Here is an 89,533-nt window from a genome sequence, read left to right as displayed (position 1 = left end):
AACACCAATAGCAACTTTTACTGATGGGAAAACGCACTGGCAAGAGAAGGTTGAATTGCTCAACCATATCTGACAAAAATCGCGTTTGAAAAATAGGCAACTGTCAGGTCAAGTCTAAACTTATACACTTTAATAACAAAAATATTTACCTGTTTTCTTCCTGTAAAAGGCTTTGTTTTGCTTTCGTCCTTTGACTATTTTTAATTTCATTTAGTAGCTTGAGATTATTAGGTTCTTGCGAGCGATCTGCCTCTTTATGCCAAAGATGTAATACCGTTGTTGCAAAATAGCCTGATTTGCGTTTGACTCCCTTATTAATAAGGCGAATCATTAAGTCGGAATCTTCATAGCCCCATCCTGATATTTTTTCTTCAAAACCACTAACATCGAGTAAGTTTTGATGCCAAAAGGCCATATTACAACCTTTAGCTTTCTTCCATGCAGTTATATTTTTATAACGAAAACGACTGTTTAAGTTGAATGTAAATAAAGTATGCCAACGATTGATACGTTTACGCAATCGTTGTATCAACCAAAAGCTAAGCCATTTTGGTGAAATGTCTTGTTGTTCAACCAATAACCGTTGACTGTATGGCTGACTAAGTAAAACGCGATTTCCAGCAACGTAATATCCTTGTTGTGCAAGGATGCGATGATTGGAAACAAAGTTAGGTCGGGCAATACAATCACCATCTAGAAATATAATATACGCTCCTTTTGCATTTTTGATACCTAAATTTCGCGCCCTCGAAAGACGAAACCCTTCATCTTCCTGCCATAAATGCTTAAGTGGGAACTTAGCTGTTGGTTTAAACGCATCAATCATTTTTTCTGTGTCTTCTGTTGAACCATCATCAACAATAATAACTTCAAAATTTCGATCGGTTTGATTATTTAAAGCGAGTAAAACAAGCCTTAGAGCAGCTGGCCAGTTATAAGTTGAAACAATAACAGAAATAAGGTCTTGATAAGTTGTATTATTTTTCATTTTGTTGTTTCTCCCATAGCTTGACATATTTAAAATATGAACCATAGGCAGAAAGCTTGGCAATTAAATAGCCGCGTGAACCATCTAAAAAACCTAAACGTAGAATAAAACTTCTAACAAACGTCCAATGCTTGTGAAGGGAAGCCTTGAAGAGAGAAGTTGATTTGCCTTTTTGTAATAATAAAGTTGAAGTGGCGTCACTATAGCTATTGAGTTTGCTAAGCGAGTCACTGATGCTGCCTTGTGAGTAATGCAGTAAAGTACCACTAATCAGCTGAGGTTTATTTTGAGTAATAAGTCGTTCATGGACAATATCACTTGAATATTGCGCACACTCACGTTTAAAAAGACGAGTAATGATATCACGTCCCCAATCTCCATACTTTATCCATTGACCGCAAAATTGAGATAAGCGTTTAAATTTATAAGCTTCATGTTGATTATTTTTTATTACTTGCAAAATAGAACGTTTTAATTCATCAGAAACCAACTCATCAGCATCAAGTGCAAGTAGCCATCTACTAGTGGCGTATGAAATGGCTTTATTTTTTTGCAATCCAAAGCCAAGCCACTCTTGGTGATATACTTTAGCACCATAACCTTTTGCGATTTCAATTGTTTTATCCGTGCTACCAGAATCAACGACGATGATCTCATTTGCCCATTTGACGGAATCTAGACAACGACTAATGTTTTTTTCTTCATTTTTAGTAATAATGACCACGCCAAGAGTATTGTTCTGCTTAGACATATATTAAGATTTCTATTTGGATGTAATGGTGATGAATAATAACATAAGTAAGAAAAATTTCGCACGTTAAATCAATGAAGCTTTAATCTTACGAATTGAATCAAATTAAAGCTTCTGTCGAGCAAAAAAACATTTGGCTAAAAAATGATGTGGGGAAATCTAGTGGAGAAGAGTATATTTTTAAAGCATCTGAATTCTTTTTTTTAACCTTGTGGTGGATACTGTTTCTATAGTTTTAGTCTCTTGGGCATACCAAGAAAGCCATAACTCTAACATCAGCCAATGCAAATCTTGAGCATCAACAAGGTGTGATTGCCCCTTTTGTTGAATTTTTTGGTTAAGTAAAAATTTCAACTCCTCCTGTTCAATTTGATATTGCCTATCTTGCTGGGAGATTCTTGGTGCTTTTTCTAAGCGATTTTCCAAGGCTTGTAGATAGTAACAAATGCGCTTTAACCACTTATGAGGTGTTTGTAAAATAAAGCCCTTATATACGAGTTGAGATAAAATACTTTGCACATCTTGATACAGGGGTAACAAATCAAAAGGAAGGTTTTTACGATTAACCACTTTATATAGCTTTTGGTATTTTAACATTAAGCTATGTACATCATCGCACAGGCTTTCTATCGTTGTTACAAGATTGGCTCTACCTAAGTTGAACATGTGCTCAAATGCAACTTTAGTTCGAATAGGAGGTGAATCATCAATATTAAAGCTTATATCATAAGCTTTCGCGATGAGCTCATCTTGCCAGTTTGTTTCCTTAATCAAACTAAACAACAAATTGAGATTTTTCTTATGACCAATACATTCAATAAGTGTGCGGTTGATATGTGAACATGCTAGCATTAAAAGCTTTCTGGTTGCTTCTTTGATGGATTTTTCGGCTTCAAACAAGGTTGTTTTATAACCCAAAACCACACCTTCTTCTTTTGCTTCAATACAGGGGTAAACACTGATGTTAATACCATGTTGTTTGACATCACGCAGAATTGGCAAATCATCAAACTCCCAAGATTGATAGCAGACCTGATCTGTTTTTTTCGCTATTTGGATAGTTGATCTTTCCACATCTTTAAGCTTAGTGCGAATTTGTGTTAAGTCACGCCCGGTGGCAAGAACCTTTCTATTTTCGTCTACTACTTCATAACGCATGTTTAAATGTGGCTCAATTTCAGATTGTTGCCATACACTTCTAGTAAATGATATCCCGGTAATACGAATAAGCTGGGACACCAGTACATCGTAAAAATTTTGCTTATAATCGATATCAATTGCGTCAAAAACCGCTTTGGCATAGTGTGGAACAGGGACGCATGCCTTACGAATATTTTTGGGTAATGCACGAAGCAAGGCAACTATTTTATTTTCCAATAGCCCAGGTACTAACCAGTCACAAGCTTGTGCATCAATTTGATCTAAAAGTACAAGTGGAACGATCATCGTGACCCCATCATCCTCAGCACTTGGATCAAAATGATAACGTAAAGGCAGCTTAAATTTGCCAAAATCAAAATAATCAGGATAGCTTATATGTGTAATATCTTCTGCTTCATGTTGCATTAGGGCGACTTTTTCAAACATCAGTGCTTGCTGTTCTTGGGCAGACAATGACTTATACCATTTTTCAAATACAACACCATTATTGACATGCTCTGGAATAAGTTTCTCATAGTAGCTATAAAGGGTATGTTCATCCACTACGATGTCTCTTTTGCGTGCTTTATGTTCAAGATCTTCTACTTCATTAAGCAGTGCCAGGTTTTGATTAAAGAATGCCGCTTGAGTATTAAATTCACCATACACTAGCGCATGTCGAATAAATAACTCGCGTGAGATAATAGGATCAACCTCTCCATATTGTACCTTGCGATTATTAACGATATCCAAGCCATATAAGCTTATCCTTAAATTTGCCATAACAGCTTTGTGCTTTTGACTCCAATAGGGCGCGCTATAATGTTTTTTCGTTAAATGTTCAGCAATTGATTCAAGCCATAAGGGATCAATTTTGGCAACTGTGCGTGCATAAAGTTTAGTCGTTTCAGTTATTTCAGCAGCACATATCCATTTTGGTGTACGTTTAAATTGAGATGAACCGGGGAAAATATGAAACTTAAGCCCTCTGGCACCTAAATATTCTTTTAATTCATAATTAAAACCAATATGTCCTAAAAGACCAGAAATAATTGCTTGATGGATGTAGGCATAATTGGATTCTACCTCACTTATCGTCCATTTAAATGTCTCTGTTAACATCAGTAATTGAAAATAAACCTCACGCCATTCTCGCATGCGTAAAGGCGACAAGAAGTTAAATTTGCAATATTCATGGGTTAGCCGATGAGATAAATCTTTTGTCTCATTGTGATAGCGTTGCCATAGACTCACAATAGTCAGAAAGTCAGAGTCCTGATGATGATCTTGTTTATGTACTTCATCTGCTTTTTGTTGAAATTGCAGTGGGCGTTCACGTGGATCTTGAATACTTAAGAAACTCACGATAACCAGAATTTCACGTAGTACATTCAATTTGGCGCCACTAACGAGCATCTTAGCTAAACGTGGATCAAGTGGGAATTTCGCAATTTGTTTACCAATAGGCGTAATTTGAACATGATGTTTTTTGCTATGTTCAACAATTGCTCCAATTTCATGCAGCAAGCGGTAACCATCTTTAATAAATTGACGATCAGGTTTATCAATAAATGGAAACTTTTCTATGTTACCTAATTTTAGGGTTTCCATCTGTAGGATAACAGAAGCAAGGTTAGTTCGTACAATTTCTGGGTCAGTAAACGGGGCTCTAGATAGAAAATCCTCTTCAGAGTAAAGCCGAATACAGATCCCTTCAGTTACTCGTCCACAACGACCAGTGCGTTGATTGGCACTAGCTTGTGAAATCGGTTCAATTGGTAGGCGTTGCACTTTAGTGCGATAACTATAACGACTCATACGCACATCCCCTGTGTCGATCACATAACGAATACCCGGAACGGTTAAAGATGTTTCTGCTACGTTTGTCGATAAAATAATTCTACGCCCAACGCCACTTGGATTAAAAATTTTATCTTGCTCGGCATTCGATAACCTGGCATATAAAGGTAATATTTCGGTATGACGCAGTTGAGCTTTCCTTAGCGTTTCTGCTGCATCATGAATCTCGCGCTCAGTGGCTAAAAATACAAGAATATCTCCAGGTTTTTCGTGGTTTAAACTTTGTACGGCTGTTAAAATATGCTCAGCTTGCGAGAAGTCATTATTAAACTCCAATGGATCTTGATAGCGAATCTCAACTGGATAAGTCCGCCCAGAAACTTCAATAATAGGTGCATTAAAGTGTTTGGAAAAACGCTCTTGATCAATGGTTGCCGAAGTAATAATAAGTTTTAAATCAGGTCGTTTATTCAAAATTTGATAAATGTGTCCAAGTAAAAAATCAATATTTAAACTGCGTTCATGGGCTTCATCAATAATAATAACTTCATATTGTGACAGATATTTATCATTTTGAATTTCGGCTAATAAAACTCCGTCAGTCATCACCTTAATAAAAGTATTTTCATTGGTTTGATCACTAAAACGAATTTTAAAACCAATACCTTCCCCAATAGTCATCTGAGTTTCATCACTTAAGCGTTTGGCAAGTGAGCGTGCAGCAAGCCGCCTTGGCTGAGTGTGCCCAATTAAACCTTTTGCTCCAAGTCCTAAATCTAAGCATATTTTAGGCAGTTGGGTTGATTTGCCTGAACCCGTTTCACCCGCAACTATCACAACTTGATGATCGTTAATGATCTTTTTAATTTCAGTCACACGCTGACTAACGGGCAAATCTGGGTAGTTTATTTTGGGTATGCGTGCCATACGTGCTTGTACTTTTTGTGCTGAATACTTCACTTCATTAATAAGCTTTGACCATGTATCACCCTCATAATTTACGTCATTACGTTTGGATAAATGATTAAAAGATGTAATGAGTTTACTGCGATCTTTTGTTTGGACGTTCGTAAGTAACTTAGACAATGAAAAAGGTTGCATGCGCCTGATTTTTATTATTTGACTTAAGCTCAGATCATAACACGTTTTAGTTGCTATGAAAAACTTATACAGATAAATGAAAAGTCTGGTTTTTACTAAAAAATTATCGTATATCATAACAAAAAATAGTTCATATTCTTTATTTTCGAGTACACTTAAGCAAAACAAACTGGATTAGAAAATCATGGACTTTTTGGCAAACTCCCCGATCATGCTTATAATAATTACGATAGTTGCTATTTGTATTGGTAGTTTTTTAAATGTGGTTATTTTGCGTTTACCTAAGGTGCTTGATGAACAATACCATCAGGAAGCATCGCAAGTTTTGGGGATCAAAGTACCAAACGCTGAAAATCACCCAACAGAAAACCTAAATCGACGCTCAGCTTGTCCACATTGCCATACACCATTAAAAGCGTGGCATAACATCCCGATTTTAAGTTTTATTTTTTTACGTGGTAAATGTCGCTTTTGCCATTATAAAATATCTTTCACCTATCCAACTATAGAAATATTAAGTGGCGCTTTAGTATTCTTCATTATGTGGCATTTTGGTATAAATGCCTTTAGTTTATTGCTTTCAATATTATGTTTTTTTCTAATTGTGCTTACTGTAATTGACCTTAAACACTTTATATTACCTGATGTTTTAACTTTACCTTTACTGTGGATTGGATTATTAGCAAATAGTTTTTATGTATTTACAACTCCTGTTTTTTCATTGTGGGGTGCGGCTATTGGTTATGGGACATTGTGGTTTACATTTTGGATTTTTAAAATTATCACGCAAAAAGAAGGTCTAGGTTACGGTGACTTTAAATTAATGGCAGCCTTAGGGGCTTGGTTTGGCTTTCAAAGCTTATTGTTTATTGTTTTGGTGAGTGCTGTTTTAGGTATTTTGTTTGCGCTTTTATTGAGTCTTATCAAGCGCAAAAAACATTTTTTAATTCCATTTGGACCATCAATTGCTTTGACGGGTGTGCTTTACCCTGTTGTTGGTCATGAATTAACATATGCATATTTTTCTTCGTGTACGTAAATTGTTTTTATCACATTTGCTTGAGTTTTTTTGAGTGTAAAATGAATATTGTTATTTGATATGATTAAAAATAATTAGATACATAAAATTCAAAATTTTTACAAAATTCCTTGACTATAGATACAGTTTCTTTTAGCTTTTAAAGCGCATCATATCAATTATTCTTATATATATGTTTATTCGATAGGAGGCAATTAAAAGTGCTTAAGACCAGTAATTTATGAGGTTGTACAACTATGGAAAATAAAATTATTTTATTAAGTGAAGAAAGAACTATCCTTAAACAATCACTAGAGGGTTTAAGCTATGATCCATCAGGAAACTGTAACTATATTCAACAATTGAGAAAAACAGCGTATCAAAATTTTCCAGACCGATTATTAGATATATTTGCTAATCAAAAATCGATTGATCGCGCAAGTCCATATTTTGTTTTTGATCATCTTCCCACAGATGAAATTATCGCTGCACCATTTGGGGTATGCGAAGACTAGGCAAAGAAAATCATAGAGTATTTAATCATGCATGCTGTGCGTAAAATGGTTAATTGTTTGTTAGGGTTACCTAAACAGATATACCTATTATTAACATTGATTTTTTTCAATGCAATGATCCAATTAGTCACTATTGTGGGAACGCTTTACTTTCATGATTATGGCTACAGCACAGACAGCATTGGTATCATGATTTCGTGCTTTGGCATAGGCTCGGTTATTGGAGGGTACTTGGGAGGCATATGTTCGGACATATTTTCAGCTAAATCTATCATTATCATCTCCTTACTTGGTAATGTAATATCGCTTATATTACTCCCATTTCAGTCTCATATACTTGGTTTTTGCTTTATTCTGTTTGCCATTGGTTTTTTTAATAGTGGTTTTCGTCCTTCATCTATCATAGCACTTTTAGAGTATAAACATGTTATCAAGGAAATGTCCTTGCTTTCGTACAGGCGAGTAGCTTTAAATATTGGTTACTCATTGGGCTTTCCTCCGTGTAAAGCACCAAAAGCATCAAATGGTTCTGTTCAGACTCAAAAACATAGCGGATTGTTTGCTTTCGTATTTCTAAATCTGCTGTTGCTCGTGATGATGATAATTTTTAATCAAAATCAAACAACCTATCCAATTTTTTTAAGCAGTCATGGGCTATTTTCTGCTGCGGATGTTTCACTGATATTTGCGTTTAGCGGGATAATAATTGTCGTATGCCAAATTCCAGTAGGTCATTTTTTTGACAAAAAAACGTTATCTACAACTTGCTTTGTAGGTGCTTTGTTATTATCTTTTGGAATCGGCTTGACGCTTTTGATTAGCAATATATACATCGCGTTACTGCTGTGTGTATTATGGACATTTGGTGAAATGATATTATTTCCTGCGCTGTTGCCTTACATGTTAAGGTCCAGCCCATACAAGAAAGGAAATACCATTGGCATTTATCAGTTAAGCTTTTCTGCAGCAGGGTTTGTTGCTCCACTTGTAGGCACAAAACTATACGTTATTTCCCCATCATTACTATGGAGCCTATGCTTGACAGTTGGCTGCCTATGCGCGTTTTGTTTTATTTTGTTAAACTCTATAAAAGGATACTGAAAAGATGAGAAAATTAGCTGTTTTTTTCAATACTTATACAAAATTACAGTCATATGAACTTGATGAAATCAATAGGAAGCTAGACCTTGATTATGTTTTTGTGGTTTCAATAAATGAATTGGCGTTGACACGAAATCGTTTTGCACATGAGAATATAAAAATTCTATCCAGCAAAAATATTGCTTCGGAATATCTAAATTATAGTGATATTGAGTTTGAGTTAGAAAACATACTAAAACAATATAATCGCAATGATGTTAGGTTTGTGTGCTTATCAGAAGACTATTTATTACCAGTAGCTCAGTTAAGAGCAAAGTATGGTGTCCAAGGTTTAAAGCCAGAGGAGGCTGAATTATTTAGAAATAAAGTTAAGATGAAACAGAAGCTTGATGAGCATCATGTTAGAGTGCCAAGATTCTTTCAGGCATCAGATTTAATCGACAATAGTGATATAGAAAAAAGCTATCAGCGCATCACTAGCATGGTTGGGGATATTTTTGTCATCAAACCACTAGCGGATTTTGGGTCAAATGGAGTTAGTGTAATACATAGTAAAGAGCAGTTTTTTGAAGCATTAAGCTTAATTCAAAATCTTACACACTACGAAGTTGAAGAATATATATCTGGGACATTGTATCATATTGATAGCATTTACAAGAATGGCGAAGCTGTGTTCCAAGTATGTTGCCAATACAGTGTGCCGAACTGTCAGTTTAGAGATGGGAAAGCGCTTTTGAGTTTGCCGCTTCCTGAGGATTCAAAAGAATTTGCCTTGGGGAAATCACTGTCCGATACCGTTATGAAAGTATTTTCATACTCAGATGGCGCAGCGCATTTAGAATTTTTTATCACTCAGGCGGGCGAAGTTGTCTTTTTGGAGGTTGCAGCCAGGACACCAGGTGCCATTATTGTACCTATGTATAAAGAGGCATTTGGTGTTAATTTATTAAATTTGGAGTTATTAACAAACTTTACTGATATGGATTATGCACAAGAGGTAAAACATTATTGTTTTAGCGGGATTCTACCTTATCAAAAAGGGCGTGTGACGAAATTAAATGTCCCTTCCCATGTAGCTGAGCATAAGATTGATCATTTAGTAAAAGTTGGTGATCTGCTTCCGACCTCACGAAACCTAAGAGATATTGCAGCAAAAGTTATCGTTAAATCAGATACATTTACATCACTTAAACATAAATTTGATAATATGTGTGAGTTTTTGGCTGTAGAAACTGAAGAAGTGACGGAAATTTAGAGTAGCTAAGAATGTAAGTATATTTACTAATCTATAAGTGCTATAATATTGAACCTATGAAAATCTTTAGTTCAAGGTTGCTATTTAACGTGTTACATTTATGGTACATATCGACCATAAGTGCCTAAAGCAAAATGTTAAAACAAGCATGTCAAGCCATTATTGATGATGTCAGTCAACAGTTTTTAAAGAAAAAGCACTCGATTTATAAAACCTTACTGCTTTACAATAAAAGCATTGATAAGCTTATCCTTCAGTATTATCCAAATTTGACAGCCATCGCCGTTATTGCCATTGGTGGTTATGGTCGCCAAGATAGAGCGCTTTTTTCGGATTTGGATTTATTATTTTTGGCAAAAAGTGATGAAGCATTAAACGATTTAAAGCTTATTAACTTTATTCAAGAACTCCATGATTTGCCACTTAAGATTGGCTATTCAACACATACATTGATAAGTTTATTTAAATATGTGCAAAATGATTTGAATTTATTGACAGCAATTTTAGATGCACGTTTTCTATGTGGAGACTTTGATTTATTTCAACAATTTAAACAGCAAGTGGATCTTAAAGAAAATTTACCAGCTGCTCCTGATTTCATCACTAAAAAATATCAAGAACAATGGGCACGTGATGATAAATACCCAATCAATCAGCAACCAGATATAAAAAATACAATTGGTAATTTACGTTATTTACAAAGTATTCACTGGATATTGCTTTATACCCATCCAATGGCAACCTTGCGCTACTTTGTTGAGCAAAACTATATTACTCAAGATGAGCTAAATGCACTAACAAAAGCACATCGATTGCTTTCAGCAATCCGTTTTTATTTGCATATTCTCTATCAGCGTGAGCAAAACACGCTTTTACTTGATAAACAACTCCTGGTTGCGCACTTTTTCGGCTTTAAACATAAAAAAACCAACAAAGCTATTGAGCAGTTTATGCAGCATTATTACAACAGCATTCGTCACGTTAAGCTGATCAATCGTATTATTTTTGGTGAATTGATTGCGCAATATGCTAAGAATAACGATACACAGCTAAATGAGCAATTTCGGATTGATAACGGCATTTTAAAACACAGAAGCATAAACTATCCTGAAAGAGAAGTTGAGTTAATCGAACCTTTTAGCTATTTTTGTCAGTATCCACAGATTAAAGCATTGGATGGAAATATTCTACGTAACAACATGCGCCTTATTAAAGCTATGGATAAGCGTAATTTCGTTACTCATCAAGCATTACAAATGCAGTTTTTACATTTGTTTAATCAACAGCATAATCTAAAAAGTGCATTGAGTATCATGATGGATATTGGTTTAATAGAAAAAATCATCCCTGAATTTGCGCGCAGCAAAGGGCAAATGCAGTTTGATTTATATCACCAATATACAGTTGACCGTCATACGATAGAAGTGATTAATAACCTTTATCGGATGCACTCTGACGCTTATCAGTTAAGCTTTCCTTTAGCATATAAGCTTATGGCTTGTCATCCTGAACCAAAATTATTATATATCTCTGCTTTATTTCATGATATTGGCAAGGGAAGTGGCGTTGATCACTCTAAATTTGGTGCACGTTTAATTCAAAAATATGGACATTTATGGCAGCTTAAACAAGATGAAATGCACCTTGTCACTTGGCTTGTTAAACATCATCTGGCTTTTTCACGTGCAATTAAAAAAACAGATATTTTTGATGCCGAAGTTATTCGTCAATTTGCATTATTTTGTCAGAGCCAATATTATTTGGACAGCCTATTTTTATTAACGATTGCTGATATTCAGGGCACTAATCGCAATCTATGGACAAATTGGCAGCAAACCATGTTTATTAATTTTTACCAAAACATTTGTCATCAATTTGGTCAATTGGTGAAGCTTACGGTTAAAGAACAGGTTAAACAAATACAGTTAAAGTTACTGAGTTTGTTAGGTGAAAACGAACAAATCTATATTAAGGAAGTATGGCAAGCGTTACCTGCTCGCTATTTTACTGAACAGTCTACTGCTGCTTTAACATGGCAAAGTAATATCATAACTCAGGAGATAGATAATTGTGCTGATCAAATCGTGAAGTTTTTTTGCCAGTTTAATGAAAAATTACAGCAATCTATGCTATTAATTCTAGCACCAATAAGTTCACTTGACTTATCTTCTATTTGTTATGTCTTATACAAGGAAAATATTAATATTACAGATGCAAGCTTTTTCCAATTACCAAATAAGATTATGCTTTACCAGTTTACGTTGACAGATCTAAATCACGTACCATTAAAGGAACCAACGACACTGCAATGGTTAAAACAGCATCTTGATTGTGCCTTAATCGTTAACAAAGTAAGCTATCATCCTAATCATGGTCAAGCATTGGCAACAAGCACGTTAAAGCGCATCAAAAATAAAGTACAAATCTTAAGTCCAAAGCATAAGACATATTCGCAAATCATCGTGAAATGCGCTGATCGTCCTGGTTTGTTAGCAGCACTTTGCTATTTTTTAGAAACGCATCACCTTTATATTATTCGTGCACGCATTCACACCGCGGCCCATAGAGTTGAGGATACATTTTATGTGACTGATCAAGCGTATAAACAAATTACAAGTCAAGGCAAAAAGCAACTATTAGTGCATAGATTCTTAAAGTATTTAAGTTCATTTAGTGTTAAGCGTTGAAAAGGTGTTGAGGTAAACCACTAAAATTAACTATAAGTAAACGCAAGTTTATTCTTTTTGACTGTAAGCTCTGCACGTCCTCCAGAAGCGAGTTTACCAAATAAAATTTCCTCAGCAAGTGGTTTTTTAATCGTTTCTTGAATTAAACGTGCCATAGGTCGAGCGCCCATTTTTTCATCGTAACCATGTTCTGCTAACCACTCTTTGGCTTGTTCATCAACTTCAAGTGAAACGCCTCTGTGATCAAGTTGACCTTGTAACTGAGCAAGAAATTTATCAACGACAGACTTAACATCTTCTTTTGATAGTGGCGCAAATTGGATAATAGCATCTAATCGATTTCTAAATTCAGGTGTAAATATCCGTTTTAACGTCTCCATACTATCAGGTGCATTATCTTGTTTAGCAAAACCAATTGAATTTTTTTGAGATTCAAATGCTCCTGCGTTGGTTGTCATGACCAAGATAATATTCCTAAAGTCTGCCTTGCGTCCATTATTGTCTGTCAGTGTACCATGATCCATGACTTGTAGTAGCAGGTTATAAATATCAGGGTGTGCCTTTTCGATTTCATCTAACAAAACAACTGCATAAGGATGCTTCATTACCGCTTCAGTCAATAATCCACCTTCTTCATAGCCAACATATCCAGGAGGTGAACCAATTAAGCGAGAAACTGTATGGCGTTCCATGTATTCAGACATATCAAAACGTAATAATTCAACACCAAGTAAGTTAGCAAGTTGTTGGGTGACTTCGGTTTTACCAACACCTGTAGGACCTGAAAACAAGAACGAGCCCCAAGGTTTGTTGGGATCACGCAACCCTGCCCGAGCAAGTTTAATTGTATCAACCATAGCTTCAATGGCTTGATCTTGACCATAAACTAGCATTTTCAAATCTTTTCCTAGCTTTGCCATCGCATTTTTATCCGAAGTGGAGACGGTTTTGGCAGGGATGCGTGCAAGTCGTGCGATCATGTTTTCAACGTCCGTGACATTGATGAGTTTTTTCTTTTTGGTATGACCATTGGTACGTTGATAAGCGCCTAGTTCATCAATGACATCAATGGCTTTATCAGGTAAAAATCGTTCGGTAATATACTTTGCTGATAGTTCAGCTGCAGCTTGCAAAGCAGGTAGTGTATATTTGATGTTGTGGTGATCTTCAAAATAAGGCTTAAGCCCTTTTAAAATTTCATAGGTTTGCTCAATTGTTGGTTCTTCAACGTCGATTTTTTGGAAACGTCTGGCAAGCGCATGATCCTTTTCAAAAATCGTACGATATTCCTGATATGTGGTTGAACCGATACATTTTAAATCGCCTGAGGCAAGTGCTGGTTTAATAAGATTTGACGCATCCATAACTCCACCAGAAGCCGCTCCTGCACCGACAATTGTGTGAATTTCATCGATAAATAAAATTGCACCTTCTTCTTCTTGAAGTTGTTTTAGAACTTCTTTAAAGCGTTTTTCAAAGTCACCACGGTATTTTGTTCCGGCTAAAAGCGTACCCATGTCAAGTGAGTAAATCGTACCATTTGCAAGGACATCAGGCACTTGTTTATCAACAATTTTTTTAGCCAAGCCCTCGGCAATTGCAGTTTTACCCACTCCTGCTTCACCAACAAGAAGAGGGTTGTTTTTACGGCGGCGACATAAGACTTGAGTAACACGCTCAACTTCATAGTCTCGACCAATTAAGCGATCAATTTTACCTTCTTTAGCACGTTGATTAAGATTAACAGCATATAATTCAAGTGGCGTTTTTTCTCTTTGTTCATCAGTAGGGTTTACGATTGACTGTTGGGTTTGTTGATTGCTGTTACTATTAGAAACACCGTGTGAAAGATAGTTTACAACGTCAAGACGTGTAACATTTTGTTGTTTTAAAAAACTGACTGCTTGACTATCTTGCTCGCTAAATATTGCCACCAGTACATTAGAGCCGTTAACTTCCCCTCTACCTGAAGATTGGACATGAAAAACTGCACGTTGTAATACACGTTGAAAACCAAGCGTTGGTTGTGTATCTTTACCTTCTTCAGTAATTTTGGGTGTAGATTGCTGAATAAAAACGTCTAAAGAAGTTTTAAGTTCAGATAAGTTTGCACCACAAGCCCGGAGCACTTTTTTAGCATCAGCATTATCAATTAACGCACTTAACAAATGCTCCACCGTTAAGTATTCGTGTTGTAAGTCCCTTGCATGCTGAAATGCTTGATTTAATGTTTGTTCGAGTTCCTTACTTAGCATACTACACCTGTAATTATTTATGTTCCTTAATCTTTATATTTATAATAGACGAATTACAGGCACAAAAAAACTCGAATCTAAAAAAACGATAATGAATTATCAATCAAAGTAGAGGAAAATTTATTTTTAATCGTGATGGGATTTAATTCCGCGGGGTTTACGGACTGGTATAAATACGTTAAGTGCACAGAATTTAATTGATAACTAGGAGCGACTTGTAATTACCATAAGAGGATGACCTGCTTGTTTGGCAATACTTATTGCTTTGCATGCCATAGTTTCAGCCAAATCTTTGGGATATTTGCCACACAACGCCTTACCTTTAAAATGTGCTTCCATTGTCACACGCTCAGCATGTCTTGTTTCGAGTTTAAAAACGTTTTGAATCAAGTCAACTACGAATTCCATTGGCGTGAAATCATCGTTTAATACATAAACGTTCCGCATTAAGGCATCTTTTTGCTCAGTGGCAATTTTCTCTTGTATAGTTTGAGTGTATTGTGTTAATTCAAGGTCAAAATCTAACATCTAATACTCCTTGTGATTGACTTAACCAGTAAATATGGAAAAGTTTGGTTGTGAATGCAAGTTAAAACAAAAATAATTGCGTTTTAACCGCTGGCAAGTATTACAACAAAAGAAATGTAGAAAGGCAAGAAAATTTTGATTATTATGTATTCAATCTTAAAGGCTACAGGATAAATATTGAAAATGCGTTAAAGTCGTGTTTTTTTATTACTTTTATTGTTGCAGTGAAGCATTTTCGGCTAGCCAATCGCGAATTGGCAAGAAATCAGTATAGAGTTTTTCTTCCTCAGAGTGAGGCTTAGGATGATAATTGTAAACCCATTTGACAAGTGGTGGTAAGGACATAAGAATTGATTCAGTACGCCCTGCTGATTGCAAGCCAAAGTGTGTACCTCGATCAATGACAAGGTTAAATTCTGCGTAGCGCCCACGACGATACAGCTGAAAATCGCGTTGTTTTTCACTATACGGCGTATCTTTTCTACTAGCAAGAATCGGGGCATAGGCCTTGATATAGTGATTGCCAATCGATTGCATAAATTCAAAAGAGCGTTCAAATCCCCATTGATTTAAATAATCAAAAAACAAACCACCAATTCCGCGACATTCTTTGCGATGTGGCAAATAAAAATATTCGTCACATTGCTTTTTACATTGATAATAGACGTCCTTACCAAATGCTTGGCAAGCATTAAATGCCTCTGTGTGCCAGTGGACACAATCTTCTTTAAAGCCATAATAAGGAGTAAGGTCAAACCCCCCGCCAAACCACCATACAGGGTCACAACCTTCTTTTTCAGCAAAGAAAAAACGCACATTCATATGCGAAGTAGGTGCATAAGGATTCAGAGGATGAATAACAAGCGATACACCCATAGCTTGGAATGAATAACCTATAAGTTTAGGTTTCATGTTTAATATAGCTTTAGGTAGCTCACTACCTTCGATGTGCGAGAAATTAACGCCTCCTTTTTCAATAACATTGCTATTTTCCAATACGCGGGTGCACCCCCCTCCATTACCATTTGTATATTGCCAATTATCTTCGTGAAAGCTTTTGCCATCAATCTGTTGTAGAGTATTGCAAATTTGATTTTGAAGTGACAATAAATAGTTTTTAATTGCTTGAATATCAATTTCGTTTACCATTGTGAAACCCTTGGTTGATAATATCTTTCGATCTGTTTTCTAAGTTTAACAAGTTGACCATGAAAAAAGTGACCAACATTATTTAAACGTATTAAGGTTGCATCATGAGAAGTTTGGTTAATAAAAAATTTACAGACTTCATGATAACTGACCACTTCATCATCTATTCCTTGAACCAAGCACCATGCCATGCTTGGCTCAGGATAATTGGATAGGGGGAAGTTTACCACTGCTGGCGCAATGGTTAAAAGTGCTAAAACATCCGCTTCCCTTCGCATTGCAGCCTTGTAAGCAACAGCACCACCAAATGAAAAGCCAGCAAGTATAATTTTTTGGTTTGGTTTATTTTGATGAATATGGTCAATAATACTTAACGCATCCTCAAGTTCACCGTCGCCACCACCATAACTTCCTTGACTTTTTCCCACACCACGATAGTTAAAGCGTAATGCTTCAATCCCAAGGTTATTAAAAGCTTGTGAAATGGTTGTGATGACCTTGTTATTCATTGTGCCTTGGAACAATGGGTGAGGGTGACAAATCACGACACTTTTATCTCGACAAGTGAAATTTTTAGGTGTATCTAGAGTTGCTTCAAGCATCCCAGCTGAACCATGAATGAAGAAATGACTCATAAAATACGATATACCCACCATCGGTTTAAGATAATGGTATCTTAACAAAGCGAAGATTAAAGTGCTAACTTAAGCAGCAGATTGTAGAAGCTTTTTGATTTAGATCAATTAAACGAATATTTGATATTTTTTATTCATTAAAATCTATTCAATAATAAAAGTACGCATCCCGTAAACATCTGACGATTTATCCGTCTTTAAGATCAGATTTTATTAGCATGGCCGACCATCTTCATCTAATAATGGATAAACCCAATCATGCCATTAGCGATGATCTCAAATGACTCTAGGTCGATTTCTAAAAACCCATAGCGGAAAACGTAGCCCCACGAATTTTTATTTTTGATAAAGGGCAACAACGGCACAAGCGGTTTGATATCAATGTGCTTTGCCTCAAAATAATTGATATTACGCCTAAATGATTTGAATCCACCTCCCATATCTACTTGGTAGGGTTCATCATCAATGACCTCGCCAATTGCAGTAAATTTTTGATAGAGATCAGATCCTGCCATATTTATTTTAGACGAGTAATAAATTACGAAATCACCACGTGATAATCGTTTAACAGGAGCAGATTTGCTGTGACAAAATTGGCAAATATCAAGCTTAACGCCGTTTTCCACATGCTCTTTGCAAGCAGCACCAATCCAGAATTTTGTTGTCTTATTCATCTGTGGTATCTGCGATTAATTTCGCCAAAATTTGCACAAGGCTTTTTTGTTCCTTATGAGATGCTTTGCTAAAAAAAGTACTATCAATCCCTTCCACAATAGGCACTAACGTGCGCACCATCTCTTTCCCTTTTTCGGTGAACGAGACGCTCTTGGCGCGTGTATCGATTTCATGTTCTATGCGATTTACAAGCTCCATTTGAACAAGCTTTTAAGAGATTTTGATACAGTCATCTTGTCAAGCTTAGACCAGTTCACTATGAGGATCTGGTTCGTATCATATCCATGAGCTTCAAACCACATCAACGTCGCCATAATCACGAACTGAGCATGAGAAACATTGTATTCTTCAAGGGCTTTTTAAATTTGCCGCTGCCAGATCATAGTTGTTTGCCAAAGGAGAAACCCTGGACTGTCTTCCTTAGATGGCCTGCCCACTCAAGATTTCGTAGTTAGCACCGGCTATTTAAAAAGTATCCATTCCTGAATTACTTGCTATTGATCTTTTTAAATATTAGAGTTCCTTCCAAACCGTATTTAATCTAGCAAAATAGCTATTTAAAAATTAAAGGTGGATACGATCAATGAGATGGGAAACGATAAACAAGTTAGCAGCAGATGAGTTTCGTCGTTTAACTGGTGTAAAAAAGCCAACGTTTGAAGAGATGGTGAAAATATTACAAGCGGCGCGAGCAGAAAAAAACTAAGGGGTGGTAGAAAAAATAAGTTGAACATAGATGGGACTTCGAAGAAGCCTACACTTTCTTTGTAGAGAAAGTGATTAGCAAAATGCTCTAGGTGCAAAACTGAATATGAAATATAACGAGGCTATATGACAACCATTATTGAAACAGAAAGGCTTATTTTAAGAACCTGGAATAAAGAGGATGCAGATCCCTATTTTCAAATCAACCAAGATCCAAAGGTGATTGAGTTATTGCGTGGGCCACTAACAATGGAACAAGTTAATGACTTTATTCCAGCTGTGAACCAGCACCAAGATAAGCACGGTTATACATTATGGGCAGCCTGCTTAAAAGAAACTAGCGAATTAATGGGCTTTATCGGCCTTAACTACACTGTTTGGGAAGCATTATTTACCCCTGCAGTTGAAGTGGGTTGGCGATTAGGGTCCCAATTTTGGGGCAAAGGATATGCGACAGAAGGCGCCAAAGCTTCCTTGGAATACGGATTTAAGCAGTGCGGTCTAAAAGAAATCGTTTCTTTTACGGTTCCTGTAAATGTTAGGTCTTTAAGAGTTATGGAAAAAATAGGGTTAAAACGAGATGTAAATGGTGATTTTGCTCATCCAAAAATCCCGGCTGATCATAAACTTTCTCATCATCTCCTGTATAGATTAAGCGCTGCTGAGTATGCCAAATGAACACCTTCCAATCCAACATCATAAGCATACGGAGAAAAAGGCAAATCATGGCTAGATGAATTGCCACGTCAAAGATTGGCTTACGGCTTTGGATAAGGACTGGTCCATTCCTGATGGATATCTGCAAAAAGCAAAAACACTTCGTGATGCCATGCCATTTAATGAATAATTGAGGGACAAAATTGTCACCCAATCTTCGTATAACACATCTACTTAAGAAGCACCCAAATTTCGGTTAAAGATTCCGTTTCAGCTACCTCATAATCAAAATTGTAATAGCAAAATATGCAAGGCAAATCCCCCAGTTCTTCGCCGGACTGCGGTAACCAATCACGATAAATGCTGTAAATCGTGTCGCCGATATTATCGCGTGAGCCTTTATGCATGGTGACAGCATACCTTCCAGCAGGTAGAGTGCGTTCTGTCACCTGATCATTCAATTTAAAATCTTGTGGAACGCTAAGGGCTAAATCAAAGCGAAACTCTTCTGGTTTCACTTCTCTTGGATCGTGATAGCCAAAGCCAAAGGCTTCTCCTGCTTTAGGTTTTAGGTTAATGGGTTGTGCCTTTGCCCAAGTAATGAGCTTATCCAGCGTGTCGGAAAATCGCATGGGATCTCCATGATGCTCCATTACAGCAACTCTTTTGGCTGGCAATTCTTTAATCGTTATCGTCATAATTTTTTCACCTTTAATATGCATAGGTTGCGGTGGATTTTCGAAGCTTTCCCAATTGCGTTCACGCCTAAATTCGCTGGGACTTTGGCCGCAAATTTGTTTAAAAGCACGGGCGAATGATTCATGGGATTCGAATCCAGCTGACAGCGCAATGTTAATAATTGTTTCCTCTTTATGGACAATCAATTGATGAGCAGCCCGTTTTAGCCGCAGCCACTTGATATAGCCCATGAGAGGCAACCCAGTGTAGGCCGTAAACAACCGATGAAAATGATATTTTGAAAAACAAGCGATGCGGCAAAGCTCATCCAGCTCAAGCTCTTGATCAAGATGCTTGCCTATGAAATCAATCACTCTATCGACTCGTTCTTTATAACTCATAATATCCTAATGCTTCAGTTGTAACCGTCTACATGGATAAAAATACGACGTTTGTGTTTTTTATGCTTGACCACCATTGCTAATTTTATTTTCTGCATTCATAAACGATAGACTCATCTTGGGTAGCAGGTTCTGAAGATTGGTCAAAAGCTTTGAGCGTTCTGATGTGTTTAAAGCCTGCGGATTTTAGCATTTCCATCAGCTGATCTTGCTCATAAATCTTCACTCTAAGCTCTTCAATTTCTGTATGGATAATCTTTCCTGCCTCCATCAGTTCATATTTGCAAAGGCTGAGATAGGTGTCGAGGTTTTTTATATTTGAATCTTTATCCATAAAATTTATTTCTCATGTTATTAAAACCTTTAGGGTTTTGATTGTTATCGATAAAATCAATTATTTTCCTAGCAACATCAAATACTGATGAATTGCTCGTATCAACTGTTAAATCATATTCCCTAGTTCCGCTGTGCACTCTATAAAATTGATCGTTTGATAACCCTACAGCTCTATCGCGGCGTAAAAATTCACGTTCTTGCATAATGGCTAGGTCGCATTTAACGCCAATAAAATAGGTAATATGTTCAGCCAATTTGGCTACATACGATTTCAAATGCTGATCGTCAAATAAAACTTCATCTATAATGAGATTGTTAGATTGATTTGCAAGCAACAAAGCAAAATCAGCCATAACACCAAATAATTTATCTCCAGTAGGCTTTGACTCAACCCTCATTAAAGGGCCACGATTATTTTCTCCTGGCACAAAAGCAAAATATTCAGCATCTTTTCCTGGAGATGGATATGGTGTCATTTCAATAAATGTATCAACACCAAAGGTTAACCATTGTTCGTTACTTAAATGTTGGATAGCTCTTGCAATAGACGTTTTACCGCTAGATCCTGCACCATTTAATAAAATAATTTTACTCATAATATTCCAACTCCATCATCTATTGCCTCGGCAATAATTATTTTCTGCGTTTTAGCCTCTGAACTGTTTTTATCTGAAATTTGGCAAAGCTCAAATGTTGCTTTCCAAAGGGCCCAGGCACGGGCGCGAAGCCAGGTATCTTGCTCCATATCCATTTCAGAAATAAAAATCTTACGAGTTTTTCCGGATAAATAAGTCCATGCAATTACAAGATCGCAGGCAGGATCTCCAACCGCAGCGCCACCAAAGTCAATGACTGCGGATAATTTGCCGTTATCCATAAGTATATTGCCAATCGCAAAATCCCCATGAATCCATACAGGTTTTTTATCCCATTTTGTCTCACAAGCCTGGTCCCATAAAGCTAGTGCTTTGCTTGCATCTATAATCTCAACCAGCTCTGCAATTTGTTCTTGTGCTCCTTTATCGTAAACACTGACGTGGTCACCGCGCCACCAGTTATGCTGACCAGGCTCAGGTCCTTCAATATCGGTAATCGCTTGTAGCTCTTTTAAAAACTTGGAGAGATCAAAGGCAAGTTGTTCTTTGTCTTGTTCGGCTAAGGTGAGCAAATTGATACTTTTACCAGATAACCATTTGTATATAGAAAACGGATAAGGATAATCTGCCGACGGATTGCCCATGTTAATCGGAGCCGGAATGCTAACGCTCAAACGTTTTGCTAATTGCGGCAGTAGCTCTTGTTCTTTTGGAACTTTTAAAGCGTAATCTGCTGCTGTTGGCATACGAATGAGCATATGGTCGCCAAGCCTATAGGTGCGGTTATCATGCCCTTGTTTTTCAACATCAACGATAGTTAAACTAGCGTATTCTGGAAATTGCTCTGCTATGAGTTTGCGCGCAAGATCAAGGGTGATTCTCATTTAATGCCTTTTTTATCATTGAAAATGCGGAATATGTGGATTTGCGATTTAATTCAGGGTTTTCACCACGCTCTATAGCTTGCCAATAACTCCATGGTAACTTGTTATTCCCTAGCTCATAATCCATACCGTCCCAAGTATCTTCTCGAAAAGCATAAAAGGCAAAGTGCCAACCTTCTTTATCAAAAATTGTAATGAGATCTTCAAAATATCTTTCCAAACCAGCTGACATACGGTGTCCACCGAATTCACCAACTAATATTTTATCGCTTGCTATATTATGAGCTTTTTGAAATCTACTAACCGCTGACATGTATTCTGCGAGAGCCTTTTGGTTCCATTGCTTTTGATTGATACAACCAGGATATTGGTATTTACCTTTGTTCATTTTATGATTTGTATATTCATAAGGTTCATACATGTGAAAGGAGTACAAAATGTTTTGATCCTCCTGAGGCATCAACAACCGAAATGTTTTAGCATCAGCATATGCAGAACTATCGAGAATAATAGGCGTATCTTTATCAATTAGCCTTACATGCTTTATGATACGGTTATAAAAGTCGTAAAGCATTTGTTGAGCCTCTTCTTGATGTACTGTATTTATGTGCACTTCTTTAGATGCAAAAATTCTTTCAGGATGAGGCTCATTGAGTAGATTGTACCCTACAATTGCAGGATGGTCTTTTAATGCTTTAGCCAAATCTTGCCAAAAGAGAGCGGTCTGAGTCTGATACTTTTCGTCTTTCCAAATCCTTAGGTCGTCTCTATCTTGATTATTTTGCTTCCAGCGCGATCCGGGAAGGCTGAGCATAGTGATTACGATAGGCATTTTCTCTTGGTAGCATATATCCAAGATCTTTTTTAGCTGTTCTAGGTCTTCTTTGATTAATCCACGATAATCATCAGCATTTCCTATTAAAAAATCACGATGTAAACTTGCGAACTTATCTGGTGCTAATCTTATAAATTTGATTCCATATTTTTTAGCTGCTTTTATATCATCTGAAGTGATATTGCGATTAAAGATATTTGCTCCTTTTTGCTGAGTGTTCCAAAAATTTATTTTCTGAACAGGAGCAGCAAATACAATGATGTTATTCATCAACACAAAAATCACTAATGTGCATAATTGCATTAGTTTTGTTATATGATTTAGATGATTTTTCAAAAGATCAATCTTTATCATATGAACCACTCCACATTTTTCCAGTTGCCAGGGTTGGCTTTTTTAGCTGCAATTCTGGCTTGGCTGTTTCCAACGTGAATTTCTAATTTGTGCCCATCTGGATCAAGAAAATAGAGAGATTCACCAGGAGATGTATTTTCTTTAAAAATGTGAGCGCCGGAGTTTTGAATTTTATCAGCCATCATTTCAAAATCTTCACTGCTTACACTAAATGCATAATGTGTATAACAAGATTGAGGTTCTCTTGCTAAATCAACGTTGAGGCAGAACCAAAATTTTCCTATCAAGAAATATGCTCCTTGATCCCATTTAACTAATGGTTTAAACCCTAAAACATCTTTGTAAAACGAGAAAGCTCGGTGGATGTCAGTAACAGCTAAAGTGATGTGATTAATGTCTGTAACAGTCATAGTTTTTTTACCATTAAATCGCTATTGTGTCCGATGAACGCTCCTTGCATTGCTTGATATTGGCCAACTTTAGTAAAGCCGGCTTTATTATAAACTCTTATAGCTCTAGGATTGTGCTCAATCGGATCGATAAAAAATGTATCGGCTTTCGGATCTATGTCTTTTTTATAAAAAATCATAAATTTTGACAGCGTAGGCACCGCCAGTCCGCGCCCTAAATATTCTTTATTGCCTATACCAAAATCGAGCGCGATTGTATGCCCCGTTTCAGACATTCTTGCAAGGTGCGCATTCGAAAGGTCTGTTTGATCTTGTTGAAGAATATCAGAAAGCACAAAAGCATATGGCTCGTTATTAATAAAACCGATCCAGTACTGGGTTGTTCCTGCAAAATAAGTTTGCGGCTTTCCATGTATAAAATTTAGAATATCATCTTTATGTTCCTGACTGTTATCCCAGAACTCCATCATATGAGGCTCGGCAAGCCAACTAAAGATGGTGTCTATGTATGATGTCGAAGCTTTTTGAAATGTAATGTTCATGTGTTTTTCCGCAAATAAATTTTTTGTATCATGCCATCCGTTAAAGCTTTTTCGGCTGTTAAATCAAACTTTTCAAAACTTAAACCCAGCGGTATGCCGGTTCCTAAAGTTTGAGGGACAATTGTAAGAATGATTTCATCAATCAAGCTTTCTTGTGCAAAGCTTTTGGCAAGTTCTGCACCGCCTAAGAGCCAGATGTCTTTATCTGACCTACGGTCTTTCAGCTTGGTCATAAACTCAAGTGGGCTATCGTGTGTAATGCTGATATAGGGTTTATCGGTTTCAAATTTTTTGGAGGTGAAAACATAAGTGTGTTTATCCGGCCAACCCCAATCACCAAAACCTAAAATTTGTTTGTAGCTTTGGCTTCCCATTAGAATTGTATCAATGCGTTCCATTAGGTCTTTGTAGCCAACAGCCTCGAGTTCAGCATCATCTTTTGGATGCGGAAGCCAGTCAACACCACCGTTAATATCTGCGATAAAGCCATCAAGTGAAGTTGCAATGTAGAGGATTATTTTTGGTTGTATCATAAATTACCCCCATCGATTACGGTTCCTTGGTGATAGAGGATCTTCCAATCACCATTTATTCTTCGCCAAATCGTTGATCTTCTTGTCACTCTTGTTTTGGCTTGGATAAGAATGTACGTCAGTAAATAGTTATCCGGTGCGATTTTTGTGAGCTCAAAGTCCTTTGCTTCCCAAGTATCTTGATAATCTCGGTCGTTATACCGCTCAAGCAGAGTTTCTGTGATGTCTTGTTTGGTATAGACATTACCAGATGCACCAACTTCCCAAAATTCATCACACATTTGGTTTTCAATATCTTGTTTTGTTTTTCCAAATTTTTCAGAATGATGAAAGATTGGTTCTCTTGATTTAAGTTCAGCTAAGATTTTGTTTTCATCGAACGCTTTCCACTCTGCCGGTGCATCCGACCTAAAGCCATCCCAAAGCAAACCTCCATGTGGCCCCAGTATCTTTGTAACTAAAGTTTCGATTGCCCTAGCATCACCGCTTTGAAAAAGGCTTTCAAACGCAGCTACGAATTCTGAAGCCAAAGCAGGGTTATCATCTTTTAAATAACGGATAATTGATTTACCGCTGGCACACCACTTGTTTTGGCTTCTAAAATAAAATTGCCCTAGAGCCTCAAGTAACCGTGCTGCGGATGCAATCTGCTCAGCGCGCTCGACTGGATGTTTAATATCATCCAAGACATCGGTGATTAAAAACCGTTCCTTGTCAATTTGTTCTTGGTCCCATATCGCTGGCCTTGCATTTAAAACTTCTTGCGCAAGAGTTTTAACACTTTTTGAAAAAGCGCTGGGGCTAGTTACCTCACGTCCATTCAAAATCATATAGCAGAGGCCAGAGATGCCATTTCCTGTTCTTGATTCTTCAAAAAAATACCGCAAGGTATCAACATCATGAATAAATGCGTCAATTGGCCAACTGTCATAAATAAAGGCTTCTCTATGAGCGTGTGGCAATGATTCAAAAACAATCACAAGATCCAAATCAGATGCACTTGTTCCCTGATTAGTCGAAACTGATCCTGCCCAGAATACGGCTTTAGCCTCAGAATAGCGTTCTTTAATTAGTTTTTGGATGGTTGCTAGTGCTTCATTTCTTGAAGGTAACCCTTTTAACATCGATACCTCCCCAGTATCTTTTTGCTCAACTAACCTTTTAAAACCTGCTTTTTCATAAGCTTTAATCGCTGCAATATTGCTCGAATCTGGATCGGCGAAAATATGACTGTATTGGCCGCCATATATTTTCAGGAATTCTAATATTGCTTTTGAGCCCAAACCTTGTTGCAAAGCCTCTTCTTCGCCAATAAAAATATCAAATGCCCCCAGGCTTTCTGGCAGACTTGAAAGTGGTTTGCTTCTAGGAAAATCATATGCATTATAAATTTGAATGTATCCAACCGGCTTCTGATTGTTATGGATAATGAAGCCTTGGATAGCTTTTTTGATTCCATCCGCAAGCTTATAGCCTTTGATGTATGAGCTATATTTTTCACGTACCAAATCCATTGTATACCTCACATCCCGATCCCACCATTTTTTGACGTGAGATGTCTCTAGCCACTTGAGCAGTAGAGGGAAATGTGATTCATGCAGTGGTTCGAAGGTAATGGTCATAATCTACTCCTGCTTTTCTAATAGTTGAAAGGCTTTTGGCGCGGGGTTATCATCAATAAACTTGAGTATCAGGTGGGCTGCTTCAAAAGGAGATATGGCAGTTGTATCGACCTTAAATTCGTATGAACTTAAAACACCTTGGTGTACTCTGTCGATTTGATCGTTAGAGAGACCAATACATCGATCACGCCTTAAGATTTCTCGCTCTTGCATAACTGTCAGATCACAAAAAACGCCGATGTAATAAACGTTGTGACCCTTTAAATGCTGGACGTAAGCTTTTAAAGACTCTTCATTAAATAACACTTCATCGATAATAAGATTGTTTCCCTGCATCGCTAAACATTCCAGCTAATTTAGGCATAACGCTAAATAGCTTTTCATCTTCCTTACATGATTCTACATGCATTGTGGAGCCACGCTCATTTTTTCCCTGAAAAAATATTGTTTTTAAACAGAGGTTCAAACCCAAGTTTTTGATAGACCCCAAGACCTGAATCGGAGGACTCTAAAAAGCAATGGTGAGCCCCTAATTTTTTTGCCTCTGATAGTACGTAACGCATGAGATGCGTCGCATATCCTTTGCCCTGCAATTCAGGCACGGTGCCAACATCATCAATTCTTGCAATGCTATTGTTCAGTGACAAGGTAATGGATGCGATTGGTTTTTCCTGTTTGTATAAGCTGAAATGGTGGAGATTAATATTCCTTTTTAAGGCATTTTCATGGATGATTGCATAGATCGAACAAACTTCAAAAGTAGATTCAAATGCGCCTATCAATGGCATCATCCAGTCATTTAATTGATCATCATTCGCTTTAATCGCGGTTTCATCACCAAAACTCGCAGTTTGCCCCATTGCAAATTTATCTAAGTCCACAACCATTGAAACGGATTTACTTTTCTGGGGATAACCCATCGTATTTAAAATATCTACCATTTGAGAGGTACAAAATTCTTGTGGGATGATAATATCAAAAGCAAGGTTATCCTCGTCGAAAAACTGCTTTCCTTGGATTAAAATTTTATCAAGAACGTTTGTATTTCTTGTAATGTAAATAAAATTGAGTTCAGCACCACCAGTCATATAAGCATTAGCTCCATCGCCTAGATCTAAGCATTTTGAGGCAATGCCTCTGAAAAAATAATCCTCGGCTTGGCGGTATAAATTTATCAAGTCAGTCATGTTCTATTCCCACAATTTAGAAGGTAGTTCCCCCTAATTTTGTCTCATTTCATGCGATATTTTACTGAATGACACTATTATTGCGAGAAAATTTCACTTTTCTTTTCTTCAAAGGGGCTGGCGTCATAAAACAACTCGATTTTAGAGATAAGCCGATCCGTGAATTCCATCAGCACCGCTGCCCTAAATTTACCAATGGGTGCTGGAACAATCATATCGTAGGCGAACATGATCTGATCGCCGGCTGCAAAACGTGACCTGATTTGGATGTCCTGCAATATCCCACCGAAATTCTTTGCAGCTGAAACAACTGCATCTTTGCTATGCATTTCTGCGAGTGGCCCGATAAAATGCACGTTGTCATGCAGGTAGCCAGCCATTTTATCAAAGTCTTTTGCAAGCATGGAATTGTAATAGTTTTCCGCAGACTTTAAGTTAGTATCACTTTCAGAATTTGTTGTATTCATATCGAACTCCTATTATAGTATAAGCACGCTGATAATATAATGTAAGGGCACTGATATGTCAACATCTCAAGAAATAAATGTCGCAGGTTTGTTAGGTTATAAACTAAAACAGACGCAACACAGCTTGCGCCTTCGCATGGACGAAGCTTTAAAAACCCTTGATCTGACAACGCCACAATATGCAGTACTGGCGCAATTAGAGCTCCGACCTGGTATATCTAATGCAGCTCTAGCTAGATCAGCTTTTATCACCGCTCAAACCATGCATGGTATTGTCTCTAATTTAGAAAAACGGGGTTTAATTCATCGTAAAAGCGATGCTTCCCATGGTAGGATTTTATGCACAGAATTAACAAAACAAGGAATGAAAGTTGTTCAGCAGGCTCATAACGTTATCAGCAAAGTCGAAGCGAGCATGACCTCTACTATCACAGAAGATAATAAAGTACTGTTGGAAAAGTTACTTCTGGAGTGTTTTAATAATCTGCACACCAACAGAATGGCTCCTGATATCGAAGATCAGTGAATGCTAAATGCATATGAACATAATCTAAAGTGACCATATCACAGTAAAATTCTCGTTCTGTGGGTACACACGCCATTCTCCGCCCCAATAACGAACCTCAAGACCGGTTTTGCAAAAAACCAGTAAAATCAAGGGTTATGGACATGCGCACTTTCAGGTCGGACGTTCGCATCTAACTGAGAAGCGGAGAATAAAAAGGGAGACTTTGGGGTAAAATGGCGAAATTGGAGAAAGTGAGGTACGGGTCTAACAGCAAGCAAAAACTCTGGAAAGCGCACAAATACTGGGGTTTTGAGACCTGATAACACTAGCTCAAAAAGACGCGAGAAAAGTTATCTTCAAAAAAGCTGGCGGAGGGGAAGAGATTCGAACTCTCGATACGCGTTAACGTATACACGCTTTCCAGGCGTGCTCCTTCAACCACTCGGACACCCCTCCCAGAAACTTAATCATATTCTCAACTTATGGTGGATTTGTTATTAAGCTCAATCATCGTGATTTCGCTAACTAATTTGACCTTTGCATTAAACAAAACCCAGGCATCCTAACAAACTCATTCTCATAAATCAAGTCGCAAAATAAGGCAAACAATATCTACTCATGAAATTAATACATTAAAAATCATGTGCTACTATGCTACTAAGTATTCTGTAGCGCATCTTTTTTGAGAAATTTACCACCTAAAATATGGTAATGTAAATGAAACACACTCTGACCCCCTGCTTTACCTGTGTTAACAAGTGTCTTATATCCCTCTAAACCTAACGTTTCAGCAAGTTTTGGAATCGCAAGGCTAATTTTAGCTATCAACTCCGCATCTTCCTCCTGTAAATGATTTAAACTATCAATATGTTTTTTAGGCACAACCAATACGTGTGTTTCTGCAGCAGGGAAAGCATCATGAAAAGCTACCATGTCTTGATCCTCATAGACCTTATTGGCTGGAATATCACCTTTGATGATTTTACAGAAAATACAGTCACTCATTTTATCTCCTTAATCCTTTTGCCTTGTTAGCCAATAATAGATAATTAGTACTACACAAATTCCACCGACTAACTCATAATGCTGCTTTATAAAAGCATGAACACTATTAAAAATGCCAATATCATAACTGCTTATAATACCAATCGCTATTAATGACAGACCAAAACCTAATATCATCCCACGTTTTTTGGAATGCTTTATCAAACGCTCATCTTTATTATTGTCTTGTATTACTTTAAGTTGTTTAACTTTTGTATTTAATAATTCAAACAACAGCTCTGGCATATCTGGCAGGCGTTCACTTAACTCTGGCAAACTCTTCATCGAACGCTTTATAAATCCTTGCCAGCCAACTCGCGTTTTCATCCACTTCTCTAAAAATGGTTTGGCAGTTGCCCATAAATTTAAATCTGGATATAAATCTCGTCCCAATCCTTCAATATTTAAAAGTGTTTTCTGTAATAGCACCAATTGTGGTTGCACGCTCATGTTAAAACGCCTTGCCACCTGAAACAAACGCATTAAAGTGTAGCCAAATGAAATCTCAGCTAGTGGTTTTTCAAAGATCGGTTCACAGACAGTTCGAATTGCCGATTCTAGCTCATCCACACGCGTATCATATGGCACCCAACCCGATTCAATATGAAGCTCGGCAACTTTTTTATAATCACGGTTAAAAAACGCCAAAAAATTACCAGCTAGGTAATGCTGATCTTCACGCGTTAAGGTGCCGACAATACCAAAGTCAATCGATATGTATTTAGGATCTTTTGGATTTGACGCATCTATAAAAATATTACCTGGGTGCATATCGGCATGAAAGAAACAATCTCTAAAGACTTGAGTATAGAATATCTCAACACCTCGCTCGGCTAGAAGCTTTAAGTCTGTGCCTAAAGATTTCAAGGTTTCAATATCTGAAACTGGAATACCTTTGATTTTTTCAATCGTTAATAAATTATTACGACAATACTGCCAATAGACCTCTGGCACGTAGTGAATATGGCTATCTTTGAAATTTCGCTTAAGTTGCGAGGCATTAGCAGCCTCACGTTGTAAATCAAGCTCATCCAAAAGATTACGACTTATTTCAGCAACCACTTCTACTGGACGCAATCGCCTTGTTGAAGGAACATAACGTTCCAACATACTTGCTAGCGCTTTTAAAAGCTCTGTATCTTGAATTAATATTTTCTCAATATTAGGACGCAACACCTTAACCACGACTTCTTCACCTGTGTTCAAAGTTGCACCATGAACTTGTGCAATTGACGCCGAAGCCAAGGCGTTTATATCAAACTTTAAAAATGCTTTATCAATCTGCTGCTGTAAGGCTTTTTCAATCGTTTGAATTGCATACTCACTGGCAAAGGGTGGAACCTTATCTTGTAGCTTTGCCAATTCATTTGCTAAATCATGCGGCAAAAGGTCACGCCTTGTCGATAATGCTTGACCAAACTTAATAAAAATAGGACCTAAAGTTTCTAGTGCCAAACGTAACCGTGTGCCACGGTCAAGCTTGTTGCAATTCAGCCAATAATAGGGGTTAAAAATAAGTGTAAACCTTAATGCTCTTAACAAGGGCAGATTTGCCATCATCGCCGTAACATTATATTTATTGAAAATATAACCAATATAGATTAAGCGCAGCCATTTTTTAACTTTACTCATGCGCTCCCTCAATCATTTCAATCAGTTTTAAATATTTATTAAGTTTGGCTATTACCCTATCTGTATCCTCTTTTAAAATTTGTACATCCATAAAGAAATCTTCAAGCTCCTGGCGACATGGAAAAAAGTTTTTTTCATATTGCAGATATTCTCTTAATTCTATTGGCAGTTTCTCTTTGCTCACTCTAAACCAATGATTTAAAGCAGTTAGAGGTTTATCCAGTAATGAACTTAAAGTATTGTTCTTACCTTGAGTTAAAGTAAAAATTAAATCTGGTCGAATTGCTTTAAAGAAATTGCTATAACGCTGCAACACTTGAATATCACCGCTAAAATTGACTTTGTCGGTTTGAATAAAGTGTTGCGGATTTGGGCTTAAACACATCGCAACAAGCACGCTTGACTTTCCTCTTAGACGATTGTTTGCTGCCATTTCAGTTATAGATAATAACAATGTATTGTGTTGTGGTATCAATACACAGCTAAGATTCAAGTCTCCAATATCAACAGCTAATGCTTCACCTGCTAACTGTTGCAGCAAGTAATTCCGTTGAGGGTCAAGCCTTAATGTTTGATAAATAAGATAATTGATGAGCTTAATAACATGGTTTTTGTCCATCTTCCCACCTAGTACTTAATACCAATATGTAATGCTACTACACCAGCTGCCATGTTTTGGTATTCTACTTTATCAAAACCTGCATTCAACATCATTTGCCTTAAAGTCTCTTGATCAGGGTGTTTACGAATGGATTCGGCAAGATAACGATAACTATCAGCATCTTGAGCAATAATTTGTCCCATAACAGGTAAAACTTTAAACGAGTACTGATCGTAGATCTGACTTAAAATAGGAAAGATCGGCTTAGAGAACTCTAGCACTAGCAATCGCCCTCCTGGTTTTAATACACGATACATAGATTGCAATGCCTTGTCTTTATCGGTTACATTTCTAAGCCCAAATGAAATAGTAATACAGTCAAATATATTATCTGAAAAAGGCAAGTATTCTGCATTGGCTTGGACATATTCAATATTACCAAGACAGCCTCTATTAGTTAACTTTTCTCTACCGACATCCAACATTGACGCATTGATGTCACTTAAGATCACTTTACCATTATCACCTACTTGACGAGTAAATTGATACGCTAAATCACCTGTACCACCAGCTAAATCTAACACCATATTACTAGGCTTAACCGCTGCTTTTTGAATTGTGATTTTTTTCCAAATACGATGAATCCCAAACGACATGACATCATTCATAACGTCATACTTAGTAGCAACCGAATGAAAAACTTCGGCAACTTTTTGCTGTTTCTCCTGCCATTTGACCTCTTTAAAACCAAAATGCGTAGTCTTATCTCGTTGATTATCCATATTAAACCAAAGGCGATCTAAATTGGCCATCAGTATAACGCGAAAAGTAGATGGACACCACTTGCGAATAATATATACCATAAAACCTTCACCTATCAGGATAGGGTAAAGGACAATTTGACTAATTTTGATGGCAGCTATTTATTATCTTAAGTTGATTCGTTAACTTTTAACTATGATAAATCACAAATCTCAGGTTATTTTTTAAGGAACATAATTCATGCCAAACAATTTACAAAACAAAAAAATAGAAACTACTGAACGTCTAAAGAAAGTGCTTGACCATATAGCGAAATTAAATTTTCCGCTTGTAAAGAGCACGATAAAGCCAATAGCTTTATATACTGTCTCTTCCATATTATCGGAAGCAATAAAGCAAACATCTATAGGCTACATAGATGATACGTATGACGAGCTAAAAACAGCAATGACTTTCATTATTGACAATCTAGTTACACCAATGGCTGCTAGTACGCTTTATAAAGCTGGTGGAGACTTGTTAACATCTAACAAATATTTTACAGAAAACCAATTCGGAGTAAGCTTTGTTATACTTTATAATTTCCTATTGAGAATTTCTACCGACCATCCTTATATAAATGGATTAATCGATAAAGCCTTGACAGCGTATAATTTTAGAGAGAATATTTATTTTTTCACAGGTTGCCATCCTTTTTTCTTTAGCAAATCGGCGGTAGATACACTCAATATCGATTTTTTCTTATCACAAAATTTGGATTACACCTTTGTTACCTGTAAAGATAAAGATGAAAAGACGTTATTTACCACAAAATTTAATATCCCTATATTATCTAAATTTTATCAACATAAAGTCGGTTATTTGCCTGGGAAATGGTGTAAGGATAATGATAAGTGGGTGTTTACTACACCTGTTCCAAAAGAGCAACTTATTAGAGAATGTAACGATAGATATGCACAATGTTACTTTAGCGATAATAATAAGGTTGATAGCATCTACGCGACTACTCCATTAGGAAACCAATACGATATTTATTACTATACACCAATCACTTATAGTTCAATAAATCAAGAAAACCCACAAGAAGCTGCTGTACAAAATGTAGTGAACAAAATCAATTCTAGTATTGACTACCTGTCAACACCTCCTCTTGTTAAATTTGATGAAACAAAGAAAAACGATGCTAACAACAGAGATAAATTTATTCAAAGTCTCACCTCACAAAATGAGGCAGAACCAGGAGAACTAAAGCTTTTCTTTTGGTTAAGACAACAAGAAAATCAAAACAATAATTCAAATAGTTTCAGTAACTTTCGTTAAACTTTATAGCCCATAATTAAAGGTTTCAAAAATCCTTTAATACCTTTAATAGTAGTGAGGGATCAAGGGATTTTTGTTTGTACTAGAAAGCAATCACAAGGTATCAGAATCGGAAAGGAAAATGGGAAATACAGTTAAAGTAAGGATGAAACTTTGCTTGGATAGTAGGTGATCGTATTGTCCCTTGTTTTTTTATAATTTTTATAAAAGGTAATGTCGTTAATAAATTCCTTAATCATATTAAAATTTGTTTTTGGCAAGACAGTTATTGTTGTATATCGTTTATAACTAGGAGCATGCCATTTTTTCATAATTTCATCATCTACTCGATCAAAAACCACTGTAATTGCATGGTCATTTTTCCAAGCATTTATATTATTTTCAATGGCATATTGTAAGATCTCATTAGCATTATTTAAGCACTTTATATACCTTTCTTTTAAACCATTGTATCCACCAATATTACGTATACCTTCATAAAGCAATATTGGGGAAATACCGTTTCTACTTCCAGCAATAGTTAAATCATTATTCTTGACATACTCAATTTCTCGATTCTTTAAATATTTTTTATTTACTAAAAAAATTCCAGAAGGAATTGGAGAGCCAATAAATTTATGACCACTAATATTTATTGAGTCAAAATCATAACCTAACTTTAATTGATATTTAGTGAAAGGTAAAAACGAACCATCAAAAGCCGCATCAGCATGAATATAATATTTTATATTAAATGCATCAGCATGTTTTTTAAACAGGTCAATATGGTCAATTGATGAGGTTATTGTACTTCCAAGAGTAGCGAAAAAGATAACAGATTTTCCTTTATTTAAGTTCAAAGTTGTAGATAAAGCGTCTTCTATAATATTCCCTTTTTCATCAGTTTTTATACGAATTAAAGGTAAATTGAGTATATTAGCAATTTTATCTATACAGTAATGAGCATACTCTGATGCTAAAATAATACAATTTGAACGATTTGAATCACTTAAATAGTTTCTGCCAAGCCAACATCCATTCAACGCTGCTTCAGTGCCACAATGAGAAATGTATCCCCACGACTCATGGTAACTACTTTTGTAAAGCTTTAGAAAAAAATGGATCACTTCTTTTTCATATTCATGCGAACTAAATGCGTTTGACAAATTTTCAGGGTTACCTAGATTATTTATGGAATAGTTAAGCACATCAGATAGATAATCATATTTAAAATCCGTAGCAGGAGGGTAACCAATATATAATTTACTATTATGAGAAAGACGCTCTATAAAATCTCTATTCATTTTTATACTATTTCCTTACATTTTACTTTTTCGTTACGTTTTACTCTAATCTAAACTTTCCCAAGTTCTGTTAGACAGTTAGCTCAATAATCATCTGAAGCCATGAGCTTTGTGATTTTTTTGGCTTAAATTTATCATTTTTGCAAACCCTTCGTTTATTAAAGTTGGCAACTATCAGCTTTATTGATGACTCCTTCTGAAAAATGCTTGCAAGTGAGTTAGTAAAAGCTGTAAGGTATCCATTCATGAGTTGCTCCAGTTTTTTTAGCAACCCTAAGATACAGGGATAAATTTTGATTTGCAGCTCATCAACAGCAAATTCTTACAAAATTAGGGAAAGTTCAGTTGATAAATTAAGCCTTAAAGAAATAGTGGTAGTAAGAAAAGTATTTTTAGCTAATTAAGGTACTTTTCCAGGTTATGGAAATCAAAAAAATAACGCTTCACTCAGGATTTTGCAAATTTTTCTTCATGTATGGAGATTATCTATGTTGTTTGGTGATGCGTATCACATGTCTCTTTGCTTCTAAGAGTGGTACGTTTACTTCAAACGTTTCAAAATATTGGTTTAAATTTTCCAAGGCTGTAAGCTCCAAATCCGCACCTTTCATTGCAATCAATTGTCCATCATCTTGTTGCAAATGATGGCATAAATGATAAAAATCACCCACTGAACTAAATGCCCGTGAGATAATTGTATCAAATAAAGTCTTTGGTTGATATGACTCAATGCGAATGTTAATAGGTGTAATATTCTGCAAGCTCAGTGCTTTTTTGACATGATTTAAAAAACGAATTTTTTTGCCAACGCTATCGATCAAGACAAAATGCTTTTCTGACATTAAAATTGCCAAAGGCACACCTGGTAAACCACCACCACTTCCAACGTCAATGACTTGTTGACCCTTAATAAAACGGGCTACCGATAAGCTATCAAATAAATGCTTGACCAGCATCTCATTCCAATCAGTAATAGATGTCATATTATAGGTTTTATTCCATTTTCTAAGCAAGACCAAGTAATTAACCCATTGGTTAATTTGCTCATCTGTAACAAGCAATGTTAATTTTTCAACCGCTTGACGAATCTTCACTTTCGTGTCATCCATCATATTATTTAAACAATCAATTGTGATCATTTTGTTTGGCAAGAAAGTTATACAATGAGCTTGAGTATATACAGCTTGAAAAATATTTAACAGCAAAAAATTACTTATCTGCAGATAAGTAATTAATATTTGTTATACCCATAACCTAATCACATGCCAATCATTGAAATAAAAAAAGCGACTTCACGTCGCTTTTTAAGTATGATTGTGCACCTCTTGATACACAAAGATTAAAAACAGAGATTAAGATTGATTAATTTAGGCTAATTTGAACGTCAACACCCGCAGCAAGATCAAGTTTCATAAGGGCATCAACTGTTTTTTCAGTTGGCTCAACGATGTCGATCAAACGTTTGTGAGTTCTGATTTCATACTGATCACGTGCATCTTTGTTTACATGAGGTGAAATCAAAACCGTAAAGCGCTCTTTGCGTACAGGTAAAGGAATTGGACCCTTAACTTGTGCACCGGTTCTTTTTGCTGTCTCGACAATTTCTTTAGTCGATATATCAATCAATTTATGATCAAATGCTTTTAATCGAATGCGAATACGCTGATTATTAATATTTGTTGCCATTTTCTTTAAACCTTCTAAGTTACGAGTTACGCTTTTTAATGATTTCTTCTGCAATATTGCCTGGGACTTCTGCGTATTTTTCAAACTCCATAGAGAATGACGCACGCCCTTGAGAGATTGAACGCACGTTCGTCGCATAACCAAACATCTCTGCCAATGGCACCAATGCATTAACCACTTTACCACTTGGATTTTCATCCATACCAGAGATGATGCCGCGACGACGGTTCAAATCACCAATTACGTCACCCATATACTCTTCAGGCATTACAACTTCTACTTTCATCATTGGCTCAAGAAGAACTGCGGAGGCTTTTTGCGCACCCGCTTTAACTGCCATTGAGCCTGCAATCTTAAATGCCATCTCAGATGAATCCACATCATGATAAGAACCATCATAGAGTGTTGCTTTAACATCAATCATAGGATAGCCAGCGATTACACCATTTCGTAATTGCTCTTCAATACCTTTAGCAACTGCACCGATGTATTCTCTTGGCACTACACCGCCAACGATATCATCAACGAATGCAAAGCCTTTGCCCATTTCTTGAGGCTCAAGCTTAATCCAAACGTGACCATACTGTCCACGACCGCCTGATTGACGTACAAACTTGCCTTCAGCTTCAACACCTTGTTTGATCGTTTCACGATATGCTACTTGAGGATTACCAACGTTTGCCTCCACTTTGAATTCACGTTTCATGCGATCAACGATAATTTCTAAATGCAGCTCTCCCATCCCTGAAATAATAGTTTGACCTGACTCTTCATCTGTTTTCACCCGAAATGATGGATCTTCTGCTGCTAAACGACCCAATGCAATCGACATTTTCTCTTGATCAGCTTTAGATTTTGGCTCTACTGCAACTGAGATAACTGGCTCAGGGAAATCCATACGCTCAAGCGTAATAATATTATTTTCATCACAAAGTGTGTCACCTGTTGTTACTTGTTTTAAACCAATACAAGCAGCAATATCACCTGCACGCACTTCTTTAATTTCATCACGCTTATTAGCGTGCATTTGTACAATACGTCCAATACGCTCTTTTTTACCTTTCACAGGATTATAAACCGCATCACCTGACTTCAACACTCCTGAATAAACACGGATAAATGTTAAGTTTCCAATAAATGGGTCTGCGGCAAGTTTAAATGCAAGGGCAGCAAATGGCTCTTCATCAGATGACTTACGTGAAGCTTCACTACCATCTTCTAGCTCACCACGAATAGCTGGAACATCATGTGGTGCTGGTAAGTAACGCACTACACCGTCAAGTACAGCTTGTACGCCTTTATTCTTAAACGCTGAACCACAAAACGCTAATACGATTTCGTTATTAATAACCCGTTGACGCAAAGCTGCATGAATTTCCTCTTCAGTTAGCTCTTCACCTTCAAGGTACTTATTCATTAATTCTTCATTTGCTTCAGCTGCTGCTTCAATCATTTCTTGACGAAGCTCTTCAGCATGTGCATAAAGCTCTTGCGGAATCTCTTCTAAAGTGTAAGTTAACCCTTTATCTTCCTCATTCCACATGATGGCTTTCATGCGCACAAGATCAATCACGCCTTTAAACTCTTCTTCGGCACCAATATTAAGCTGCACAGGGACAACAGTTGCCTTTAAGCGTGATCTAATTTGCCCTAACACACGTTCAAAATTCGCGCCAGCCCTATCCATTTTATTCACAAAAACGATACGTGGAACACCATATTTATTAGCTTGACGCCACACTGTTTCTGATTGAGGTTCAACACCTGATGAACCACAGAATACAACAACTGCGCCATCAAGCACACGCAAAGAACGCTCTACTTCAATCGTAAAATCAACGTGCCCCGGGGTATCAATGATGTTAATACGGTGTTTATCAAACTGTTTATCCATACCTTGCCAGAACACTGTTGTTGCAGCAGAGGTAATAGTAATACCACGCTCTTGCTCTTGTTCCATCCAATCCATTGTTGCTGCACCATCGTGCACTTCACCAATTTTATGTGAAACACCAGTATAGAACAATATACGTTCAGTTGTAGTTGTTTTACCTGCATCCACGTGGGCACAAATTCCAATATTTCTATATTTTTCAATCGCAGTCATACGTGACATGAGTTTTCTCCAATATTACCAACGGAAATGCGCAAATGCTTTGTTAGCTTCAGCCATTTTATGCGTATCTTCACGCTTTTTAACAGCTGAACCACGTCCTTCTACAGCTTCCATTAACTCAGCAGCAATACGAAAGCCCATACTTTTTTCTTTACGTTTACGTGCTGCATCAATAATCCAACGCATAGCAAGCGTCATTTGACGCTCAGCTCGCACTTCAACTGGAACTTGGTAAGTTGCACCACCGACGCGGCGAGATTTAACCTCAACCATAGGCGCTACTGCTTCTAAGGCTTTTTCAAAAACCTCAGTGGCTTTTTCCCCTGATTTTTTTACTTCAATTTGATCAAAAGCGCCATAGACAATTTTCTCAGCTATAGACTTTTTACCTGATAACATGATGTGATTAATAAATTTTGCAACGATCTCACTTTTAAACTTCGGATCTGGCAACACTTCGCGTTTTGGTGCTCGGTTTCTTCTAGACATTTTATCTTTCCTTTAACCTAAATAAATGAATTAAAATTATGCTTTAGGACGCTTAGTACCATACTTAGAGCGACCTTTTTTACGGTCCTTAACACCTGATGTATCAAGTGCACCGCGAACGGTGTGATAACGCACACCTGGTAAGTCTTTCACACGACCACCACGAATAAGAATAACGCTATGCTCTTGAAGATTATGACCTTCACCACCAATATAGGTGGTCACTTCAAATCCACTGGTCAATCTTACACGCGCTACTTTTCTTAACGCTGAATTTGGTTTCTTAGGGGTCGTTGTGTAAACACGCGTACATACGCCACGTCTTTGCGGACATGACTTCAAGGCTGGTACATTCGTTTTAACAACCTTTTTCTTGCGCGGATTGCGCACCAACTGGTTAATAGTTGCCATTATTTACTCCGTAGTTTTTTAAACATCTAATCTTTGCATAAACTAAAAAGACGCGGAATTATATACAAAAACAAGCAAAAATTGCAAGCTGATAATTCCATTTTCCATCAATCATTTTAAAGATCAAACCTTACCTTAAAGATTAGAAAAACAAAAAGGGGCTTTCGCCCCTTTTAAATTCAGTCTGGCATAAGCCAAACTATCAATGACTAAATAACGATGGAACTACATCATTCCACCCATACCGCCCATGCCACCCATACCAGCAGCACCCATATCAGCTTTTTCTTCTTTTATCTCACCAACCATAGCTTCAGTTGTAATCATCAAACCAGCAACGGAAGCAGCATGTTGAAGTGCAGAACGCACTACTTTAGTTGGATCTAAGATACCCATTTCGATCATATCGCCATAAGTATCGTTTGCTGCATTGTAACCATAGTTACCTTCTTTAGCACGTATATTATTAACAACAACAGATGCTTCACCACCTGCGTTTTTAACGATTTGACGCAAAGGCGCTTCCATTGCACGACGTGTTAATTCAATACCATGATTTTGGTCTTCATTATCACCTTTTAAGTTAATAAGCGTAGCTTGTGCACGAAGAAGTGCAACACCACCACCAGCAACAACACCCTCTTCAACTGCAGCACGTGTTGCATGAAGGGCATCGTCCACACGATCTTTTTTCTCTTTCATTTCGACTTCAGTCACCGCACCAACACGGATAACTGCAACGCCACCAGCAAGCTTAGCCAAACGCTCTTGAAGCTTCTCACGATCATAATCAGAAGTTGCTTCCTCCACTTGTTTTTTAATTTGGGCTATACGAGCATTTATACTTGCCTTTTGCCCTGCACCATCAATAACAGTTGTATCATCTTTTGTTATTTGTATACGACTTGCTCCACCCAAATGCTCAACAGAAGCTTTTTCAAGTGTCAAACCAACCTCTTCAGCAATTACAGTCGCGCCTGTTAAAATTGCAATATCTTCCAGCATTGCTTTACGACGATCACCAAATCCAGGTGCTTTTACAGCAGCAACTTTTACAACACCACGAATATTGTTTACCACAAGTGTTGCAAGTGCCTCACCTTCTACATCTTCAGCAATGATCAACAAAGGCTTACCAGATTTAGCGACACCTTCCAATACAGGCAACAACTCACGGATATTAGAGATTTTCTTGTCAACGATTAAGATATAAGGATTCTCTAATTCAGCAGTCATATTTTCTTGGTTAGTGGCAAAGTAAGGTGATAAATAACCACGATCAAACTGCATGCCCTCTACAACATCAAGCTCATCTTCAAAGCCCTTGCCTTCTTCAACAGTAATCACACCTTCTGATCCTACTTTTTTCATCGCTTCGGCAATGATTTTACCGACTGTTGCATCAGCATTTGCAGAAATCGTTCCTACTTGCTCAATCGCTTTGTTATCTGCACAAGGCTTAGATAATGCTTTAAGCGCTTCAACTGCTTTTATAGCTGCTTTATCAATACCACGTTTAAGGTCCATTGGGTTCATTCCCGCTGCAACCGCTTTTAACCCTTCAGTTAATAGTGCCTGCGCTAAAACAGTTGCCGTTGTTGTACCATCACCTGCGATATCTGCTGTTTTAGATGCAACTTCTTTAACCATTTGTGCACCCATGTTAGCAAACTTATCTTTTAACTCGATTTCTTTGGCAACAGAAACACCATCTTTAGTAATTGCTGGCGCACCAAATGATTTTTCTAAAACCACATTACGACCTTTAGGACCAAGCGTTACTCTTACGGCGTTTGCTAACGTATTGACACCTTCTAACATACGAGCACGTGCATCATCTGAAAACATTACTTCTTTAGCGGCCATGTCTTTTCCTCTTTTAAACTTTATTAATTTAACCAAAAATAAACTATTTCAACTTAGCAGTATGCGCAAATTACTCAATCACTGCCAATATATCTTCTTCACGCATCATCAATAGCTCTTCACCATCAACTTTGACTTCATTCCCGGCGTATTTCCCGAATAAAATCGTATCACCCACTTTCACGTCCAATGCACGAACAGCACCATCTGTTAGGATTTTGCCATTTCCAGTTGCAATCACTTTACCTTGCATCGGTTTTTCTTTTGCGCTATCGGTTAAGATAATACCACCTGTTGATTTTTGTTCTTCTTCAGCGCGACGAACCAACACTCTATCATGTAAAGGGCGAATTGCCATATGTTTACTCCTTCTTTTAAGCTATGTTAAACATGTTGTTGTTTATTGCAGGCAGATATATGGTGATAGCAAATTTCTTTTCAAGAATTTTTTTTGATTTTTTTATTTTTTATTGGAAATAACCAAATTTTTCAGGCCAAATCTAGTGCTACGCCTTCGATTACATTACAAAGCAAAAGGTAAGCGATTATTCAATTCATCCTTGAGTCGACTCTTGATTTCTGAGGTACTCGCTTTGATTAAGGTACTCTGTACTTGACTTTGATCGATTTGCACAACTGGATTATTTAAACTTCCCATCAATTTTATACTTATTGGTAAGCGATCTATCATTTTATTCGCATCAGAAATTGATAAGTTAGCATTTTGGAAAATCAAATTAACTGGTAGATCAAGTATTATTTCATCGCCTTGCCACTGCCATTTACCTTGTGCTTCTAGTGAATAAGTTTTTGCAGATAGACCAAAACCCTTGCTAAACTTAATATCCTGAAGAAGTTTATCAGCAGGCATATCTTTCAATTCCAGTGAAAACATATTCGCTATCTTTGAGTGATTCGCGCTAATGAGTTTCGCCTTGATCGTTTGGTCTTTTGAGACAATCCTAATTGCCGTTGGTGCTTTAATGAGCCACGGCTGTGTTGAAACGTTACTGGCGATAGCGTTAAAGATTAAATTATTTGAATAGTTAATATTATTAACCGTAAGCTTTGTAATTGTGAGAGTTGGGGTGTTAGTGATTAAATCAGTCGCTTGTCTATCTGCGTAGTGATACATTTGAGTTACCTTAGCTTCTTGCTGTTTTACATCAGCTGACTCATGTTTAGCTGTATCAGGAACAAGCCAACCCAAGAGACACTTAAGTTGCTTTAGATATGATTGATATTGCTGTACATTTTGCACGTAATACTTTACATCGAAGTCTTTTATATGTTGAGTTTGTGCTTGTTGTACGACTTTATCTTCTTTTGGCGTGGGAATAATTGATGTGTCTATGTTCGGTAAATAAAGCATTGCTTTTATAGTACGCGGCTGATTTGTTAACACGTCGTTTATAACAACATTACTCAGAGTCAACCTTTTTGTTAACAACTCGCTTACATTCACCTGCATCGTGAGTGTTTTCGCATAAAAACGATTTTGATTTAAGTCCTTAGGATCCGCAATCTCAAGCCCTGTGATATTGAGTTTACCATTAAACATATCAAGCTTAAACGTATCAATCTCAACTGTTGCACCGTTTATTCTAGTCAACTCAGAAACCAAAATATTTTTTAACATTTGTGACTGCAAAAGACCACTTAAAACAAATATAAACACAATCACTACAGCAATAATAATGACACCCAAGATCCGAAAAGGATGTTTAAGCCTTCTATTTCTTAACTTCACCCAATCAATTTTGTGCACAGACTGTCCAAAGATAATCCAGCTAATCATTTTAATTAAGCGCTTATTAACGATATTGTCATATAGGGTTTCCTCAGTTTGCATTATTGCCATTTTGGCTTTTACAAGTGAAACCAACTTAGTGATCAAGTAACCAAAGATCAGACCCAAAATAAGTGCTAAAACAAAACTTCCTGTTACCAAATAATAATCAAATCCTGCATAGGCAAACACAGGTGTATTAATCATCCATTTTAAAATGCCTTGTAAAAACCCATCTAATACAAACACGCCAACGTGATAGGAAACAACCTCCAAAGTAAATGAAAGTAACCTGGCAACGGCATATATAATTGCGGCAACGACCAAATTGACATTAAGCAATATCAATAACCCAATTACAATAATATATAGTAATGGTGCATAGCTAAACCCTGGTAAGAAACCAATCATTCCCCCAAATAGTACAGCTAAAAAAAGCTGCATTGGATTTGATTGCCCTGTAACGATTTTGATTAATTTCTTTAATATTTTCATATTGCATCCTCCACCATACTCAATTCTCACTGTAATGAAATTCTTTTTATTCCTCAACGCTTAAATATTGAACTCTCGACAAATTAGCGTTTATCTTCTATTCTTTGGGCCTTCTTTATATTACGCATAGACTTCTACAAGTTCACCAGGTCTATCCATACCCTGCAACCTTAAAGCAACATCTCTTTTGCAAGCTCAACAAAAGTTTTAATTTTGGGTTGCACATATTGATGTTTTTGATAGTACATGTTGACATTCACTACCTGAGAACTGAAATCGCTCAATTGAACCTCTACTAACTCACCTTTTTTTAGCTCATGCTCAACAATATATCGATGCACTTGAATAATACCCATATCGGATAATACAAAATTCTTCATGCAATCTATATTATTTGCTTTTAACCTTGTTGCCCAAAAATGACTTTGATTATCTGTTTTACCAACAATTGTTGCGGCTCGTGCACTATGCGGAATAAATTGATGTTGTTTAAGTTGCTGTAAACTTTTAGGTATCCCATGTCGATTCAAGTATGAGTTAGTTGCACAAAAAACGTAATCTGTTTCCATAAGTTTACGTGCAACGACATCATCACTTGGTCTCCAGTTCACTCCAAATGCAACGTCAATATTTTCTTGATATAAATGTGGCATCCGTTCTTCTATTATCAGTGAAACATTCATTTTTGGATATAACTGTAAATATTGCTTGATCAACTTTGTTAAATACTGTTTAGCAAAAAATGCATTACTGCTGATCACCAACTCACCCTCTGGATGTTCATCAAAACTGCCGATGAGTTGCTTAATACCAAACCACTCGTTTTCTAAACGCTGACATTGCTCAAAGAGCTTATGACCCTCCTCAGTAAGGCTAACTTGTCGAGTTGTGCGAATAACCAACTTCACTTTTGTCATCAATTCTAGCTGTTTAATGTTTTGACTAATTGCCGATTTTGAAATACCCAAGTAATAGGCAGCTTTTGTAAAACTTGCAAACTTTGCTACAGCTAAAAATGACTCTAGTTGAACCAATGAAAACGCATCTTTAAACATTGCTATCAAGTTTTGACTTATAGGTTTAGCAGATTGTTCATATTAACTTAACTAATGTCAATATTTTTACGTATTGTTTAATTTTTTAGCCTTATTACAATCTCTCCAAACGATCAAACATAAAAAAATAAAAGAAAAAAATAAAAGTATGAATTATAAAAATATCATCCTCCTTAACTACCTTTGCATTGCCTCTGTATCAGCTGTAATACTCACACCTGCTTTACCTCAAATCCAAAACTTCTATGGAATTGATTCACCCGACCTATCTTGGTTTGTTGCCATCTTCCTATTAGGTTATGTGTTTGGTAACCTTATCTATGCTCCTTTAGCCAATACATATGGCAGATTGAAAGCGATTCGTTTTGGATTTTTATTAAATCTCACTGGTATTACAATATGCTATTTAGCTTCAATAGATATCCTGTATAGCTATAAGTTGTTATTGATCGGACGGCTGATCACAGCACTTGGCGCATCAGCTGGTCTTGCTTGTACTTTTACCATCATTAATGAGCTTTTAGCACCAAATAAAGCAAAAGTAGTCATTTCGTATTCAACGCTCTCTTTTATGCTAGGTATTGCCCTTGCTGTAACATTGGGTGGTATTGTCACACAATATATGGATTGGCAGGATTTATTTATCTTTTTATTTATCCACGGATTACTGGCATATGTATCTACATACTTTTTTCCAGAAACTTTAAAGACAAAACACCGATTACATCCAACTGTAATCATTCATCAATATGCTTATGCTTTTGCAAAGCATCAATTACGCCACTATGCACTTATTGTTGGTCTATCCTCAACAATATCATACGCTTACGCCGCTGCTGCGCCCATTATTGCTCACACTATGCTAAACCTTACACCAGGAGGCTTACGGATATTGGAACCTATTAAGCATAGTTGGAAGCGGCATCAGTGGGTTATTTGCACCTCGTCTTTTAAAATCGTTTTCTGCCAATAAAGTGATTTTCATTGCGCTAAGTTGCATCGTTATTTGTATTTTTATAATGTCTTTAATGCTTATTTTTAAGGCAAGTACACTTGGTTTTTTTACTACCTTTGCTTTATTGTACTTTTTTTGTGGACTATTATTTCCGGCAGCAACTTTTTATGCATCTTCTGCAATTGAAGATAAAGCCTCGGCATCTTCTATGATGAGTTTTATAAACATAGGTTCTGCTATGCTCTTTGTCATTATAATGGGATATTTACCAGGCAATCCACTGGAACAGCTTATATTAACTATCACGTTATTTTTAGCCATTTTGTTTGCCTCTGGCATACACTATCTTTATAAAAAAAGAAACCCATGAAAAGGTTAAAAATAAAAAAACTAAATCATGGTGGGTCGTGCAGGATTCGAACCTGCGACCAACTGGTTAAAAGCCAGCTGCTCTACCGACTGAGCTAACGACCCAACGAGAAGCCATTATAGCGTCTGAAATCCTCATTGCAAGGGCTTTTTAAAATAATTTAACTTTATTGGTTATTGAAAAATCTAAAGCATAAAAGCTCATATTATTTGATTTAAAAACTGTATAGGATGGTCTATTGTTTTTTGCTCAAAACGCTTTATTTGACACCTACAAGAAAAGCCAGTTGCTAAAAAAACTTGAGCTTTTTTGTTTTGTAATTTTTTGTGCCAACTAGAATCGTAAATCTGCTTAGACATCTCAAAGTTATCTTTTTCGTGACCAAAGGTACCAGCCATTCCACAACAGCCCACTTTTTCAATCTCAAGGTTGACACCAAATGCTTTAAAAATCTTTTGCCAATGGATCATAGAAACAGCGGCTAGCGCACGTTCTGAACAATGCCCTAACAGCGACACAAGTCCCTCCTTTGGTTTAATCGCACAAAGCTTATCTTCCAAATTAGGCAGTTTTTTCACCAGCCACTCTTGGATGAGCTCCACCTTAAATTGAACTTTATTTTTTAATACTACCTTATATTCATCTCGATAAACCAAAGTCATGCTTGGATCAATACCAATCAATGGGACATTAAATTTAGCAATTTCGTTGTAAAACATACAAACTCTGTGCGCTTTCTTTTTAAAATAATGTAAAAAACCCTTTATATGGGCAGCTTTACCATTTTCATAAAATGGCAATACATAAACATAAAAACCCAATTTTGTTAATAAATCATAAACAGCAAGCACAACGTTAGCATCGTAAAAGCTCGTAAATGCATCTTGAACAATGCAAATAATATTTGAAGCATCTTCTGCACACTGCTGCTTTAGGTGTGACAAACTAAATGTAGGTGCGTTACGCTTTTTTAACCCAGCTTTAAGAGTTTCTTTTGACAAGAATGGTAAATCAACCAATTTAAGGTTTCTCTCAACCCATGTTTTAATAAAAGGTAAGTGTTGCAAGCTATTTGAGATACCAGGCACAATACTTTGCCACCTTGTCATTCGTTCAACGTATTTAATAGCATAGTCTTTTAAGGGACGCTTATAACGCTTGTGATATTCAGCTAAAAACATCGGTTTCATATGAGGAATATCAACCTTGATCGGACAAGCTGTCGCACACGCTTTACAACTCAAACACTTATTTAAAGACTGATAAACCTCATAAGAAAAGTCATGTTGATTAGGTTTATCATTTCGCTTTTTATTGCTAATCGAAAACGGTTTTACCTGATAGCCTTTTTCAGCTAGCTGCTTTAACCATTCCCGAATCAGTGCTGTACGCCCTTTGGGTGAATAGACCCAGTTATGTGAAACCTTAGCAGACGGACACATCACTTGGTCTGGATGATAATTTAAACATGCCGCATTACCATTACATTCAAATGCTCCTGAAAACACCTTCTGTGTTTGAGTATCGACCTTAGCATCTTCTATTCCTCTAAAAGGACCATTAACTTTAACAAGCTCATCCTTGCTTTCATACGGCACCACAATTTTGCCAGGATTGAGTTTATTATAGGGATCAAATGCTCTTTTGATTTTTTGCAAAGAAATGTAAAGCTCCTCACCAAAGTAATCTTTTACGTACTCACTTCTAAATCCTTTTCCATGTTCAGACCAGTATATACCCCCATATTTTTTAACCAGATCATTGACTTCTTTGGTAAGCGTCACCACCAATCTTTGATCTTTTGGATCATTCATATCTAATGCTGGACGCATATGTAAACAACCAACATCCACATGACCAAACATGCCATATCTTAAGTTATAACGATCTAACAATGCTCTTAGTTCTACAATGTAATCTGCTAAATTTTCAGGTGGCACGGCTGTATCTTCCATAAAGGGGATTGGTTTCTTACGACCTTTCATTGCTCCTAACAATCCAACGCCTTTTTTTCTAAGTTCCCATAAAGCTGTCATTTCCTCTTTGTCATAAGCTAAATAAAACAAACGATCCTTTTGCATAAAATAGGCTTTTGCTTGATCCAAAGCTTGCAATAATTCATCTTCACTGTGAGAAATGAATTCTACCAAATTAAGTGCACAGACATCATAATTTGTATGAGTTTCAAGCATATGACGAATCTGTGGATAGATTTCATCTTCTTTGGCCAACTTCAAAATATATTCATCAATCGTTTCAATAGCTGCTGGGTTTAAGCTTAACAGACCTCTAGCATCACGCAATGCCTGATCAAAGTCACCATAACTAATCGCAAATAAAGCTTTGTGTTTTGGTATGTCCGTGAGTTTAAGCTTTAAACTTATGATAAATGCCAATGTCCCTTCGGCACCTGAAATAAGATAGTTTATGTTAATCTTTTGCTTATTCTGATCATAACACTTAGCAAGGTTATAACCTGTCATGAATCTATCGAGCTTTGGAAACTGTGCTTCTATTTTGTCGTATTTTGCTACGATTTCATCACTGATGGCTTGATACACGTCTGCTAAAAGTGACACATTTTTTTGTTTTTCTTCTATTATATTAGCGACACTCTCAAAAGAGATTTCTTCTAATGAAACCACCTCACCATCACTTAATACACATTGCAGTGATAGTAAATGTTCACTGGTACGTCCATAGACACGAGAACCTTTTCCACACGCATCGGTACTCGCCATACCACCAATTGTCGCACGGTTACTTGGCGACAAATTAGGTGCAAAAAAGACGTTATATAGTGTCAATGCCTCATTTAGCTGATCTAATACCACACCAGGTTCTACAACAACGTATTTTTCCGTAACATCAATCTCTAAGATGTTGTTCATATAGCGACTTGTGTCGATTATGACACCTGTTGTTAAAGACTGACCATTTGTACCAGTACCAGCACCTCGCGCACTAAACTTTATCTTTTGATAAGGTTCATTTACTGCTAATTGAAATATTAATGCAACGTCACGATCATTTTTTGGGAAAAGCACCAGTTCTGGTACAACTTGATAAATACTGTTATCCACTGAGCTACTAATTCGTGTAGCATAATCGTTTTGCATATCGCCTTGAAAGCCTTTTTCTTTCAATGCAATCATAAAGCTTTCGTATACTGAGTAGTACTCATACAATTTATCCAATACAGGCAGCATCTAAAATATTTACTATTTGTCCTAAACTAGGATGCTAGTATTGAGCTATCCTTTTTAGCTTGTCAAGCTTCCACTAGATGAATATTCCGATTTGAGGTGTTTTCTGATCTTTTACAGAACTCATGCACTTGACGTTACCTAAACTTATTGTTGTAAATCCTGACTTTGTTGTGCCACACTACTACTTCCTTGTAATTCCTTTGTCTTTTTTTGTTCTTCGCGTTTTTGCTGATAATATTCCCTGACATTAATACCTTGCGCCCTCAACTCAGCTTTTTCCGCAATTTCATCTAAGCGCTGCTTTGCATACGAAATATGCTCTTCATTGAAATCTTGAACTGGCTGACCATATAAATTAAAACGCTGTTTATATTCAATCACAGAATGCTGATAACGAGTATCACCAACGTAACGCCTGATCACATTCTTTAATATGTAAGGATCAACTGGAGCATAATGTTCATTATAATAAATAATTTCTATGTCTTCACTAATGCCAATCTTAAGCGGCTTTTTGCTCTTAGGGTCAAAACACTTTGGAAAACGTTGACACAACCATTTAAATAAGCGCTGCTCTTCTTTCAAACGCTCTTTTTCTACATTGATTTCAATAATGAGTTCTTCTTGTTGCTGCCCTTCTGGGATGTCTACAATAAGCTCTGTTTGTGGTTTTTGACCATATTGAGGCATCCTAAAAGGAGTTCTCACCTGATTGATCCGCTCTTGTCTTGTGTGACATTCAAATGTTTTTTGTTCTGACTTTGATTGCATTGCAGGACGCTGACTCTCTTTAGATACTTCTTGAGATTCATTACGTTTCGCTGCAGTTGCATGTGCCTTGCGCAACCGATCTGTTTTATCTTTTATGCTTTTGCCACCCACTAATGATTTTAATAATGAAAAATCATTTAGCTTATTTCTACCGTCAGACATTTAAAGGTTCCTAAATTTATTTACTCATTCACTCTGGCACAACTATATCAGCTATTTTTTTATGACTCCTAAACGGCTCACATGCCTATATATTGTGCGACCAGGCGGACATTATAGACACAATTCAACCAAAAATCAGCACCTATTACCTAAAATAGCGCTCAAATCCACACCTCTCGACAAATGTTTAAAAAAGGATTGACAACAAACTCAATCTTGATAATATTCCTCCCTGTTGTGGCTACGTAGCTCAGTTGGTTAGAGCACAGCATTCATAATGCTGGGGTCACTGGTTCAAGTCCAGTCGTAGCTACCAGTCTCAAAGCTGAATACACAGGCTTATTATTTTTAATTGCTATCGCATAAGAAAAATTAACAATCACTGGCTTTAGGAACAGTTAAAGTTTGCCCTGCAGCTAAGCGATTAGGATCGTTTATTTTATTTACTTTGGCTAAACATACAATACTGATATTATTTTTGCGCGCAATGCTATATAAGCTATCGCCAATCTCAACTTTATAGGTTACAGGTTGATTAATGCTTATTTTCTCATCGTTTTGTAGTTGAATCTCAGAATCCTGTTTTGCATTTGTCTGTACTTCTTCCACCCTTGCATTGCTATCTTCTATATCAGCCAAAGCAGCTTGATCACTTGCTATTTGCATTAAAGTCGTTTGAGAAGGTTCATGTTTTTTAAGCACAACCTCCGACATTTGTTGAGATGGTAACCTAGGTATATCTCTCTGCGCACAACCTGCTATGATAAATGTTCCTAATAACAACAGATACAGTTTCTTATTCATCCACCGCTCCAAAACCAACTCCAAACTAAGAAAACAAAACCATTTAAATACAAAACTTTCAGATTTTCAATAAATTTTTCGGATCCCTCTGTATAATGTAAGTTCGATATAAAAGAACGAAATTTAGCCATGAGATAAAAATGAGGTTGTAAATTTTGTTTCTAGAGGGTATCTCTAGAGATGTGATAAACAAACAACCTCGGAAATAATGTTAGAATTTACCTTTTGGCGTTAATTCCAGATAGCGCTGGTTTGTACTCTCAAAGTGCCTTTAGCCCTTATTCTATATATCTTTAAAACGTTTTGCTTTTTAATAAAGTTGGTGAATATATATCTCCAAAATCCTTTTAATATCAAAGGATTATAGGCTTTACGGGAAAATAAAAAACATATTTCTCACTTTGCAATCATAGTATCGGTTTGCTTAAATAGATGACTATACATTTTACAAAACACCATGAGCATTATTCCAATAGGAATACCATGAAATAATATCACAACATACATCGGCGCCCACCACACGAAGAATGGTGCGACGATTAACATCCCAATACCAAAGCCTGTCATCTGCATCAAAGTTAATAAACTGAAAATGGGGAGTCGTACTTCATCAGATTCATTTTGTACACGTGATAGTAAGCTTACTTCAGATACCCCATCTCCCAAACCAGCCCACATCGCAAAAGGAATAAGCCACATTGTAGAACTTTGAGCAAACAGTAAAATGAAACCTGTCGACATTAAAAATACACCAAGCATGAAAAAACGCTCCATACTTAAGTTGTTTTTATTTTTGAGTAATCGGCTTATTAAGCGAGCTCCGCCAAATTTGCCAATTGCCCACAATGCTAAAATCAGCCCCACAGTGCTACTAATTGATTCTGGAGTAATGAGTTTTGATATAATTGGAAATCCCACGTTATGTGCCGCACTGCCTAATGTATCTGCCATAGTAATTAGCAATATAAAGGCAAGCATTTTATGTCCTCGTAGTGCTTTAAATAAATTTTGCCATTCTTTATTTGAAGAAGTTTTTTGTTTACTAGGATCACGTAAAATCGTAATCGGATAGATAATGATGCCAGCTAACAAATACGTAATGATATTCAGTGCAAAAACTGCATCATAACCACTTAGCGCTACAACTAAACCAGATACTAAACTACCCAAAACTGCAGATGTTGCTGAAATTGAAGACAACCATCCATTCACTGATACTCTTTTGGAATCCTGAATTAAATATGGAATTTGAGTATTAATCCCAATCGAAAACATCGAGTTTCCTAGACCGATGCCAAAGGCAATGATTGGTAAAATATATACTTGCATTGATTGTGGTATAACAAAGAGACTTGCTAGCAATAACGCTCGCAACACATCAAACCAAATAAGCGACCACTTGCCAATGAAACGACGAAAAAACAGCGTTCCAATACTACTGGCAAAAATACCACCAGCTACACGCGCGGCTAAGAAAATGCTAATGTGCATAACACTGTTACTTAGAATATAAACATATGTCGACAATGCCACCATATTTAAAAATGCACCGAAATCTGACACCCCTCGGGCAAAGATGATTAGAAATGCATTTCGCGCAGAGCCATGCCATTGATTAACTACACCTGTCATGCCAATATCTCTTTAGTTTTGTGTAAAGTCACAAGCAACAAATCACGATAGGCGATTTGATTTGTATTTTTATTCTGTTTTACTTCACTGGCACTATGATAAAGCTTCTGATCATTGACTAGAAGAGTTTCCAAAAAAGCGCTCATTGGTTTACTAAACACTTCACTCTCTGATCGATCTGATGCATAAAGCTTTGAAACCACATCAACTGTATTATGCGCATCAATAAAATGCATCCCAATAAAATCCATGCCATCTCGATGAATACCTGAAGTGGTTGGGCTAATACCTTCATCATCAGCTTGTACTCTAAACAAATGCGCATTCACTTCATAACGACTCTGCTTATCTAGATGAGATTTGAAAAAATCAAGATCTGTTGTAATTAATTGCTGCGTAATAGGATGATGGATAAAACTTTCCTCGGCATAAGTTAGTTTATTAGCACCTTGCTGATAGGGAATGTCATATGTCACTGAGGATTTATACTCACTATCACGATTAATTCTAAGATTATTTGATATCACGTCATACGTATAACGAAGTATACGTCGCCTCCTGTTCGTATAATCTTTGAAATTATCATCATGCACCAGTCTATCCCAATGTGCTTTGAAGCTACGCACGCTTTCATCATCACACGATATAAGGTCTTTATAATTCTGTTGATGCACATAATGATTCTGTATAAAAAATAATTGCCCAGCTTCATTGCTCATGATACCGCCCCCACATTTAGTAGTGACTCTCTCAAAATATTTGGTGTAACTATATTTAAAAGTGTTGTGTAACTCTCTAACGCTTGAGATGCGTCACCAACCTTAGCCCAGCACTTTAGCAAATAATTTTCCTCAACCTCAGCGTTCACCATGTTGTAGCTTGGATAACCTTATCCTGAATGTTTTGCTCCCAACTATTACCAAGGGATGCATATAAATCATCAGCATCTTTAGATAGTGTTTCTCTGTTGCCAACGCCAATCAACCCAATCATCTTGATTTATATTAAATTTATTTAAAATATTTTTTTCTAAGTTATGCAAACTAGTTTCCATTAAAAGATCTCCTCTATATTTCCTATTATTTGGTGTCAGAATCATAATTCTGAATCATCTAAATACATAATGACATATTTTAATTATTATTGTTACATATTGTTTTTTGAAAAATCAAGATGCATCAGTAGCACACTGATATACAAACAAAACGACCGTTTGCTTGGCGGTTCAAAAATGTGCATATCTAAGCGTAAAATCAGCAAGTAAATTCATTGTGAAATTCTATATTAATTTGTATTATCAGATTTACCCTTATTTGCTAAGGAATTTAAAGATTTTGTGAAACATTATGAAATAATTATTTGGTGCCCGGAGCCGGAGTCGAACCGGCACGAGAGTTTAATTCTCGAGGGATTTTAAGTCCCTTGTGTCTACCTATTTCACCACCCGGGCGTATTTTGGAGGCTGAGACCGGAATCGAACCGGTGTCCAAGGCTTTGCAGGCCTCTGCATAACCACTTTGCTACCCAGCCGCTGGAGCGGGAAACGAGGTTCGAACTCGCGACCCCAACCTTGGCAAGGTTGTGCTCTACCACTGAGCTATTCCCGCAGAACAGGATCAAATTATAAGGGCTAAAGACCTAAAGTCAATTGCATTTTATCACTTTTTAGAGTTTTATTTTGACTCAATCACAGGCTTGCTGTCTATATTTTATTCATGCTCAAAATGCGGTCACATTTAGAAATTTCTTTAACAACAAAAAGCATCAATTTCTTTTTGTAATGCCAAGCATAATTGCCGTTTTTTAGCTTCCGTATAAGCCTTAAATTCACTTTTCCCCCAGACTACATTCGGCCAGCAAAAATCATCCTTGTTACGACCGATAACATGAACGTGCATTTGTGAGACCACATTGCCTATGATTGCAACGTTTACCTTATCGACATTTAACACTTCTTTTAAGAACTTAGACAACACATTAATAAGCTGATTGAGTCGCCTTTGCATGTTCTCATCAAGCTCATACCATTCAATCACATTCACTTTTGGAATAAGTAGCAACCATGGTAACAACGCATTATTAGACAACCTTAGCTCAATGTCACCGAGATCTACTACTAAACTTGAACTTGTAGCCAGATTGTCATCCAATTTAAAGCCTTTCATACAAGTTTCTCACTTTATCCAAATCCGCTTGAGTGTCAACACCTGGAGGGGTACTAAATTTAGCAATTGCTATTGCAATCTTTTTCCCATGCCACAACACTCTTAGTTGCTCTAGAGATTCAACTTGCTCTAATGGACTTTTTGTCATCAAAGCATATTCTTTTAAAAATGCTGCCCGATAAGCATACAAGCCAATGTGTCGATAATGATCACCGATATTAACACGCCCTTGATCAAACACCCCACGTTGCCAAGGAATAGGTGCACGCGAAAAGTAAAGTGCATATCCTTGTTGATCAAATACGACTTTAACACAGTTTGGGTTATGAATTTCACTTCCTTCGATTATAGGCTCACACAAAGTCGCCATCGATGCTTGTTTATTTGTTACCAACAACTGAACAGCCTGAATGACGTTTTCCACAGGAATTAGTGGCTCATCTCCTTGAATATTGACAATGATATCATCATCAAGAATATTGAGTTTATAAGCTGCTTCTGCTAAACGATCAGTACCAGATTGGTGATCATGACGTGTCATACAAACATTGCCACCAAAAGTCTCAACAACTTTTTTTATTTCATCACTATCCGTAGCGACGATGACCTGTTCAAAACCACACATCAATGCTTTTTGGTAAACATGTTCAATAATGGGTTTGCCCGCAATTTCTAACAAAAGTTTATTTTGCAGACGAGTTGATTGTAACCGTGCTGGAATAATAATATGTCGTTTAATCATAGTGTTTGACTTCTTCTAGCGTTAATCTTTGCGCTTCTTCAACCAACATCCGTGGTACATCATCAATAATCGGATAAGCCAGCTTATCTGCCTTACAAATAAGCCTTTTGTTTTCCTTATCATATACCAAAGGTGCCTGGCATTCAGGGCAAACTAAAATACTTAATAGCTTTGTATCCATCACTATGCCTTAATTACAAATACAAAATCATCGTCTTGCTCAAATTGCTCTACGATAACATAATCATTGATCTTACACCAAGTTGGAATATCATGTTTTACGCCTGGATCAGTACAAATGATTTTTAAATGCTCTCCTAAACACATCTTTTTCAAAACGTTTTGGGTTTTAATTACCGGCATTGGACACAAAAGGTTGCGTAAATTAAGCTCAAGGTCAATTTTCATTACACATACCACTCTTGCTTGACTTCTTCAACACTAAAAGGTTTAACCGATTGTTCATGCACAACACCATTTGGGTAATTAAAGCGTAAAGTCACTTGTTCTGCATCTTTGCCTTGTGAGAAACGCGCAATAATTCTTGCAACAAAGATTTCATCTACTTCAGGAAACTGACCATCTATTAAAGTTAAAGGTCCACCATGGCTTTCAACCGTTATACTTGGAAATTGACGCTTATAACCATTTAAAAATTTATTCTCCCCTTCTTCACGGCCAATGATGAGTTTGAACTCTGGTTTCGGTCGAATATGACGCCCTATTTTTAATAACATAATGTCATCAAAATCGTAATCACGATTACCATTTCGCCCTTTCCATAAATCTACAAGCTTATCTGAGTATTGTTTATCAGTTAAGAAACAACACCCACCTGCTGGGGTAGCATAATTTGTAAAGCCATATGCTTTTGCTAATTCAAACTGTGGAGTGCGATTGCGTCCATGAAAATCAAATAATTTATTACGATCCACCCAGCCTTCACGCTCAGGCTTAGTTTCAGGCAAGTTTTTGGCACATAATGGTCGAAGCAGCAAATCATCAACACCTGATTGTTTCTGAATAACCGGCATAGTATTTTTTCGTTGTGACATCGGACGCTGTCCAACCACCTCTCCTGTAATAATAAAATCAAAACCGTTTTCAAATGCCCATTCTTTGGCTTTTTTAACCATAAAAATCTTACAATCCAAGCATGGATTCATATTGGCGCCATAGCCATATTTTGGATTCAAAAGTACATCTTTATATTCTTCTATAACGTCAATAATATGCAGTTTGACTCCAAGTTGCTCAGCAACCCATAAAGCATTGTTACGCTTTCGCTTGGATTGATCTTTTTTGCGAATAGCATGTGTATGACCCTCAACACAGAATCCTGTAAAAAAGTTGATCCCTTCGACATGAATCCCTTGCTCAAGAATGATCTTGGTCGAAAGCATTGAATCCAAACCACCAGAAATAAGTGAAACCGCTTTATATTGTTTTTTATTTTCTTGAATAGAAGTATTTTGCAAAGACATAAAAACTACAGTGCGTTGGTACCATGTTTAAATTTGGCACATTGTACGCATTATCGATGATTTTTTCACCACTTAAATGTCATTTTACCTTTATTTATTTTTAACAAGACATCCCAACTTTTGTATTTCGACGAATATCACAAGTTAAGCAATCATTAAAAAATCGACTTTACAATGACATTCTGATTGCGCTCAGGTCCTGTTGAAATAATATCCACTGGCACATCTAAAAACTCTTCAATAAAGCTGATATAATCATGTGCAGCTTTCGGTAATTTTTCATATTCCGTTTGATTAAATGTCTCTTGTGACCAGCCTATGAAAGTTTTGTAAACTGGCTTACAGCGCATATAATCAGCATTATCGTAGGGTGGATAATGAACCTCTTTGCCATCCAACTCATATGCCACGCATACTTTAAGCTCTTTCAAACCATCTAAAACATCTAGCTTGGTCAAACAAATAGAGGTAATACTATTGATTTCAATAGCACGTCTTAATGCCACCAAATCCAACCAACCAGTTCGACGCTTTCTACCTGTTACCGTCCCAAATTCACACCCTTTTTTACCCAAATGTTCACCAATTTCGTCAAATAACTCAGTTGGATAAGCACCACTACCGACACGTGTTGTATACACCTTGGTTATACCTACAACTGCATCAATATAACAAGGACCAAATCCAGCACCTGAAGCAACCGTACCTGAAATCGTATTGGATGAAGTCACAAATGGATAAGTGCCATGATCAATATCTAAAAGCGTGCCTTGCGCCCCTTCAAAAATAATTTTGCCCTTATTCTTACGGATATCATTTAACTTAGCAGAAACATCACATACCATAGGTAAAATGGTTTTCGCATGATTTAATAATTTTAGATAAGTTTCTTCAAGATCAAATTGAAGATGTGAACGATAATAGTTTTTCAACGTAAAATTATGAAGATCCAATAACACCTTGAGTTTCGCTTTAAGCTTTTCAGGATGAGCCAGATCTCCAATTCGAATCGCACGCCTTGCAATTTTATCTTCATACGCAGGACCAATACCACGCTTAGTTGTACCGATTTTTTGGTCTCCCAACGCTTCTTCTCTGACCTCATCAATTGCTACATGTATCGGTAACACAACAGGGCAAGCCTCACTAAGACTTAAACGTTCAAATACAGGAACTCCACGCTCCAAAAGCTCATTCATTTCAATTGAAAGTGCATCTAACGAAACAACAACACCATTACCAATAAAGCTTTGTACTCCCTCATGTAAAATCCCCGATGGGATTAAACGCAACTTAGTGACTTCACCTTTAATCACCAAAGTGTGTCCCGCATTATGCCCACCTTGAAAACGTACCACGGCATCTGCTTTATCTGTTAAAAAATCAACAACTTTACCTTTGCCTTCATCTCCCCACTGACTACCCAAGATAACAATGTTATGATTCACTGAAATTCCTCACGTTGATAATTACAGTAGCATGTTAAAGATTTTTAGTGACCTTGACAAACAAAATGCAAATTTTTCACCTTCAAGTAAAATTTCGCTGAGAATTTTGAGGATTTTATGACAAACTCTTAATGCATAATGCTATTGGCAATAACAGTCACCCATTGCATAAAATTTTGTTTAATTCGCTCAAGTGCTTCGGTTGTATCCGCTTCAAAACGTAGCACCAAACATGGCGTTGTATTGGATGCACGCACCAAACCCCAGCCATCGTTAAATTCAACACGTATGCCATCAATTGTAATCACTTTTTCATCTTTAAATTTTGTCGTTGCCTCTCTTAAAAGCACATCTACTACTTTAAACTTATGTATCTCTGGAACTTCAATGTTAATCTCAGGAGTGCTGATACTCTCAGGAATAGTAGCAAAAATCTGATCAAGTGTTTTGATGTTACTAGCTAAGATATTTAACAACCTTACCCCAGTATACAAGCCATCATCAAAACCAAACCAACGATCATTAAAGAATATATGACCGCTCATTTCTCCTGCAAGCTCTGCATTTGTTTCTTTCATTCTCTTTTTAATTAAAGCGTGTCCTGTTTGAGACATCACTGCTTTACCACCTAGCTTCTCAACAAAATTTGCTACGTTCTTACTGCATTTTACGTCAAATAAAATTGTAGCATTTGGGTGACGTTTTAACACGTCTTCGGCATACAACATAAGCTGGCGATCAGAAAAAATATTCTGACCATTTGGTGTAATTACACCCAAACGATCACCATCGCCATCAAATGCAAGACCGACATCTGCTTGATGTTCTTTAACTGCATAAATTAAATCCATTAGATTTTGCGGCTTACTTGGATCTGGATGATGATTAGGGAACGTCCCATCTACCTCACAAAAAAGTGTTATCACTTTGCAACCTAATGCCGTGAATAATTTCGGTGCAATCTTACCTGTAATTCCATTACCCGCATCGATAACGATTTTTAGTGGTCTTTGTAACTTCTCTTGATTAACAATGTAATCGATATAAGCTTCTTCAATATCAAGCCATTGATAAATACCTTTTTGCGGTACTTTACTGATTTCATCTTGGAAAATAATACCTTTTAAGGCTTGAATGTCATCCTGAGCCAATGTATTACCTGCAATCATCATCTTAAGCCCATTGTAATTTGCTGGATTATGACTCCCTGTTAGCATAATTCCCGTACCACTTCCTTTAGTCTTGGCTGCAAAATAAAGCACAGGAGTTGGTACTGCACCAATGTCAACAACGTCACACCCGCCTATTTGCAAGCCTTCTGCCAATGCCTTTAACAATATAGGTCCAGATAGACGCCCATCACGTGCAATAAAGACTTCTTTTTCATTCTGAGCTAAAGCTTGCTTAGCAAAAGCCAAACCAATATTAAATACAACATTTTCATTGAGATCTTCAGGATAAGTTCCACGAATATCATACGCGCGAAAAATATGCTCAGACATCAATAGTCTTTCTTTAAACATTCTTTATCCTCAATTTTCATATTTTTATAATAAATAACTTAAGTCAATATGATCAAACGCATCAATAACATGATCATAATGATATGACAAGGTCATTACTTTAAAATTTTCAGCTAAATCTGTGCCTAAAGTTAGTTGGTTTAATTGTTGTGTAAGCGCTAATGCTTCTACTTGCTTAAGTCTTTTAATTTCAGATTGATAACAAGACAAAATTCCTGCACTACTTAGAAAAGCACCTTGTGTTGAAAACCCATCAAGCTCAAACCCCAATCTTTGTGCAGCTTCGGCTAGTGCTGTAAAATCAACATGTGCAGTAATATCTTGAACACCAACATAAATAAGTGGATTATCATGCACGTGATGTTTGTAATAACACTGCAAGGTACCGATTGTCCTGGCTTCGTTATAATAAAGTGGTCTCTGATAACCATAGTCACAAATAAATACCACACCTTGCTTCAAAACAGATTGCACCGATGCCAACCACGGTTCGATCCAAAGGTTAATTTCAGACTGATAAATGATATCATTGAGCGCATAGTTTGTTAGTGGTAATGCTTGTAATGCTTTAGCCAAGTGCTCATCAATCTGGATATTTTCACACCACGCAAATTGATTGTTTTCATATGTTACCATCATTTGCATATAGCAATGGTTATTAAAACGAAATAATTCTACTGGCATTGCATCCAACACCTCATTGGCAAACACGATTGCCGAGAGTTTCTCTTTTGGTAGTGCTGACAACCAAAAGATATGCTGATAATATTCACCCAATTGCTGTAATAGCCGTTGTTGCTGAATTTTTAAAGTTGGACTAGGTTCAATAATATAATACGATTTTGGTAGCGCATTGAGCTTATGCAATTTATCTAAACAATCTAACGCAAACTGACCAGTACCAGCACCAAATTCTATAATAACGGTTTCATCACCCAGAGTTTTAAGGATATCTGCAAACTGAAGGGCAAAAGTTTGACCAAAAAGCCTTGACGTCATAGGAGCTGTAATAAAATCCCCCTTTTCACCTAACTTCTCTTTATTTGCTGTATAATAACCCAAACCAGGTGCATATAATGCCTGTTGCATAAACTGCTTAAAACTAATTTGACCGTCATTATGTTCTATCAAATTGGTGATATAAGCCGAAAGCCCATTGACGCGTTGTTGCTCTTCATGTGTTAAAGCAGGTAAGGTAATTTTGGTTTTGTGCATAGCTACTTATTTTTACGATCAAGCTTATCAAGCAACCCTTTGGGAAAGAAGAAGCGTTTCATTTTAACGTTCTGTCTTAACGCATTGACGATTTCTGGTGATAGCTCTTTAGACTTACCCATACTTAAATAACGCGGTAGTATGACATCTCCATAACGAACACGGGTTAAACGGCTTATTTGTACACCAACTGCTTCAAACATACGACGCACCTCACGGTTTCTACCTTCAGATAGCGTAACGTGATACCATTTATTAATCCCTTCACCACCAACAAAACGAATACTACTAAATTGTGCTAAACCATCCTCCAGTTCGATACCTTGTTTAAGTTTATCAAGCGTTTCATCTGCCACATCCCCAAAAATGCGCACAGCATATTCACGCTCAATTTGATATGATGGGTGCATTAGCCGATTAGCAAGTTCACCATCTGTTGTAAAAAGCAATAACCCTGTTGTATTAATATCTAATCTACCAATCATGATCCAACGCCCAATTTTTAGTCGTGGCAAGGCATCAAATACTGTTTTACGACCTTCGGGATCATTTTTAGTACAAATCTCTCCATCTGGCTTGTTATAGATAATGACACGTGGTCGAGACAAAATCACTGCTTGGTTTTTAAATGGTTTACCATCAACAATAATCTTATCATCCATTGAAGCACGATCACCAATTTGGGCTATTTTACCATTAACTATAACGCGACCTTGAAGAATTTTTTCTTCCATTTTGCGTCTAGAACCAAGACCTGCTTGCGCTAAAATTTTTTGTAACTTATCTTTATTTTCTTTTTTATCGCGCATGGCTATTCTTTCTACCTTTTAGAATCACTGCTTAAAATTACTGTGGGAACTTTACCCCATTTTCACTCATTCGCCAAGCGAAGTGTTGATAGACACCTTTTTTTCCTTGCTCAATTAACCGTTCAATTTCTTTCTGGGAAATCTCAAAATCTGTTCCCACCACGTCTAACGTATCGACAAAAATTACACGATTCCAGTTATCTGGCTCTAAATGACGCTTTAATGAACCTGCCGAATAAAATTTCATAAACTCGCGTGTAAAGTCAAATATATGGCCTATTTTATGATAGGACTTAGGTGCCGTACGCATTGAACGTAGAGGATCTTCGCCAGGATCCAAACGAAAGCCCAACGTTTCTAAGTTTAAAACACTACGATCGTTATCTTTTGCTTTTGAATGTGGTAAAATATTCAACAAGTTGTAAATGTACTTATGATGATCAAATAACTCAATTGGGCAGTTCCATACCAAACCACCATCAACAAGTATATTTTCTTCTTTTCCTTCTTTTCTCCTGACGGCCTTAAATAACATCGGAATGCAAGTAGAAATTCTCAGTGCTTCAACAATTTGCATATCTGGCGTTGTTTCTGCACTGTATATTTCGGCACATGATTTTGTAAGATTAGTGCCAATAATATATAAATCATTGCCAGTTAAAGTTTTGAGCGTTTTAAAACTTAAAAATCCATCTGGTAACTTTTGCTGTATCAATTTAGCCATATGGTTGATAAAAAAATCTCCTTTATACCAGCCAAAGTCGGTTAAAAGCCTTGTAGAATTACTGATAAAATTACGACTTGCATCCATAAAAAGCGTGTAATCAAGGTGGCTTACAATTTCCTCAATTTCTTTTGCATTAAACCCTACTGCTAAGAAAATAGCATAAATTGCGCCAGCAGAGGTGCCCGCGAAACGACGAACGTTTTTAAGCACACCCAAAGATTCCAATGCCGTAATGGCACCACTATAAGCAATGCCACGTACACCTGCTCCTTCAAAAATTAAATTACGAAATGCATGAATATTAAGCTCATCAATAGTTTGCTTTAGAAAATAATCCACTCGCTTTCTTGCTTGGTGCATCGGAAAAGGCGAAATACTTTCAAGCGGTTTAATCTTAGCACGATAAAAAATCTTATAGAAGTTATCAATCTTCTTACGCTTTGTAACTGTATACTTCACCGAGCGTAACAGCATTGTTTTGACACGCACTTTTGAATTTCCCATTTCAAAGGTCGGCAAGCTCATAAGTGCCTGATAATAAGCCCGTATTACCCACATTTTTGGTAACATTAAACTATTATTACCCTGAGCTTTAACTTGTGCTTTATTGAGTCTAAAAAAACGATAGAATATGGAAAATGGCCACCGCAAATACCATGGTAAGTTTGTTAATTCTTCATAAGGAATTGGATTAATTAACAATTGCTTATGGATAAGCTTGGGGTATTTTTCACATAACAACAAACTAATTAATGCACCATAACCATAGGCAATGATCGTGATGTTATTAAGGTTAAAATATTCAATAATGCTCTGTGCGTCCAATACACTTTGCACCATTGAACACTCGATTATGCCCTTAGGCTGCCCACTTTGACCATGGCCATATAAGTCATAAGCAACAATATTATATTTTTCCGAAAGCTCACGAAATTGAGCTTGCCAGTTAATTCCACTACCGGTAATTCCATGAATAAAAAACAAAGTTTTACGTCCAGGATCAATCTCATTATGATAAACACATAAACGTCTTTTTGTCCGAAATAAGCGTTTGGTAATCGATAAAATCATTATTTCATCTACTCGTACAGATTAGAGCTTAATTGCAAACGTAAACTTGTAGCCTCATTATATTGTCCTAATGCTTGCAGAATATCCATTTTCAGCCTAATACTCTCTTGAGTTTTTCCAGCAAGCTCAATGTAACGATTAATTCTTGTAAGCGCATCTTGATACTCTTTTTGTTGATATTCAAGTTGGGCTAACTCCCAATATGCCAAGGTGCTGCCTGATGACCCTTGATCAATCGCTTTTTCAAAAAAAGTTTGTGCAAGCTTGTAATTTTCTTGTGCCAACAAACAACGCCCATACAAGGTAAAAGTTTCTGCTAAATTAACGTTACTAGATAACGAAATTGACTCTTTGAAAAACGCATTGGCACGATCATATTGATGCTTATTCGTACACAAAAATTGGGCGTAAAAATTATAAGCTTGAAAATCACTTGGCGCCATATGTAAGGCTTTTTGATAAGATGCTTCCGCTTTATCTGGCATACCTAAATTTTGGTAATATAAACCTTCGGCATAATAAATTGTTGCAACGTTTCGATCTTGTGACTTTGCTTTTAGTAGTTTTTCCTTCGCTCGATCTAACATCTGTCTTTGTGCATATACCACCGCTAGCTGAGCATTGATTTTAGCAGCTTTTTCATAATTTACCTGAACTTCCTCGGGAACGCCTGACAATGACTTTGTGTTGCTTGCACAACTTGTCAGCACCATTACTAACAACAGCAAACCGACATTGGTTATGAAACTCCTAATTTTAGACATTATGCCTCACTTAGTTGACGCTGATATCGTGCCTGGCGATTTGTTTTATCTTGCACTTTACCTGCCAACTGACCACATGCGGCATCGATATCATCACCTCTGGTTTTTCTTATCGTTGTAACAAAGCCCGCCTCCATTAAATATTGCTGAAAGCGATGGATGCGGTTATTACTTGGTTTCTTGTATGGCGTGCCAGGATAAGGATTAAATGGGATAAGGTTGATCTTAGCGGGTACCTGTTTTGACTTCAATAGTGTAACTAGCTCTTTTGCATGTGCTAGCTCATCATTGACATGTTCCATTAGCGTATATTCAAAGGTGATTTCCTTGTGTGGACCTCTTTGCGCATATAATTTGCATGCCTCCATTAGCTGGTCAATATTATATTTCTTATTAATAGGCACTAATACATTTCTAAGCGCATCATTAGGTGCATGCAAAGACACGGCCAAGGATACATCTGATTGTTCCAATAAATCATAAATGCGCGGCACGACCCCTGATGTGCTTAAGGTAACTCGACGTTTGGATAACCCATAAGCCAGATCATCCATCATGATATCCATCGCTTTTACTACTGCATCGAAATTCATCAAGGGTTCACCCATCCCCATCATCACGACGTTAGTAATTTGTCGATCATACTCACCATGCTGCTTTGAAAGTGTACGCACTGCTGTCCATACTTGTCCAATGATTTCGGCAACGCTCAAATTGCGATTAAAGCCTTGCTTACCTGTTGAGCAAAAACTACAGTTTAAGCTACAACCCACCTGTGAAGATACACATAATGTCCCACGAGAATCCTCGGGAATGTAAACGGTCTCAACCAAGTTACCACCGACATCAATAAGCCATTTATGCGTACCATCGTTCGATGGCTTGTCAAGTGCCACTTTAGGAGTAACAACTTCCGCAAGCTCAATGAGTTTCTGCCGCAAAGCCTTACTAAGATCACTCATTTCCTCAAAAGAAGTCACGCCTTTTTGATGTATCCATTTAAACACCTGCTTTGCGTGAAATGACTTCTCTCCGATACTGGCAAAGTAGTCTCGCATATCTTTTTGACAAAAATTCATTAAATTTGTTTTTATTTGACTTTCAATCACCTGCTGCATTATTGATTACTCTATTTGCCTAACTTAAACTTACTTATGGTGGATGCTCTTTCAACCCAGGCATTATACACATGATTACTTTGCGTTCAATCGTTTTTGTTCATTTCACTCTCCCCAGTTATCGCTGTTCATATATAAAATCTCATCGAAACGGCATTGACAAAAATATTACAACTTGATACGTTTTATAAAATTTATTTTCAAGGATATCCTATGACCCAGTGGATTGTTAATTTTCTATTTGTGTTTCTGATATGGTCTCTTTACGCTTATGGCGTGCATGCCCTTGCGCATTATAATCCTCGGCGTAACCCATTATTTAAAATCCACAAAGCACACCATTTGATAAAATATCATCAGCTTAACAAGCTGAGCTTGCCAACTTGGCAAAACTATTTGTTGTGGTTTGGTGGCTTGAGGGAATCTTTAGATGTCTGACTTACTTTAATTCTGCCAGCACTCGTCCTCGCCTTGCCCTTTCCTTCAACTGGTGGCGTACTACTCCTCCTTGTTTATTTATACGAAGTTTTTTTATCAGAAACCGTTTTAGACCACAATTCGGAAATTAAAGGCAAGCTTACAACTCTATTTGCTTGGGGAGAATACCACATGACTCATCATCAATATCCAACCATACGCTATGGTCTTTACATCACCTTATGGGATTATGTTTTTTTAACAGATAAATTTCTCAAGCAGACCCTTTTCGCCGCTGATATCTCTATTTCTTATCCATATTTATCTATTTTATCTAGATAAGGAGAAAATTGATGCAGAATATACAAACCATTATTATTGCGCGCCGACTGGCTTCCTCCACAACTTACGCAGCTTTTCTGGGGATTTTTTACCTCTATGCACAAAGTATCAACATTTCTATCACGCTCATTCCTATGATGTTTTCTGTTTTATTGCTTACTAACCAGGGATTTGCATTACCCGCAGGGGTGCTAGGTGATAGATTTGGCGTACACAGGCTTATGCTCATAGGTTGCGCTATTGATGTGCTATCATACCTTATATTGTGCTTGAGTGATCATGTATATTTCTTGACCTTAGGTGTCATGGGCTTAGGCATAGGTGGCTGTGTATTCAGCACGAATGCTCGAGCCGTATTGGTTATGCTATCTGAAAATGACAAAACCACAATCATGTCCCAAGGCGCTTTTTTGAGAGCAACCAACCTGGGTGCCGTGCTTGGAAGTCTCTTGGCTTTGTGTTTTATCTGGTTGTCAGCATTATATTCTTTACTTATCGTGTGCTTGATTCTGGAGCTGTTGCTTTGTTTCTTTATGTTAGTAAAAACGCCACATTTTTCTTGCTATCAAGAAGTAAACAAAAAACCAAAACCCACAGAAACTTGGTCAGGGATTTTGAATATTGACTTTATTAAATTGCATCTATTTTGTTGCATACCATTTGCGCTTGTCGCTTCCTTCCCAGTCATATTCCCCTATTTGTTTAGTACTTTACTACACTTACCTGAGCAAGTTGCTATGGCACAGTTTTTCAATGGTGTTTTGCTTGTTGCTATTCAACAATATGTATCGCAAAAGATGCGGCTGTCCTTAAGCGAGGCGCGATGGTTGTTTATAGCATGTTCAACTGTTTTGATACTGCTTTTGTCCGCAGTAAGATTATATCCAAGCATAGGTTCTGTATACGCCTTCTTAATCGTTTTCACCATTCTTGAGTCCCTGGTAATCACCCAATTTACCAATCTCCTAACTTTGATGGGTAATCTTCAAAATAAAAGTACCACTTTTGGTACATCCAAAGTCATTTTGGCCATTTTAACCCCCATTGTTATTAACTTCTTACCAGTGTTTATGACAACTAGCAACCATCACTTGTGGCTATTATGCATTGTCATGCTCATAGCAACGCTAGTCACACTCTTTAAAATGCTTCTGTTGCGCAAAGCCGTATGCAAAGATGTTTAAATTAGGGGGGGGGAAATATGACCGATATTACTGTTCAGTTTAGGTCTCAGTATAAATGGCAAGTCGAACTTTTGTGCAAAGCAGAAAAGTCTCATGGTCGCGCAAACTATGTAGTGTCATTTAATCTATTAGGTAACCTTTATTACTTGAAAAAATTTCATCTCCCTAAAGCATATCATCGTGAAAAATACGCATGGAATATTCTGCAAAATAGCATGCCACAAGTTTATTTTGACGACGAAAACCATTGTGCAATTTTTCCAAATTTAGGAGAAACATGCAAAAACAGCCCTGATTTGAAGGATATTGAGGGAATTGCCACCGGTTTAGCATTGTTTCACAGCAGCATACAGATAGATCATATAGGCGATGCGCTCTTCTCTTCACAACCTGTTAGAATTCACCATACACTACTTGAAAATGGATGGAAAGTCTCTGGAATACAATGTTATCTGCATGGAGACGTTTGTTTACCAAACTGTTTGTTCGTTAAAGGTAAATTTAATACATTTATTGATTATGAAGAATCTAATTGGGGTGATCCAATAATTGACTTTGCTATTGCCATTGTTGAATGTTGTACTGTTCCAAGTATCAATCGCTATCAAGCACAGTCGAGATATACAGCATTTGTGAACGCCTACTTTTCAACTTTTCCATCAAAACAGATGGTAGATTTAATTAAAGACACTGAACAATGGAAGATGTGCTTACATTTCAGCATCCTTGAATTACAACAGTGGGCTGAGTTCCACGATCTAATAAAAATGGTTAAAGACTATCGCAAAGCAGACACGCTTTTATCTCAAATAAACCTTAACCTTGTACAAAAAACCGCTGGAGCATGACATGCAGGATATATACGTTATTATACTGAAAATGCGATATGACAAACTAAATCCACATCGATTCTACGATGCAAATAAACATAAGTTTATTATTTTACTTGACGAAGAGTTTTATCATCGATTTCCAGATCAGCATAAAGATACCTTCGATGAACTCATTAAACTCGAAAATTTTGATGAAACATCTATTGCCACCATCATTCAACGATATGCCAGTTATAACAGCAGATTGAAGCTTATTTGTTGGGATGAGGAATTGCTTTTGCTGTGTGCTCGAATCCGAAAACGTTTTGATTTACCAGGTCCATATGAGGACAAACTCATCCCATTTAGAGATAAAAAAATCATGAAATCCATATTATTTCGGAACGGAATCAAGGTTCCACAATTTATAGATGATGACTTTGATAACATGAGCATTGGCGACTGTGTCAATACTATATCCTCTTTGGGGTTTCCCTTGATCGTAAAACCAAAAGATGGCAGTGGAGGGATTGGTGCAAAAAAAGTACGTAATAAAGCAGAGTTACAAGGGGTCGTCGAGGGGAATCAACCAAATCTGGCTGATTATAACTTTGAGGAATATATAGAAGGTAGATTTTTGCATTGTGATAGCATTGTTTGCCAAGGGAAAATTCTATTTGTAGAAGTATGCGAATATATGGGTAATGCAATAGACTTCATGCATGGAAACAATTTGGGAAGCAGGCTGCTTGCAAACTCTGAATTAAAGGACAGAATACGCTGTTTTAATGAGTCAGTTTTAAAGGCGCTATCTCCCCCTGATGGGATGACTCATATGGAGTTATTCCTCACCAACAATGACAATCTTGTATTTATCGAAATTGCGGCACGCCCACCAGGAGGAGAAATCTTACCCATGTATGAATATGCCCTAGGTCTAGATATAGCCGCCTATTTATTTATGCTTGAACTCGGTTTAAGTTCTCAAAAAATAACCCCTGAGAAGTTGATGAGCGCCGCTTGGATATATGTACCTAAGAAAGCAGGTCTGATAAAACAATTCATTTTGCCACGTCTTGCTAGTCAGAAGTTTGATATAAACTGGAAGGTTCAAACATTTGAAAGAATAGGTGCATCAATATCATGCTATGACAGAGCAGCCACGATTATGCTGATAGACCAAGATGACCACATTTTGGAACAAGATTTTCGAACTTTACAGGAACATCAATTCATTGAGTACCATGAGGAGATATAAATGCGAGACAAAGTATTAGTGTTCAATAAAATCCGATACGAGCTTATTCGTTATCATGAAATCGCCGATGCCGATTTGTTCGACTTTTATTTTATTGGCACAAAAAAATATGCTGAGCTTGTTCCTAATGAGTGGAAACAAAAGTGCAGCGTTTTTGTAGTAGCAGATGAACTAACAGTCGAGTTATGTACAACTCTTATTAACACCATAGGAGGTGTGGATCACCTAATTTGCTTTTCTGAAGAAGATATGCACCTTGCAGCAACATTACGTATGCTTCATAAAATCCCTGGACCCAAGATAGCTGATATCCTGCGTTTCAGAGATAAATACACCATGAAAAAGGAATTGATGAATAAGGGAATTAAATTACCAAAATATGCCTCACTTGCTGACATAAATATTATTGAGCACTTACATTTCAATAACCTCTCCCAAAAATATGGATTGCCTTTTGTTATCAAGCCACGTTTGGGTATGGCTAGTATGAATGTGTTTATAGTGGAGAGTGAGCAGCAATTTCAGGAGGCAATTCAGGATGTGTATTTCAATCCTGAAATGTATATGATAGAAAGCTTTATTGGTGGTGAGATGTACCATGTAGATAGCTTTATTAACCATAACAAAATAGAATGTTCATTTGCATTTAAATACACTAAGCCACCCGTACACTTACAAACCTCAGAAGTAGGTGGAATAATACAAACAAGAAACGATACCTTGATTCAAGAGTTACATTCTATAAATGAGTTAGTAATAAATACTTTATCACCTCCTAATGGATGCACCCACGCTGAATATTTTGTTACCTCTGATGGAGAAATTTATTTTTGTGAAATTGGAGCAAGGTTCGGAGGTACTTTTCTTGTGACTGCAATAGAAGCTGCCACAGGCATCAACTATGCTCAGAAATGGTTCCTTCAAGAACTTGGAATACCTTATACTCAGAAAATTCAACGCTCATTATGTGCAGGTTGGCTAGATATTCCTGCACCTGAAATGGCTGAAATCTTACAGGTGAATACCGCTGAATCCTTGTCATGGGTCACAGCCGAAGAAATTAAAACAAAGGTAGGTGATCGCTTTTACAAGCGTGAACGAATACATAATAGAATGGCTAGTTATGTCATTATTGGCAACGACAAACAGGAGGTTGAACAAAACATGAGAGTTTTATCAGAATCTCATCTCATTAAGTGGAAAAAAATACCATGTCTATGACGACACGAGTAGGTATCGAGAAGGAATATACATTTGTTGCTCAATGTCTCACAGATAATGAGCTCACCTTCGTTTTGGCATCAAGGGATTTTTTTACCCTCTATAGAAAATTTATTTACGTAGGCTGTAAAAAATCAAACATTCTAACTGCTCTCTTGGACAAGGGCTGGAAGGTTGAGCCAGAATACAGCCATGCCATTATTGAAATCATCTCTCCTCCAAAGACTATAGCGCAATTAGATGAGTTAGTCACTGAATTAAAGCTCATGGAAAGCATACTTGTTTACTTAGTCAATCAGTTGGCTGTGTCCTTCCAACTACCGAGTTTAACTTTAAGTGACTCTTACTCCGCTGCCTTTGGAAGGTTCATGGATCTCGGCTCGAATAGGGTATGTAACTTACATGAAATTTTACTGGACCCCCAAGATGCAAATAAAGCACTATTGATTACTCAAAAATTCTCCCCGCCCTTCCCATGTCAAACGATAAACTTTCACGATGTAGCACTACGTTTTGCAGGCTTCACTTCATTAAATATCACACTCAGCCACTCTCATTGGTTTCTGACAAAAAACAGGGATTTTAACGATCTTTTTTACCATAATTTTTTGGATTTTCTGAGAAAATCAGTTAACTTTTACACTTACAGCAATGGAAATAGAGGTCGCAATTCATGTAGAAATGATATCCTCAATTGGATAGATCTACATGGACGATGGTTAATTGAATACGTTTTAGCTAACTCAGCCAGTGCTGCTGCAGGCAAAAAAGCAGTAGTCCATTTATTTGGAGCGCCTCCATACGAAGATGATGTACGCTTCAAAAGCAATTATCTATACGCAGCTAGACCACGCATTTATAATAATGCCCCACTTATTGAATTTCGCTGCTTTGATAGTGCATATAGCCCAGATGAAATTATTTGCTGTATAAAACAATGCTATACGTCAGCAGCGCCTTTAGCATTTAACTCATGATTACTTTGCGTTCAATCGTTTTTGTTACCTGAAATAGCCATGGCTGTCCCATCTAAAAAGGCTTGACAGCTCATAACCTGAAATGTTTTGTAACTACTTTAATCTGCCCCCAGCGCTATGCTCTGCCACTTTCTGAGGCTCCGTCGTTGCTAGGATAACAATCAAACTACCTACTAAAGCGATTATCGCTTCAGCAAAATATAAAGCTTGGGTATGCAGCGTTTTTCCTTCAAAAGTGACCAGCAAATACAATATTAAAATGCCTATGCCTGACAAGCTATTAAAAGTTGATTGCGCCCTACCCTGGGATGCAACATCCGTGTGTATTTGCGCCTGAGCAATTGATAGTGCCCAGCTGGATAAACAAAAGCCAATAACAAAATAGGAAATAAGGCTTATCACCATACTGAGGTTAGTGGCAATCAGTAATAACATAAGGAACATGACAAACATCAGTGACGCTACGGTTACTCTAAACCTTAACTTTTCACATAGCATCGGTGTGAAAAAGCAACCAATAAATACACCCATTGAATAAACCATCTCAAACAAAGCAAAAATTCGGCTATTTGCATGCAATACCTGATTCACATAAGGAACTAACAAAACAGGGATGGTCATCAGCAATACCATAACAAACGTTTGGACAAGATAGACAGACACTAAGCCTTTTTTGTTAAAAATGTATTTGATTGACTCGATATACTCTCGTATGAAAGAAGTGCTTTGCCTATTGAGCACCTCTTTTTTATCGTGTTGGTACCTCATCAGTACATTAAAATACCCAGATACTATAAATAAGATCCCACCAACAAACAAAGTCCAAACACTCCCAAAAGCATAAATGAAAACACCGCTAAGCCCCATTCCAATGATCGTACCTACTTCATAAAGCATATCAACCGTGGCATTTGCCTTAGGTAAGTCTTCTTCTTTAACAATCTGAGTAATCATAGGAATAGCCGCAGGCATATAGAATGAGACAAAAACGCCTAATACGATGGCCAAAACAAATATATTATTGTGCCAATTTAGAAGTTCCAGTAGTACGAAAAGACAAATAGCAACCCCTCTTACAACATTGGAGAGCACCAATATCATTTTTCTATTGTATCTATCAGCACACACCCCAAAGAAAGGACCAAAAATAATGCTGGGCGCCCAAATACAAAACATCAACAATGCCACACCGCTAATTGACTGAAAATACTCATATGCGTACCAGGAGGTTGTAATATACACCAATCCATTGCCAATCGTTGCGGCAATTCCACTCAGTGCAAAAAAGACATATGATTGATTTTTAAATAGCCTCACTCTTGATAACAGTTCCCTATAAAGCATTCTCTACTCCCGAAGCTATATTTTCATTTTTTTCTCGATTTTGAGTCTGGGAGAGTACTGAAAACTTTAAAACCTGTACATCTCCAATTAATTGTTTTTCCATAAGATTGTGTCATTGAAATTCCATGTGTAATCTCTGTGTTAAGAAAGGAAGCTCTAGGATTGCATCATCTAAAAAGGCTTTCAGATTATATGAATTTACCGTGTCAAACATCAAGTATTTTGTTGCTTTTTTTCTATTTTCCAACAAAAATAATAAGAATTTCCAAACCGAGCTTGAAAAATATGACAACCTTAGTTGCTGCCAAGGATTTATCCATAAAAAGTAATCTTGAAATCATATTAAAAAATATAAACTTCTCTTTATCCTACAAAGAGAAAATAGGGCTTATTGGTTATAATGGCTGCGGAAAGAGCACCTTGATAAATAATATCTTGAATAACAAAGAAATCACTGTCTCTCATGAGTGCGTTATTGGGCATGTGAGTCAATCAATATCAACAGAAGACTCTAAGCTAAGCGTACTTGCTTATTTGTCCCTCAGTAACAGTTATGTAAGTAGCGAGTGGGATTATCTTAAGCTGTTAGAAAAATTGGAAGTTAAAAACGTCTCCATGGCAACACTAATGAAAGAATTAAGTGGCGGTGAACAAAATAAAATAAAATTTGCGCGCGCATTGTTAAATTCACCCAATTTGCTCCTACTTGACGAACCAACAACAAATCATCTGGATATTTACGGTAGCACAGAGTTAATTACTGCGCTAAATGCCTACAAAGGGGGCTTTTTTCTAGCATCTCATGACAGAAACCTTGTTTCATCAACTTGCAACAAAGCATGGGTATTTGATAGTAATCAAATAATAGAATTTCTTGATATCGACAAGGCTTATGATCACCTAGAGGTAGGCATAAATCAGGGTGCGTCGTTCAAAATACTTACAATCCTGTATTTAAGGATGCTGACGAGCTTCTTAAAGAACTGATTAACCTTGAAACTCTCTTGCAAGAAGATTTGTTACGTAAAAGCAAACATCAAAGACCTAAAATGCATCCACTATGGGAAAAACGTATTATGGAAATAAAAACAATGCTTCAATTTGAATAGCAAATACCTCTACAGTTTATCTTTTCAAATACAGCCTACTTGCTACAAATCAATGTCCTGCAATCTCCTTTTTAAGTGCAATCATATCAAGAGCTGCCTGTAAAGCATAATGCCCTTTGTGACCTTTTTCACCGCCAACGCGTGCTAAAGCTTGCTCCTTATTATGTGTAGTCAACACTCCAAAAATAACCGGTAAATCATAGCTCATCATTACATCTTGTGTGCCTTGTGAAACTTGCATACATACATAATCATAATGGTCCGTTTGACCACGAATAACACAGCCTAAAAGCACAATAGCATCATACTTTTTAGTTTTGGCTAACTGCTTTGCGGCAAAAGGCAATTCAACTGCACCTGGCACTTTATAAACTTTAGGCGTTTTAATCCCTTGCTTCTTTGCCCCTTCCAATGCCCCTTCTAATAACTTATCGGTAATAAGTGCGTTAAATTCACTCACTACAATTGCAATTTTTGGCATGTCATACTCCTTTAATCGTGTGTTTAAATTGTTGTTTTTTGGTTTGTAAATAGTGTTTATTATGTTCATGCACAACAGATTGTGACACCAACGCCTGAACGTTAATGCCAGCAGCTTTAAGAGCCTCAACTTTGTCAGGATTATTCGATATCAAACGACATACTTGAATATTATAATGTTTCAATACTTGTACCGCTAAATCATATCTACGATTATCCACAGGTAGGCTCAATGCTTTATTAGCTTCCACCGTATCAAGCTTTTTGGCACGTTGTAGTTCATATGCTTTAAGCTTGTTAATTAAGCCTATATCACGACCTTCTTGATCAAGATAAATTAAAATTCCACCTTCCTTTGAAATTTCCATTAAGGCATGATGCAACTGTGATTGGCAATCACACTTAAGCGAACCAAATAAATCCCCTGTAACACAGGATGAATGAATACGCACTAATGGATTTTCAAAGATATTTTTACTCAAAATTTTGACTTCACTATTTGTCACAGGGTCAACAAAAACCGCCATCTCAAGTTCACCATAATCTTTAAATGGAATTATGGTACTCACGGCTTTTTGAATAATTTTCTCACTTGCAAGTCGATACAAACGAAGTGCTTTAATACTTAAAATAGGCAACTCATGTTCAAAGGCAAAACGCTCTATTTGCTCTCCTTTCATCATTGTGCCATCTTTGTTCATAAGCTCACACAACACTGCCACAGGATAAAAGCCTGCCATTTTAACTAAATCAACACTTGCCTCAGTGTGTCCTTGACGCCCCAACACACCATAATCATTGGCCACCAAGGGGAAGATATGTCCTGGGCGACTGATTTCATCTGAGGTAACGTTCGGATTAGACGCAACCTTAATCGTATGTGCACGATCTGCCGCTGATACACCCGTTGTGACACCCTCTTTAGCTTCGATTGAAATCGTAAAAGGTGTTGTATATTGACTGGTATTTAAATCTACTGGCACCATAGGTGTTAATTGTAAACGCTTAGCATGTGCTTTTGACATAGCAAGGCACACAATACCACTGGCGTGCTGTAGCATAAGATTCACATTTTCGCTACTGGCAAGCTGACCAGGAAAGATTAAATCACCTTCATTTTCACGATCTTCATTATCCAAAACGATAATGCTTTTGCCTGCTTTTAAAGCCTTAATCGCCGTTTCAACTTGCTGTTTAATTTGCTCGAATGTCACGAATTTTCTCCATATAATGATGAATATGTTTGCCAATTGGATCAGCTTCTAAATTGACATTGGTCCCTACTTTATAGTTTTTAACAACCGTCACTTTAATCGTATGCGGAATAAAAGTCACAATGAAATGATCTTTGCTGACTTCGATAATAGTAATGCTCATCCCATCAATCGTTACAAAGCCTTTGCTCACAAGATATTGTAAAATGACTTCAGGAGCACTTATGGCTACAAGCCAGGCATCTCCCTCGTGATTGATACTTTTAATCACACCTACACCATCGACATGACCTTGTACCATATGCCCTCCAACAAAATCACTTAACCGCAATGACAACTCTAAATTAACTGAATCATCCACCTTAAGCATACCTAAATTCGTTTTACGCAACGTTTCAGGGACAACCTCAAATTTAACATTGCCATAATTTAGATTGATATTTACAACAGTCAAGCAAACACCATTAATAGCAATGCTATCGCCTATTTTACATTCATTCGCGCGTTTGAAACTAACCTCAATTGAAATTACATCTTTACCACCAATGGATACCACTGTTGCAACCTCTTGTACAATTCCACTAAACATATTACCTTATCTCTCCTTTGCAATAATAATCACTTGCAATAAAATTTTGCTCACTTATGTCTAGAGTTTGTTTCTTATTACAGCCGTTAATAATGACTGGTGCAATAAAGCTGTGAACCTCATTGACTAAACCCTCGCTAAAAAAGTTGTTAAGCAAAGTTCTACCACCCTCTACCAATAGGCTTGTTATACCTTTATCTGCCAAAACTTTAAGAACTTGCTTTAAATCTATTTTTTGTTGAGAATTCAAAGGCATTACAATGCATTCCACGTTTTTGCTTTTCAATGCTTCAAGGGCTTGTGGATTAGCATATTGACTGGTAAACAAAATAGTAGGAACTATAGCAGTATTAAATACATGAGCATCTATTGGTAAATCAGCACTTTTTGAAATAACAACACGTAAGGGATGTTTAATGATTTTGCTATCACTCATACGAACAGTCAGTCTTGGGTCATCATCAACTACGGTATTGTGACCAACCATAATTGCATCTAATTGATTGCGTAGATTATGTACCATTTTTTGTGAAGCTTTATTGGTAATTTGTTTAACATCACCCGCTTTTACCTGGAGCTCACCATCTAATGACATTCCCCATTTGGTTATAACATAAGGAAGCTTTGTTTGATGATAGTAAAAAAAGATTTTATTCAGCCTAGCTGCCTCTTGTTGCAACAAGCCTACTATAACTTCAATCCCTACTTGCTGTAAGTGATTAATGCCTTTACCTGCTACTAACTGATTAGGATCAATAGAGGCAATAACAACCTTTTTAACTTCCGCTTTAATAAGTGCTTCCGTACACGCACCGGTACGTCCCACATGACAACATGGCTCAAGTGTGACATAAACACAACTTCCTTTTGCCTTTTCTCCAGCTGCTATTAACGCATTGAGCTCAGCATGGTTACCACCTGCATACTCATGCCAGCCTTCACCAATAATACATCCATTTTTCACTATGACACAACCAACCATTGGGTTAGGTGATACGCTTAAACAACCACGCTTAGCCAACATTAAGGCTTGTTGCATATAAAACTGATCTGCTTGAAACACTTAATAATCTGCCCTTTTTATGTTATTCATTTAATTCAGGGCAAAGAGAAAAAGAATCATGCTAAAAACAATAGTTGTTGGTGTTGATAAAGTCTTATCTAAACACTTCAATACGAATACAATATCTCAAGCAGCTTTTTATAGCGTTTTTATAAAAAACCACATAATTTGTATTTGTTAACATTGCTTATTTCTTCTTTCATCCGGACTTTAACCGTCGGCTTTGGCTTCTTACCAAATCTGCTAACCTTCTCCATTAGGAAAAGCGCTCGTGGGCTCTTTGTATCTAAATATAGTCTATAGCATCACAAACTATTTTGCGATGGGGATAAATACAAAACACCACCGGTGGGGAGTTTCACCCCGCCCTGAAGAATGTGTGTTGATTTTACATATTTTGCTGAGAAAAATCTAGCAGTTACAAACTTTTAGAATGGTTTTATTGTAACCGCTCCAATAACCCCATCTAACATTCCAAGTTTCTAAGTGTCAAAATATGCTCGTGTACATCAAACATGGAGCAATTACCGATGACTAAAACACAAGCTAAATGACTACAACTCATCAAGGGTATTGTTGTAATCTAGCATATTTGTTTTGATACTCTCAAATCAAAATAGCAAAAATTGATGTACGTTGCAGAAATTGCAACTCAATAAAAACGGTTAAAGCAGGTAAGAATCAATTGAAATCTAGTCCAAATGGTGCGCAAAGATACCGTTGCCTAGATTGTAGCAAATACTTTCAACTTGAATATAAAGCACTAGGTCGGCTGCCAAAGACAAAAGAAAGAATTATTGATATGTGTAGCAATGGTAGTGGTATACGAGATACTGCAAGGGTTTTAAAAGTTAGCACAAAAATCTTCGTTTTCTTGGTTGACAATCGTCACACATGTATCAACATAGTAACAAAATGTGTTAAACAAACTATGCGGGGAGCAATGGATCTATCAATCTCTGGAAAATTTAATAATTCTTTATGGCGTTCAATTCTAGAAATAAATGCTAATGAATTATCCAAGCAGATGGGAATCAATATAGAAGTGATAAGTCCATTTGGATTTGAGGTTACAAATAAAAAGACTCTTTTATCAAAAAAGTTAAGAAAATTCTATGCTTATTTAGGCATAAATAAAGTTGATGAAAATCAAATAATTAACTTAAAAGATATTTCAACTGCTTATGGAGAATTACTTCTAGCGTATCTGGAAAAATATCACAAATTGTTTTATGAGGATATCATTATAAAGGTCTATCAGGATGGGTTTATTAAGCTAAGATCATTTGATTATATACCGCAAGATAGCGATAAATTAATTGATGTGCAAACAAGAATAACGAAAAATAATATTTACCAAGATTACGCTGATTATATAATATGCTGCTTATCTGCGCTTGCACAAGACAAAGATGAACCTGCAATGTTTTCAGACAATGTAAGACACAGAGTTAGAACCATTCAGCTCTATATTATGCTGGAAAATATTTTTGGTCATTTGATTTATGAAATGACTGAGAACCAGAAAAGTCTATATATGGCAGCATTTAGTAAAATAGATAACTCACTGGGCATATTTACTGATTCTTCCTTACTCAACATTAAAGCTAGTGATGATGATGTACAAATAATGTTGGATTTAATAAAACCTAGGGTGTCAGAAATAGTTAAGGTGCTAAAGCAGGGTCATAATACTCAAACAATAGAGTCACGTTCCTACCATGTTTCTGGTAAATTAAAGCTAGAATTGACTAGAAAACACTATAACAATGCGATAAATTTTATTACTCAAACATATCAGGAATTTATATGAAGGAGATAATATGAAATTATACTTGGCGCACTTAGGGTTTTATGATGATAGATATGGAATGTACGAAATTCATATTAATAAGCATGTCGTGGCTGAAAATATTAAAGATGCAAAACAAAAATTGTTTCAAGACGAAGAGTTTAAAAGGCTTAAGATGCATATAGATGGCTTGCAAGAAGTTAATATAGTTAGCGGTTATAAAATATCGGCTACAAAAGTCGAGCATTACAACGAGAACAATCCAACTTATAGCCATTGCGATGTGAAAAAACTAGTCATCTAAAATGGATGATAAAATTATTTCAGGCGAGATATGCGCTGAGTTAAACCTTTTAACCCAACAATACTTTAGCGATAGTCTCATTGATCATGTAAATATTATTACCAAATATCGAAATGGTACACTCTCTTATGTTTGCAACAACGAACAATGGCTTCGCCTATATATGTCCAAAAAATATCCCCTCGTAGGCTTCTTTGAAAATAATACTTTACCTGAAACTCTATCATATCTGCTTTGGGATAGTTTAGATCCATCGGATCCCATTTTAGTAGACTCTAAAAATGCAATAAATTTAATGCATGGGGTTACCTTTGTAAAGCACAGTGATGACGCATCAACTTATTTTAATCTTGGACAAAAAAACTCACAACGTTCTATTCTTTTTGAATATATCAAAAATCAACAAAGGATATTAAAATTTATTGATTACTTCATGGGGTCTGGCATCAATATACAAAAGTACACTGAAAGGAATCGTTTATATTGCTGTCATAGTGACATAGAAATAATAAAAAATGGTGATTTTACAAACCAAAGCTTGCGTGGGAAATCTCATTATTTAGTGAGTGAGTACAACATTCAATTGCCTGCGTCAGCGAAAAGATTTTATAAAAGGATAGTTGAGATGCTATCAGTAAGACAATTGGATGTGCTTTATTTAGTTTTATCTGGATTTACGATGAAAATGATTGCTGACACTATGAATATTAGCATTGAAACAGTCAAGACCCATATAAAACAGATAAGAGCAGGATTAAACTATCACTGTACTTCAGCAATGGTTGAAGATTGCTTTAGCCATATGGTTAGTTATCAACTCCAGCATTCAAAATCCTTTGCAGCTAAATTTAAGCATTAAACGACATGCATTCTTAAGCTAATAACAGCTGCAGGTAACTGCCAAGCAACTTATTAATTCAGCCGATGAGTTCTGTCATAAATTTGAGTTAGTTAAATATGTATAATCAAAATTATTTGAATAAGATCACTACTTTTTAGGGATATATTTACATTTAGATACATATTACAATCTTTCATAAGCACAGCGCAAAAAGTTAATCGTGCTTAAGAAGGAGGGAGTAAGTGGATAAGAAAATCATTCAAAGAGTAACCATTCCAACGCGCTATGGAGATGTAGAGTTTTGCACGTTCAGCAATCTATCAAGTAATACCGAAGATTTTGCATTAATTTTTAATCATGCAGACTCTGAAGTCTGTCCAAAAGTTCGTGTTCATTCCGAGTGTATTACTGGAGACCTATTTGCTTCAAAAAAATGTGACTGCGGAGACCAGTTTAATGAAGCATTAGAATTATTTTCGTCAACGAGTGGAGTAATATTTTATTTGCGTCAAGAAGGTCGAGGGATTGGTCTATACAATAAAATTCATGCATATCAGCTACAAATTGAAGGTATGGACACGTATGAAGCTAATCAAGCGTTAAATTTTGACCACGATTCACGGAATTATATTGCTGCCGTTGAAATGCTAAACGCATTAGGCATGCACAAAATTAAATTATACACAAACAACCCAGACAAAGTTAATCAACTGCATAACCATAATATTAATGTCGTTGATATCTGCAAAACAGGATGCTATCTCAAACCTGAAAATATCGCTTATTTACAAGCTAAAGTTGTCAAAACAAATCACAAATTAAACCTCGGTGAGGTTATATGACTATGCATTCCAGCCCAATTAGCGGTGTTGCCACCAAGGATAATTATGTTGCGACAGCAGGATATGATAATAAGTTAATTTTGTGGGACTCAACTAAATCCAATGCAATTGCCTCAGTCTCACATGACCATCTGGTTAATCAGTGCGTGTTTAGTCATAATGGTCAATTATTACTTTCAAGTAGCAGTGACTATACTGTACGGCTCTGGTCGGTACCTGAGTTACACTGTTTAGCCATATTTACATTTGCTAAAGATGATACAGAAGGTGTTGCATTTCACCCTTCTGATAAGTACATTATTTTTACCTCAAGGGACCATAATATTTATTTTTGTGATATTGAAGGCAATCTTATCCATATACTTAAAGGACACAAACAAGATGTATTATCAGTATCTTGGCTTAACGATGAAATTGCCATTAGTAGTAGTGATGATGGAACGATAAAAAGATGGTCACCATTTACAGGAAAACTACTTAACTCAACAGATCTCAAAGGGATAGAGACCGATACAATTGCAGTTAAAGGTGCCGAATGTATTTTTTCTGGCAACGATAAAGGAGAAATCTATATATTTGAAAATGATGAGATATCAGTGATTAAAGCACATAACGCTGGGATTAAACGATTATTATACTCACAAGAATTTAGTCAGCTTATTAGCTTGAGCTATGATCGGTATTTAGCTATTTGGCAAGTTTCAAGTAATAATGATCTCGTTTTGGTTAAGAAAATGCCCTACCCATATCAAATCTGGGCTAGATCTTGTGATTTTCAGAATGAAAATAGCTTAGTTGTATCAACATTTGGATCAAGTTACGCCAAGTTAAATATCGAATCAGGTAGCTGGGACTTAACTAATGTGATACCTACCTCTGGTATTAATGCCATCTGTAAAAGCGATGATGATATTTTCAGTGTTGGTGATGCGGGAGCTGTAATCTGCAGGAGTGTTAATGGAAAAAAATATAAATATTCACTTTCAGATGTTCCAAGTTTATGTAACTTTATCATCAAGGTTGATCAATTTTTATTAGTTGGGGGACAAACTGGTACAGTTTATCAGGTAAATGGTGAGGGCGTCACGAGCGTTTATCAACACCACTCACCTATAAACTGTGCTATTAAATATTTAAACAATGGATGCACTTATGTTGCCATTGGCACCTATACAGGCGACATTGTCATCCTTAAGATAAATGGCGCGGCATTAAATTTATACCAACTAATTCAAGCTCATGATAATGCAATAAAATCGATAGCTACATCACAGGATTTTATTTATTCAGTAAGTGCAAACTGCAATGCTGCATTTCATTCAATACATGACTTTAACTGTGTGAAACGCTTAGAAAACGCCCATGATAAAATCATTAATGGATGTATTTATTATCAAGACAATAAATTTGTCTCAGTAAGTAGAGACTTAACACTAAGATTAACTAGTCTTACTGAGCAAAGCATTATTAATACACCGCACAAGCACTCCATTAAATGTATTGCTATAAGCGATGATAAGAAATTTATTGCTACGGGTGGTTATTATGGTGATATTTATATATATCATTTAGACAGTGGCTTATGGCAAAATTTTAGACCGTGTACCTCAGGGATATCATGCATGATCTACAATGCTGATCAAAAATGTTTTTTAGCTAGTAGCTATAATGGAAATATTTATGAGAGGTTATAAACTAGAGCAAGATTGTATTTTTATGGATAGAGCAATTCAACTTGCTAAGCAAGGTCGCTATACCAAGTCCTAATCCAATGGTTGGGTGTGTTATTGTCCATGACGGACATATTATCTCGGAAGGAGCGCATTTATCATATGGTGGGAAACATGCTGAGATTTTAGCACTTGAACATACCCCTAAAATAACTTCAGAGTCACTCAATATAAAAATGTATGTTACCTTAGAGCCTTGTTGTCATTTTGGCAAAACTCCACCATGTTGTGAGCAGATTATTGAGTCTAAGATTACCGATGTGATCTATTTATTGCCAGACCCAAACCCTCTGATTGCTGGAAAAGGAATTGATTCACTAAAAAAGGAAGGGATAAGCATTAGGCAGTTGCAATCAGTAGAACTACAGAGCAAATATATAGAATTAAACAAAGGTTATTTCCATAGGTTTGACTATAAACGTCCTTGGGTAGTGCTTAAACAAGCAATTACATTAGATGGAAAAATTGCTGATTGTACAAATAATAGCAAGTGGATTAGTTGTGATCACTCAAGAAGGGATGTTCACCATATACGTGCAATGTCAGATGCTGTTCTTACCAGCATAAAAACAATAAAACAGGATGACTGTAAATTAACTGTTAGAGAGTTGCCAAAGAGTATAGATATAGGATTACATGAAATAAAACAACCTGTTTGTGTTATTTTGGATTCATCTTTGTTCATTTCAGAAGTGGATAATATTATTAAGTTTCAAGCAAAAATAATTGTTTATACTTTAAAGAAAGAAAATGAGATTCCTAAATATCTTCTTAAACTACAAAATTTATTGATTGTCAAAGCACCGTCAATAAATGGAAAAATAAACCTGACGTTTATTGTAGAGGATTTATCAAAGAGAAATATTAATTATCTTTTAGTGGAGTGTGGGGCTGATTTAGCCGGTGGTTTCTTCAAAGAAGATCTTGTTGATGAATATATAACCTATATTTCACCAAAACCATTAGGTAATCACAGCAAATCTTCCGTTTGGTTTGATCAAATAAGAACATTACAAAATTGTCTACACTTTTCATTAGATCACACCTCACCATCTGGAAATGATATTAAAGCGGTATGGAAACCCATCCGTCCTGAGATAAGGAAACTATAAAATGCTTGTTTCTGATATAAAAAAGATAATCAATCAAATGGATGATCGCGAAGCAATGGGTCTGTCAATGCATAGTGTTGATACGAGAGTCCCTAATCTATCTAATGCGTTGCTGCATATTAAAAAATGCAATAAGCATGAACTTGTCTTAACAGCTGAGTCCCATGAGCTTTTTGAATATCGCTATGCTGCAGGTATTCTCTTAGGTTTGATGGGGGATCCAAGAACTTCAACCATTACCCCAAAAATGATTGAAATTCCCGCAGGAGAGGTTGAAATTGGTATCAATATCAATAAGGCTTATGAAGTTTTTGACAGATTTAATCAATTGGGGGTGAAGAAAGAATGGATACTAAAGGAAGTTCCTAAGTTTACTGTTATGGTTAAAGCATTTAAAGTATCTAAATACCTGGTAACTAATGAGAATTATTACGACTTTTTATTAGATACAAAATATTGTGAGCTCCCTAGTAGTTGGGAATTTGGCATTTACCCGTATTTGAAATCAAATCACCCTGTTTATAGTATCTCTGATGACGCCGCAATTTCATATACTCAATGGTTGTCCAAAAAAACGGGAAGATTTTTCAGGTTACCAACCGAATATGAATGGGAGTATGCTGCTTCAGGTCCAGCTCATTATGAATATCCTTGGGGAAATGAATATAAGCCCAATCTATGCAACACACTGGAGACAGGGCTTTATTCCAGTACCCCCGTGGGTATTTTCCCCAAGGGAAATTCACCATTTGGGGTTTCAGATATGTCTGGGAATGTCGAAGAATATGTACAAGATTATTATCGTCCATACCCTAATGGAAAAGCGGTAATTGATGATTTGGGTGATATCGATGAATATCGTATTGCACGAGGCGGGTCTTTTACTAGACATCATGATTTAGCCCGAACAACAAGAAGGCATGGGCGGTTTTCTAAGGATATTTATGTCATGGGGTTTAGATTAGTAGAAATTTAGTGATATATGTGTGAGCACTATTATAACAAACAACATAGAGGAAAAAATTATGATTATTAATCAAAATAAAGCTGTTTCAGTATTACCTAGTAATAATTCTAGCAAATAGGAAGGGGGAAAACATGCCAAATACAACGTTTAAGTCAAGAGATCATCCAAATAACTTTTTATTTCTTTATATTTTTTAAAAAAAATAAACTCACATTAATTAAAAGGTAGTGCTCACATATGTATCACATAAATTCTTTTGCTGTTATAGGGTCAAGTTGTTATGCGGGAGACAAAGAAGGTAATATTATTCATTTGAATGTTGATGATATGTCGTTAATTAAAGACTATAAGCTCCATAATGGTACTATCCAAGCAATAGCTAGTCATTGTAACAAACCATATATTGCCACTCTAGGGAAAGATTTTTTTGTTTATATTTTATCTTGTGAAAATGATATAAAACCAATAGCAAGGATATTTTATAGAGATCTAACTCCAGAAAAATTTACTCGTCCTATTGTTCATAATGAAGGGCAAGGAATTTGTTTTAATTCTAATTCGGAGGAAGTATTTTTTGTAACACCACGCAACTTTATTGTACGAGTAACTATGATTGGCGAAGTGATAGCAGTTTTTGGGGAAGAGGTTCATCACGCAATTGTCACTTTGAGAGTATACAAAAAATTTTTACTTGCAGGCACAAATCGTGGAGAAATTTACATCTATAATTTAGAATCAAATCAACTGTTCACTTCGGTGAAATTTACAGAAAGTAATGAAACTATTCATTGGTTTGAGCATATTGAAAATGATCAATTTGTAGCTGCTAGCGATGCAAGAAGGCTTTTTAAATTTCATTTAAACAATCCAATAAACTATGAATATAGTGAAGAAGTCTCACATGATGATCTAGAACACGTTACATATAATAAGCAAACAAAACAGCTTATTGCTTCAAGCTTTGATAAAAAACTTTACAATATTGATTTGAATACACTTGCAGTAAAATCTGTGCTTGCACATTTGCCTTTTAAAATTCGATGGATACGCCATATAAATGATCAAAATGTATTAGCACAAGTTAGAGATGGGTCTTTGTATAAAATTAACATTGAGACTGGGAAGAAACAAACATTAAAAAGTGGTGGCGATTTTTGTATTTGGAGCTCATGTGTTAATTTGAATAATCATTCAATATATTTAGGTGGCGATTGTAATCGAGTTTTAAAGTTTAACTTTAAGGTCAATCAACTAATTTTCAATCATGCTGAAGTATGTGTTAAAGGAACTAGTTATTATAAGAGAGTAGTCTCCTATAAAAATGACTTAATTTGTGGTTCGACTGATGGGGTTATTTATATTTTTGATCAATGCAAACTTAGATTAATTAAAACTGTTGGAATTGGTAGTGTGGTAAGAGATATTTGTGTTGGTCACGATCAACTATTTGTAGCCTGTGAAAATTACACCCTCTTTGTTGTCTGTCTAAAGAAAAGAAGTATTATATCCAAGTTTATACTCAATGCGCCTTTATGGAGTTTAGCTTATAGCCATACATATAGTTTTATCGCGGTTGCTGAGCGAGTAGGAAATTTATATGTTTTCACATTAAATCACAACAACAATTTAATTGAAGTGGCCAAAACTTCATCTTATCTTCCAAAGAGAATGAAATGGCATGGTCATGACCTACTTGTTACTAGAAGCTCTTCAATAGATAGGATTCAATATATAAATGGCGAATGGCATCATAATCAAGATGAATTCGAGATTGGGAAGAACACAGTCGAAGATTATTTGATTACTCAAGACTCAAAGTACTTAATTGCCATAACCTATGCCAAAAGGATTTTTTTAATCGATTATCAAAATGGGACAGTTTTGGATGAATGTTATGATAATTTAGACTATTCAAAAGGATTGCTTCACTTATCTGAAGATGGTTATACATTTCTAGTATATGGGCGTTATAAGCAGTTAAAAATCATGCAAATACATGATGAACAACTAGTTCCTAGACATATAGAGGTACTGCATGATTAAATCCTATCAAAAAGCGTTCAAACTAATCCCAAAAGATATATTAATATTAATCTTCGTTTTTGGATTTGCTTACATTGGTACTGCATATAGTTCATTTTATTCATTATTTCTGCAGCAATATGTCAAAGTTAACATTATTGATATTGGTTATGCTTTAAGTGCATCTGGAGCTGGATCAATTATAGGTACAAAACTCACTGGTAAATTGCTTAAATTATTTCAGCCAACGGTGGTAGTCACCATTTCATTTGCAGGTCTTTCAATCCTAAATTTTGGCACAATATTTTTGTCTCACCACACGCAAATTTTACTGTGCTATTTCTTTTTCATTGGTGTTTTTGGAGCCTTCTATAGACCGGGATTTCAATACCGGTTAGCAAAAATAGAGGATGAATTAATCAGAAAAAATGCTTACGCATTGTACCGAGTATGCATTAGTACAGGGGGAACCATTGGTATTTTAATCGGCGGGTTAATGGCTGATATATCCTATCTCTTAATGGCAATTTTCTTTGCTTCAATCAGTATATTGGTCAGTATATTTTTACTTATAAAACGGGATTACATTTCAAACTCACAGGGTGCTGATGAAAAAACGAGCTTAGCACAAGAAAAACATCCATTATTAAACAAATCTTTTTTATTGATTTTATTAAAACTTGCTATTTTCTCGTTTGCATTTTTTCAAACAGTCGCATTTATTCCTATATATTACGTTGAGTATTTAGGATTATCTAAATCACAGTTTGGCTTGATTCTTGCAAGTGATTTTGTATTTATTTTGGGTTTAGAGGTTTATTTAGTGAACGCACTAAACAAGTATCGAAATCATGTTTCTTTAATACTTGGAGTCATTGTTTTTAGTAGTGGCTTTTTACTGCTTTACAGTGGATTATCTCATATAACGTTTCTATGGTTAGCCTATGGCTTGATTTGTTTAGGTGATATTCTTTTTTGGCCTATTTTACTTTCGGATGTTGCAAAATTAAGTAAACCCATGCAAAGACAAGCAGAATATATGATATGGTACCAGATGACCATCAGTGCGGTTCTTCTGTGTTATGCCAGTATTGGATCTTGGATCATAGCAATAAGCAATATTTATACGCTATGGTTAGTATGCAGTGCAGCTCCATTAATAATTATTCCAATTATCTGGATAGAACAATTTATTAGTTCTGTATGTAAAACAAAGAGTGAGCAAGCGCATACATAATATTATGCTATATTTGACGACCATCTATATGACAAATTTAAAATTACATAAAGAATTGATGATTTGCTTTAATCAATAACCAAGGGAGAAATAAATGAAAATCGCAATCGTATACAGCAGTTCATATGGCACAACCAAAGCAATGGCAGAAGCTGTTAAAAAAGGCGTATTAAAACATATTAAGGATGTGGATATGGTGTTTGCTGATGCAAATACAAATGTTGAAGTATTGGATCAATATGATGGCATTTTATTTGGCTCACCCACTTATATGGGAACTGTTTCTGGTGGCTTCAAACAGTTTATGGACAAAAGTTCATCTCGTTGGGCGGTAAGTGCTTGGAAAGATAAATTCGCCGGTGGTTTTACTAGCTCAAATAGCACTAATGGCGATAAGCTTAATACATTAATGACCTTATTTATTTTTGCCTGCCAGCATAAAATGAATTGGATTTCCTTGGGAATTAATAACCAATCTTCAGAACCGCAATACGATCGGGGTGATGTTGATTGTATTAATAGGTTTGGCTCTAATATAGGGGCAATGGCACAGTCTGAACAGTGCAGAATAGAAAACTCTGGAGATCTTCGCACTGCAGAATTGTATGGTGAGCGATTTGCAACGTTTATATTACAAACGAGTAATGCTCCAACATGTACATTTGAGCAATAAATGCCGTAAACTAAAAAAATTGTAAAAAATATGCTTCTGCTAAGTTGTATAAGTTTAGACTTGACCTGACAGTTGCCTATTTTTCAAACGCGATTTTTGTCAGATATGGTTGAGCAATTCAACCTTCTCTTGCCAGTGCGTTTTCCCATCAGTAAAAGTTGCTATTGGTGTT

The 89,533-nt window shown here is 36.5% G+C and carries 84 protein-coding genes, 6 tRNA genes, 1 pseudogene and 1 riboswitch; of the genes and pseudogenes, 28 read left to right on the top strand and 63 right to left on the bottom strand.

Features of this window, described 5'->3' with window-relative positions; translation table 11 throughout:
* Positions 1-145 precede the first annotated feature (145 nt).
* The 3 genes from DNJ77_RS05085 to hrpA all read right to left on the bottom strand — a co-directional run bounded on the left by DNJ77_RS05085 (position 146) and on the right by hrpA (position 5,765).
* Positions 146-988 carry a glycosyltransferase family 2 protein gene (locus DNJ77_RS05085; RefSeq protein ID WP_192877938.1) on the bottom strand — a complete coding sequence of 281 codons (843 nt, stop codon included), beginning with the start codon at positions 986-988 and terminating at the stop codon, positions 146-148.
* Positions 978-1,739, bottom strand: a complete 762-nt coding sequence (locus tag DNJ77_RS05080) for a glycosyltransferase family 2 protein (protein WP_116963909.1) — start codon at positions 1,737-1,739, stop codon at positions 978-980. Before DNJ77_RS05080 ends, DNJ77_RS05085 begins: the two co-directional genes overlap by 11 nt.
* Positions 1,740-1,919: 180 nt before the next feature.
* Positions 1,920-5,765 carry an ATP-dependent RNA helicase HrpA gene (hrpA, locus tag DNJ77_RS05075; protein ID WP_239986752.1) on the bottom strand — a complete coding sequence of 1,282 codons (3,846 nt, stop codon included), beginning with the start codon at positions 5,763-5,765 and terminating at the stop codon, positions 1,920-1,922.
* A gap of 226 nt (positions 5,766-5,991) precedes the next feature.
* Here hrpA and DNJ77_RS05070 point away from each other — a divergent pair, with 226 nt between their 5' ends.
* From DNJ77_RS05070 to DNJ77_RS05050, 5 genes are all read left to right on the top strand, one after another.
* Entirely contained in the window at positions 5,992-6,819 is an 828-nt protein-coding gene (locus DNJ77_RS05070) for a prepilin peptidase (RefSeq protein WP_192877937.1), read from the top strand.
* 236 nt (positions 6,820-7,055) lie between these two features.
* Positions 7,056-7,313 (top strand): hypothetical protein, encoded by a 258-nt coding sequence (locus tag DNJ77_RS05065; protein WP_116963906.1) that lies wholly within the window; start codon positions 7,056-7,058, stop codon positions 7,311-7,313.
* 27 nt (positions 7,314-7,340) lie between these two features.
* Positions 7,341-8,414 (top strand): MFS transporter, encoded by a 1,074-nt coding sequence (locus DNJ77_RS05060; protein WP_116963905.1) that lies wholly within the window; start codon positions 7,341-7,343, stop codon positions 8,412-8,414.
* Between the two features lie 4 nt (positions 8,415-8,418).
* On the top strand, positions 8,419-9,669 hold the full coding sequence (locus tag DNJ77_RS05055) for an ATP-grasp domain-containing protein (protein WP_116963904.1): 1,251 nt from the start codon (positions 8,419-8,421) through the stop codon (positions 9,667-9,669).
* Positions 9,670-9,803: 134 nt separating this feature from the next.
* Positions 9,804-12,356, top strand: coding sequence for a [protein-PII] uridylyltransferase family protein (locus DNJ77_RS05050; RefSeq protein ID WP_116963903.1), 2,553 nt, complete (start codon positions 9,804-9,806; stop codon positions 12,354-12,356).
* Between the two features lie 26 nt (positions 12,357-12,382).
* Here the strand turns inward: DNJ77_RS05050 and clpA are convergent, their stop codons facing one another.
* The 6 genes from clpA to DNJ77_RS05020 all read right to left on the bottom strand — a co-directional run bounded on the left by clpA (position 12,383) and on the right by DNJ77_RS05020 (position 17,796).
* The gene (clpA, locus tag DNJ77_RS05045) at positions 12,383-14,611 is read right to left on the bottom strand and encodes an ATP-dependent Clp protease ATP-binding subunit ClpA (RefSeq protein WP_116963902.1); all 2,229 of its coding nucleotides are present in this window, start codon (positions 14,609-14,611) and stop codon (positions 12,383-12,385) included.
* A 204-nt stretch (positions 14,612-14,815) separates the two neighbouring features.
* Positions 14,816-15,139, bottom strand: a complete 324-nt coding sequence (locus DNJ77_RS05040) for an ATP-dependent Clp protease adaptor ClpS (RefSeq protein ID WP_204723365.1) — start codon at positions 15,137-15,139, stop codon at positions 14,816-14,818.
* Between the two features lie 213 nt (positions 15,140-15,352).
* A complete protein-coding gene (gene hemF / locus DNJ77_RS05035) occupies positions 15,353-16,288 on the bottom strand; it encodes an oxygen-dependent coproporphyrinogen oxidase (protein ID WP_116963901.1) in 936 nt (311 codons plus the stop codon).
* On the bottom strand, positions 16,282-16,923 hold the full coding sequence (locus DNJ77_RS05030) for an alpha/beta hydrolase (RefSeq protein WP_116963900.1): 642 nt from the start codon (positions 16,921-16,923) through the stop codon (positions 16,282-16,284). The genes hemF and DNJ77_RS05030 overlap by 7 nt, the downstream gene beginning before the upstream one ends.
* A gap of 236 nt (positions 16,924-17,159) precedes the next feature.
* The gene (locus DNJ77_RS05025) at positions 17,160-17,597 is read right to left on the bottom strand and encodes an EVE domain-containing protein (RefSeq protein WP_116963899.1); all 438 of its coding nucleotides are present in this window, start codon (positions 17,595-17,597) and stop codon (positions 17,160-17,162) included.
* Positions 17,590-17,796 carry a MarR family winged helix-turn-helix transcriptional regulator gene (locus DNJ77_RS05020; protein WP_116963898.1) on the bottom strand — a complete coding sequence of 69 codons (207 nt, stop codon included), beginning with the start codon at positions 17,794-17,796 and terminating at the stop codon, positions 17,590-17,592. The genes DNJ77_RS05025 and DNJ77_RS05020 overlap by 8 nt, the downstream gene beginning before the upstream one ends.
* Positions 17,797-18,181: 385 nt before the next feature.
* On the opposite strand from DNJ77_RS05020, the pseudogene DNJ77_RS10095 reads away from it, so the two are divergent.
* A pseudogene (locus DNJ77_RS10095) lies at positions 18,182-18,336 on the top strand (IS5/IS1182 family transposase); the annotation flags it as partial.
* A 93-nt stretch (positions 18,337-18,429) separates the two neighbouring features.
* Positions 18,430-18,981 (top strand): GNAT family N-acetyltransferase, encoded by a 552-nt coding sequence (locus tag DNJ77_RS05015; RefSeq protein ID WP_116963897.1) that lies wholly within the window; start codon positions 18,430-18,432, stop codon positions 18,979-18,981.
* 209 nt (positions 18,982-19,190) lie between these two features.
* Here the strand turns inward: DNJ77_RS05015 and DNJ77_RS05005 are convergent, their stop codons facing one another.
* The 12 genes from DNJ77_RS05005 to DNJ77_RS04945 all read right to left on the bottom strand — a co-directional run bounded on the left by DNJ77_RS05005 (position 19,191) and on the right by DNJ77_RS04945 (position 27,805).
* A complete protein-coding gene (locus DNJ77_RS05005; RefSeq protein ID WP_116963896.1) occupies positions 19,191-20,039 on the bottom strand; it encodes an AraC family transcriptional regulator in 849 nt (282 codons plus the stop codon).
* A gap of 85 nt (positions 20,040-20,124) precedes the next feature.
* Positions 20,125-20,373 (bottom strand): hypothetical protein, encoded by a 249-nt coding sequence (locus DNJ77_RS05000; RefSeq protein ID WP_192877936.1) that lies wholly within the window; start codon positions 20,371-20,373, stop codon positions 20,125-20,127.
* Positions 20,366-20,971, bottom strand: coding sequence for a chloramphenicol phosphotransferase CPT family protein (locus DNJ77_RS04995; RefSeq protein WP_116963895.1), 606 nt, complete (start codon positions 20,969-20,971; stop codon positions 20,366-20,368). Before DNJ77_RS04995 ends, DNJ77_RS05000 begins: the two co-directional genes overlap by 8 nt.
* Positions 20,968-21,855: an aminoglycoside phosphotransferase family protein gene (locus tag DNJ77_RS04990; RefSeq protein ID WP_116963894.1), complete on the bottom strand. Its 888-nt coding sequence runs from the start codon at positions 21,853-21,855 to the stop codon at positions 20,968-20,970. The genes DNJ77_RS04995 and DNJ77_RS04990 overlap by 4 nt, the downstream gene beginning before the upstream one ends.
* Positions 21,839-23,044 (bottom strand): glycoside hydrolase family 5 protein, encoded by a 1,206-nt coding sequence (locus DNJ77_RS04985; protein WP_116963893.1) that lies wholly within the window; start codon positions 23,042-23,044, stop codon positions 21,839-21,841. The genes DNJ77_RS04990 and DNJ77_RS04985 overlap by 17 nt, the downstream gene beginning before the upstream one ends.
* Positions 23,041-23,454, bottom strand: coding sequence for a fosfomycin resistance glutathione transferase (locus tag DNJ77_RS04980; RefSeq protein ID WP_116963892.1), 414 nt, complete (start codon positions 23,452-23,454; stop codon positions 23,041-23,043). The genes DNJ77_RS04985 and DNJ77_RS04980 overlap by 4 nt, the downstream gene beginning before the upstream one ends.
* Complete coding sequence (locus tag DNJ77_RS04975; protein WP_116963891.1) at positions 23,451-23,996, bottom strand: GNAT family N-acetyltransferase; 546 nt, start codon at positions 23,994-23,996, stop codon at positions 23,451-23,453. Before DNJ77_RS04975 ends, DNJ77_RS04980 begins: the two co-directional genes overlap by 4 nt.
* Positions 23,993-24,529, bottom strand: coding sequence for a dihydrofolate reductase family protein (locus DNJ77_RS04970; RefSeq protein ID WP_116963890.1), 537 nt, complete (start codon positions 24,527-24,529; stop codon positions 23,993-23,995). Before DNJ77_RS04970 ends, DNJ77_RS04975 begins: the two co-directional genes overlap by 4 nt.
* On the bottom strand, positions 24,526-26,151 hold the full coding sequence (locus tag DNJ77_RS10035) for a GNAT family N-acetyltransferase (protein WP_204723364.1): 1,626 nt from the start codon (positions 26,149-26,151) through the stop codon (positions 24,526-24,528). Before DNJ77_RS10035 ends, DNJ77_RS04970 begins: the two co-directional genes overlap by 4 nt.
* A gap of 3 nt (positions 26,152-26,154) precedes the next feature.
* Complete coding sequence (locus tag DNJ77_RS04955) at positions 26,155-26,487, bottom strand: phosphotransferase-like protein (protein ID WP_116963889.1); 333 nt, start codon at positions 26,485-26,487, stop codon at positions 26,155-26,157.
* An 86-nt stretch (positions 26,488-26,573) separates the two neighbouring features.
* Entirely contained in the window at positions 26,574-27,338 is a 765-nt protein-coding gene (locus DNJ77_RS04950) for a GNAT family N-acetyltransferase (RefSeq protein WP_116963888.1), read from the bottom strand.
* Between the two features lie 77 nt (positions 27,339-27,415).
* Positions 27,416-27,805 (bottom strand): nuclear transport factor 2 family protein, encoded by a 390-nt coding sequence (locus DNJ77_RS04945; protein ID WP_116963887.1) that lies wholly within the window; start codon positions 27,803-27,805, stop codon positions 27,416-27,418.
* A 55-nt stretch (positions 27,806-27,860) separates the two neighbouring features.
* Between DNJ77_RS04945 and DNJ77_RS04940 the strand changes: the two genes are divergently transcribed.
* Positions 27,861-28,331: a MarR family winged helix-turn-helix transcriptional regulator gene (locus DNJ77_RS04940; protein ID WP_204723363.1), complete on the top strand. Its 471-nt coding sequence runs from the start codon at positions 27,861-27,863 to the stop codon at positions 28,329-28,331.
* A 348-nt stretch (positions 28,332-28,679) separates the two neighbouring features.
* Here DNJ77_RS04940 and DNJ77_RS04935 read toward each other — a convergent pair.
* The 5 genes from DNJ77_RS04935 to ubiE all read right to left on the bottom strand — a co-directional run bounded on the left by DNJ77_RS04935 (position 28,680) and on the right by ubiE (position 32,372).
* Positions 28,680-28,769: transfer RNA gene (locus DNJ77_RS04935), tRNA-Ser, on the bottom strand.
* 201 nt (positions 28,770-28,970) lie between these two features.
* Entirely contained in the window at positions 28,971-29,318 is a 348-nt protein-coding gene (locus tag DNJ77_RS04930; protein WP_116963886.1) for a histidine triad nucleotide-binding protein, read from the bottom strand.
* 9 nt (positions 29,319-29,327) lie between these two features.
* A complete protein-coding gene (gene ubiB / locus DNJ77_RS04925; protein ID WP_116963885.1) occupies positions 29,328-30,989 on the bottom strand; it encodes a ubiquinone biosynthesis regulatory protein kinase UbiB in 1,662 nt (553 codons plus the stop codon).
* Complete coding sequence (locus DNJ77_RS04920) at positions 30,982-31,608, bottom strand: ubiquinone biosynthesis accessory factor UbiJ (protein WP_116963884.1); 627 nt, start codon at positions 31,606-31,608, stop codon at positions 30,982-30,984. Before DNJ77_RS04920 ends, ubiB begins: the two co-directional genes overlap by 8 nt.
* Positions 31,609-31,616: 8 nt before the next feature.
* Positions 31,617-32,372 (bottom strand): bifunctional demethylmenaquinone methyltransferase/2-methoxy-6-polyprenyl-1,4-benzoquinol methylase UbiE, encoded by a 756-nt coding sequence (gene ubiE, locus DNJ77_RS04915; protein ID WP_116963913.1) that lies wholly within the window; start codon positions 32,370-32,372, stop codon positions 31,617-31,619.
* 220 nt (positions 32,373-32,592) lie between these two features.
* Between ubiE and DNJ77_RS04910 the strand changes: the two genes are divergently transcribed.
* A complete protein-coding gene (locus tag DNJ77_RS04910) occupies positions 32,593-33,672 on the top strand; it encodes a hypothetical protein (protein WP_116963883.1) in 1,080 nt (359 codons plus the stop codon).
* 134 nt (positions 33,673-33,806) lie between these two features.
* Here DNJ77_RS04910 and DNJ77_RS04905 read toward each other — a convergent pair whose 3' ends face one another.
* The 10 genes from DNJ77_RS04905 to DNJ77_RS04860 form a co-directional block, all read right to left on the bottom strand.
* Positions 33,807-34,955, bottom strand: a complete 1,149-nt coding sequence (locus tag DNJ77_RS04905; RefSeq protein WP_116963882.1) for a histidine decarboxylase — start codon at positions 34,953-34,955, stop codon at positions 33,807-33,809.
* Positions 34,956-35,437: 482 nt separating this feature from the next.
* Positions 35,438-36,064, bottom strand: a complete 627-nt coding sequence (gene rsmG / locus DNJ77_RS04900; protein WP_116963912.1) for a 16S rRNA (guanine(527)-N(7))-methyltransferase RsmG — start codon at positions 36,062-36,064, stop codon at positions 35,438-35,440.
* A gap of 253 nt (positions 36,065-36,317) precedes the next feature.
* On the bottom strand, positions 36,318-36,641 hold the full coding sequence (gene rpsJ, locus DNJ77_RS04895; RefSeq protein ID WP_476702588.1) for a 30S ribosomal protein S10: 324 nt from the start codon (positions 36,639-36,641) through the stop codon (positions 36,318-36,320).
* Positions 36,642-36,660: 19 nt separating this feature from the next.
* Positions 36,661-38,757, bottom strand: a complete 2,097-nt coding sequence (gene fusA, locus DNJ77_RS04890) for an elongation factor G (RefSeq protein WP_116963881.1) — start codon at positions 38,755-38,757, stop codon at positions 36,661-36,663.
* Positions 38,758-38,772: 15 nt separating this feature from the next.
* Entirely contained in the window at positions 38,773-39,246 is a 474-nt protein-coding gene (gene rpsG, locus DNJ77_RS04885) for a 30S ribosomal protein S7 (protein WP_116963880.1), read from the bottom strand.
* A 36-nt stretch (positions 39,247-39,282) separates the two neighbouring features.
* Complete coding sequence (gene rpsL, locus DNJ77_RS04880) at positions 39,283-39,657, bottom strand: 30S ribosomal protein S12 (protein ID WP_116963879.1); 375 nt, start codon at positions 39,655-39,657, stop codon at positions 39,283-39,285.
* 225 nt (positions 39,658-39,882) lie between these two features.
* On the bottom strand, positions 39,883-41,523 hold the full coding sequence (groL, locus tag DNJ77_RS04875) for a chaperonin GroEL (RefSeq protein WP_116963878.1): 1,641 nt from the start codon (positions 41,521-41,523) through the stop codon (positions 39,883-39,885).
* Between the two features lie 70 nt (positions 41,524-41,593).
* Positions 41,594-41,881, bottom strand: a complete 288-nt coding sequence (gene groES / locus DNJ77_RS04870) for a co-chaperone GroES (RefSeq protein ID WP_116963877.1) — start codon at positions 41,879-41,881, stop codon at positions 41,594-41,596.
* 165 nt (positions 41,882-42,046) lie between these two features.
* Complete coding sequence (locus tag DNJ77_RS04865) at positions 42,047-43,807, bottom strand: DUF2062 domain-containing protein (RefSeq protein ID WP_116963876.1); 1,761 nt, start codon at positions 43,805-43,807, stop codon at positions 42,047-42,049.
* Positions 43,808-43,977: 170 nt separating this feature from the next.
* Positions 43,978-44,862: a LysR family transcriptional regulator gene (locus DNJ77_RS04860; RefSeq protein ID WP_116963875.1), complete on the bottom strand. Its 885-nt coding sequence runs from the start codon at positions 44,860-44,862 to the stop codon at positions 43,978-43,980.
* A 73-nt stretch (positions 44,863-44,935) separates the two neighbouring features.
* Here DNJ77_RS04860 and DNJ77_RS04855 point away from each other — a divergent pair, with 73 nt between their 5' ends.
* The gene (locus DNJ77_RS04855; protein WP_275667768.1) at positions 44,936-45,835 is read left to right on the top strand and encodes an MFS transporter; all 900 of its coding nucleotides are present in this window, start codon (positions 44,936-44,938) and stop codon (positions 45,833-45,835) included.
* Positions 45,836-45,881: 46 nt separating this feature from the next.
* Positions 45,882-46,187, top strand: a complete 306-nt coding sequence (locus DNJ77_RS04850; RefSeq protein ID WP_116963873.1) for a hypothetical protein — start codon at positions 45,882-45,884, stop codon at positions 46,185-46,187.
* 28 nt (positions 46,188-46,215) lie between these two features.
* Here DNJ77_RS04850 and DNJ77_RS04845 read toward each other — a convergent pair.
* The 3 genes from DNJ77_RS04845 to DNJ77_RS04835 form a co-directional block, all read right to left on the bottom strand.
* Positions 46,216-46,291: transfer RNA gene (locus DNJ77_RS04845), tRNA-Lys, on the bottom strand.
* A gap of 96 nt (positions 46,292-46,387) precedes the next feature.
* Entirely contained in the window at positions 46,388-49,396 is a 3,009-nt protein-coding gene (locus DNJ77_RS04840) for an FAD-binding and (Fe-S)-binding domain-containing protein (RefSeq protein ID WP_116963872.1), read from the bottom strand.
* 144 nt (positions 49,397-49,540) lie between these two features.
* Positions 49,541-50,329: a ProQ/FINO family protein gene (locus DNJ77_RS04835; RefSeq protein ID WP_116963871.1), complete on the bottom strand. Its 789-nt coding sequence runs from the start codon at positions 50,327-50,329 to the stop codon at positions 49,541-49,543.
* A gap of 239 nt (positions 50,330-50,568) precedes the next feature.
* Here DNJ77_RS04835 and DNJ77_RS04830 point away from each other — a divergent pair.
* Positions 50,569-50,645 (top strand) — tRNA-Met (locus tag DNJ77_RS04830).
* Positions 50,646-50,701: 56 nt separating this feature from the next.
* Here DNJ77_RS04830 and DNJ77_RS04825 read toward each other — a convergent pair.
* From DNJ77_RS04825 to rlmN, 19 genes are all read right to left on the bottom strand, one after another.
* A complete protein-coding gene (locus DNJ77_RS04825) occupies positions 50,702-51,133 on the bottom strand; it encodes a LysM peptidoglycan-binding domain-containing protein (protein WP_116963870.1) in 432 nt (143 codons plus the stop codon).
* A gap of 396 nt (positions 51,134-51,529) precedes the next feature.
* Positions 51,530-52,765, bottom strand: a complete 1,236-nt coding sequence (locus tag DNJ77_RS04820) for an MFS transporter (protein WP_116963869.1) — start codon at positions 52,763-52,765, stop codon at positions 51,530-51,532.
* Positions 52,762-53,484: a 2OG-Fe dioxygenase family protein gene (locus tag DNJ77_RS04815; RefSeq protein WP_116963868.1), complete on the bottom strand. Its 723-nt coding sequence runs from the start codon at positions 53,482-53,484 to the stop codon at positions 52,762-52,764. Before DNJ77_RS04815 ends, DNJ77_RS04820 begins: the two co-directional genes overlap by 4 nt.
* A gap of 145 nt (positions 53,485-53,629) precedes the next feature.
* Positions 53,630-53,758 carry a hypothetical protein gene (locus tag DNJ77_RS10150; RefSeq protein WP_275667767.1) on the bottom strand — a complete coding sequence of 43 codons (129 nt, stop codon included), beginning with the start codon at positions 53,756-53,758 and terminating at the stop codon, positions 53,630-53,632.
* A 367-nt stretch (positions 53,759-54,125) separates the two neighbouring features.
* Positions 54,126-54,215: transfer RNA gene (locus DNJ77_RS04810), tRNA-Leu, on the bottom strand.
* A 6-nt stretch (positions 54,216-54,221) separates the two neighbouring features.
* Positions 54,222-54,295, bottom strand: a tRNA-Cys gene (locus DNJ77_RS04805).
* Positions 54,296-54,297: 2 nt separating this feature from the next.
* A tRNA-Gly gene (locus DNJ77_RS04800) sits at positions 54,298-54,372 on the bottom strand.
* A gap of 141 nt (positions 54,373-54,513) precedes the next feature.
* Entirely contained in the window at positions 54,514-54,930 is a 417-nt protein-coding gene (locus tag DNJ77_RS04795) for an HIT family protein (protein WP_116963867.1), read from the bottom strand.
* Positions 54,917-55,672, bottom strand: coding sequence for a 3-deoxy-manno-octulosonate cytidylyltransferase (gene kdsB, locus DNJ77_RS04790; RefSeq protein WP_116963866.1), 756 nt, complete (start codon positions 55,670-55,672; stop codon positions 54,917-54,919). The genes DNJ77_RS04795 and kdsB overlap by 14 nt, the downstream gene beginning before the upstream one ends.
* On the bottom strand, positions 55,665-55,853 hold the full coding sequence (locus DNJ77_RS04785; protein WP_116963865.1) for a Trm112 family protein: 189 nt from the start codon (positions 55,851-55,853) through the stop codon (positions 55,665-55,667). The genes kdsB and DNJ77_RS04785 overlap by 8 nt, the downstream gene beginning before the upstream one ends.
* A gap of 2 nt (positions 55,854-55,855) precedes the next feature.
* Positions 55,856-56,080 (bottom strand): sulfurtransferase TusA family protein, encoded by a 225-nt coding sequence (locus DNJ77_RS04780; RefSeq protein ID WP_116963864.1) that lies wholly within the window; start codon positions 56,078-56,080, stop codon positions 55,856-55,858.
* On the bottom strand, positions 56,080-57,156 hold the full coding sequence (locus DNJ77_RS04775) for a tRNA (5-methylaminomethyl-2-thiouridylate)-methyltransferase (protein ID WP_116963863.1): 1,077 nt from the start codon (positions 57,154-57,156) through the stop codon (positions 56,080-56,082). Before DNJ77_RS04775 ends, DNJ77_RS04780 begins: the two co-directional genes overlap by 1 nt.
* A 155-nt stretch (positions 57,157-57,311) precedes the next feature.
* Positions 57,312-58,604, bottom strand: coding sequence for an adenylosuccinate synthase (locus tag DNJ77_RS04770; protein ID WP_116963862.1), 1,293 nt, complete (start codon positions 58,602-58,604; stop codon positions 57,312-57,314).
* Between the two features lie 128 nt (positions 58,605-58,732).
* Positions 58,733-60,127, bottom strand: coding sequence for a phosphomannomutase/phosphoglucomutase (locus tag DNJ77_RS04765; RefSeq protein ID WP_116963861.1), 1,395 nt, complete (start codon positions 60,125-60,127; stop codon positions 58,733-58,735).
* A 24-nt stretch (positions 60,128-60,151) separates the two neighbouring features.
* The gene (locus tag DNJ77_RS04760; RefSeq protein WP_116963860.1) at positions 60,152-61,342 is read right to left on the bottom strand and encodes a class I SAM-dependent methyltransferase; all 1,191 of its coding nucleotides are present in this window, start codon (positions 61,340-61,342) and stop codon (positions 60,152-60,154) included.
* Between the two features lie 2 nt (positions 61,343-61,344).
* A complete protein-coding gene (gene rluB, locus DNJ77_RS04755) occupies positions 61,345-62,151 on the bottom strand; it encodes a 23S rRNA pseudouridine(2605) synthase RluB (RefSeq protein WP_116963859.1) in 807 nt (268 codons plus the stop codon).
* 37 nt (positions 62,152-62,188) lie between these two features.
* On the bottom strand, positions 62,189-63,949 hold the full coding sequence (locus DNJ77_RS04750; protein ID WP_116963858.1) for an alpha/beta fold hydrolase: 1,761 nt from the start codon (positions 63,947-63,949) through the stop codon (positions 62,189-62,191).
* Between the two features lie 8 nt (positions 63,950-63,957).
* Positions 63,958-64,713 carry a tetratricopeptide repeat protein gene (locus DNJ77_RS04745; protein ID WP_116963857.1) on the bottom strand — a complete coding sequence of 252 codons (756 nt, stop codon included), beginning with the start codon at positions 64,711-64,713 and terminating at the stop codon, positions 63,958-63,960.
* Positions 64,713-65,831, bottom strand: coding sequence for a dual-specificity RNA methyltransferase RlmN (gene rlmN, locus DNJ77_RS04740; RefSeq protein ID WP_116963856.1), 1,119 nt, complete (start codon positions 65,829-65,831; stop codon positions 64,713-64,715). Before rlmN ends, DNJ77_RS04745 begins: the two co-directional genes overlap by 1 nt.
* A gap of 770 nt (positions 65,832-66,601) precedes the next feature.
* Here rlmN and DNJ77_RS04730 point away from each other — a divergent pair.
* The 5 genes from DNJ77_RS04730 to DNJ77_RS04710 are packed head-to-tail and all read left to right on the top strand — an operon-like array spanning position 66,602 to position 72,042.
* A complete protein-coding gene (locus tag DNJ77_RS04730) occupies positions 66,602-67,774 on the top strand; it encodes an MFS transporter (RefSeq protein ID WP_116963854.1) in 1,173 nt (390 codons plus the stop codon).
* A 17-nt stretch (positions 67,775-67,791) separates the two neighbouring features.
* A complete protein-coding gene (locus DNJ77_RS04725) occupies positions 67,792-68,622 on the top strand; it encodes a phosphotransferase (protein ID WP_116963853.1) in 831 nt (276 codons plus the stop codon).
* 1 nt (position 68,623) lies between these two features.
* Entirely contained in the window at positions 68,624-69,844 is a 1,221-nt protein-coding gene (locus DNJ77_RS04720; RefSeq protein WP_116963852.1) for an ATP-grasp domain-containing protein, read from the top strand.
* Complete coding sequence (locus DNJ77_RS04715; RefSeq protein ID WP_116963851.1) at positions 69,845-71,065, top strand: ATP-grasp domain-containing protein; 1,221 nt, start codon at positions 69,845-69,847, stop codon at positions 71,063-71,065.
* Positions 71,056-72,042, top strand: coding sequence for a hypothetical protein (locus tag DNJ77_RS04710; protein WP_116963850.1), 987 nt, complete (start codon positions 71,056-71,058; stop codon positions 72,040-72,042). Before DNJ77_RS04715 ends, DNJ77_RS04710 begins: the two co-directional genes overlap by 10 nt.
* Positions 72,043-72,135: 93 nt before the next feature.
* Here DNJ77_RS04710 and DNJ77_RS04705 read toward each other — a convergent pair whose 3' ends face one another.
* The gene (locus tag DNJ77_RS04705; RefSeq protein WP_157966598.1) at positions 72,136-73,359 is read right to left on the bottom strand and encodes an MFS transporter; all 1,224 of its coding nucleotides are present in this window, start codon (positions 73,357-73,359) and stop codon (positions 72,136-72,138) included.
* A 165-nt stretch (positions 73,360-73,524) separates the two neighbouring features.
* Between DNJ77_RS04705 and DNJ77_RS04700 the strand changes: the two genes are divergently transcribed.
* Complete coding sequence (locus tag DNJ77_RS04700; RefSeq protein WP_157966597.1) at positions 73,525-74,373, top strand: ATP-binding cassette domain-containing protein; 849 nt, start codon at positions 73,525-73,527, stop codon at positions 74,371-74,373.
* Between the two features lie 171 nt (positions 74,374-74,544).
* Here DNJ77_RS04700 and ribH read toward each other — a convergent pair whose 3' ends face one another.
* From ribH to ribD (DNJ77_RS04680), 4 genes are read right to left on the bottom strand one after another with little or no spacing between them, the layout of a single operon-like run.
* On the bottom strand, positions 74,545-74,976 hold the full coding sequence (gene ribH / locus DNJ77_RS04695) for a 6,7-dimethyl-8-ribityllumazine synthase (protein ID WP_239986750.1): 432 nt from the start codon (positions 74,974-74,976) through the stop codon (positions 74,545-74,547).
* Between the two features lies 1 nt (position 74,977).
* On the bottom strand, positions 74,978-76,189 hold the full coding sequence (gene ribB / locus DNJ77_RS04690; RefSeq protein WP_116963846.1) for a 3,4-dihydroxy-2-butanone-4-phosphate synthase: 1,212 nt from the start codon (positions 76,187-76,189) through the stop codon (positions 74,978-74,980).
* Positions 76,170-76,778, bottom strand: a complete 609-nt coding sequence (locus DNJ77_RS04685; RefSeq protein ID WP_116963845.1) for a riboflavin synthase — start codon at positions 76,776-76,778, stop codon at positions 76,170-76,172. Before DNJ77_RS04685 ends, ribB begins: the two co-directional genes overlap by 20 nt.
* Before the next feature lies 1 nt (position 76,779).
* Positions 76,780-77,841: a bifunctional diaminohydroxyphosphoribosylaminopyrimidine deaminase/5-amino-6-(5-phosphoribosylamino)uracil reductase RibD gene (ribD, locus tag DNJ77_RS04680; protein ID WP_157966596.1), complete on the bottom strand. Its 1,062-nt coding sequence runs from the start codon at positions 77,839-77,841 to the stop codon at positions 76,780-76,782.
* A 187-nt stretch (positions 77,842-78,028) separates the two neighbouring features.
* A riboswitch (FMN riboswitch) is annotated at positions 78,029-78,221 on the bottom strand.
* Positions 78,222-78,451: 230 nt separating this feature from the next.
* Here ribD (DNJ77_RS04680) and DNJ77_RS04675 point away from each other — a divergent pair.
* From DNJ77_RS04675 to DNJ77_RS04630, 10 genes are all read left to right on the top strand, one after another.
* A complete protein-coding gene (locus DNJ77_RS04675; protein WP_116963843.1) occupies positions 78,452-79,654 on the top strand; it encodes an IS1-like element transposase in 1,203 nt (400 codons plus the stop codon).
* Between the two features lie 10 nt (positions 79,655-79,664).
* Positions 79,665-79,937 carry a DUF1543 domain-containing protein gene (locus DNJ77_RS04670; RefSeq protein ID WP_116963842.1) on the top strand — a complete coding sequence of 91 codons (273 nt, stop codon included), beginning with the start codon at positions 79,665-79,667 and terminating at the stop codon, positions 79,935-79,937.
* A 163-nt stretch (positions 79,938-80,100) separates the two neighbouring features.
* Positions 80,101-80,796, top strand: a complete 696-nt coding sequence (locus tag DNJ77_RS04665; protein ID WP_157966594.1) for a response regulator transcription factor — start codon at positions 80,101-80,103, stop codon at positions 80,794-80,796.
* A 224-nt stretch (positions 80,797-81,020) separates the two neighbouring features.
* A complete protein-coding gene (ribA, locus tag DNJ77_RS04660) occupies positions 81,021-81,620 on the top strand; it encodes a GTP cyclohydrolase II RibA (protein ID WP_116963840.1) in 600 nt (199 codons plus the stop codon).
* Positions 81,617-83,314, top strand: coding sequence for a WD40 repeat domain-containing protein (locus tag DNJ77_RS04655; RefSeq protein WP_116963839.1), 1,698 nt, complete (start codon positions 81,617-81,619; stop codon positions 83,312-83,314). The genes ribA and DNJ77_RS04655 overlap by 4 nt, the downstream gene beginning before the upstream one ends.
* A gap of 41 nt (positions 83,315-83,355) precedes the next feature.
* Entirely contained in the window at positions 83,356-84,462 is a 1,107-nt protein-coding gene (ribD, locus tag DNJ77_RS04650) for a bifunctional diaminohydroxyphosphoribosylaminopyrimidine deaminase/5-amino-6-(5-phosphoribosylamino)uracil reductase RibD (protein WP_275667766.1), read from the top strand.
* Between the two features lies 1 nt (position 84,463).
* A complete protein-coding gene (locus tag DNJ77_RS04645) occupies positions 84,464-85,438 on the top strand; it encodes a formylglycine-generating enzyme family protein (RefSeq protein WP_116963837.1) in 975 nt (324 codons plus the stop codon).
* A 228-nt stretch (positions 85,439-85,666) separates the two neighbouring features.
* Positions 85,667-87,472, top strand: a complete 1,806-nt coding sequence (locus DNJ77_RS04640; protein ID WP_116963836.1) for a WD40 repeat domain-containing protein — start codon at positions 85,667-85,669, stop codon at positions 87,470-87,472.
* Entirely contained in the window at positions 87,465-88,688 is a 1,224-nt protein-coding gene (locus DNJ77_RS04635) for an MFS transporter (protein ID WP_116963835.1), read from the top strand. The genes DNJ77_RS04640 and DNJ77_RS04635 overlap by 8 nt, the downstream gene beginning before the upstream one ends.
* Before the next feature lie 94 nt (positions 88,689-88,782).
* The gene (locus tag DNJ77_RS04630; RefSeq protein ID WP_116963834.1) at positions 88,783-89,361 is read left to right on the top strand and encodes a flavodoxin family protein; all 579 of its coding nucleotides are present in this window, start codon (positions 88,783-88,785) and stop codon (positions 89,359-89,361) included.
* Positions 89,362-89,533 lie beyond the last annotated feature (172 nt).

The sequence above is a fragment of the Fastidiosibacter lacustris genome, from assembly GCF_003428155.1.
Classification (GTDB): Bacteria; Pseudomonadota; Gammaproteobacteria; order Francisellales; family Francisellaceae; genus Caedibacter; species Caedibacter lacustris.
The sequence above is the reverse complement of the archived record's forward strand: the minus strand, read 5'-3'. Positions and strand labels throughout refer to the sequence as shown.

Excerpts from the sequence above, each read along its gene's own strand:
- DNJ77_RS05085 (WP_192877938.1), bottom strand. The coding sequence starts at position 988 with ATGAAAAATAATACAACTTATCAAGACCTTATTTCTGTTATTGTTTCA.
- DNJ77_RS05080 (WP_116963909.1), bottom strand. The coding sequence starts at position 1,739 with ATGTCTAAGCAGAACAATACTCTTGGCGTGGTCATTATTACTAAAAAT.
- DNJ77_RS05070 (WP_192877937.1), top strand. The coding sequence starts at position 5,992 with ATGCTTATAATAATTACGATAGTTGCTATTTGTATTGGTAGTTTTTTA.
- DNJ77_RS05065 (WP_116963906.1), top strand. The coding sequence starts at position 7,056 with ATGGAAAATAAAATTATTTTATTAAGTGAAGAAAGAACTATCCTTAAA.
- DNJ77_RS05060 (WP_116963905.1), top strand. The coding sequence starts at position 7,341 with ATGCATGCTGTGCGTAAAATGGTTAATTGTTTGTTAGGGTTACCTAAA.
- DNJ77_RS05055 (WP_116963904.1), top strand. The coding sequence starts at position 8,419 with ATGAGAAAATTAGCTGTTTTTTTCAATACTTATACAAAATTACAGTCA.
- DNJ77_RS05050 (WP_116963903.1), top strand. The coding sequence starts at position 9,804 with ATGTTAAAACAAGCATGTCAAGCCATTATTGATGATGTCAGTCAACAG.
- clpA (WP_116963902.1), bottom strand. The coding sequence starts at position 14,611 with ATGCTAAGTAAGGAACTCGAACAAACATTAAATCAAGCATTTCAGCAT.
- DNJ77_RS05040 (WP_204723365.1), bottom strand. The coding sequence starts at position 15,139 with ATGTTAGATTTTGACCTTGAATTAACACAATACACTCAAACTATACAA.
- hemF (WP_116963901.1), bottom strand. The coding sequence starts at position 16,288 with ATGGTAAACGAAATTGATATTCAAGCAATTAAAAACTATTTATTGTCA.
- DNJ77_RS05030 (WP_116963900.1), bottom strand. The coding sequence starts at position 16,923 with ATGAGTCATTTCTTCATTCATGGTTCAGCTGGGATGCTTGAAGCAACT.
- DNJ77_RS05025 (WP_116963899.1), bottom strand. The coding sequence starts at position 17,597 with ATGAATAAGACAACAAAATTCTGGATTGGTGCTGCTTGCAAAGAGCAT.
- DNJ77_RS05020 (WP_116963898.1), bottom strand. The coding sequence starts at position 17,796 with ATGGAGCTTGTAAATCGCATAGAACATGAAATCGATACACGCGCCAAG.
- DNJ77_RS05015 (WP_116963897.1), top strand. The coding sequence starts at position 18,430 with ATGACAACCATTATTGAAACAGAAAGGCTTATTTTAAGAACCTGGAAT.
- DNJ77_RS05005 (WP_116963896.1), bottom strand. The coding sequence starts at position 20,039 with ATGAGTTATAAAGAACGAGTCGATAGAGTGATTGATTTCATAGGCAAG.
- DNJ77_RS05000 (WP_192877936.1), bottom strand. The coding sequence starts at position 20,373 with ATGGATAAAGATTCAAATATAAAAAACCTCGACACCTATCTCAGCCTT.
- DNJ77_RS04995 (WP_116963895.1), bottom strand. The coding sequence starts at position 20,971 with ATGAGTAAAATTATTTTATTAAATGGTGCAGGATCTAGCGGTAAAACG.
- DNJ77_RS04990 (WP_116963894.1), bottom strand. The coding sequence starts at position 21,855 with ATGAGAATCACCCTTGATCTTGCGCGCAAACTCATAGCAGAGCAATTT.
- DNJ77_RS04985 (WP_116963893.1), bottom strand. The coding sequence starts at position 23,044 with ATGATAAAGATTGATCTTTTGAAAAATCATCTAAATCATATAACAAAA.
- DNJ77_RS04980 (WP_116963892.1), bottom strand. The coding sequence starts at position 23,454 with ATGACTGTTACAGACATTAATCACATCACTTTAGCTGTTACTGACATC.
- DNJ77_RS04975 (WP_116963891.1), bottom strand. The coding sequence starts at position 23,996 with ATGAACATTACATTTCAAAAAGCTTCGACATCATACATAGACACCATC.
- DNJ77_RS04970 (WP_116963890.1), bottom strand. The coding sequence starts at position 24,529 with ATGATACAACCAAAAATAATCCTCTACATTGCAACTTCACTTGATGGC.
- DNJ77_RS10035 (WP_204723364.1), bottom strand. The coding sequence starts at position 26,151 with ATGACCATTACCTTCGAACCACTGCATGAATCACATTTCCCTCTACTG.
- DNJ77_RS04955 (WP_116963889.1), bottom strand. The coding sequence starts at position 26,487 with ATGCAGGGAAACAATCTTATTATCGATGAAGTGTTATTTAATGAAGAG.
- DNJ77_RS04950 (WP_116963888.1), bottom strand. The coding sequence starts at position 27,338 with ATGACTGACTTGATAAATTTATACCGCCAAGCCGAGGATTATTTTTTC.
- DNJ77_RS04945 (WP_116963887.1), bottom strand. The coding sequence starts at position 27,805 with ATGAATACAACAAATTCTGAAAGTGATACTAACTTAAAGTCTGCGGAA.
- DNJ77_RS04940 (WP_204723363.1), top strand. The coding sequence starts at position 27,861 with ATGTCAACATCTCAAGAAATAAATGTCGCAGGTTTGTTAGGTTATAAA.
- DNJ77_RS04930 (WP_116963886.1), bottom strand. The coding sequence starts at position 29,318 with ATGAGTGACTGTATTTTCTGTAAAATCATCAAAGGTGATATTCCAGCC.
- ubiB (WP_116963885.1), bottom strand. The coding sequence starts at position 30,989 with ATGAGTAAAGTTAAAAAATGGCTGCGCTTAATCTATATTGGTTATATT.
- DNJ77_RS04920 (WP_116963884.1), bottom strand. The coding sequence starts at position 31,608 with ATGGACAAAAACCATGTTATTAAGCTCATCAATTATCTTATTTATCAA.
- ubiE (WP_116963913.1), bottom strand. The coding sequence starts at position 32,372 with ATGGATAATCAACGAGATAAGACTACGCATTTTGGTTTTAAAGAGGTC.
- DNJ77_RS04910 (WP_116963883.1), top strand. The coding sequence starts at position 32,593 with ATGCCAAACAATTTACAAAACAAAAAAATAGAAACTACTGAACGTCTA.
- DNJ77_RS04905 (WP_116963882.1), bottom strand. The coding sequence starts at position 34,955 with ATGAATAGAGATTTTATAGAGCGTCTTTCTCATAATAGTAAATTATAT.
- rsmG (WP_116963912.1), bottom strand. The coding sequence starts at position 36,064 with ATGGATGACACGAAAGTGAAGATTCGTCAAGCGGTTGAAAAATTAACA.
- rpsJ (WP_476702588.1), bottom strand. The coding sequence starts at position 36,641 with ATGGCAACAAATATTAATAATCAGCGTATTCGCATTCGATTAAAAGCA.
- fusA (WP_116963881.1), bottom strand. The coding sequence starts at position 38,757 with ATGTCACGTATGACTGCGATTGAAAAATATAGAAATATTGGAATTTGT.
- rpsG (WP_116963880.1), bottom strand. The coding sequence starts at position 39,246 with ATGTCTAGAAGAAACCGAGCACCAAAACGCGAAGTGTTGCCAGATCCG.
- rpsL (WP_116963879.1), bottom strand. The coding sequence starts at position 39,657 with ATGGCAACTATTAACCAGTTGGTGCGCAATCCGCGCAAGAAAAAGGTT.
- groL (WP_116963878.1), bottom strand. The coding sequence starts at position 41,523 with ATGGCCGCTAAAGAAGTAATGTTTTCAGATGATGCACGTGCTCGTATG.
- groES (WP_116963877.1), bottom strand. The coding sequence starts at position 41,881 with ATGGCAATTCGCCCTTTACATGATAGAGTGTTGGTTCGTCGCGCTGAA.
- DNJ77_RS04865 (WP_116963876.1), bottom strand. The coding sequence starts at position 43,807 with ATGAAAATATTAAAGAAATTAATCAAAATCGTTACAGGGCAATCAAAT.
- DNJ77_RS04860 (WP_116963875.1), bottom strand. The coding sequence starts at position 44,862 with ATGTTTAAAGATGCGTTTTCATTGGTTCAACTAGAGTCATTTTTAGCT.
- DNJ77_RS04850 (WP_116963873.1), top strand. The coding sequence starts at position 45,882 with ATGTCTTTAATGCTTATTTTTAAGGCAAGTACACTTGGTTTTTTTACT.
- DNJ77_RS04840 (WP_116963872.1), bottom strand. The coding sequence starts at position 49,396 with ATGCTGCCTGTATTGGATAAATTGTATGAGTACTACTCAGTATACGAA.
- DNJ77_RS04835 (WP_116963871.1), bottom strand. The coding sequence starts at position 50,329 with ATGTCTGACGGTAGAAATAAGCTAAATGATTTTTCATTATTAAAATCA.
- DNJ77_RS04825 (WP_116963870.1), bottom strand. The coding sequence starts at position 51,133 with ATGAATAAGAAACTGTATCTGTTGTTATTAGGAACATTTATCATAGCA.
- DNJ77_RS04820 (WP_116963869.1), bottom strand. The coding sequence starts at position 52,765 with ATGACAGGTGTAGTTAATCAATGGCATGGCTCTGCGCGAAATGCATTT.
- DNJ77_RS04815 (WP_116963868.1), bottom strand. The coding sequence starts at position 53,484 with ATGAGCAATGAAGCTGGGCAATTATTTTTTATACAGAATCATTATGTG.
- DNJ77_RS10150 (WP_275667767.1), bottom strand. The coding sequence starts at position 53,758 with ATGATTGGGTTGATTGGCGTTGGCAACAGAGAAACACTATCTAAAGAT.
- DNJ77_RS04795 (WP_116963867.1), bottom strand. The coding sequence starts at position 54,930 with ATGAAAGGCTTTAAATTGGATGACAATCTGGCTACAAGTTCAAGTTTA.
- kdsB (WP_116963866.1), bottom strand. The coding sequence starts at position 55,672 with ATGATTAAACGACATATTATTATTCCAGCACGGTTACAATCAACTCGT.
- DNJ77_RS04785 (WP_116963865.1), bottom strand. The coding sequence starts at position 55,853 with ATGGATACAAAGCTATTAAGTATTTTAGTTTGCCCTGAATGCCAGGCA.
- DNJ77_RS04780 (WP_116963864.1), bottom strand. The coding sequence starts at position 56,080 with ATGAAAATTGACCTTGAGCTTAATTTACGCAACCTTTTGTGTCCAATG.
- DNJ77_RS04775 (WP_116963863.1), bottom strand. The coding sequence starts at position 57,156 with ATGTCTTTGCAAAATACTTCTATTCAAGAAAATAAAAAACAATATAAA.
- DNJ77_RS04765 (WP_116963861.1), bottom strand. The coding sequence starts at position 60,127 with ATGTTTAAAGAAAGACTATTGATGTCTGAGCATATTTTTCGCGCGTAT.
- DNJ77_RS04760 (WP_116963860.1), bottom strand. The coding sequence starts at position 61,342 with ATGCACAAAACCAAAATTACCTTACCTGCTTTAACACATGAAGAGCAA.
- rluB (WP_116963859.1), bottom strand. The coding sequence starts at position 62,151 with ATGCGCGATAAAAAAGAAAATAAAGATAAGTTACAAAAAATTTTAGCG.
- DNJ77_RS04750 (WP_116963858.1), bottom strand. The coding sequence starts at position 63,949 with ATGATTTTATCGATTACCAAACGCTTATTTCGGACAAAAAGACGTTTA.
- DNJ77_RS04745 (WP_116963857.1), bottom strand. The coding sequence starts at position 64,713 with ATGTCTAAAATTAGGAGTTTCATAACCAATGTCGGTTTGCTGTTGTTA.
- rlmN (WP_116963856.1), bottom strand. The coding sequence starts at position 65,831 with ATGCAGCAGGTGATTGAAAGTCAAATAAAAACAAATTTAATGAATTTT.
- DNJ77_RS04730 (WP_116963854.1), top strand. The coding sequence starts at position 66,602 with ATGCAGAATATACAAACCATTATTATTGCGCGCCGACTGGCTTCCTCC.
- DNJ77_RS04725 (WP_116963853.1), top strand. The coding sequence starts at position 67,792 with ATGACCGATATTACTGTTCAGTTTAGGTCTCAGTATAAATGGCAAGTC.
- DNJ77_RS04720 (WP_116963852.1), top strand. The coding sequence starts at position 68,624 with ATGCAGGATATATACGTTATTATACTGAAAATGCGATATGACAAACTA.
- DNJ77_RS04715 (WP_116963851.1), top strand. The coding sequence starts at position 69,845 with ATGCGAGACAAAGTATTAGTGTTCAATAAAATCCGATACGAGCTTATT.
- DNJ77_RS04710 (WP_116963850.1), top strand. The coding sequence starts at position 71,056 with ATGTCTATGACGACACGAGTAGGTATCGAGAAGGAATATACATTTGTT.
- ribH (WP_239986750.1), bottom strand. The coding sequence starts at position 74,976 with ATGCCAAAAATTGCAATTGTAGTGAGTGAATTTAACGCACTTATTACC.
- DNJ77_RS04685 (WP_116963845.1), bottom strand. The coding sequence starts at position 76,778 with ATGTTTAGTGGAATTGTACAAGAGGTTGCAACAGTGGTATCCATTGGT.
- DNJ77_RS04670 (WP_116963842.1), top strand. The coding sequence starts at position 79,665 with ATGAAATTATACTTGGCGCACTTAGGGTTTTATGATGATAGATATGGA.
- DNJ77_RS04665 (WP_157966594.1), top strand. The coding sequence starts at position 80,101 with ATGTCCAAAAAATATCCCCTCGTAGGCTTCTTTGAAAATAATACTTTA.
- DNJ77_RS04655 (WP_116963839.1), top strand. The coding sequence starts at position 81,617 with ATGACTATGCATTCCAGCCCAATTAGCGGTGTTGCCACCAAGGATAAT.
- DNJ77_RS04645 (WP_116963837.1), top strand. The coding sequence starts at position 84,464 with ATGCTTGTTTCTGATATAAAAAAGATAATCAATCAAATGGATGATCGC.
- DNJ77_RS04640 (WP_116963836.1), top strand. The coding sequence starts at position 85,667 with ATGTATCACATAAATTCTTTTGCTGTTATAGGGTCAAGTTGTTATGCG.
- DNJ77_RS04635 (WP_116963835.1), top strand. The coding sequence starts at position 87,465 with ATGATTAAATCCTATCAAAAAGCGTTCAAACTAATCCCAAAAGATATA.
- DNJ77_RS04630 (WP_116963834.1), top strand. The coding sequence starts at position 88,783 with ATGAAAATCGCAATCGTATACAGCAGTTCATATGGCACAACCAAAGCA.